Annotated in this window: 106 protein-coding genes, 1 tRNA gene, 2 pseudogenes and 1 riboswitch (2 of these 110 cut by a window edge); of the genes and pseudogenes, 47 read left to right on the top strand and 62 right to left on the bottom strand. The window is 65.4% G+C overall.

Going from position 1 to position 112,584, the window contains the following annotated elements:
* A protein-coding gene (gene argF / locus WG921_RS10255) for an ornithine carbamoyltransferase (RefSeq protein WP_340109134.1) crosses the window boundary here: on the top strand, nt 1-888 show its 3' portion. 78 nt of this gene lie to the left of the window's left edge; only the last 888 of its 966 coding nucleotides appear in the window; its start codon lies off the left edge, out of view; its stop codon occupies nt 886-888.
* 212 nt (nt 889-1,100) lie between these two features.
* Here argF and WG921_RS10250 read toward each other — a convergent pair whose 3' ends face one another.
* The 3 genes from WG921_RS10250 to WG921_RS10240 form a co-directional block, all read right to left on the bottom strand.
* Nucleotides 1,101-2,318, bottom strand: coding sequence for an NAD(P)/FAD-dependent oxidoreductase (locus WG921_RS10250; protein ID WP_340109133.1), 1,218 nt, complete (start codon nt 2,316-2,318; stop codon nt 1,101-1,103).
* A 3-nt stretch (nt 2,319-2,321) separates the two neighbouring features.
* Nucleotides 2,322-3,125 (bottom strand): NAD-dependent epimerase/dehydratase family protein, encoded by an 804-nt coding sequence (locus tag WG921_RS10245; protein ID WP_340109132.1) that lies wholly within the window; start codon nt 3,123-3,125, stop codon nt 2,322-2,324.
* 104 nt (nt 3,126-3,229) lie between these two features.
* Nucleotides 3,230-3,997: an HpcH/HpaI aldolase family protein gene (locus WG921_RS10240; RefSeq protein ID WP_340109131.1), complete on the bottom strand. Its 768-nt coding sequence runs from the start codon at nt 3,995-3,997 to the stop codon at nt 3,230-3,232.
* Nucleotides 3,998-4,365: 368 nt separating this feature from the next.
* Here WG921_RS10240 and WG921_RS10235 point away from each other — a divergent pair, with 368 nt between their 5' ends.
* Genes WG921_RS10235 through WG921_RS10220 form a run of 4 tightly spaced genes read left to right on the top strand, consistent with a single transcriptional unit; the run spans nt 4,366 to nt 8,205 of the window.
* The gene (locus WG921_RS10235; RefSeq protein WP_340109130.1) at nt 4,366-5,163 is read left to right on the top strand and encodes an ABC transporter ATP-binding protein; all 798 of its coding nucleotides are present in this window, start codon (nt 4,366-4,368) and stop codon (nt 5,161-5,163) included.
* Nucleotides 5,150-5,857 carry an ABC transporter ATP-binding protein gene (locus WG921_RS10230; RefSeq protein WP_340109129.1) on the top strand — a complete coding sequence of 236 codons (708 nt, stop codon included), beginning with the start codon at nt 5,150-5,152 and terminating at the stop codon, nt 5,855-5,857. The genes WG921_RS10235 and WG921_RS10230 overlap by 14 nt, the downstream gene beginning before the upstream one ends.
* A gap of 39 nt (nt 5,858-5,896) precedes the next feature.
* The gene (locus tag WG921_RS10225) at nt 5,897-6,964 is read left to right on the top strand and encodes a branched-chain amino acid ABC transporter permease (RefSeq protein ID WP_340109316.1); all 1,068 of its coding nucleotides are present in this window, start codon (nt 5,897-5,899) and stop codon (nt 6,962-6,964) included.
* Nucleotides 6,965-6,966: 2 nt separating this feature from the next.
* Nucleotides 6,967-8,205 (top strand): branched-chain amino acid ABC transporter permease, encoded by a 1,239-nt coding sequence (locus WG921_RS10220; RefSeq protein ID WP_340109128.1) that lies wholly within the window; start codon nt 6,967-6,969, stop codon nt 8,203-8,205.
* Nucleotides 8,206-8,273: 68 nt separating this feature from the next.
* On the opposite strand, the gene WG921_RS10215 is transcribed toward WG921_RS10220, so the two are convergent.
* Nucleotides 8,274-9,620 (bottom strand): ABC transporter substrate-binding protein, encoded by a 1,347-nt coding sequence (locus WG921_RS10215; protein ID WP_340109127.1) that lies wholly within the window; start codon nt 9,618-9,620, stop codon nt 8,274-8,276.
* 480 nt (nt 9,621-10,100) lie between these two features.
* Nucleotides 10,101-10,421 (bottom strand): DUF1476 domain-containing protein, encoded by a 321-nt coding sequence (locus tag WG921_RS10210; RefSeq protein WP_340109126.1) that lies wholly within the window; start codon nt 10,419-10,421, stop codon nt 10,101-10,103.
* Nucleotides 10,422-10,598: 177 nt separating this feature from the next.
* Between WG921_RS10210 and purC the strand changes: the two genes are divergently transcribed.
* From purC to purQ, 4 genes are read left to right on the top strand one after another with little or no spacing between them, the layout of a single operon-like run.
* On the top strand, nt 10,599-11,363 hold the full coding sequence (purC, locus tag WG921_RS10205) for a phosphoribosylaminoimidazolesuccinocarboxamide synthase (protein WP_340109125.1): 765 nt from the start codon (nt 10,599-10,601) through the stop codon (nt 11,361-11,363).
* Nucleotides 11,364-11,379: 16 nt separating this feature from the next.
* Nucleotides 11,380-11,619 carry a phosphoribosylformylglycinamidine synthase subunit PurS gene (gene purS / locus WG921_RS10200; protein WP_340109124.1) on the top strand — a complete coding sequence of 80 codons (240 nt, stop codon included), beginning with the start codon at nt 11,380-11,382 and terminating at the stop codon, nt 11,617-11,619.
* Nucleotides 11,619-12,662, top strand: coding sequence for a zinc-dependent alcohol dehydrogenase family protein (locus WG921_RS10195; protein WP_340109123.1), 1,044 nt, complete (start codon nt 11,619-11,621; stop codon nt 12,660-12,662). The genes purS and WG921_RS10195 overlap by 1 nt, the downstream gene beginning before the upstream one ends.
* Nucleotides 12,663-12,674: 12 nt before the next feature.
* On the top strand, nt 12,675-13,370 hold the full coding sequence (gene purQ / locus WG921_RS10190; RefSeq protein WP_340109122.1) for a phosphoribosylformylglycinamidine synthase subunit PurQ: 696 nt from the start codon (nt 12,675-12,677) through the stop codon (nt 13,368-13,370).
* 6 nt (nt 13,371-13,376) lie between these two features.
* Here the strand turns inward: purQ and WG921_RS10185 are convergent, their stop codons facing one another.
* Nucleotides 13,377-14,273 (bottom strand): DMT family transporter, encoded by an 897-nt coding sequence (locus WG921_RS10185; protein ID WP_340109121.1) that lies wholly within the window; start codon nt 14,271-14,273, stop codon nt 13,377-13,379.
* A 124-nt stretch (nt 14,274-14,397) separates the two neighbouring features.
* On the opposite strand from WG921_RS10185, the gene purL reads away from it, so the two are divergent.
* From purL to WG921_RS10160, 5 genes and pseudogenes are all read left to right on the top strand, one after another.
* Complete coding sequence (gene purL / locus WG921_RS10180; RefSeq protein ID WP_340109120.1) at nt 14,398-16,608, top strand: phosphoribosylformylglycinamidine synthase subunit PurL; 2,211 nt, start codon at nt 14,398-14,400, stop codon at nt 16,606-16,608.
* A gap of 77 nt (nt 16,609-16,685) precedes the next feature.
* Nucleotides 16,686-16,919, top strand: coding sequence for a BolA family protein (locus tag WG921_RS10175; protein WP_340109119.1), 234 nt, complete (start codon nt 16,686-16,688; stop codon nt 16,917-16,919).
* Nucleotides 16,920-16,929: 10 nt separating this feature from the next.
* Entirely contained in the window at nt 16,930-17,313 is a 384-nt protein-coding gene (gene grxD / locus WG921_RS10170; RefSeq protein ID WP_340109118.1) for a Grx4 family monothiol glutaredoxin, read from the top strand.
* Between the two features lie 62 nt (nt 17,314-17,375).
* Nucleotides 17,376-17,449, top strand: a tRNA-Gln gene (locus tag WG921_RS10165).
* Nucleotides 17,450-17,778: 329 nt separating this feature from the next.
* Nucleotides 17,779-17,997 (top strand): annotated as a pseudogene (locus WG921_RS10160) (integrase core domain-containing protein); the annotation flags it as partial.
* A 48-nt stretch (nt 17,998-18,045) separates the two neighbouring features.
* Here WG921_RS10160 and WG921_RS10155 read toward each other — a convergent pair.
* From WG921_RS10155 to fabD, 24 genes are all read right to left on the bottom strand, one after another.
* On the bottom strand, nt 18,046-18,276 hold the full coding sequence (locus WG921_RS10155) for a hypothetical protein (RefSeq protein WP_340109116.1): 231 nt from the start codon (nt 18,274-18,276) through the stop codon (nt 18,046-18,048).
* A 31-nt stretch (nt 18,277-18,307) separates the two neighbouring features.
* Entirely contained in the window at nt 18,308-19,024 is a 717-nt protein-coding gene (locus tag WG921_RS10150) for a DUF2793 domain-containing protein (RefSeq protein ID WP_340109115.1), read from the bottom strand.
* Nucleotides 19,017-22,922 carry a baseplate multidomain protein megatron gene (locus tag WG921_RS10145; RefSeq protein ID WP_340109114.1) on the bottom strand — a complete coding sequence of 1,302 codons (3,906 nt, stop codon included), beginning with the start codon at nt 22,920-22,922 and terminating at the stop codon, nt 19,017-19,019. The genes WG921_RS10150 and WG921_RS10145 overlap by 8 nt, the downstream gene beginning before the upstream one ends.
* Nucleotides 22,923-22,925: 3 nt before the next feature.
* A complete protein-coding gene (locus WG921_RS10140) occupies nt 22,926-23,405 on the bottom strand; it encodes an NlpC/P60 family protein (protein WP_340109113.1) in 480 nt (159 codons plus the stop codon).
* Nucleotides 23,365-24,258 (bottom strand): DUF2163 domain-containing protein, encoded by an 894-nt coding sequence (locus WG921_RS10135; RefSeq protein WP_340109112.1) that lies wholly within the window; start codon nt 24,256-24,258, stop codon nt 23,365-23,367. The genes WG921_RS10140 and WG921_RS10135 overlap by 41 nt, the downstream gene beginning before the upstream one ends.
* Nucleotides 24,258-24,887: a DUF2460 domain-containing protein gene (locus WG921_RS10130; protein ID WP_340109111.1), complete on the bottom strand. Its 630-nt coding sequence runs from the start codon at nt 24,885-24,887 to the stop codon at nt 24,258-24,260. Before WG921_RS10130 ends, WG921_RS10135 begins: the two co-directional genes overlap by 1 nt.
* Before the next feature lie 7 nt (nt 24,888-24,894).
* Nucleotides 24,895-25,545 carry a phage tail tape measure protein gene (locus tag WG921_RS10125; RefSeq protein ID WP_340109110.1) on the bottom strand — a complete coding sequence of 217 codons (651 nt, stop codon included), beginning with the start codon at nt 25,543-25,545 and terminating at the stop codon, nt 24,895-24,897.
* Nucleotides 25,545-25,760 (bottom strand): phage tail assembly chaperone, encoded by a 216-nt coding sequence (locus WG921_RS10120; protein ID WP_340109109.1) that lies wholly within the window; start codon nt 25,758-25,760, stop codon nt 25,545-25,547. The genes WG921_RS10125 and WG921_RS10120 overlap by 1 nt, the downstream gene beginning before the upstream one ends.
* Nucleotides 25,757-26,071, bottom strand: a complete 315-nt coding sequence (locus WG921_RS10115) for a gene transfer agent family protein (RefSeq protein ID WP_340109108.1) — start codon at nt 26,069-26,071, stop codon at nt 25,757-25,759. The genes WG921_RS10120 and WG921_RS10115 overlap by 4 nt, the downstream gene beginning before the upstream one ends.
* Nucleotides 26,071-26,484: a phage major tail protein, TP901-1 family gene (locus tag WG921_RS10110; protein WP_340109107.1), complete on the bottom strand. Its 414-nt coding sequence runs from the start codon at nt 26,482-26,484 to the stop codon at nt 26,071-26,073. The genes WG921_RS10115 and WG921_RS10110 overlap by 1 nt, the downstream gene beginning before the upstream one ends.
* A 29-nt stretch (nt 26,485-26,513) precedes the next feature.
* Nucleotides 26,514-26,933 (bottom strand): DUF3168 domain-containing protein, encoded by a 420-nt coding sequence (locus tag WG921_RS10105; RefSeq protein WP_340109106.1) that lies wholly within the window; start codon nt 26,931-26,933, stop codon nt 26,514-26,516.
* Nucleotides 26,930-27,265 carry a head-tail adaptor protein gene (locus WG921_RS10100; protein ID WP_340109105.1) on the bottom strand — a complete coding sequence of 112 codons (336 nt, stop codon included), beginning with the start codon at nt 27,263-27,265 and terminating at the stop codon, nt 26,930-26,932. The genes WG921_RS10105 and WG921_RS10100 overlap by 4 nt, the downstream gene beginning before the upstream one ends.
* On the bottom strand, nt 27,262-27,834 hold the full coding sequence (locus tag WG921_RS10095) for a head-tail connector protein (RefSeq protein WP_340109104.1): 573 nt from the start codon (nt 27,832-27,834) through the stop codon (nt 27,262-27,264). Before WG921_RS10095 ends, WG921_RS10100 begins: the two co-directional genes overlap by 4 nt.
* 132 nt (nt 27,835-27,966) lie before the next feature.
* The gene (locus WG921_RS10090) at nt 27,967-29,130 is read right to left on the bottom strand and encodes a phage major capsid protein (protein WP_340109103.1); all 1,164 of its coding nucleotides are present in this window, start codon (nt 29,128-29,130) and stop codon (nt 27,967-27,969) included.
* A gap of 41 nt (nt 29,131-29,171) precedes the next feature.
* The gene (locus WG921_RS10085) at nt 29,172-29,723 is read right to left on the bottom strand and encodes an HK97 family phage prohead protease (RefSeq protein WP_413788579.1); all 552 of its coding nucleotides are present in this window, start codon (nt 29,721-29,723) and stop codon (nt 29,172-29,174) included.
* A gap of 9 nt (nt 29,724-29,732) precedes the next feature.
* Entirely contained in the window at nt 29,733-29,987 is a 255-nt protein-coding gene (locus WG921_RS10080; RefSeq protein WP_340109102.1) for a GTA head formation protein, RCAP_rcc01685 family, read from the bottom strand.
* Entirely contained in the window at nt 29,984-31,162 is a 1,179-nt protein-coding gene (locus WG921_RS10075) for a phage portal protein (protein ID WP_340109101.1), read from the bottom strand. The genes WG921_RS10080 and WG921_RS10075 overlap by 4 nt, the downstream gene beginning before the upstream one ends.
* 23 nt (nt 31,163-31,185) lie before the next feature.
* Nucleotides 31,186-32,457: a DNA-packaging protein gene (locus WG921_RS10070; RefSeq protein ID WP_340109314.1), complete on the bottom strand. Its 1,272-nt coding sequence runs from the start codon at nt 32,455-32,457 to the stop codon at nt 31,186-31,188.
* Nucleotides 32,453-32,767, bottom strand: a complete 315-nt coding sequence (locus tag WG921_RS10065; RefSeq protein ID WP_340109100.1) for a hypothetical protein — start codon at nt 32,765-32,767, stop codon at nt 32,453-32,455. Before WG921_RS10065 ends, WG921_RS10070 begins: the two co-directional genes overlap by 5 nt.
* Nucleotides 32,768-32,891: 124 nt before the next feature.
* On the bottom strand, nt 32,892-33,881 hold the full coding sequence (gene mltG / locus WG921_RS10060; RefSeq protein ID WP_340109099.1) for an endolytic transglycosylase MltG: 990 nt from the start codon (nt 33,879-33,881) through the stop codon (nt 32,892-32,894).
* Nucleotides 33,882-33,890: 9 nt separating this feature from the next.
* Nucleotides 33,891-35,147: a beta-ketoacyl-ACP synthase II gene (gene fabF / locus WG921_RS10055; RefSeq protein WP_340109098.1), complete on the bottom strand. Its 1,257-nt coding sequence runs from the start codon at nt 35,145-35,147 to the stop codon at nt 33,891-33,893.
* Nucleotides 35,148-35,256: 109 nt separating this feature from the next.
* Complete coding sequence (locus WG921_RS10050) at nt 35,257-35,496, bottom strand: acyl carrier protein (protein WP_340109097.1); 240 nt, start codon at nt 35,494-35,496, stop codon at nt 35,257-35,259.
* A 180-nt stretch (nt 35,497-35,676) separates the two neighbouring features.
* Nucleotides 35,677-36,414: a 3-oxoacyl-[acyl-carrier-protein] reductase gene (gene fabG, locus WG921_RS10045; protein ID WP_340109096.1), complete on the bottom strand. Its 738-nt coding sequence runs from the start codon at nt 36,412-36,414 to the stop codon at nt 35,677-35,679.
* A 47-nt stretch (nt 36,415-36,461) separates the two neighbouring features.
* Nucleotides 36,462-37,403 carry an ACP S-malonyltransferase gene (gene fabD, locus WG921_RS10040; protein WP_340109095.1) on the bottom strand — a complete coding sequence of 314 codons (942 nt, stop codon included), beginning with the start codon at nt 37,401-37,403 and terminating at the stop codon, nt 36,462-36,464.
* A 325-nt stretch (nt 37,404-37,728) separates the two neighbouring features.
* On the opposite strand from fabD, the gene rpsF reads away from it, so the two are divergent.
* The 3 genes from rpsF to rplI are packed head-to-tail and all read left to right on the top strand — an operon-like array spanning nt 37,729 to nt 38,980.
* Nucleotides 37,729-38,115, top strand: coding sequence for a 30S ribosomal protein S6 (rpsF, locus tag WG921_RS10035; protein WP_340109094.1), 387 nt, complete (start codon nt 37,729-37,731; stop codon nt 38,113-38,115).
* 17 nt (nt 38,116-38,132) lie between these two features.
* Nucleotides 38,133-38,360, top strand: a complete 228-nt coding sequence (rpsR, locus tag WG921_RS10030) for a 30S ribosomal protein S18 (protein WP_340109093.1) — start codon at nt 38,133-38,135, stop codon at nt 38,358-38,360.
* A gap of 11 nt (nt 38,361-38,371) precedes the next feature.
* Complete coding sequence (gene rplI / locus WG921_RS10025; RefSeq protein WP_340109092.1) at nt 38,372-38,980, top strand: 50S ribosomal protein L9; 609 nt, start codon at nt 38,372-38,374, stop codon at nt 38,978-38,980.
* A gap of 229 nt (nt 38,981-39,209) precedes the next feature.
* On the opposite strand, the gene ftsH is transcribed toward rplI, so the two are convergent.
* The 16 genes from ftsH to msrA form a co-directional block, all read right to left on the bottom strand.
* Nucleotides 39,210-41,123, bottom strand: coding sequence for an ATP-dependent zinc metalloprotease FtsH (ftsH, locus tag WG921_RS10020; RefSeq protein ID WP_340109091.1), 1,914 nt, complete (start codon nt 41,121-41,123; stop codon nt 39,210-39,212).
* A gap of 107 nt (nt 41,124-41,230) precedes the next feature.
* Nucleotides 41,231-42,529 (bottom strand): tRNA lysidine(34) synthetase TilS, encoded by a 1,299-nt coding sequence (gene tilS, locus WG921_RS10015; RefSeq protein WP_340109090.1) that lies wholly within the window; start codon nt 42,527-42,529, stop codon nt 41,231-41,233.
* Between the two features lie 6 nt (nt 42,530-42,535).
* Nucleotides 42,536-43,321, bottom strand: coding sequence for a tol-pal system protein YbgF (ybgF, locus tag WG921_RS10010; RefSeq protein WP_340109089.1), 786 nt, complete (start codon nt 43,319-43,321; stop codon nt 42,536-42,538).
* 70 nt (nt 43,322-43,391) lie between these two features.
* Entirely contained in the window at nt 43,392-43,883 is a 492-nt protein-coding gene (gene pal / locus WG921_RS10005; RefSeq protein WP_340109313.1) for a peptidoglycan-associated lipoprotein Pal, read from the bottom strand.
* An 82-nt stretch (nt 43,884-43,965) separates the two neighbouring features.
* Nucleotides 43,966-45,303: a Tol-Pal system beta propeller repeat protein TolB gene (tolB, locus tag WG921_RS10000; protein WP_340109088.1), complete on the bottom strand. Its 1,338-nt coding sequence runs from the start codon at nt 45,301-45,303 to the stop codon at nt 43,966-43,968.
* Entirely contained in the window at nt 45,300-46,469 is a 1,170-nt protein-coding gene (locus WG921_RS09995) for a hypothetical protein (protein WP_340109087.1), read from the bottom strand. The genes tolB and WG921_RS09995 overlap by 4 nt, the downstream gene beginning before the upstream one ends.
* Before the next feature lies 1 nt (nt 46,470).
* Nucleotides 46,471-46,926 carry an ExbD/TolR family protein gene (locus WG921_RS09990; RefSeq protein WP_340109086.1) on the bottom strand — a complete coding sequence of 152 codons (456 nt, stop codon included), beginning with the start codon at nt 46,924-46,926 and terminating at the stop codon, nt 46,471-46,473.
* Entirely contained in the window at nt 46,926-47,642 is a 717-nt protein-coding gene (tolQ, locus tag WG921_RS09985; RefSeq protein WP_340109085.1) for a protein TolQ, read from the bottom strand. The genes WG921_RS09990 and tolQ overlap by 1 nt, the downstream gene beginning before the upstream one ends.
* Nucleotides 47,643-47,776: 134 nt before the next feature.
* A complete protein-coding gene (locus WG921_RS09980; RefSeq protein ID WP_340109084.1) occupies nt 47,777-48,169 on the bottom strand; it encodes a YbgC/FadM family acyl-CoA thioesterase in 393 nt (130 codons plus the stop codon).
* Entirely contained in the window at nt 48,159-48,842 is a 684-nt protein-coding gene (locus WG921_RS09975) for a hypothetical protein (protein WP_340109083.1), read from the bottom strand. The genes WG921_RS09980 and WG921_RS09975 overlap by 11 nt, the downstream gene beginning before the upstream one ends.
* A gap of 8 nt (nt 48,843-48,850) precedes the next feature.
* A complete protein-coding gene (locus tag WG921_RS09970) occupies nt 48,851-50,410 on the bottom strand; it encodes a hypothetical protein (protein ID WP_340109082.1) in 1,560 nt (519 codons plus the stop codon).
* Nucleotides 50,410-51,444, bottom strand: coding sequence for a Holliday junction branch migration DNA helicase RuvB (gene ruvB / locus WG921_RS09965; protein WP_340109081.1), 1,035 nt, complete (start codon nt 51,442-51,444; stop codon nt 50,410-50,412). The genes WG921_RS09970 and ruvB overlap by 1 nt, the downstream gene beginning before the upstream one ends.
* Before the next feature lie 66 nt (nt 51,445-51,510).
* Nucleotides 51,511-52,152, bottom strand: a complete 642-nt coding sequence (gene ruvA / locus WG921_RS09960; protein WP_340109080.1) for a Holliday junction branch migration protein RuvA — start codon at nt 52,150-52,152, stop codon at nt 51,511-51,513.
* Nucleotides 52,149-52,640, bottom strand: a complete 492-nt coding sequence (gene ruvC / locus WG921_RS09955) for a crossover junction endodeoxyribonuclease RuvC (protein ID WP_340109079.1) — start codon at nt 52,638-52,640, stop codon at nt 52,149-52,151. Before ruvC ends, ruvA begins: the two co-directional genes overlap by 4 nt.
* A 426-nt stretch (nt 52,641-53,066) precedes the next feature.
* Nucleotides 53,067-53,933 carry a 50S ribosomal protein L11 methyltransferase gene (locus WG921_RS09950; RefSeq protein ID WP_340109078.1) on the bottom strand — a complete coding sequence of 289 codons (867 nt, stop codon included), beginning with the start codon at nt 53,931-53,933 and terminating at the stop codon, nt 53,067-53,069.
* Nucleotides 53,934-54,057: 124 nt separating this feature from the next.
* A complete protein-coding gene (gene msrA, locus WG921_RS09945; RefSeq protein WP_340109077.1) occupies nt 54,058-54,702 on the bottom strand; it encodes a peptide-methionine (S)-S-oxide reductase MsrA in 645 nt (214 codons plus the stop codon).
* Between the two features lie 128 nt (nt 54,703-54,830).
* On the opposite strand from msrA, the gene WG921_RS09940 reads away from it, so the two are divergent.
* The gene (locus WG921_RS09940; RefSeq protein ID WP_340109076.1) at nt 54,831-57,194 is read left to right on the top strand and encodes an ATP-dependent helicase; all 2,364 of its coding nucleotides are present in this window, start codon (nt 54,831-54,833) and stop codon (nt 57,192-57,194) included.
* Nucleotides 57,195-57,465: 271 nt separating this feature from the next.
* Here the strand turns inward: WG921_RS09940 and WG921_RS09935 are convergent, their stop codons facing one another.
* Nucleotides 57,466-58,215: a competence/damage-inducible protein A gene (locus tag WG921_RS09935; protein WP_340109312.1), complete on the bottom strand. Its 750-nt coding sequence runs from the start codon at nt 58,213-58,215 to the stop codon at nt 57,466-57,468.
* Between the two features lie 184 nt (nt 58,216-58,399).
* On the opposite strand from WG921_RS09935, the gene map reads away from it, so the two are divergent.
* The 7 genes from map to WG921_RS09900 all read left to right on the top strand — a co-directional run bounded on the left by map (nt 58,400) and on the right by WG921_RS09900 (nt 65,505).
* Complete coding sequence (gene map, locus WG921_RS09930) at nt 58,400-59,212, top strand: type I methionyl aminopeptidase (protein ID WP_340109075.1); 813 nt, start codon at nt 58,400-58,402, stop codon at nt 59,210-59,212.
* Between the two features lie 199 nt (nt 59,213-59,411).
* Nucleotides 59,412-60,611: an ABC transporter substrate-binding protein gene (locus WG921_RS09925; protein WP_340109074.1), complete on the top strand. Its 1,200-nt coding sequence runs from the start codon at nt 59,412-59,414 to the stop codon at nt 60,609-60,611.
* Between the two features lie 65 nt (nt 60,612-60,676).
* Nucleotides 60,677-61,459: an ABC transporter ATP-binding protein gene (locus tag WG921_RS09920; protein ID WP_340109073.1), complete on the top strand. Its 783-nt coding sequence runs from the start codon at nt 60,677-60,679 to the stop codon at nt 61,457-61,459.
* Entirely contained in the window at nt 61,456-62,169 is a 714-nt protein-coding gene (locus WG921_RS09915) for an ABC transporter ATP-binding protein (protein ID WP_340109072.1), read from the top strand. The genes WG921_RS09920 and WG921_RS09915 overlap by 4 nt, the downstream gene beginning before the upstream one ends.
* Before the next feature lie 76 nt (nt 62,170-62,245).
* The gene (locus WG921_RS09910; protein WP_340109071.1) at nt 62,246-63,259 is read left to right on the top strand and encodes a branched-chain amino acid ABC transporter permease; all 1,014 of its coding nucleotides are present in this window, start codon (nt 62,246-62,248) and stop codon (nt 63,257-63,259) included.
* A complete protein-coding gene (locus WG921_RS09905) occupies nt 63,256-64,566 on the top strand; it encodes a branched-chain amino acid ABC transporter permease (protein WP_340109070.1) in 1,311 nt (436 codons plus the stop codon). The genes WG921_RS09910 and WG921_RS09905 overlap by 4 nt, the downstream gene beginning before the upstream one ends.
* 51 nt (nt 64,567-64,617) lie before the next feature.
* Nucleotides 64,618-65,505: a DMT family transporter gene (locus WG921_RS09900; protein ID WP_340109069.1), complete on the top strand. Its 888-nt coding sequence runs from the start codon at nt 64,618-64,620 to the stop codon at nt 65,503-65,505.
* Between the two features lie 3 nt (nt 65,506-65,508).
* On the opposite strand, the gene WG921_RS09895 is transcribed toward WG921_RS09900, so the two are convergent.
* On the bottom strand, nt 65,509-66,396 hold the full coding sequence (locus WG921_RS09895) for a DMT family transporter (protein ID WP_340109068.1): 888 nt from the start codon (nt 66,394-66,396) through the stop codon (nt 65,509-65,511).
* Nucleotides 66,397-66,650: 254 nt separating this feature from the next.
* Here WG921_RS09895 and WG921_RS09890 point away from each other — a divergent pair, with 254 nt between their 5' ends.
* From WG921_RS09890 to WG921_RS09875, 4 genes are all read left to right on the top strand, one after another.
* A complete protein-coding gene (locus WG921_RS09890; protein WP_340109067.1) occupies nt 66,651-67,436 on the top strand; it encodes a 2-keto-4-pentenoate hydratase in 786 nt (261 codons plus the stop codon).
* Between the two features lie 73 nt (nt 67,437-67,509).
* Complete coding sequence (gene pheT, locus WG921_RS09885) at nt 67,510-69,948, top strand: phenylalanine--tRNA ligase subunit beta (RefSeq protein WP_340109066.1); 2,439 nt, start codon at nt 67,510-67,512, stop codon at nt 69,946-69,948.
* 105 nt (nt 69,949-70,053) lie between these two features.
* Nucleotides 70,054-70,479: a large conductance mechanosensitive channel protein MscL gene (gene mscL, locus WG921_RS09880; protein WP_340109065.1), complete on the top strand. Its 426-nt coding sequence runs from the start codon at nt 70,054-70,056 to the stop codon at nt 70,477-70,479.
* Between the two features lie 104 nt (nt 70,480-70,583).
* Nucleotides 70,584-71,744, top strand: coding sequence for an alpha-hydroxy acid oxidase (locus WG921_RS09875; RefSeq protein ID WP_340109064.1), 1,161 nt, complete (start codon nt 70,584-70,586; stop codon nt 71,742-71,744).
* Between the two features lie 160 nt (nt 71,745-71,904).
* Here WG921_RS09875 and WG921_RS09870 read toward each other — a convergent pair whose 3' ends face one another.
* Together WG921_RS09870 and WG921_RS09865 are read right to left on the bottom strand one after the other, a co-directional pair.
* Nucleotides 71,905-72,228, bottom strand: coding sequence for an AzlD domain-containing protein (locus WG921_RS09870; protein WP_340109063.1), 324 nt, complete (start codon nt 72,226-72,228; stop codon nt 71,905-71,907).
* Nucleotides 72,221-72,928: an AzlC family ABC transporter permease gene (locus WG921_RS09865; RefSeq protein ID WP_340109062.1), complete on the bottom strand. Its 708-nt coding sequence runs from the start codon at nt 72,926-72,928 to the stop codon at nt 72,221-72,223. Before WG921_RS09865 ends, WG921_RS09870 begins: the two co-directional genes overlap by 8 nt.
* A gap of 72 nt (nt 72,929-73,000) precedes the next feature.
* Here WG921_RS09865 and WG921_RS09860 point away from each other — a divergent pair, with 72 nt between their 5' ends.
* Genes WG921_RS09860 through WG921_RS09845 form a run of 4 tightly spaced genes read left to right on the top strand, consistent with a single transcriptional unit; the run spans nt 73,001 to nt 76,237 of the window.
* The gene (locus WG921_RS09860) at nt 73,001-73,879 is read left to right on the top strand and encodes a formate dehydrogenase accessory sulfurtransferase FdhD (protein WP_340109061.1); all 879 of its coding nucleotides are present in this window, start codon (nt 73,001-73,003) and stop codon (nt 73,877-73,879) included.
* Nucleotides 73,876-74,496, top strand: a complete 621-nt coding sequence (mobA, locus tag WG921_RS09855) for a molybdenum cofactor guanylyltransferase MobA (protein ID WP_340109060.1) — start codon at nt 73,876-73,878, stop codon at nt 74,494-74,496. The genes WG921_RS09860 and mobA overlap by 4 nt, the downstream gene beginning before the upstream one ends.
* Nucleotides 74,493-74,987, top strand: coding sequence for a molybdopterin-guanine dinucleotide biosynthesis protein B (gene mobB / locus WG921_RS09850; RefSeq protein ID WP_340109059.1), 495 nt, complete (start codon nt 74,493-74,495; stop codon nt 74,985-74,987). The genes mobA and mobB overlap by 4 nt, the downstream gene beginning before the upstream one ends.
* Entirely contained in the window at nt 74,987-76,237 is a 1,251-nt protein-coding gene (locus WG921_RS09845) for a molybdopterin-binding protein (RefSeq protein WP_340109058.1), read from the top strand. The genes mobB and WG921_RS09845 overlap by 1 nt, the downstream gene beginning before the upstream one ends.
* 26 nt (nt 76,238-76,263) lie before the next feature.
* Here WG921_RS09845 and radC read toward each other — a convergent pair whose 3' ends face one another.
* Nucleotides 76,264-76,971: a RadC family protein gene (radC, locus tag WG921_RS09840; RefSeq protein WP_340109057.1), complete on the bottom strand. Its 708-nt coding sequence runs from the start codon at nt 76,969-76,971 to the stop codon at nt 76,264-76,266.
* Between the two features lie 237 nt (nt 76,972-77,208).
* Between radC and greA the strand changes: the two genes are divergently transcribed.
* The 3 genes from greA to WG921_RS09825 all read left to right on the top strand — a co-directional run bounded on the left by greA (nt 77,209) and on the right by WG921_RS09825 (nt 79,600).
* Nucleotides 77,209-77,685: a transcription elongation factor GreA gene (greA, locus tag WG921_RS09835; RefSeq protein ID WP_340109056.1), complete on the top strand. Its 477-nt coding sequence runs from the start codon at nt 77,209-77,211 to the stop codon at nt 77,683-77,685.
* A gap of 27 nt (nt 77,686-77,712) precedes the next feature.
* The gene (locus WG921_RS09830; RefSeq protein WP_340109055.1) at nt 77,713-78,777 is read left to right on the top strand and encodes a hypothetical protein; all 1,065 of its coding nucleotides are present in this window, start codon (nt 77,713-77,715) and stop codon (nt 78,775-78,777) included.
* An 88-nt stretch (nt 78,778-78,865) separates the two neighbouring features.
* Nucleotides 78,866-79,040, top strand: a riboswitch (FMN riboswitch).
* An 80-nt stretch (nt 79,041-79,120) separates the two neighbouring features.
* Entirely contained in the window at nt 79,121-79,600 is a 480-nt protein-coding gene (locus tag WG921_RS09825; protein WP_340109054.1) for a 6,7-dimethyl-8-ribityllumazine synthase, read from the top strand.
* 177 nt (nt 79,601-79,777) lie between these two features.
* Here the strand turns inward: WG921_RS09825 and WG921_RS09820 are convergent, their stop codons facing one another.
* Nucleotides 79,778-80,947, bottom strand: coding sequence for a M20 aminoacylase family protein (locus WG921_RS09820; protein ID WP_340109053.1), 1,170 nt, complete (start codon nt 80,945-80,947; stop codon nt 79,778-79,780).
* 127 nt (nt 80,948-81,074) lie between these two features.
* The gene (argE, locus tag WG921_RS09815; RefSeq protein ID WP_340109052.1) at nt 81,075-82,229 is read right to left on the bottom strand and encodes an acetylornithine deacetylase; all 1,155 of its coding nucleotides are present in this window, start codon (nt 82,227-82,229) and stop codon (nt 81,075-81,077) included.
* A 422-nt stretch (nt 82,230-82,651) separates the two neighbouring features.
* On the opposite strand from argE, the gene WG921_RS09810 reads away from it, so the two are divergent.
* The 5 genes from WG921_RS09810 (at nt 82,652) to WG921_RS09790 (ending at nt 90,859) form a co-directional block, all read left to right on the top strand.
* The gene (locus tag WG921_RS09810; protein ID WP_340109051.1) at nt 82,652-84,253 is read left to right on the top strand and encodes an ABC transporter substrate-binding protein; all 1,602 of its coding nucleotides are present in this window, start codon (nt 82,652-82,654) and stop codon (nt 84,251-84,253) included.
* Nucleotides 84,254-84,396: 143 nt separating this feature from the next.
* Entirely contained in the window at nt 84,397-85,353 is a 957-nt protein-coding gene (locus WG921_RS09805) for an ABC transporter permease (RefSeq protein WP_340109050.1), read from the top strand.
* 10 nt (nt 85,354-85,363) lie between these two features.
* Complete coding sequence (locus WG921_RS09800; RefSeq protein WP_340109049.1) at nt 85,364-86,425, top strand: ABC transporter permease; 1,062 nt, start codon at nt 85,364-85,366, stop codon at nt 86,423-86,425.
* Nucleotides 86,426-86,428: 3 nt separating this feature from the next.
* Nucleotides 86,429-88,081 carry an ABC transporter ATP-binding protein gene (locus WG921_RS09795; RefSeq protein WP_340109048.1) on the top strand — a complete coding sequence of 551 codons (1,653 nt, stop codon included), beginning with the start codon at nt 86,429-86,431 and terminating at the stop codon, nt 88,079-88,081.
* 798 nt (nt 88,082-88,879) lie between these two features.
* A complete protein-coding gene (locus WG921_RS09790; RefSeq protein ID WP_340109047.1) occupies nt 88,880-90,859 on the top strand; it encodes a multiheme c-type cytochrome in 1,980 nt (659 codons plus the stop codon).
* A gap of 92 nt (nt 90,860-90,951) precedes the next feature.
* Here WG921_RS09790 and WG921_RS09785 read toward each other — a convergent pair whose 3' ends face one another.
* Nucleotides 90,952-92,766 carry a tetratricopeptide repeat protein gene (locus WG921_RS09785; protein WP_340109046.1) on the bottom strand — a complete coding sequence of 605 codons (1,815 nt, stop codon included), beginning with the start codon at nt 92,764-92,766 and terminating at the stop codon, nt 90,952-90,954.
* 213 nt (nt 92,767-92,979) lie between these two features.
* Here WG921_RS09785 and WG921_RS09780 point away from each other — a divergent pair, with 213 nt between their 5' ends.
* From WG921_RS09780 to WG921_RS09760, 5 genes are all read left to right on the top strand, one after another.
* Complete coding sequence (locus WG921_RS09780; protein ID WP_340109045.1) at nt 92,980-93,231, top strand: hypothetical protein; 252 nt, start codon at nt 92,980-92,982, stop codon at nt 93,229-93,231.
* A 151-nt stretch (nt 93,232-93,382) separates the two neighbouring features.
* Nucleotides 93,383-95,041 carry an arylsulfatase gene (locus tag WG921_RS09775; protein ID WP_340109044.1) on the top strand — a complete coding sequence of 553 codons (1,659 nt, stop codon included), beginning with the start codon at nt 93,383-93,385 and terminating at the stop codon, nt 95,039-95,041.
* Nucleotides 95,042-95,141: 100 nt separating this feature from the next.
* Nucleotides 95,142-96,149 carry an HAD family hydrolase gene (locus WG921_RS09770; RefSeq protein ID WP_340109043.1) on the top strand — a complete coding sequence of 336 codons (1,008 nt, stop codon included), beginning with the start codon at nt 95,142-95,144 and terminating at the stop codon, nt 96,147-96,149.
* 180 nt (nt 96,150-96,329) lie between these two features.
* Nucleotides 96,330-97,094 carry a DUF2092 domain-containing protein gene (locus tag WG921_RS09765; RefSeq protein ID WP_340109042.1) on the top strand — a complete coding sequence of 255 codons (765 nt, stop codon included), beginning with the start codon at nt 96,330-96,332 and terminating at the stop codon, nt 97,092-97,094.
* Between the two features lie 15 nt (nt 97,095-97,109).
* Complete coding sequence (locus WG921_RS09760; protein WP_340109041.1) at nt 97,110-97,625, top strand: hypothetical protein; 516 nt, start codon at nt 97,110-97,112, stop codon at nt 97,623-97,625.
* A gap of 233 nt (nt 97,626-97,858) precedes the next feature.
* On the opposite strand, the gene WG921_RS09755 is transcribed toward WG921_RS09760, so the two are convergent.
* The 7 genes and pseudogenes from WG921_RS09755 to WG921_RS17895 all read right to left on the bottom strand — a co-directional run.
* Entirely contained in the window at nt 97,859-100,942 is a 3,084-nt protein-coding gene (locus WG921_RS09755; RefSeq protein WP_340109040.1) for a Mur ligase family protein, read from the bottom strand.
* A 6-nt stretch (nt 100,943-100,948) separates the two neighbouring features.
* Nucleotides 100,949-102,046: an HlyD family efflux transporter periplasmic adaptor subunit gene (locus WG921_RS09750; RefSeq protein WP_340109039.1), complete on the bottom strand. Its 1,098-nt coding sequence runs from the start codon at nt 102,044-102,046 to the stop codon at nt 100,949-100,951.
* 80 nt (nt 102,047-102,126) lie between these two features.
* Nucleotides 102,127-104,286, bottom strand: a complete 2,160-nt coding sequence (locus tag WG921_RS09745; RefSeq protein ID WP_340109038.1) for a type I secretion system permease/ATPase — start codon at nt 104,284-104,286, stop codon at nt 102,127-102,129.
* Entirely contained in the window at nt 104,283-105,629 is a 1,347-nt protein-coding gene (locus WG921_RS09740; RefSeq protein WP_340109037.1) for a TolC family protein, read from the bottom strand. Before WG921_RS09740 ends, WG921_RS09745 begins: the two co-directional genes overlap by 4 nt.
* Nucleotides 105,630-105,672: 43 nt before the next feature.
* Complete coding sequence (locus tag WG921_RS09735) at nt 105,673-106,788, bottom strand: Ig-like domain-containing protein (protein WP_340109036.1); 1,116 nt, start codon at nt 106,786-106,788, stop codon at nt 105,673-105,675.
* Nucleotides 106,722-109,739 (bottom strand): hypothetical protein, encoded by a 3,018-nt coding sequence (locus WG921_RS09730; RefSeq protein ID WP_340109035.1) that lies wholly within the window; start codon nt 109,737-109,739, stop codon nt 106,722-106,724. Before WG921_RS09730 ends, WG921_RS09735 begins: the two co-directional genes overlap by 67 nt.
* A gap of 112 nt (nt 109,740-109,851) precedes the next feature.
* A pseudogene (locus WG921_RS17895) lies at nt 109,852-110,100 on the bottom strand (BapA prefix-like domain-containing protein); the annotation flags it as partial.
* Nucleotides 110,101-110,635: 535 nt separating this feature from the next.
* Here WG921_RS17895 and WG921_RS09725 point away from each other — a divergent pair.
* A complete protein-coding gene (locus WG921_RS09725; protein WP_340109034.1) occupies nt 110,636-111,265 on the top strand; it encodes a hypothetical protein in 630 nt (209 codons plus the stop codon).
* Nucleotides 111,266-111,367: 102 nt separating this feature from the next.
* On the opposite strand, the gene WG921_RS09720 is transcribed toward WG921_RS09725, so the two are convergent.
* Nucleotides 111,368-112,584, bottom strand: the 3' portion of a protein-coding gene (locus tag WG921_RS09720; protein ID WP_340109033.1) for an ammonium transporter. It continues 106 nt past the right edge of the window; only the last 1,217 of its 1,323 coding nucleotides appear in the window; its start codon lies beyond the right edge, outside the window; the stop codon is at nt 111,368-111,370.

Raw genomic sequence — 112,584 nt, 5'->3', positions numbered from 1 at the left:
GATCTGCGCGCGATCATCGAGGACGCGAAGGCGATGAAGGCGGCGCGCGCAGGCCTGCCGAACGGCGCGCCCGATCCCGCGCCCGCCCTGCCCGGCCGCGCGCTGGCGATGATCTTCGAGAAGCCCTCGACGCGGACGCGGGTGAGCTTCGAGATCGGCATCCGCCAGCTCGGCGGCCACGCGGTGCTGCTCTCCGGCGGCGGCTCGCAGCTCGGGCGCGGCGAAACCGTGGCCGACACCGCCCGCGTTCTCTCGCGTTATGTCGATGCGATCATGATGCGCACCTCCGGGCACGCCAACCTGCTGGAGATGGCGAAGCACGCCGCGGTTCCGGTCATCAACGGCCTCACCGACGACAGCCATCCCTGCCAGATCGTGGCCGACGTGATGACCTTCGAGGAGAAAAACGGCCCGATCGAAGGGCGCCGGCTCTGCTGGACCGGGGACGGAAACAACGTCGCCTCCAGCTTCATCGAGGCGGCGGCGCGGCTTCGCTTCTCGCTCGCGCTCGCCTGCCCGACGGCGCTGTCGCCCCACCCGCGCGCGCTCGCCTTCGCCGAAGCCGAGGGCGCCGACGTGCGCGTGGAGCGGGACGCGGCGAAAGCGGCCGCCGGCGCCGACGCCGTGATCACGGACACCTGGTTCTCGATGGGCGACGAGAACGCCGCCCGCCAGAGCCGCCACAACCAGCTCGCGCCCTATCAGGTCACGGAGGAGCTGATGGCGCAGGCGGCGCCCGGCGCGCTCTTCATGCATTGCCTGCCCGCCCATCGCGGCGAGGAGGTGACGGCGGAGGTGCTGGACGGCCCGCACTCGGTCATCTTCGACGAGGCGGAAAACCGGCTGCACGCGCAGAAGGCGATCCTGAAATGGTGCTTGCGCGTCTGAGACGCGCTTCGGGCGCGCGCCCGCTGGAGCAGGGTTGAAGGTCCGGGCCGCGCTCGCGGGGCCGCTCGATGGCCCCTGTCCGAGCCTCCCTCTTTCCGGTGAAGACGGTGACGCGCGGCGCGTGAGATCGCGGCGCCGGGCTTGATCTTGAACTTCAGGTGTTTTTCATACTGTATTGATAATAAAACGATTATCCTCCTCGCCTCCGCAGTTCAGATGATCGCCTCCTCCAGGAAGGGCTCGTCTCGTTCGATGCGCTCATAGCAAAGCGGGCTCAGGTCCAGGGTGCGATAGCCGCCATGGACGATCAGCTCGGCGACGCCGCGTCCGACGGCGGGCGCCTGCTGCAACCCGTGGCCCGAAAACCCGTTCGCGAACACGAAGTTCCGCACCGTCGTGTGAAAACCGACAATCGCGTTATGATCCAACGTGTTATAGGCGTAATGTCCGGTCCAGGATCGTTGGACCTTCAGCGCGTCGAACGACGGAATGCGGTTGTGGAGCGCGGGCCAGATGTAGTCGTCGAATTCCTCATGCCTGGTCTCGAAATCATCGAGGGCGGACGGGCCGTCCGCCCTCGGCGCGCCGCCGGCCAGAAAGAGGGCATGCTCGGGGCGCACGAACGCGCCGGTGAGGTCGATCACCAACGGCATCCGCCCCGGAATCGGCGTGCGACTGGCGAAGACGAAGCTGTAGCGCTTGCGCGGCTCGACCGGGATCGACAGCCCCGCCATGGCCGCCACCACCGACGCGCGCGGGCCTGCGGCGTTGACCAGCGTCCCGCAGCGCACCGTCTCGCCGGTTTTCAGGGTGACCGAGGCGATCCGGTCCTTTTCGCGGCCGAGCGCCATCACCTGATTGTCGATATATTCGGCCCCGTTATGGCGCGCGCCGCGCTTGAAGCCGTTCATCAGCCCGACGGAATCGAACCAGCCTTCGGCCTTCGCGCCCCAGCATCCGCCGCCGAGATCATCGACATTGAGCCAGGGAAACCGATCCTTGAGCGGGCCCGGCTCAAGAAAGACCGTATGCGCGCCATGCTCGCGTTGCAGCGCCGCGCGCGCGCGCGCGGCCGCGGCGCCTTCGTGCGAGGCGCAGTAAAGGTAGCCGTGCTCCCTGAACCCCAACTCCGGCGCCGGCTCGTCGGCGTAGTATTTCCGCATCCGGGTGGGGAAGGTTTCGATGAACTCCACGCCGAACTGGCTGATCCGGATGTTGATCGGGTTTGAATATTGTTGCCGGATCGAACTGGTCGACAGCGCGGTCGAGGAAAATTCGTAGCTGCTGTCGCGTTCGACCACGAGAACGGAGCCGGTGAACGCCTCACATTCCGTCAGCCAATAGGCGATGGACGAGCCGATGACCGCGCCGCCGACGATGACAACGTCATAGCTGGCGGCGCGGGGCGACTTATACGCCGGAATCGGCATGCTCTAGTCCTCGAAATGGCCTGCGGCGGCGAACCCGCCGCCATGCGCCGCGATCGTCAGATCGTCACGGTCGTAGGGCGCCGTTCGGGCCTCGATCTCCGCGCGATAGATTTCGGCGTTGTCCTTGGGGCGATAGCCGAGATGCGCGGCCATGTGATTGTCCCAGAGCTGGCTGTCATTATCCGACACGCCGTAAACGATGGTGTGCTCGACCCGCGGCGCGGCGAGGCAGCATTCGGTCAGATGCACGAAATCGGGATAGCTCAGCCAGGTGGTCAGCATCCGGCGGTCCACCGGCTTGGGAAAGCACGAGCCGATGCGGATCGAGACGGTTTCGAGCCGGTATTTATCCCAGTAATACTGCGCCATGGCCTCGCCGAAGACCTTGGAGACGCCGTAATTGCTGTCGGGCCGCGGGGTGACGGCCGCGTCGATGCGCTGGGTGCGCGGGTAGAACCCGATCGCGTGGTTCGAACTGCCCCAGATCACCCGCCTGACGCCGTTCTTGCGGCATCCTTCGTAGAGATTGTAGAAGCCGACATAGTTGGACTGCAAAATCGCCTCGAAGGTGTTTTCACGCCCGACCCCGCCCATATGGATCACCATATCGACGTCGCGCGTCAGCTCCATCACCGCATCCGCGTCAGAGAGATCGCAGCGCACGATCTCCTCGTTCGCGGCGGCCTCGCCCATGTCGTGCCGATTGGTCAGGCGCAGGTGCTCGCAATGCTTCGCGATGTTCGCGCGCAGGAGCGCGCCCAGGCCGCCAGAGGCGCCGGTCAGCAGAATTCGGTTCAGTTTTTCCATGGGATATTCCCTTTGCTTCACGTCGCCGAACAGCTCTTGCTCCGGCGCGATTTTCAGATCTCCAGCCGAGACGGCCGGATGCGCGGCGCCGGACGCGCCCTCCCTCAGGCCGTCCTGAAATGCGCGATCAGCGCGTCCGAGCCGCGCGCGACCAGCCCGAGATCGGCGCCCACCGCGACATAGGTGAACCCGTTCGCGATATACCGCTCGGCGTCGGCGCGGTCGGGGGCCAGAATTCCGGCGGCCTTGCCCGCCGATCCGGCGGCGTCGAGCACGCTGGCGATCGCCTGCTGCACATGATCGACGCCGGCGTCATGCATCGCGCCCATATTGGTCGAGAGGTCGCCGGGGCCGACGAAAAGCACATCGACGCCGTCGACGGCGGCGATCTCGGCCGCGTTCCGGACGCCCTCCTCGCACTCGATCTGGACGACCAGCAGCTGATTCAGGTGCGCGTTGCGGTGATAGTCCTTGATCCGGCCGAACTGGTTGGCGCGGTGGCCCACGGAAAAGCCGCGAAACCCGTCCGGCGCGTAGCGCGCGGCGGCGACGATGCGGCGGGCCTGCTCGGCGGTGCGCACGTTCGGGATCATCAGATTGCGCGCGCCGGCGTCCAGAAACTGCTTCATCAGGGTCGCGTCGTCCTCGGGGAGGCGCACGCAGGCTTCGATGGGGTGGCCGCCCACGGCCTGCAGCTGCGCCATGATGCTGAGGAGGTCGTTCGGGCTGTGCTCGCCGTCGATCAACAGCCAGTCGCACCCCGACCCGGCCATCACCTCGGTCGCCAGCGCCGACCCGAGCGAGCACCAGAGCCCCAGCTTCAACCGCCCCTCCGCCAGCCCTTGCTTCACGCTATTCGGACGTTCCCGCATTCTTTCCTCCGCCAATCAATCCGTTCGCAACGGCGTCTTTTCGTCGCCCGATCTATGATCTTTTTGCGCGGGGGTTCAATCTCGCCGCTGATTATTGGCGCCGGGACGACCGATCGTCCGGCCGGGCGCCGTCGATCAGAGGGCGAGATTTCGGCCGACGAAGCGGATGGCGGGCGGGATGGCCGGCGACGCCGCCCTCCGTCATGTCATGTAACAGTCCCCCGGCGGAGTACTCGGGCGCGTTTACGCCAGTTCAGACAAATTCTGTCTTTCAGGCGGTCATCGAGCTCAAGACTTAACTCATCACTTTGATCTCGCCGACATCAGTAGTATGGATATCAGGTCATTACAGAAGCCAGAGACAGCCTATGTCCGACACGACCGCCGCCAAGCCGCCAGTTCTGGAAGTCCGCGATCTGGTGAAGGATTTTGGAGGCTTGCGCGCGATAGACGGCTGTTCGCTGAGCGTTCGGGAAGGCACGGTGACGGGGTTGATCGGCCCGAACGGCGCGGGCAAGACGACGTTGTTCAACCTGATCACCGGCTATTTCACCCCCGACTCGGGGCGGGTCTTCACCGACGGCGAGGACATCACCAGCCTGCCGCCGCACGGCGTGTTTCGGCGCGGCATCTGCCGGACCTTCCAGATTCCGCGCGAACACGGCACCATGACCGTGCTGGAGAACCTGATGCTGGTCGCCCCCGATCAGACGGGCGAGCAGTTCTGGAATTGCTGGCTCCGCCCCGGCGCCGTGCGCCGAGAGGAGCGCGCGCTTCGCGATCAGGCGCTTGAGGTGCTGGATTTCGTCAACCTCACGCATCTGGCGCATGAATACGCCGGCCGGCTCTCCGGCGGGCAGAAAAAGCTGCTGGAGCTGGCGCGCACCATGATGGCCAATCCGCGCCTGGTGCTGCTGGACGAGCCGGCGGCGGGCGTCAACCGCACGCTGATGAAGAAGCTGGCCGAGAACATCGAATACCTGCGCCGCGAGCGCGGCGTCACCTTCCTGCTGATCGAACACGACATGGATCTGGTGATGGAACTCTGCGATCCGGTGATCGTGATGAGCGAGGGGCGCCGGCTGATGGAAGGCCATCCCGACGAGGTGCGCAAGGACAGCCGGGTTCTGGAGGCGTATCTGGGGGGGCAATATGGCGCTGCTTGAGGTCAGGAACGTCACCGCCGGATATGGCGACACGGAGATTCTGCGCGACGTGTCGCTGACGGTCGGCGAGGGCGAGATGGTGACCATCATCGGCCCGAACGGCGCCGGGAAATCGACGGTGATGAAGACCGTCTTCGGCCTGCTGCATCCGCGCAGCGGCTCGATCCATTTCGACGGGACCGACATCTCGGCGCTGCAACCCTATCAGATCGTCGAGCGGGGCATGTGCTATGTGCCGCAGGTGGCCAACATCTTCACCGACCTGACGGTCTCGGAGAACCTGGAGATGGGCGCGTTTCTGGCGAAGAAGGCCGACATCGAGGCGCGCAAGGAAAGCATCTACGAATATTTTCCCCGCCTGAAGGAGCGCCGCAACCAGCGCGCCGGCAAGATGTCGGGCGGCGAGCGCCAGATGGTCGCCATGGGCAGCGCGCTGATGCTGAACCCGAAGCTGGTGCTGCTCGACGAGCCGTCGGCGGGGCTGTCGCCCAAGATGGTCGGCGTGATCTTCGAGCAGATCGAAAAGATCAACAAGACCGGGCCAGCCATTCTGATCGTTGAACAAAACGCCCAATTGTCGCTGCGGATGTCGGACCGGGGCTATGTGCTCGCCAGCGGCGAGAACCGGTTCGAGGGCACCGGGCGGGATCTGCTGGACGACGCCGAGGTCGGGCGGCTGTATCTGGGAGGGTGACCATGGAACCGGCGACGGAAGAGGAGGGCCAGGGTGAGCATGCATGACGTCGCGGAGGCCGAGGCGCCCCGCCGCTCCGATGACCGCACCCCGCGCGAACGCATGTTCGGGGCGTTGCGGAGCCGCACGGCGCTGGCGATCGCGCTGGCCCTGACATTGGCGGCCTTCTGGCTGCTGGGCTACGCGCAGGGCGCGTCGGGCTCGGATCTCCTGTCGCTGACGATCTGGGGGGTGATGCTGGGCGGGATCATCGCGCTCGGCGCGATCGGCCTCACGCTGGTCTACGGCGTGCTGAAATTTCCGAATTTCGCGCATGGCGAGCTGGTGACCTTCGGGGCCTACGGCGCCTTCACCATCGCCGCGCTTCTGCCCGCGGGCGCGGCGCTCAGGCCGTTTTCGTTCGGCTGGGAGCTGATGGCGGGCATGATCGTGACCATGCCGCTGGTCGCGCTCGTGGCGCTGGCCGTGGACCGGGTGCTGTTTCGCCCTCTGCGGGTGCGGGGCGCGTCGCTGGTGCTCTTCGCCATGGCGTCGCTGGCGGCGTCGTTCTTCTTGCGGAGCGTGGTCTATCTGATCTGGGGGTCGGACTTTCTGTTCTATTATCCCGGCCGGGCCAATCCCGCGCTGACGCTGCCGCTGAACATCCGCATCCAGGCCGATCAGATCTTCGTCTTCATTCTCGCCGCGATCCTGGTGGCGCTGACCTGGATCCTGCTGGCGCGCACGCGCATGGGCAAGGCGATGCGCGCCACCGCCAACAACCCCGACCTGGCGCAGGTGCGGGGCATCAACACCGAGCGGGTGATCGCCTGGACATGGGTTCTGGGCGCCGCTCTCGGCGTCGCGGGCGGCGTCATGTACGGGCTCGCCTCGCAATTGCGGCCCGAGATGGGCTGGTTTCTGTTGCTGCCGATGTTCGCCGCGGTGATCATGGGCGGCCTCGGCAGCCCGATCGGCGCCATCGTCGGCGCCGTCATCATCGGCGTCGCGCAACAGGTCTCGTCCTCCTTCATCAACCCCGCCTACGGCCCGGGGGTGGCCTTCATCCTGATGGTCATCGTTCTGGTCCTGCAGCCGCAGGGGCTGTTCGGACAGAAAGGAGACTGAAGATGGAGCAGATCGACCTCGCGCGCGCCGCCTTCCTGTTCCCGCCGTTGTTCCTGCTGGGGCTTCTCGTGCTGCCGGGCCGGGCCTGGCTGCGCGCGGCGCTGGCGCTGGCGCTGGCCGCGGGCGCCGCATGGGCGCTGCCGCAGGCGCTGGACCGCGGCGCGCTGACCTATCTGGTCTCCTTCTCCACCATGGCGGGGATCTACGCGATCCTGTCCTTGGGCCTGAACAGCCAATGGGGGCTGGCGGGCCATGTCAATTTCGGGGTGGCGGGGTTCTTCGCGGTGGGGGCCTTCACCTCCGCGCTCTTCACGACGAGCACGCCCGTGGGCGCGCTGGCCGCCTATTCGCAACAGGCGTTCGGGCTGCAATGGCCGTTTCTGGCCGGGGTGGTCATGGCCGGGCTCATCGCCGCCATCGTCGGGTTTCTGATCAGCATCCCGGTTCTGCGTCTGCGCACCGACTTTCTCGCCATCGCCACGCTTGGCATCGCGGAGGTGATCCGCTTCATCTTTCAGAACGAGCGCTGGCTGGCCAACGGCCCGCAGCCGATGCGCGGCATCCCGCGGCCGCTCGATTGCCTGTTCAAGGATCCGGCCTGCTCCTGGCTGCCCTCCGGGGCGGCGCGGTTCCTGGAGCCGCTCAGCCCGCGCGATTACGTGTTCTTCTATCTGATCGTGGTGTCGCTCATGCTGGCGCTGACGTTCATCGCGCTGGAGCGCATCTCGCGCTCGCCCTGGGGGCGGATGCTGCGCGCCGTGCGCGACGAGGAGAATTCGGCCGCGATGAACGGCAAGAACGTGTTCTGGCGGCGCATCGAATCCTTCGTGATCGGCAGTTTCATCATGGGAGTCGCGGGGGCGGTCTACGCGCATTACGTGGTCAGCATCGATTACAGCCATTTCAACCCGCTGTTCGCCACCTTCATCGTCTGGGTGATGCTGATGCTGGGCGGCAGCGGCAACAACAAGGGCGCTATTCTGGGGGCTTTCGCCGTCTGGGGGGTGTGGAGCGGCGCCGCCTTCATGATCGACGCGGTGAGCCCGGCGCTGCGGCTGATCTCATCCGACCTGCCGTCGCGCGGGGCGTATCTGCGCTGGATGCTGGTGGCGCTGCTGCTGGGGGTGATCGTGCTCTATCGCCCGCAGGGGATTCTGCGCGAACGCAAGAAAGTGTCGGATTTCATGCCGCGGGACGACGCGGCGCAAGCCGGCGGCGCGGCGGCGGAAACCCGGCCCTGAGCGCCGGCGCATATGAAAAGGCGGGCGCCCATTCGGGCGCCCGCCTTTAGTCGCGATGGCGCAGAGCCCTATTCCGAAGCGATCTCGTCCGCCGGGACGATCTTGACGTTCTCATCGCCGGTCTCGGTGTATTTCCAGATCGCGACCGGGGTCTTGACGTCGCCGTTGTCGTCGAAATCGACCGAGCCGCCGGCGCCGACATAGTTGATGTCCTCGCCGTCCTTGATCATCTGCAACGCCTTGGTGATCTCTTCCTGGCCGCCGCCGACGATGGCGCCGCCGGGCGGGTTGGCGATCGGGCGCAGCTGATCGGCCAGCGCGCGCCCGGTGATCTTCGCCGGGTCGGCGACGCCGCCCGCGATCACCTTGGCCAGCGCCAGCCCGATCACCATCGCCGCATCGTAGGTGGTTTCGGTGAAGGGCGGGATATGATCCTGGCCGGTGGCCTTGCGATAGGCTTCGGCGAAGCTCTTGTAGCTCGGCGAATCCGGATCCGCCGACGGCACGGTGCCGAGCTTGCCCGCCAGATCCTTGCCGCCGACGGCGTCCAGCACCTCGGTGGAGCGGTTGGCGTCGGTGAACTGCCAGCTGGTGTAACTGAAGATGTCGCGGCATTCCTTGAGGATCTGCGCGGTGTGCGACGGATAGGTCGGCAGCAGCAGGATATCGGGCTTGTCCTTCAGCGCGGCGCTGATCTGCGCGCGATAGGTCGGCTGCACCTCTTCGGGATGCGCGACCTCGGCGAGGATCTTGCCGCCGCGCTTCTCGAATGCGGCGGCGAAGGCGTTGGACAGGCCCTGACCGTAGGGGTTGTTGATATAGATCGTGGACGCCGTGGCGAACTTGTAATCAGGGAGGATGTTTCCGGCCGTCAGATCGGCGGCGACCACGCCCTGCAACGCGTCCGACGGGCTGGTCCGGTAGAGGAGATCCGCCTCCGCGTCCTCGGGCAGGATCGACACCAGCGGCGAGGTTGTGCCGTTGCCGACCTGCAGAACGCCCGACGGAATCGTGACCGATGTGGCGATCGCCACGGTCACGCCGCTGGACCACGCGGCGATGATCGCCGGAACGCCGTCAGCCTCGACCAGCTTGCGCGCCGCCTCGATGGCGGGAGTCGGCAGGGTGTTGGAATCCTCGGCGATCAGCCGCTCGACGATCGGGCCGCCGAAGACCTTCTCGGCCGCGGCGTTGATCTGATCGAAGGCCAGCTGCGCCGCGTCGCGGTAGAAGGGGCCGAATTCCGCGCCCGAACCGGTGAAGGCCACCACCTGGCCGATCGGCACCTGCGGCGGCACGGCCTGAGCCCAGAGGGCGGAGGGCAGCGACGCGCTGAGGGTGATGACGCCGCCCGTCGCTCCCACCGATTTGATGAACTTGCGCCGGTCCGCGCTCTTGAGTTGTTCGTCCGACATTCTCTTCTCCCAGACGCGCACAATGAATTTTGGTTATTGCGGCGTCCATGCGAAGCCGCCGGTTCACTTGCGCTTTATTAATGAACCACGCGCAAATTATCATGCGGCGCGCGAAAATCCAATCAAGTTCAAGTACTGGCGCGCGGGCGGCGCCCCAACTGCGCAGATCTCGGGCGCGTCCGCGGCCGGATTTGGAGACCATGGGGCCTGAAAGGCCAGTCCTCGGGGAAAAGGTCGGAATGGACGGCCAGTAAACACCAAACATTCACCGCCCGCCGCCCGGGAGCCGGCTCCGGACCGCTCACATGCGGCTCGACTACAAGGGATTCGATCGAATCCGGGTTGAGGCGGGTTAATGAAGGACCGGGCTGACGGCGCGGAGCGGCGACGAAGCGCCCATGCCCTCCGCCATCGCGCCCTTCAAGACCTTATCGCGAGGGGGGCGCATCGCCCCCGCCCGTCTTCTCTTCCGGCGGAGCGTCAGCCCGCCTCGCTCATCACCTGCGCCATCGCTTCCGGCATCAGTTCAGCCATCTTCGCGCGGATCTCGGCTTCGGTCACGGGGGCGCCGACGGCGGCGATGTCGGCCATCACCTTGCGAACCACGTCCTCGTCGCCCGCCTCTTCGAGATCGGCGATGACGACGGCGCGCGCATACGCGTCCGCGTCCGCTTCGCCCAGTTTCCCGGCCAGCCAATGGCCGAGAAGCTTGTTGCGCCGCGCCGCCGCCTTGAACTGCATTTCGGCGTCATGGGCGAATTTCTTCTCGAACGCCTTTTTCCGGTCGTCAAAGCTCGTCATGTGGACCCCTTTCCATCGTTGGCGTCTCACATAAGCACACGCGGCGCCCGTGTGAAGCCGCGATGAGCCGCTTCGCTTGCGGCGGCTCGCCGTTTCGCCCTATAAGCCGACCACGGGCGCGGCGGCTGGTGTCATCGCGCCCGATTCCCTTTTGGCTTCCCCTGAAAGGAGCCCTGCATGGCCCGCCGCAGGATGGTCTACGAAGGCAAGGCGAAGATCCTCTACGAAGGACCGGAGCCTGGCACGTACATCCAGTATTTCAAGGATGACGCGACCGCCTTCAACGCCGAAAAGCACGACGTGATCGAGGGCAAGGGCGTGCTGAACAACCGGATCTCCGAACATATCATGGGAGCGCTGAATTCGATCGGCGTGCCGACCCATTTCATCCGCCGCCTGAACATGCGCGAGCAATTGATCCGGCAGGTCGAAATCATTCCGATCGAGATCGTGGTGCGCAATGTCGCGGCGGGCTCGCTGTCCAAGCGGCTCGGGATCGCGGAGGGGGAGCCCCTGCCCCGGCCGATCATCGAGTTCTATTACAAGGACGACGGCCTCGGCGACCCGATGGTGACCGAAGAGCATATCATCGCCTTCAACTGGGCCAGCCAGCAGGATCTCGACGACATCATCGCGCTGGCGCTCAGGGTCAATGATTTCCTCACCGGGCTGATGCTGGGCGTCGGCATCAGGCTCATCGATTTCAAGATCGAATGCGGCCGCATCTGGGAAGGCGATTATCAGCGCGTCATCGTCGCCGACGAGATCAGCCCGGACAGCAGCCGGCTCTGGGACGCCGAAACCGGCCGGAAGCTGGACAAGGACGTCTTCCGGCGGGATCTCGGCAATCTCACGGATGCGTATACCGAAGTCGCGAAGCGCCTCGGAATCATGCCTCCGCACGGAGCGAAGCCGCGCTCGGGCCCCAAACTGGTTCACTAAAAAGACGAGGCTGAGAATGAAGGCGCGGATCCATGTGACGCTGAAGGACGGCGTTCTCGACCCTCAGGGCGCGGCGGTGCGCCATGCCTTGGGGCAGCTCGGATTTTCCGGCGTCGCCGATGTCAGGCAGGGAAAATATCTCGAGATCGACCTCGACGAGACCGACCCGGCGAAAGCCGAAGCGGCCGTGCGCGAGATGTGCGAGAAGCTGCTGGCGAATACGGTGATCGAGAATTACGCCATCGAGATCGCCTGATGCGGGCGGCGCTGCTGACCGGCTGGCGCCAGCCGCTGGAGATCGCCGACGCCGATGAACCGACTCTCCCCGGCGACGGCGTGATCCTCAGCGTGCTCGCCTGCGGCGTCTGCCGCTCCGACTGGCATGGCTGGACCGGCGCCGACCCCGATATCGTCCTGCCGCAGATTCCCGGCCATGAATTCTGCGGCGTGGTCGAAGCCGCCGGCCCCGAAGTGCGGCGCTGGAGGAAAGGCGACCGGGTGATCGCGCCGTTCATTCTCGCCTGCGGCGCCTGCCCGGACTGCGCCGCCGGCCATCAGACCATCTGCGCCCGTCAGATCGTGCCCGGATTCACCGCGCCCGGCGCCTTCGCCGAGCGGATCGCGGTCGCTCACGCCGATCATAATCTCGCCGCGCTCCCCGATGGGATGGAGCCCGCCGTCGCCGCCGGCCTCGGCTGCCGCGTCACCACCGCCTGGCACGGGCTGACCGGGCGCGCGGAGCTGAAGGCGGGCGAATGGCTGGCGGTGCATGGCGCCGGCGGCGTCGGCCTCTCGGCGGTGATGCTGGGGCGCGCGCTTGGCGCGCGCGTCGTCGCGGTCGACATCGTGAACGAGAAGCTCGACGCCGCGATGGCCTTCGGCGCGGAAGCCGTGGTCAACGCGGCGGAGACGGACGCGGCCGACGCCATACGGGAGATCACCCATGGCGGCGCCCATGTCAGCCTCGAAGCGCTCGGCGTCGAGGCGACGACCGCATCCTCCCTTCGCTGCCTTCGCAAGCTCGGCCGCCATGTCCAGGTCGGCATGCCCGCCGGCGCGCACGCCGCGATGACGCTGCCCTGGGATGTCGTCTATTCCGGCCAACTCGCCCTTTTTGGAACGCGGGGGATGCCGGGATGGCGGTTCCCCTCGCTGTTCAGCCTGATCGACTCGGGCGTTTTCGACCCTGCGCCGCTCGTCACCCGGCGCATCGCCCTCTCCGCCGCGAGCCGGGAGCTCGCGGCGATGGATGGGCCGACGCCGCCTGGCGTCGCGGTCATCACCGATTTCACCGCCTGAAAGGACCTTGCGATGAAAGCCGCCGTCATTGTCTTTCCCGGCTCCAACTGCGACCGCGACCTCGCGATCGCGCTCGGCCGCGCCGCCGGCGCCGCTCCGGCGATGGTCTGGCACAAGGACGCCGCCCTGCCTGAGCGCATCGACGTCGTGGCGATCCCCGGCGGGTTCTCTTTCGGCGATCACCTGCGTTGCGGCGCGATCGCGGCGCGCTCGCCAATCATGCGCGCCGTGGCCGATTTCGCGAACCGGGGCGGCATCGTCCTTGGCGTGTGCAACGGCTTTCAGGTGCTGATCGAGGCCGGGCTCCTTCCCGGCGCCCTGATGCGGAACGCCGGGCTGAATTTCGTCTGCCGCGACGTGAAGCTGCGGGTGGAGACCACGGACAGCCCCTTCACCTCCTGCTACCAGGCGGGCGAGGTCATCCGCGTGCCCATCGCGCATCATGACGGCAACTACATCGCCGGCGCCGAACTCCTGAAACGGCTCGAAGACGAACGCCGCGTCGCCTTTCGCTATGTGGACGACGCCGGCGCGCCCACCGCATCGGCGAATCCGAACGGCTCCAGCGCGAACATTGCGGGCGTCCTCTCGGAAAACCGGCGCATCCTCGGCATGATGCCCCACCCCGAACGGCTCGCCGAAGAGGCGCATGGCGGGGTCGACGGCGCCCGGCTCTTCGAGAGCCTCGCCGGGGCGATGGCGCTTTGAGCGCCGTCAGGCCGCGTAACGATTGACCAGGAAGACGCCGACGCAGGTCGCGCCCACCGCGCCCCATCCGGCGACGCCGACCGCCTCGCCCAGAATGAGCCAGCCGCCGACGGCCGCGCCCACCGGCACCAGCGAGGTGAAGGCCGACGAGCGCGCCACGCCCAAAGCCTTGACCGCATAGCCGAACGCCGCGACCGAAATCGCGCCCGAGAGCACGCCCTGCACCAGGATCTGAAATCCGATATCGCCGGGCGTATAGTTGAAAATATCGGTTCCCAGCATCGCCGCGGCCACGATCAGAAACGGCGACGAATAGAGGCTGACATACGCCGCCGCCTCCGCGCCGGTGAGCTTGCTGCGCCTGAAAGCGATGGTGAAGGCGGACCACCCCGCGCAGCCGGCCAGAAGCCAGGGCGCGCCGCGGAGGATCCCGGAATCATTGGTCAGCGCCGCCGGGCCGATGATCAGAAGCAACGCCAGCGCGATCAGCGCGAGGCCGATCTTCCGCCCCGACGTCAGTTTTTCGCCCTCGATCGTCACCCCCCAGAGCGCGACCACCATCGGCAACAGCCCCGGCACCAATGGGCCGAAGAGGGACGCCTCCACCGTTTGCAGCCCCTGGCTGATCAGCATCACGAACGGGCCGCCCCAGCCGATCGTCATGATCAGCATCAGGAGCGGGCTCTCGCCCCGCGGGAAGAGTCCCTTCCGCCAGAGAAACGGCGACAGCAACAGCGCCGGCGTGCAATATCTGAAGATGGCGACGTCGAGCGGCGTGTGCCGCGCCAGCATCGCATCCCGCGTCGCGACGACCCATCCGGCCCAGATCAGCACCGCCGCCGCGATCGCGACGTAGCCGAGCGTCAGCGCGGGCGCGGCTCTCTCTTCGGCCGTCACCATCATCTTCCGATCCTCATCCGATTTCATCGCACTCATGCGACCGGGCGGGCTGCGGCGCAAGGGCCGCTTTCGCGCGGCCGACGAACGGGATATGAGGCGCACGCAAGCAATGCCGGGGAGGATGCCAATGACGACCGCGCCCGAGATCGAACCTGAAGTCACTCCGGCCCTCGCCGCCGAGCATGGCCTCCAGCCCGACGAGTACGAGCGGATACTGGAGATATGCGGCCGCACGCCGAGCCATACCGAACTCGGAATCTTTTCAGCGATGTGGAATGAGCATTGCTCCTACAAATCGTCGAAGAAATGGCTGCGCACCCTGCCGACCGCCGGCCCGCAGGTTATCTGCGGCCCCGGCGAGAACGCCGGCGTGGTGGATATCGGCGCGGATGAGAATGGAGAGCGGCTCGCCGTCGTGTTCAAGATGGAGAGCCACAACCACCCCTCCTATATCGAACCCTATCAGGGCGCGGCGACGGGCGTCGGCGGCATTCTCCGCGATGTCTTCACGATGGGCGCGCGCCCGGTCGCGGCGATGAACTCGCTCTCTTTCGGCGCCCCCGACCATCCCAAGACCCGCAGCCTCGTCGCGGGCGTTGTCGGCGGCGTCGGCGGTTACGGGAACTGCTTCGGCGTGCCCACCGTCGGCGGGGAGGTGCGGTTCCACCCGGCCTATAACGGCAATTGCCTGGTCAACGCCTTTGCGGCCGGCATCGCGCGGGCGGATGGCATCTTCTATTCCGCCGCTTCGGGCGTCGGCATGCCGGTGGTCTATCTCGGGGCCAAAACGGGGCGCGACGGCGTCGGCGGCGCGACCATGGCTTCAGCGGAGTTCGACGACACGATCGAGTCGAAACGCCCGACCGTGCAGGTCGGAGATCCGTTCACCGAAAAGCGCCTGATGGAGGCCTGCCTCGAATTGATGGAGACCGGCGCGGTGATCTCGATTCAGGATATGGGCGCCGCCGGCCTCACCTGCTCCGCCGTGGAGATGGGCGACAAGGGCGGGCTCGGCATCCGGCTGAATCTCGACCAGGTGCCTGTGCGCGAGACCGGGATGACCGCCTATGAGATGATGCTCTCCGAGAGCCAGGAGCGGATGCTCATGGTTCTCCGCCCGGAGAAGGAGGCGGAGGCCCGCGCCGTATTCGAGAAATGGGATCTCGATTTCGCCATCGTGGGCGAGACGATCGCCGAGGACCGGTTCATCATCATGCGGGGGAACGAGACGAAGGCGGACCTGCCGCTCAGTCCGCTTTCCGGCGCGGCCCCCGAATATGATCGGCCCTGGGTCGAACCGCAGGCGCCGGCGCCTCTCGGCGAGATCCCCTCGATGGCGGAGGACGAGGCGCTTCTCGCGCTGCTCGGCTCGCCAAATCTCTGCTCCCGTCGTTGGGTCTGGGAGCAGTACGATCATATGGTGATGGGGGACACCGTCGTCCGCCCCGGCGCCGACGCGGCGGTCATCCGGGTTCATGGCTCGGACAAGGCTTTGGCGTTCACGTCTGACGTGACTCCGCGGTATTGCCTCGCCAATCCGATCGAAGGCGGCAAGCAGGCGGTGGCGGAGGCTTTCCGAAATCTGTCGGCGACGGGCGCGAAGCCGCTCGCGGCCACCGACAACCTCAATTTCGGAAACCCCGAGAAGCCGGAAATCATGGGACAGCTCGTAGGCTGCATCCGCGGCGTCGGCGAAGCTTGCGTCGCGCTCGACATGCCGATCGTCTCCGGCAACGTGTCGCTCTACAATGAAACGGACGGTGTCGGCATCCTGCCCACGCCGACGATCGGCGCGGTCGGCCTGTTCGAGAATCTGGATCAGGTGATCGGGCTCCGGCCGAATCCGGGCGACGCGCTGGTCCTGATTGGCGAGACCTCCGGCTGGATGGGCCAGTCGGCCTATCTCGCCGAGTTGTTCGGCCGTGAGGAAGGCGATGCGCCGCCCGTCGATCTGACCGCCGAGCGGCGCGCGGGGGAGCTTGTGCGCGCCCTGAAGGCGGCCGGACTGATCAGCGCCGCCCACGACATTTCCGATGGCGGTCTCGGGATCGCGGCGGCCGAAATGGCGCTCGCCGCGGAAATCGGAGTCATCGTCAGGAATGAGTCCGCAATCCCCGCCGAAAGCTGGTTCTTCGGGGAGGATCAGGCGCGCTATCTCCTCGCCTGCGACTCGAGCGATCTTGGCGCGCTCATCGCCGCGGCGACAGCGGCGGGCGCTCCGGCGCGCCATGTGGGAGAGGTCGGGGGCGACCAGATCATTCTTGGCGGGCGCGCGGTTTCACTCGACGCGGCGCGCGAAGCGCATGAAGGCGCCCTGCCCCGCCTGATGCGGAGTTGAGACCTTGCCGCCGCCTTGCGCCCACGCGAATTACCAACTACCTCTGCACAAGACTGATCGGTGAAGAGGTAACTGAGATGGCGATGGAAGTGGCGGCGCTCAAGAAGTTGATCCTTGACGCCTTTCCCACCGCCGATGTCGAGATCACCGACCTCGCCGGCGATGGCGATCACTACGCGGCCACCGTTATCGCTGAAGAATTCCGCGGCAAGAACCGGGTGCAGCAGCACCAGTTGGTCTACGCCGCGCTGAAAGGCCGTATGGGCGGCGAACTTCACGCGCTCGCATTGACGACGCGAGCTCCGGATTGAGGATGGAATCATGAGCGAGACTAAAACCGCAAGCAATCCGGCGCATGATGCGATCCGGGCCGATATCGCATCCAATGACGTCGTGCTCTTCATGAAGGGCACGAAGACCATGCCGCAATGCGGTTTTTCCAGCCGTGTCACGGCGATTCTCAATTACATGGAAGTGCCCTTCAAGGACGTGAACGTCCTCGCCGACGAGGCGATTCGGAACGGCATCAAGGAATTCTCGGACTGGCCGACCATTCCTCAGCTCTATGTGAAGGGAGAATTCGTCGGCGGGTGCGACATCATCACCGAGATGGTGTTGTCCGGAGAGTTGGACCAGACGTTCCGCGCGAACGGCGTCGCTTTCAACGAGAGCGCCGCTGAGAAAATTCGTGAAACCAACAGCTGAGCGCCGCCACCCGATCAGTTGACAGAAAGCGCCGCGCCCATTATCCCACGCGGCGACCCTGTTGGGGAATAGGTTAACGGTAGACCCGCAGACTCTGACTCTGTTAGTCCTGGTTCGAATCCAGGTTCCCCAGCCAAATCTCGTTTTTCGAAGGAAAGCCGCTCCCGCCCGCATCTGAGCGGGCGGCGGTGACCGCCGTTTCCGCCGAGCTGTCAAAGGATTGGCGGAAGGTGGCGGCGACCTCCTCATCCTCCCAGCAGCGGCTCGAAGGTGCGCCGCCGAACAGGCGACGCTTTTCTCAGGCGGACGAGTGGCGCCGCTTCGGGCATCGCCGGTCGCGTCTTCCAGTCAAGCGGGAAGGCGTCGTGGTATATTGGGATAAAGCTTCGCCGTGAGGAAGGCCCCACCTTGCGCAAGCGTGGCGGCGAAACACGCCGCTGGCGATCCCGCAGGTTCGCCAGCCGACGGATGCGCGGCGCATTTCTGAATAAGCATCTGTTTGACGGCTTGCGCCATGCCCGCAATCTGGTGGCGGCGTGGCGCAACGACTTCAATCACCACCGCCTGCATTCCAGCCTCGCTGGCCTGACGCCGGCGGAATATGTAAATCAATTAAAAAAGATCAAACAAGAACAGAGCGAACCTGTAGAGACGGACTCTCAGGAGAGCAGGTCGCCCTGTTGAAGCGTAGCTTGATATACGCGCCCCGACCCAGGGCCGGGGCGCGTACAGTTACCTGGCTACGAAACGGCCACCTGCGCTTTTGGGCTTCTCCTTGGCGTAACCGACATTGAGCGCCAGCGCGTCAAGGATCCGATACACCTTGGCAACCCAAACATCATCGCGAGGTGTCGGCGTCACCGCGGCGACAACCGACGCCAGCGCAACAACCGCAAACCCGATTTCGAACGATATTGGCATCAGTACGCCAAAGCAGTCCGTAACACCTTCACAAGAGATCATTGGATGCTCCTTTTCTGACAGATGATGAAGTTCAAACAAGATCAGGCGGGGTCAACGCCAGATAATGGATCGCCAACCGGACCTCACCTTCAGCGAAGCTCCCGCCTTCGGGTTCGACGCGCAAAGGCGTTAATGCGTAATAGGCCAGCGGCGCGCTCGTGACCCCGTTCACGACGGAGTTCTTGGGTAGCCCGATCGAGGAACCATACCGATCCGTTGCGCCGGAAACGCCTAGACGCCACCCAGTAAGGTTCGGGCCGGCTATTGTCGAAATGACTCTCCCCGTAACGCCGACAACCACTGCGCGATCAGGGATCGAAAGATCCGCATCAAACCCGAAACCAGGGGCTACAGGTATATCGGCGACGATCACGCCGGCTCGCATGTACGCTCCATGCTCGATTGGGCCAACCGGATCCCGGAGCCAGGCGTCCCCCGAGAAAACTATCGCCTCCCCCCGCTCGGTCACCCAAACGCGCCATCCCGCCTTTGGCGTGGCGAAACTCCAGCCGCCATTGGAAAAAAAGGCGAGCTCATTCTCATGCCCGGCCCACGCTTCTGACGCAGAAGCCGGGATGACATAGGCGTCATTCTCTGCGGGGCTCTCTGGAGGGGTCGCCAGATCCGCGCTCAGCACCGATGGCGCCGCCAGAGCGTCCAAGCGCGTAAGCGCCTCATTCATCGTCACATGCTTTTGCGCTTGATTTGAAGCGAGGAGAGGGAGCGCAAAATTATGAGTGTCAGACATTTATCATCACCTTTGTTTCCGCTCCCGGGCCGAACTGACTGGATATCTGCGACACGGAAATCTCGACAACTCCTGAAAAGCCATCGTCCGCTTGCGCGGCGGCTGACCAAATCCACTCTGTTTCTGTTGTCTCCACCTCCCGAAATTGACCTATTCGAACACGATACGCCTCCCGTTCTTCTCCAAGCGGGACCTCCGCACCTGCCCAGCTATCGCCATCGATACGCGTGCGTCTGATCCAACTGATCGCGATATCTCCGGACACAGGATCACGGCGAGTTCGCAGATGCGCGGGCGCATAGGGGCGCATTCTCTTTCCCGTGTCCTCCGCCAAAAATTGCGTATAGCTCTCGTCAGAGAAAGGCTTTCGGCTCGGACCAATACGCCAGACGCGCTCAATCCCGCGCAATGAGAACGGCGAGTCCACCGTCACCACCGCATCATCAAGCAGAACGAATGCGGAGCCAGCCGGAGTCGGATCGCCAATGAAAGGCTCGGTTCCCGCTTGACCGCGTAGAAGGCGGCTTAACCGCCACAGGTTTTCGCCAACCAGATCGGCGGTCTGAAACTGGATAATTTCCCAGTTTCCCGACGGACTCATTACCGCCGCTATATTCGCGCCGTTCAAGACGGAGACATCAGGTTTGGAGCTGAGGCCGCCGCCAAAAAGCTTTACCTCGCAAAATATATCTCTGGTCCAGATATCGCTCGCCGCCGCAACAAGGTCCGACGTCAGCGCACCCATGACCGCCGGCCTGACGATTCGCGCAGCCTGCTGGAATGATTCCCCGTCATCGCCAACAAAAAGCGCCGCCGGTCCCGCCCATGGCTCTGAAAAAGCAGCGATTGAGGGGCCGGTTTCGTCACCAGAAATCAACGGCAGGTCCATGAGCACGGACGCTACCGGAGTTGCAGGAAAGACCGGCTCAGGCGTCGGCGGCGGAAAACTCCGTGGCGCCGCCGCGTAGGCCTTCTGGTCTACAGCGGTCAACGTCAGAGCTCGGGCGCCGGCGTCCTCAACCCCGTCAATCCGGAACCGAGGTTCGCCAGGCGCCGCGTCCAGCCGGATGATATCGCCAGGCTCCAAAGCCAACCATCGCCGGGCAGCGGCGAAGCTGACCCCTTCACGGCCAATTAAGCTTTCGGCAAGATGACGATCCGCGACATCCTGCGCTGCGCCACTGTCCAGAAGAACCGGTGCGCTCGACCTCTCAGTCCTTGTAGAGATGGAGGCGACAGCCCGCGCCTCAAGCGCGCCGATCTCATAATCGCGCTCACTGTCGATAAACTCGAAGCTAACGGCGGAAGCGAGATCGCCCTCCGGCGTCCGGGTAAACGTTACGTCGGCGCCACCCTCGCGCGAACTCACGGCGTCCGCCAAAGTCAGGCTCGCATCGACCTGCCGATCCCTATGGCGAAAGCGCAAAACCTCGCCACTTTCAACGACATCAAACGCGAAGACCGTCATCAGTGACTGCAAAGCGGCTCGGGCGGATCCTGCGTCGTCAATCTTGAATCCCTGGACCACGCCATACAGTTCGGAAACATCAAAGGCGGTCAGCCCAGCCCGCAGGCAAATTTCCGCCACCACGTCAGCCAAGGACGCCGCCCCGAGGCGCCCGGATATCCAGTGCCCAAGCCTGTAGCTCGGCCCATCGGACCACACAGAGAGGCGGTTGGGGAAATCCGGCCACGGCCGCGCATCCCATGTCCAGACAAAGGTTCGATCCACTCGGATCATCCGATCATTGTAGACCGGAGATGTCGGATTATTCTCTGGCTTTTCCCAATAGCTCAGCGCGGCTTCCAAATACCTTCGCTGCATGAAGTCATCCCGGACACCCCGCGAAAAATAGGGCAATGCATTTTCGGATGATTTCGGATCAACGAAGACATTTGGCTGGTTGGCTCCAAGATCAACCGCCGGGCACCCAATTTCGGTGAACCAGATCGGTTTCGCCTTTGGCGTCCATTCAGTCGGGTTCGCTGCACGGACGCCGCCTGGGCGATTGTAATGCTGATTCCGCCACCAGTTCCTGATGTCTTTCGGTCGAAACAGCCAATCCTCGCCATGCGCCCCATCGACAATCGGCGTCCGGTCCTGTGCGTCGCGGGCCGCCGCGCTCCTGTAATACCAATCGTATCCCTCACCCCCTTCCACATTGTCGCCAAGATAGGACAGTGCATAGACTGACTTTGCGGCTTCGTCGGCATGACCTTCCTGGTATCGCCAATCCGAGAGCGGCAGGTAATTGTCGATACCAATGAAATCTATGTTCTGATCCGACCACAATGGATCGAGATGAAAGAACACATCACCGGACCCGTCACTCGGTTGGTGACCAAAATATTCCGACCAATCTGCAGCGTAGCCAATCTTCGTATCCGGGCCCAAAATTGCGCGAACATCGGCTGCAAGAGCACGGAGTTCGGCCACTGCCGGATAAGTGTCTTCGCTGCTCCGGATCTGGGTCAATCCGCGCATCTCCGAACCAATGCAGAAGCTGTCCACACCGCCTGCGAGCGCGCACAGATTCGCATAATGCAGAATGAAACGACGGAACGACCATTCGTGAGGACCTGAATAGTCAACGGTATCGTCGCCCATGGAAAATGCGGCGCGGGCGGCGGTGCCGAAGAACGTCTTCACCTGGTCCGCAGCCACGGCGCTTTTATCGGGCGAGCCAGCGAGGCCCGGCGCGCGGCTCAATGTGATCCGACCACGCCAGGGGAACGCTGGTTGACCGACTTCGCCTGTCCAAGGATCCGGTTTCTGATTCTCAGCGGGGACATCCATCAAGACGAAGGGGTAAAACATCACCTTCAATCCACGAGATTTCATCTCCTGGATTGATCGGATCACCGAACCATCCCCTGGCGTGCCCCCATAGACGGGCCGTCCCTGCGTATCGACGGAAACCGCCTTCGCATTGCCGCGTCCAACTCCATTTACGACCCACCGAATGGGGTCGGTGTCTTTGTCGGCAGTTTCCACGCAAGGCCGAATCTCACATTGGCCACAGCGAAGGTCGTCTCCAAACCACGATACAATCAGAGATACGGCGCCACAATTTGGCGCCTCCGTCTGGAGCTGATCGAGCCCAATCATAATGTCGGGCCGCTCAGCCACTGTATTGACGTTCTCATATACCGACTGACCAGGGCCGATCAGCCGCCGCACCTTGCGCGTCTCCAGCGAAAACTCGCCGGATCCAGGCGACATCGCGACTCCGCGCACCAGTTCAGCAAGCGCCGGCGCATTCTCGTTCTCTGACGTCGGCGCTGTTTCGGGCTCCCGCCACACTTCGATATTCAATTGCGGGATTCTGTTTCCGAACGGTCCAAGAGCCGTGTCTTCGAAAACGAGATAAGCGAGATCCCGAAAGGCGGGCGCTCCTCCCTCTATATCGTCGATCAGTGGATCCGGTTGCTGATTGGCGCCGCCGCGATGCAATCGATATTGAAAGTCCGCCAAGGAAATTTCATTTCCGTCCGCCCAAATCCGGCCAATACGTCGGATACGCCCCTCGCAAAGCGCGACGGCGAATGAGACCGAATACCTGTATTCACGCGACTTTTGTCCGCCGCCCTTGCCGCCTCGAGAGGTTTCGTCGATGTGTTCCGTGAAGCGGCTAGACCATATCACCTGTCCTGCGATGCGCATCCTGCCAAAGAGACGTGGAATCGGCTCTCCTTCCCCCGCCCCCTGAACACGGATCCGATCCACACGCCCTGTCTCGACGGGTTGCGCCCCGCGCCCCATCACCTGGCGATCTATCAGCGAGCCGGCTACGCCCCCGGCGGCGCGGCCGACGGTCGCAGCGCCCAAACCAAGCAAACTGCCGCCAGCCGCCGAGCCAAAAGAGGAGCCGGCGGCGGAAAGGATCATCGTGGCCATAGGTCAGGTTCTTTCCGGATACCGGAAGGTGGCGACGACGCGGCGCCGCCAACTTCCAATGAAAGGGGATTCGATTACCGATCGGCCCGAATAGGCGTGAATGATCGTCGGGGCTAAGTCGCCGCAATTTGCGCGTATCGCGAGATGTTTGGCCGTAGCGCCAGGCGCCATCCGGAAAAGGAGGACATCGCCCGGCCGTTCACCCGAACTGGGCGCCAAATACCTCTCGGCCGCGCGCCACAACGGGTCGTCACTCGAGGTCTCACCCCAATCGTGGCTGTACGGCGGCGGAGAAACCGGCTCATGACCGTAAAGCTCGCGCCAGACTCCTCTGATGAGGCCGAGGCAGTCCGCCCCTACCCCTTTCAGGCTCGCCTGATGCCGGTAAGGTGTTCCAATCCATCCACGCGCCAGCGCAACCACTCGCGCGGGGCACGGACGACTAGCCCCGCCCACGTGCGCCGCCTTGGTAGACCTCGCCATCGACAGGATAGGCCGTCAACCAATTGTCGCCGGGCGCATACGGGAATCCACGGAAATTAACCACGTTCTGGAATTTCTCGCGGCATGTGGACAGTCGTTTGTCGCAACCGGCGACGACGACAAAGGTATCGCCAGGCTCGGGAGGGTCCACCGGATTTCGATCCAGCTCCAGCACCACGCCGTCGCCCGACATGCGGTGCGTACGCACGCCCATTTTTGATTGCGTGTTCGCACCACTTGTCCATGTCAGTTCACCATTGGCGAACCAGTGCGGTTCGAATCCGTCGATGCCCGAAACAATAAGACTTCGCCTGTCCGTCGCACCAAGGACCGCACCCTCGCCCCTGAACTCCGGACGATCGATATCGACGCTGCAGCGCGAGTCTCCGAGAGTCGCATCGCAAACTCTGAGAAAGCGTCGGCCGACCGGACGATTCAACCGCTCGGACAATCCTCGAATCTCCGCCTCGAACGCCAGCGCGCCGCGGGTGATCTCTCCAATTTCGCCGCGAAACGTCAAAATGCGAGAAGACGGATCCGTCCAATCGACCAGCCAAAGCCTGAAGGCCGCGCCGTCAAACCGTCCGCGCCGAATGTCGGCTTCGGAAATCCGGTCCGAGCGCAACGCACCGCTCGCGGATGCGTTGTCAATGGAAAGGCCGAGTGATCGCTCGATGGCGCTGGCCGAAAATCCGCTTGAAGCTTCGAACGTTACGCCGTCAAAAGAGATATCCTCATCGTGTTCCGTAAAACCCAGCGCCGGTCCCGAGTTGGGATCGATCCGCCAACACGCGCAAAACGTTGTCACGCCGGAATCCAGCTTGTCCTGCATCGCCTTCGGTATGGCTCGCATCACACTCTCACTTCGATGATCGGAATCGATGGAATTTCACCGGCTTCAAAAGCCGCAAGGTTGACTTCGATCCGATCTGTGTCGAACCGCACAGGCACATGAAATTCATAGCCAGCCGTCAAAACCGCGCCCGCCTGAGGCGCTTCGTCAAAGCTTACCGCGCCGGTTTGATGGTCCACCGTAAAGCCGGAAGCGCTGACCTCGACACCGTCGCTTCCGACACGGACGCTTCCGATCTTGGGCTTTGTAACCGGCCGCCGATATTCAACGCCGCCGGAAGCGTAAACCCGTCCGAGATTGAACACGCGCGTCGTCCCGTCCCCAAGACCCAACGGCTGATCAAAGGCGGACACAGTCTCCGACGGGGCGCAAGATTTATAGTCGGCCCAGTCTTTCCAGCGAAATGCATGAAGCATCCCAAGCCGCGCCTCAAAGAAGGTGATCACCGCATGGACATCATCCAGGCTCCGCAACCCCAGGCCCGCATCATATCTCCGCCGCGCATGCGCCCATGTCGCATTTCTCTCCTCGAATCCATTCGCCAACGCGATGATCTCGGTTCGCCGCTCCGGGCCGCCACTGGACCCGAAGGAAAGCGCTGCGGGAAAGACCACGTCATGGAAACTCATCGCGCCCTCACATGTTGCGTTCGCCGCGCCGCACCGCACGTGCGATGCTGGCCGAGATCTGCGACTGGTTCCGTCGAAAACTCTCGGCGTCTTGGGTCGAAATATTGATCGTAATGTTGCCAGCGCCGCGGCCAGCCTCCGCTTTCACCCCGAGACTGCCGTCCGCCCCGCGTGTCAGCGGCATGATCGCCTCGGGGCCAGCTTCGCCCATCAAGCCGGCGCCGCCCCGCATTGGAAATGTGGTCGGCCCGGACACGACGCCGCCTTTCGCGAAAGCGCGAACACGGCCCGCAGAAAAGGCGCCGCCTTTGGCGAACCCCGAAAAAAGCCCTGTGACGGCCGCTCCAAGTGAGTTCTGGACCGGCGTCAGGGCGCTGTTCAGCACCGAACGGGACATGGACAGCGCCAGATCGCGCATAACGTTGCTCAGCTTGTCGCCGCTGAAAATCGCTGTATCAAAAGCGCGACGCAGCCCCGAGCCAAACGAGCGGGAAAGCCCACTCGTCTCACGCTCCATGCGTTGAATCTCGGATGTCGACGAACGTAGATCGATAGCCAGCTCGGCCGTCGCTCCCCGCGCCGCCTCACGCATATTTCGGTAGGCTCGCTCCAGATCGTTAACCGCGGAAATCTGCCGTTCCGTTTCGCGCTCATCCATCAGGGCGCCCTCCGATCAGGAAACCTGGAGCTGAGTTCGGCGAACGCACTGCGGTCGAGGGGAGACGCATCCTCGAATACGCCCATCCGTCCCTTGACGGCGGCGTCGAATTCGCGGGGAGTCATCGCCCAGAATTCACGTGGGCCCAGCCCGAGCGCGCCCAGCCCGAACCGCATCAGCAGATCCCAATCAAAGCCGGGATTGTCCTTCGTCATGTCGTCCCCCTGAAGCTGGCGGCGAGCAGACGCGATGCGGCCTCGGCGGCACCGATCGCTCCACCGTCGAAATTCATCGCCGCGACTTCGGCTTCGGTCACGTCCGCCCCTCCCCCCTGGAGGCCGGCCGCCAGAAGCGCGATGAGATCGGCGGCGCGAAAGCCCCCGGCTTCGAACCGCTCCGCGAGCGCCGCCAATCCACCGACATCCAGCCTTGCTTCCAACGCGGCCAAGGCGCCTAGCGTCAGCCGAAGCACGCGCTCCTCGCCGTCAATTGTTATCGCGATCTCGCCGCGTTGCGGGTTCACCATCAAAGCGCCGTAAAGCTCAGGGCCCCGGCGGAGGCCAGACTCGTTTCGAACGTCGCTTCCGCGTCGTGGTCGCCGGAGTATTCAAGCGCCGTGATTTGAAATGGCCCTTCGATTACGCCGAAATCGGGCACCACAATCTGTGCGTTGATGGTGGCGGCGTCGAAAAACGCCTGTCGCATCAGGCTGTCCGAGGTCGCGTCCTTGAACACGCCCGAGCCAGAAATCGACGCGGAACGCGCGCCTGCGCCACTCAGGAGCTCGCGCCACCGCCCGGCGCTGTCGGCTGTCGTCGCGTCCACGGTCTCGGCGTTCAACGCGATACGAGACGCGCGGAGCCCGGCGACCGTCTCAAACGCGCCCCCGCCTGTGGGGTCGATCTTGATCAGCAGGTCTTTTCCCTTTTGGGCGGCCATATCGGATCCTCTCGTTCAAGGCGTTGTGGTCAGGCGTCGTCTTCAATGACGAAGCGAAAAGTCAGATCGATGCGGCGCAACAAGCCGTTTTCCTCGCGGCGCGTCCGCGCGTTGATGAACTCATGCGTCACCACCACGCCGCGCGTTGGCGCGGGTGGATCGGAGTCGATCAGCGCGACGATACGCGCCGCGATCTCTTTCACCGTGAGAAAGCCGCGCTGCGGCGCATAGACACGGATCACCGCCTCGTGCGCCGCGCCGCGATCCGTGGCCGTATTCCATGGAGAGACCTCTTCGTCTCCAAGCGTCACGTAAGGCTCGGCGCCCTGATCCCGGCTTCGATGGGGCGCGTCGTCGTAAATGCGGCCGGCGAGACTCTCCAGTTCCGGCGCCGACGAAAGCCGTTCGAAGAGAGCTCGCTGCAATGGTGCGGACAGCGCCATGGTCATGACAGCACCCCTTCTTCCAACCAGCAGATCAGCCGTTCGCGCCTGTCATCCGCCTCGGTCACGCCGCGGATCGCAAAAACACGCTCTCCCTCACGAAACCGCTGATCCGCGACCGGTCGCCCCGGCGCGCCATAATCCGCAAACCGGATGAACGCCTTGTGTGTGACAGTCGAAACGGGTCTGCTGCCGATGGCGCTCTCACGCGCCGACGCCGGTGAGATCGCGGCCCAGTGCACCCCGCGCTCGACCCAGGCCTCCATAACGCCGCCAGCCCCGTCAGGCGCCGCCGAACGCTCCTCAAGAACGAGGCGGCGCGTAAGCCCCCCGCTCACCGCCCTGCTCCCGAGCCAAGCCTCATCGGCCGCCATGGCTGAATCAGCGCTGCGACGCCATATGTCGCCAAGGCTTCCCGACCAGGTACGGTGGCGCGGCGCTGGTCAAAGTGCTCCGCCGCCAAAATCAACGTCGCCCGGCGAAGGTCTGCGGGCGTCGCCTCCCAGCCTGGCCCGAACCCCGCCTCAAACACGAACTCAAGATCACCACTGATACTCTTCAATGCTCGAAACCGCGTTCGCACCGTCGTCTGGTCCAAATTGAACAGGGACAGATCCAGCGGCGTGGAGTCTCCGTCTCGCGAAAGGCGCGATACTGAGGTCAACGTCCGCACCGGGGCGATCGGCGCGGTGACAGAGCAATCCCTTCCGAGACGGCCGCGCCAGGAAAACTCCCGCGGAATCAGACATATGCCGAGCACACGCTCCAGATGTGCGACCGCCGCGAGGAACGCGGCGTCGACGTCCTGACCTTGATCAGCCGCAAATCCCGTGGACAGGCGCAGATGACGAGCGAATTCATCATGCATCGCCGTCGTAATCGTCGGCGGCGCGGTTTCAGTAAGCATGGCAATCGCTCCTTGAAACGTCGAAGAAATGCGCGCCCGCGCCGCGACATGAAATGGAGAGCGGGAGAGGGTCGCAGCGCGGACGCATGCGCCGCCGGGAGGCCCCGGCGACGCAATCGGTTCAACTTCGGATCAGCTCGTGGCGAATTTCAGGAGCTTGATCGCCGCGAAGTCGGTCACATCGCCGCCCACACGCTTGGACGCATAGAAGAGAACATGGGGTTTCGCCGAGAACGGATCGCGCATCACGCGCATGTCCGGCCGTTCAGCGATGGTGTAGCCGGCCCCAAAATCACCGAATGCGACCGCCATCGCATCCGCGCCGATGTCAGGCATATCTTCCGAGATCACCACCGGATATCCCATCAAGCGCGCAGGCTGCCCCGACGCCAGGCTCTCCGCCCAGAGGAACCGGCCATCGGCGTCTTTCATCTTTCGCACGGCGCCGGCGGTCTTCGAGTTCATAACGAAGGTCGCGTTCACCCGATATTCGGCGCCAAGCGAGTAGATCAGATCGACGACCGCATCAGACGGATCCACAGAGGAAAAGTCGCCCGCCGTCCCGGTCGCCACATATCCGAGCGAGCCCCAGGTCCAGTTGTCGTTCGGAAGCGCGCTGTAGCTGAGGAACCCGGTCGGCTTGTCGATACCGTCGCCATTGACGAAGGCGGCGTTCTCGGCTCGGGTGAACCGATCCGCGATCCTCTCGGCCAGCCAGGCCTCGATATCGAAAGCGGAGTCATCCAGCAGCCTCTGCGAGGCTTTTGGAGAAGCGGATAGCTCATGCAGCGTGATCGAGATACGCTCGATCTGCGGCGTATCGGTTTCGGCGACCGCGCCGCTTTCCGCCGTCCAGCCCGCGCCGACATCGGTATGATCCACCAGAACGTCGTAGACGCCGGCCTCGACCGCCGCGACCGTTGCGACAGAGCGGATCGACGACGACGCCCTCAGGACGCCCATGATCCGATCGGAGGTCTGCGGATCGACCAGATAGCCGCCATCGGCCAGGACCCCGGTCGTGAGCGACTTGCCGTCCAGTTGCAGCGCGCGCAGCTGCGCGTCGTCCCCGGCGCGAAGGTAGGTATCCATGGCCTTCCGATGCGGCGCCACCATCTCGGCCGCTCCGCTCAGCGGCGGGCGGTGCGCGGATTTCCGGGTCAGTATACCGATACGCTCTTCTTGTTCGGTCATGCGGCTCTTGATCTCCGTCTGAAAGGATTTGAAGTCGTTCAGAAAGCCGGAAAGAGAGGATTTCACTTCCGGCCCGGTGGCGGCTTGTGCTTCATGCGTCATCGGTTGATCCTTTGATTGGACGACGAGAAAAGGAAACGGAGTCAGGCTAGCGCCTCACGGGCGCTTCTAAGCGCGTCCGCCAGTTCGCGGGCGATTTCCGCCTCCGGATCAGGCGCCTTCGCCGAGGCGCGCGCTGAGGGAAGCATCGGAAACGTGACGAGTGAAACTTCCCAAAGATCGAGTTCGATAAGCCGCCGGCCGGCGCCGGCTCGCTCGGCCCTGATCGTGCGGTATCCGATCGAGAGCCCATCCACGGCGCCGGCCGCCATGAGCGCGGCCGCCTCTGCGCCGCGCGTGATCTCGGTCAGCAACCGGCCGCGCACCGCGAGTCCGAGGCGATCCTCCGCGACACTGTCCCAGACGCCGATCGGCGATGCTGGGTCATGCTGCCACAGAAGCTTCACCGACCGGCCCTGCCGCGCCAAACGCTGCAAGGAGGCCGCGAATGCGCCAGGCTCGACCACATCGCCGTTCTGATCGGCGACGCCGAAGAGAGACGCGTAGCCGCCAATTTCGGCGCCCGTCGCCGCCTCGCGGTCGAGCGCGATGAACTTTGTCTCCAGTCCGAATGGAGTTTCGATAGCTGATTTCAAAATCATCTCCTAAGGATAGAGCCGCGCATTCAGGGAAAAGGCGAGAATCTGGCCCGCCAGCGCGATCGCAGCGCCGTAAACCGCCAACCAGAGCCGCCTTTCCAGGCGGTCCAGCCCGCTTTCGATCTGTTCGAGAGTCCGGTTCAGCGCCACCCATCGCTCCTCGAACACCCGTTCATGCGTTTCGATGCGGGCGTGGGCGCTGTCGAATGGTTCATAGAGATAGCGTGAGCCGAGCGTGCGCCGCCGCGGCGCGCCGGTCATTCTCGCGCCGAGGTGCGGGACGACAGGCCCAACATCTCACGCTTCTCGTCCGGCGAGAGGAAATCCGCCGCCGCGACCCGTCGCCACTGCATCTCTCGCTCAGCCTGCAAGGCCGGGATCGCATCCATGTCCGGCGTGATCCGGATTCCGCCGCCCCAGCGCCAACCGAGCCAACCCGCCAAGGCCGCTCCCACCCGCCGCGCCAATGGCAGGACGGTCTGGCGATAGAAGGCGCGGTTCGCCTCCTGATAATTCGAGTAGCTGTTGTCGCCCGGCAATCCCAGAAGCTGCGGCGGCACGCCGAAGGCCAGCGCGATTTCGCGCGCCGCCGCCTCCTTGGTTTTCAGAAACTCCATATCCGACGGCGAAAACCCCATCGGCTTCCAGTCGAGCCCGCCTTCGAGCAGCATCGGTCGCCCGGCGTTCCGCGCACCCTGATGACCGTCCTCCAGTTCATCGACGATGCGCCTGAACTGTTCGTCCGTCAGGGTCTCTCCGTCCGCGCCCTTGTAAACCAGCGCGCCCGAGGGTCTGGCGGCATTGTCCAGCAGGCCTTTCGACCATTTCCCGGCCGAATTATAGATATCTATCGCCGCCGCCGCCGCTTCCAGCGGCGCCATGCCGTAATGATCGTCAAGCGGATGAAAACCGCGCAGATGCAGAACCGGCTGCGCCTCGGTCGTCATGTCGAACCGATGCGTCCTGCCTCCCACCTTGTACTCGTAGGCGTCCGGCCACCCGTCCGCGCCAGGAATAATCCGCATCCGATCGGGGCGAAGCGTGTGCAATTCACCCGGCGCGCCTCGGTCATCCAGCGCCGCCGCCTCCAGATAGGCGTCGCCGAAAAGCATCAGATTTCCAAAGACCGCCTCCAGCAACCCCGCCCCGTCCTGCCCTCCGTTCGGCGCCGCGAGCAGCGACAGGATCGGGTGTTCGGACATCACGGCGCCATTGACGCTGAGCCGCATCGGCGTCGCCGCCGCCGCCTCCGCCACCATCCGGACCGACCGAAAGACGACGGCGTTGCCCTGGTATCCCGCTTTCGTCAGCGAGACCCCGTCTCTCGGCCCCCAAACCGCGCGGCCTGCGCCCTGAAAAGCGATCATACCGCCGACGGCGGACGCCTTTTTTTCCGCCGGAGCGGATGCTCTGGCGTTCAAGAGATTGAACAGCATATGATATCTCCGTTTGGCGTCTTTCAGAGACGGCGCGCGCGCGGCGCGGCCGCCTGCGGCGACAACATCAGGCTCCATATCGCCCAGACCAGCGCATCGACACGGTCCGGGCTTCGGGTCGTTTCATCGACGCCGAAACCTCGCATCTGGTCCTCGAGCTCCGGGAAGCCGCCGACATGACGCACGAGCCCTTGCTCATAGAGCGCGGAGACCGGCTCCGCCCGCGTGGCCTTGCCTCGGGACGCATGGACCGAGGCGAAGCTGATCCGCGGCGCGATTCCTCGAATGATCGTCTCGACCATCGCGCCCCCCTGGTTGGTCTCGACGATCAATCTGTCCGCCTCGAACTCCTCATAGGCGGCGATCGCGCGCTCGGCCCATTTTTGCGGGGTCTCACCCTGGCTGGAGCGATCCGCCAAGACATATGCGGTCGTCGCTGTTCGCCCGGCGACGATCACCCCGCATTCGTCGGCGGCTTCACCGACGCTCACGGGCGGATCCACCGCCACGACCACGCGCTGCAGCGGCGGCGCTTCACGCACCCGCGCCGCCTCTATCAACGACCGAGACCAGAGCGCGCCGGGTCTGTCGAGCACCATCACGCCATCCAGCTCCTCGCGTCCCTGCGCCGTCCCGCCGTACTTCTCGGTAACCTTGTCAAGGAAGCTCGCCGCCAGATTGGCCCGGTTCGCCGAGGTGGGCGCCGAAACCGTCACCGTGCGTTTGTCCTGGATCAATTCCTCCAGCACCGGATTCGCCCGCGGCGTGGTCGTCACCACCTGCTGGGGATGGTCCCCAAGCCGGAGCGCGAGTTGCAGCATGTCCCATGCCCGCCGCGGGTTCCGCCACTTTCCCAGTTCATCGACCCAGGCGCAGTCGAACTGCGGCCCACGCAATTTCTCCGGGCTCGCCGCGGAAAAACACGTCGCTTGCGCGCCGTTCGGCCAGATCAGCATTCTGCGGGATTCATTCCATTCCGGCCGCCGATCCGGAGGCGAGCACGCGATGATTCCGCTCTCGCCCCGCACCATGATGTCGCGCGCTTCATCCAGCGTCCCGCCGACCAGCGCGACACGGCTGCACTCCCCTGGCGCAAGCGGCGTCGCGCCCTCGACTTTGGAGCGGATCCATTCCGCGCCAGCCCGTGTCTTGCCGGCGCCGCGCCCGCCCAGAATCAGCCATGTGGACCAATCTCCCTCTGGCGGTAATTGATGCTTTGGCATGCCCCATACTTCGAAGAGGAATGGGAACGCCGCCTGCGCGTTCTCCGACAGCCCATGAAGCAGCTCCTCAATCTCCTCCCGCGGACGCCAGGCGATCGAGGCGCCGATAGATTTCCGCGCGTGCGGCTTCGATGTCGATTTCATGCGATTGTTCCGGCCTCCGGGTCTCTTTCGCGAGTTGGAGTTCGATGTCGATAATGGTCTGCAACGCCTTTCGATGCGCGCGAATCGTCTCTGCACGCCCTCTCGCAGCGAGATCCTCCGCGCCCGAATGAAGGACACGGATCGCACAAGTCAGCTCGTGGGCGAGGTTCTGATAGAGTTGGCGCGCATGCGCGAGCAGACGCTCCACCTTGTCGGTGTCGCCGGTCTTGGATGTCATGGCGGTCTTTCCGGGAAATGAAAAAAGCCGGCGCAGCGATGCGTCGGCTTCTGACAGATTTCTCAGTCTGCGGTCTTACTACATCGGAGCGAGCGCAAAGTCAAGAACTTTCTTCCTGGTTGCGTCACTCGCTCGGTCTGCTGCGCTCGATCCGCCTCCACGCAGCTACGTTTTTCTGGTGTTCGCGCAATGTCGCGGCGAAGGCGTGGCCACCGGAGCCATCCGCAACAAAATAGAGCGCATCGGTCTTTTCGGGCTTCACCGCGGCGAGAATCGATTCGCGGCCGGGGTTCGCGATCGGCCCCGGCGGCAGACGATCGATCGTGTAGGTGTTGTACGCGGTGGGCGTCGTCAGATCCGACCGGAGGATCGGCCGATCCAGCGTGCCGACGCCCTTGGTGATTCCATAGATGATCGTCGGATCGGACTGGAGCTGCATGCCCCGGTTCAATCGGTTGACGAACACGCCGGCGACCAACGGGCGTTCCGCCGCCACGGCGGTCTCCTTCTCGATGATCGACGCCAGCGTCAACGCCTCCTCAGGCGAGCGAAGCGGCGTATCTTCGTCCCGCATTTCCCAGGCCGCCGCCAGGATGCGGCTCTGCGCCGCCTCCATGCGCGCCAGCAACTCCGCCCGGCTGGACCCACGCGCGACAAAGTAAGTGTCGGGCGCCAGGGCGCCTTCCGCCGGAACCGACGGAATTTCGCCAACGAGAAGCTCGTTGGCCCGCAACGCTTCGACGACCTCCCAACTCGTCAGCCCTTCCGCGATCGTCACCTTGTACTGAATCGATTGCCCCGACACGACGATATCGAGCACCTGCTCCATCGTGGCGGCGGCGGGGATTTCGTATTCGCCATATTTCACCGCACCGGCTTCGCCACGATAGCGCGCGCCCAGCCGAAAGATGATCGCGTTCGCGATTACGCCTTCCCGCTCAAGCGTTTCCGATGCGTCTTTCAGCGAAACTCCCCGCTCCAGCACGACCAGCTTCGGGTTCGCAAGCGGCCCCGGCGCGCTGAAGGAATGAATCCCCCAGAGCGTCAGTCCCGCCAGCGCGACGCAGAGAACGATCAGAACCGTCAGCGCGTTGGCTGCAACGTGCTTTCCCATGATGAGAGCTCAGACCCTTCTGAAAATCAGGGATGCGTTGGTGCCGCCGAAACCGAAGGAGTTGGAGAGCGCGACATCGATGTCTCGTTTGACCGCTTTCAACGGCGCGAGGTCGATCTCGGTCTCGACCGAAGGATCCTCCAGATTCAACGTCGGCGGCGCAACGCCGTCCCGGATCGCCAGCAGGCAGAAAATCGCTTCGACCGCCCCGGCCGCGCCCAGAAGATGCCCGATGGAGCTTTTGGTTGACGACATCGTGACGCCGCCCGCCGCCGCGCCAAGAAGCCGCGTCACCGCGCGCAACTCGATCTCATCCCCGAGCGGCGTAGACGTGCCATGCGCGTTCACATAGTCGATTTCCGCCACGTCGACGCCCGCCCGCGCGACCGCGGCCGCCATCGACCGGTATCCTCCGTCCCCATCCGGCGAAGGCGACGTGATGTGATACGCGTCTCCCGAAAGGCCGTACCCGATCACTTCGCCGTAAATATGCGCGCCGCGCTTCACTGCGTGCTCATACTCCTCAAGCACCACCACACCGGCGCCCTCGCCCATCACGAAACCGTCCCGCGCTCGATCATAAGGGCGGGACGCGCGCGTGGGCTCGTCGTTGAACGCGGTCGAGAGCGCCTTGCATGCGCCAAAGCCCGCAACGGAAATCTCGCAAACCGGGCTCTCCGCCCCACCCGCCACCATGACATCCGCGTCATCAAGCATGATCAGCCGCGCCGCATCGCCGATCGCGTGCGCTCCGGTGGAACATGCCGTGACCACCGCGTGGTTCGGGCCTTTGAATCCATGACGAATCGACACCTGGCCCGAACAGAGATTGATCAGCGCCGAAGGAATGAAGAACGGCGAGACCCGCCGAGGCCCACGCTCCTTCAGAATGACGGCGGTCTTGGCGATGGTTTCGATGCCACCGATCCCGGAACCGATCATCACCCCCGTCCGCAGCTTTTCCTCTTCATCCGGGTCGGTCCACCCGGCGTTCGTGATCGCCTGCTCCGCAGCGGTCAGCGCATAGGTGATGAACCTGTCGATCTTTCGCTGTTCTTTCTTATCGACCCAGTCATCCGGATTATAGTCGCCCGGTCCATCGCCCAGCGGGATCTCGCATGCGATGCGGCACGACAAATGCGATGCGTCAAAATGCCGGATCACGCCGGCGCCCGATTCCCCCGCGACCAATCGGCCCCAGGTCTCCTCGACGCCGCACCCGAGCGGCGAAACCATTCCGAGGCCCGTCACAACAACCCGTCTCATGCGCATCTCTTTCAAACGTCGCTTTGCAGCGGCAACATAGCGACGCACAGAACAAAAAAACAGCGCCCGGATCGCCCGGGCGCTGAACCTTGTCTAATTCTTCCCTGGTTCAGGCGTCGACGTTCTCCGAGATGAACTTCACCGCGTCGCCAAAAGTCTGAATCGTCTCGGCCGCATCGTCCGGGATCTCGATGCCGAACTCCTCCTCGAAGGCCATCACCAGCTCGACCGTATCGAGACTGTCAGCACCCAGATCATCAATGAAGCTCGCCTTTTCGACAACCTTCTCCTCTTCGACGCCCAGATGTTCGACGACGATCTTCTTAACGCGATCCGCGATATCGCTCATGCTCGTTTCCTCTGCTGGAGGCGCACGCCTCAATTCGGATCGTTTCGCGGCGGCGCACGCCCGAAACGCAGTATCTGCACGACGTCGTACATTCGTCCGCCGCTTCGTCGGGCTATTACCATAAGCGTCCGATAACGCAAATGGGCGAATGGCGCCCGTCATATTCCTCTTCGGCGGGCGTCAGATCATGGCCATCCCCCCATTCACATGCAATGTCTGACCGGTGACGTACCCGGCTTCGTCGCTCGCAAGATAAAGCGTCGCAGCGGCGATTTCGGCCGCTTCCCCCATCCGTCCGGCGGGGATCGCCGCGTTGATCTTCGCTTTCTGTTCGTCCTTCAACCCATCGGTCATCGCCGTGCGGATGAACCCGGGGGCCACGCAATTCGCGGTCACGCCCCGACTGGCCACCTCCGCCGCGAGCGACTTTGTCATGCCGATCATTCCGGCCTTGGACGCCGCATAATTTCCCTGCCCGGGGTTCCCCGTGACGCCGACCACCGACGTGATTCCGATGATCCGGCCCCAGCGCGCCTTCATCATGCCACGCAACACCGCCTTGGAGAGACGAAACCCCGCGGTCAGATTCACCGCGATCACCTCGTCCCAATCCGCCACGCTCATCCGCATGAAAAGATTGTCGCGCGTCAATCCGGCGTTGTTCACCAGAATATCAACGGCTCCCATCGCCTCCGCCGCCTGCGCGGGCAAGGCGTCCACCGCCGCGCCATCGGACAGATCGCACGGAAGGACATGCGCGCGCGCCTCCAGCTCCTCCGCCAGCGCCTCCAACGGCCCGGTCCGCGTTCCCGAGAGCGCCACAGCCGCTCCGGCCCCGTGCAGCACCCGCGCGATCTCCGCGCCAATTCCACCGGATGCGCCGGTTATCAATGCGCTTTTCCCTGTCAGGTCGAACACCGATCATCTCCTTGTTTCAAACATGAAACCCGGGCGAGCCCGCCCATTCAACCCCGGATCGCCGCCGCCGCCGCCCGCACATCATCTGCGCTGCTCACGGCGACGCATTTCAACGTCTTGTCGATCCTCCGCGCCATGCCGGAAAGGGCCTTGCCGGCGCCGATTTCGACCTGACCCGTCACGCCGTTCGACGCCATGAAGGCGACGCTTTCGCGCCAGCGCACCACTCCCGTCACCTGCTCGACCAGAAGCGTCCTGATCGTATCCGCATCCGACACCGCCTCCGCTCTGACATTCGCGACCAGCGCCGGCCTTGGCGCGCGGATCTCGACCTCCGCCAGCGCCGCCGCCATCTTATCGGCGGCGGGCTGCATCAGCGCGCAATGAAAAGGCGCGCTCACCGGCAGCATGACCGCCCGCTTCGCGCCGCGCGCCTTCGCCAGATTCACCGCCCGCTCGACCGCGCCTTTGTGCCCGGAAATCACCACCTGCCCGGGGTCGTTGTCATTCGCCGCCTGGCAGACCTCACCCTCTGCGGCGGCCTCCGCGACCTCCGTCGCCGCCGCGAAATCAAGGCCCAGAATCGCCGCCATCGCCCCGACGCCGACAGGGGACGCCGCCTGCATCGCCTCGCCGCGAAGCCGAAGAAGCCGCGCCGTATCCGCCAGCGATATGGCCCCCGCCGCCGCCAACGCGGAATATTCGCCAAGCGAATGGCCCGCCACGAAGGCGGCGTCGGCCGCCGTGACGCCTTCCGCCTCCAACGCTCGCATCACCGCCAGAGAGGTCGCCATAAGCGCCGGCTGAGCATTCGCAGTGAGCGTCAGCTTTTCCGCGGGCCCTTCCCAGATCAGCGCGCTCAACGGCTCTCCAAGCGCCTCGTCAACCTCGGCGAAAACCGCGGCCGCCGCCGGATACGCCGCCGCCAGATCGCGGCCCATGCCCACCGTCTGCGCGCCCTGCCCCGGAAATACGAATGCCCAGCTCATCACGATCACTCCTGCCAGTTTCGATCTCAATTCCCGCCGCCCCGCACGAAGTCAAGCCGCTCGACGGAACGAAGGGCCACCCGTCATTGCATTTACCGTGCAGAGAGACCACGCCTCCACGACTCATCCCGCAGCCACCCGATCGTCAAACCCGACTCCGCTCGCCGATGGCGCGGCGGCGTTCCCAAGCCGGGCGGCTTGCGCGCTTCCCCATTCTCTCGTATATGGCGCGCTCTCTCGAACGTTTGGACGCGACGCCACTCGTATGCGGGCCGAGAGGTCCACCCCCCGCATTTTGAAGCGCGCATGACATGAAGGATGATCCATGCCTCTCTATGAGCATGTGTTTATCGCGCGTCAGGATATCTCCAACGCGCAGGCCGAAGGGCTGATCGAGCACTTCACCCAGGTTCTGAAGGACAACGGCGGCGACGTCGTCAACTTCGAGTATTGGGGGCTCCGCACGATGGCCTTCAAGATCAACAAGAACCGCAAGGGGCATTACGCGTTTCTCAGGTCCGACGCGCCGTCCGCGGCTGTGGACGAGATGCAGCGCCTGATGCGGCATCATGACGATGTGATGCGGGTGATGACCATCAAGGTCGACGCGCATGAAGAGGGCGACAGCGCCGTCGTGCGCGCCAAGAGCTCCCGTGACGACCGCGGCTCCAGGGGCTCCAGAGGCTCCCGCCCGCCCCGGCGCGACGATTGATCCAGAGGAGATAGATTATGGCCCACAAACCCTTCTTCCGTCGTCGCAAATCATGCCCGTTCTCGGCGCCTGACGCGCCGAAGATCGATTACAAGGACGTGAAGCTGCTGCAACGCTACATTTCCGAACGAGGCAAGATCGTGCCTTCGCGCATCACCGCCGTTTCCTCAAAGAAGCAGCGAGAACTCGGCCGCGCCATCAAGCGGGCCCGCTTCCTCGCGCTTCTCCCCTACGCCATCAAGTAAGGAGAACGATCATGGATGTGGTTCTTCTCGAGCGCGTCGAAAAACTGGGCCAGATGGGCGATGTCGTCGCCGTGAAAAATGGCTTCGCCCGCAACTTCCTCCTGCCGAAAGGCAAGGCGCTTCGAGCGACGAAGAGCAATCTGGAGCGGTTCGAGGCCGAACGAGCTCAGCTTGAGGCGCGTAACCTCGATCTGAAGAAAGAGGCGGAAGCCGTTGCGGCCAAGCTCAACGGTCAGACATTCATCGCCATCCGGCAGGCTTCGGACGGTGGCGCGCTTTACGGCTCGGTCAACTCTCGCGATATCGCCGAACTGGCGACCGAGGGCGGCTTCAGCCTGGCGCGCACGCAGGTCGTGCTCTCTTCTCCGGTGAAGGAGCTGGGCTTGCACGATATCCGCGTGGTTCTGCACCCGGAGGTCGACGCCACGATCACCGTCAACGTCGCGCGCTCCGCCGACGAGGCCGAACTTCAGGCCGAAGGCAAGTCCATCGCGGAGCTCCGCGCCGAGGAAGAGGCCGCTGAGGCCTTCGACGTCGCGCAGCTCTTCGAGGATGACGAGGACGCGGAGCGTCTCACCGCAGACGCCCCGGCGGATGAGGCCGAAGAGCCCCGCGCCTGACAGCTCGGCGGCCTCGACGCTGCGAGGCCTTGAAATCGAGAATGGCCGCCCCTGAAATTGGGGCGGCCATTTCAATTTCGACGCCGCCCGTTCCAATCGGAACTCACACGGCGTCCTCATCCCACATGCATGTTCCTGGGCCTTGACGGCGCAGGCCTGATCCACCGATTGGCGGGAAGCGCCACGACCCGCCGCGCGTGCGGGCCGCCGTCGCTCCCCGGCGCAAGGATCAGTTGGGTTGGGGCTCCATTCCGCCGCCCGCCTCGCCGCCGCGTTTGCGGCCCGCGTTCGGGATCGATGCGAGCCTCGGCTTGCCGTCGCCGGGCGGCGGAGTGTCATCCTCCGACCGGTCGAGCGGCTCGCCGGCGATCACCTTGCGGATCTCGTCCCCGGTCAGCGTCTCGTATTCCAGCAGCCCCTGCGCCAACCGCTCCCATTCCTCGCCATGCTCGGTCAGGATCCGTTTCGCGGTCGCATACCCCTCGTCGATGATGCGGCGCACCTCCTCCTCGATGATGCGCTGCGTCGGGCCCGAAATTCGCAGGTTGCCGCCATATGCGCCGAGATAGGTGTCGCTCTGCTCCGCATAATCGATGTTGCCCAACTTTTCGGAAAAGCCGAACTGGGTCACCATCGCGCGGGCGATCTTGGAGACTTGCTGGATATCCGACATCGCGCCGGAGGTTACGCTCTCCTCGCCGAACTTCAGCTCCTCGGCGACCTTTCCGCCCATCGCCATTGCGATTTTCGACGTGTATTTGCGTTTGGTCACGGAATACTGATCGCGCTCCGGCAGGCTCATCACCAGGCCCAGCGCCCGCCCCCGCGGGATGATCGTCGCCTTGTGGATCGGGTCATGCTCGGGCACATGCAGCCCGACGATGGCGTGGCCGGCTTCGTGATAGGCGGTCAGAGTCTTCTCATCCTCGGTCATGACCATCGACCGGCGCTCGGCGCCCATCATGATCTTGTCCTTGGCCTTCTCGAAATCCTCCATCGTCACCAGGCGCTTGCCGGCGCGAGCGGCGTGAAGCGCCGCCTCGTTCACCAGATTGGCGAGATCGGCGCCGGAGAAGCCCGGCGTGCCGCGCGCGATAATCTTCAGCTCGACATCGGGGCCGAGCGGCACCTGGCGCGCGTGGACCTGAAGGATCTTCTCACGCCCGCCGACATCGGGATTGTTCACCGTCACCTGCCGGTCGAACCGGCCGGGGCGCAGCAGCGCCGGGTCGAGCACGTCAGGCCGGTTGGTGGCGGCGATCAGGATCACGCCCTCGTTCGCCTCGAAGCCGTCCATCTCCACGAGGAGCTGGTTCAGCGTCTGCTCGCGTTCATCGTTGCCGCCGCCATAGCCGGCGCCGCGATGGCGCCCGACGGCGTCGATCTCGTCGATGAAGACGATGCAGGGCGCGTTTTTCTTCGCCTGCTCGAACATGTCGCGGACGCGGCTGGCGCCGACGCCGACGAACATCTCGACGAAATCCGACCCGGAGATGGTGAAGAACGGCACCCCGGCCTCGCCGGCGATGGCGCGGGCGAGAAGCGTCTTGCCGGTGCCCGGCGGCCCCACAAGGAGCGCGCCCTTCGGAATTTTTCCGCCGAGGCGCGTGTATTTCTGCGGATCCTTCAGAAACTCGACGATCTCCTCGAGCTCCTCCTTCGCCTCGTCGATCCCGGCCACATCCTCGAAGGTGACCTTTCCGGTCTTCTCGGTCAGGAGCTTCGCCTTCGATTTCCCGAAGCTCATCGCTCCGCGTCCGCCGCCCTGCATCCGGTTCAGGAAGAAGATCCAGACCGCGAAGATGATCAGCATCGGCAACCAGAACCCGAGCGTCGAGAGAAGCCCGCCCTCCTGCTGAGGCTCCACCGTCACCCGCACGTCGCCGGCGCGAAGCTCAGGCACGATATCGGCGCCAAGCGGCCGATATGTGGTGAATGCGCGCCCATCATTCGTACGTCCGGTGAGCTTTTCGCCATCGATCGAGACTTCGGCGATCTGTCTCTGATCGACCCTGTCAAGAAAATCGGAAAAAGCGATCTGATTGCCAGAGTCGCGCGATCCGCTGTCGCTGAACACGTTGAAAAGAGCCACAAGAAGCAGAATCGCGACGGCCCAGAAGGCGAAATTTCTGGCGTTACCCACTAGAAGGAGACCTCTCATCTGACGAATGCGGACCGCGCGCCCGTTCAGGGTCAAGATAATGCTTTCCGGCTGATGTTCAATCCGTCACTTGTGACGCCGAATCGGCTTCAGTCGAGCCATCCTTCATCCGCGACGATAAAGCGCGCGTTCGCCCGCTCTCCGTAACCGGCGATCGGCGCGGCCGCGAGCGCGCCCTCCCGCCAGAGCGCCGGCGTCGTCAACCGCGCCGCGCGGGGCGCCGCCTCCCAATGCTTCGGCGCGCGCCAGAGGCCCGCGCCGGAAAGCTCGGCGAGGCGGCGCGCCCCGGCCTCGCCGAGCGGCGCAATCTCCGCCGCGTCCTCTCCCGCAACGAGGAATCGGCCGTCCCAGATCGTTCCATCAGCGCTCAACGGCGCCGGGGTCGGATCCACAGCCGCCGCCTCGCGTGAGATCACGACGCGGAGCGGGCCATCCGGGCGGATCAGACACCCGTGAAGACTACGCCCGCCGCCCAGCCTGCGGGAGAGCATCGCGTCCAGCAACTGCGCCTCAGATTCCGCGCGCGGCCCGTAATCCGCGCCCGCCGCGCGCGTCAGCCCGGCGCGCAGCAACCGCCGCGCCAATTCGCGCGGAGCGGCGCGAAGCGGCGCCAGCGTCAGGTGAAGGTCGCCGCAGACGCCCCACCGCGCCGCTTCCGCAGCCAACGAGGCGACCGCGTGATCAAGCGCGTCGCGGGCCCCCCGCATTCGCGCCGCCGTCGCGGCGAGCCCCTCTGCGGTCACGCCAAGCGGCGCCAGCGCGGAAAGCGAGCGTCGGGCCCGCACCCGATCGAACCGCGCGTCTTCATTCGACGGGTCCTCGATCCACGGCGCGTCCGCGGCCCTCAGCCAGGCGCGCAGCGCCGCGCGCCTCACGCCGAGGAGCGGGCGAATCCAGGTCGCGCCCATCGCTTCGGCGCGCGCCGCCATCGCGGAAAGCCCGTCGACGCCCGAACCCCGGCCAAGCCGCAAAATCACCGTCTCCGCCTGATCGTCCATGGTATGGCCAAGCGCGATCGCCGCCAGGCCCCGGCGCGCCGCCCAGTCCGAGAGCAGCCGCTGGCGCGCCTTGCGCGCCTCCGCCTGAAGGTTGCCGTGGCCGGCCCAGCCGCGCCATTCCAGAATCTCGTGTCGGCGGCCGAGCGCTCCGGCGACTCCGCCGACAAGGCGCGCTTCGGCCGCGCTTTCCGCCCGAAGCCCGTGATCGACCGTGGCGACCTCAAGCGCATGACCGCGGGCGCGCGCCCATCGATCCGCAAGATGAAGGAGAGCCATGCTGTCGCCGCCGCCCGACACCGCGACGCCGAGCGGGCGCGACGCCCCGACCAGCGCCTTGTCGAGGGCGGCGAAGCTCTCGGCGGCGACGATGTCGGGTTCAGGCGGTTTCATTCCGGCTCATTCACAGCCGATCCGGCGCGCCTCGCGCGCGGCCCGCTCGACGATGTCGGTCGCCTCGGCGTAACGTTCGCGCACCTCGCGAAGCGTCGAGCAGGCGACATCGGTCTTGCCGAGCAGATCAAGCGTGACGCCCAGCTTCAGGAAACTCTCCGGCGCCTTGTCGGAGCCCGATCCGAGCGTCGCTCCGTCGAGATAGCGTTGCGCCGCCGCCTGGTAGTCGCCGGCGGCGAAATACGCCTCGCCCAGCCAGAAATGAGCGTCGCCGGCCAGCGGACTCTCCGGATGGTCGGAGAGGAATTCGCTGAGCAGGCTCCGCGCCTCTTCGGTCCGGCCGTCCCGCGCCGCGGCGACGCCAGCGTCAAACCCCGCGCGGTCGCCCTCGGAAATCGGCGCGCCCGGTCCGGGCGCGCGCCCGGCGTCGTCCTGATTTTCGAACAGGACGCTCGGATCTCCACCCTCGAGTTCGATGATCCGGTATTCGAGATCCTGCAATTTCTGGCGCGCCGCGGCCTCATGCTGGCGCTGCGCGTACTCGAGCCGCTCGATCTGCCCGGTCAACCGCTGGATCTCGCTCTCCACCGCATCGAGTCTGGGGGCGAGCACGCCGCCGCCCACCGCGCCGCGAAGGCGCGCCACGTCCTCGGCGAGCGCTTTGGTCTGTTTCTGGACCTCCAGAAACTCATAGCGGTCGACCCCCTGGGCCGCGCCGCCCGGCGCCCAGGCGCCAATCGAAAGCCCGACGAGAGCGGCGGCCAAAACCCCGAAACGCAGCGTGAAATTCATGTCGCCATCTCCTTTCGCACTCTCGCCGGCATGCGGCGCGGCGACAGTCCGCCGCCGCGCCGCTGGTCGCTCAGCTCATCGGCGCGCCAGTGATCACGCTGACCGCGCGCCGGTTCTCGGACCAGCAGCTTTCGGCCGAGCACAACGCCTCCGGCCGCTCCTTGCCGTAGCTGATGGTCCTGATCCGACTGGCGGAGACGCCCTGAGAGACGAGATAGACGCGCGCGGCGTCCGCCCGCCTTGCGCCGAGCGCGAGGTTGTATTCGCGCGTGCCGCGCTCATCCGCATGGCCTTCGATAACCACGTTCACCGTGGGGTTCTCCGCCAGCCATTCCGCCTGCCGCGCCAGCGTCTGCTGGCCGACGGGCGTGATGCGGCTGCTGTCCGTCTCGAAAAACACCCGGTCGCCCACGGTCTGCTGGAAGTAAGCCGTGGACGAAGGGTCGAGGCTGCTCCCGGAGGTCGGCGAGCCGCCCGGCGCCGCCGCCGTCGGCGGCTCGTCGGAGCACGCCGCCAGCATCAGCGCCGCGCCCATCGCAATCGTCAGTGTGAGTTTATTCAGCATGTCTCGTCTCCGCCTGTGAGGAACGGCGCCTGCCGCTCCATGGTTCCACGTGTTTCTCAACCCCGGCGCGCGCGCCGGTCTATGGGAGGATCGGCGACCAGGCCGGATCCGAGCCCGCCCCCGGCGCGTCCAACCTTTTCAGGTTCCGTCCGGTGATGTCTACGCTCCAGAGGCTCGCGGAGCCGTTCGCGCCGGCGCTCTCGCGAAAAAACGACAGAACCCGGCCGTTCGGCGCCCAGGTCGGCCCCTCGGACAAGAAGCTCGAATCGAGAATCCGCTCCTCCGAGCCGTCCACCCGCATCACTCCGACCGAGAAACGGCCGCCCCCCTGTTTGGTGAAGGCGATCAGATCCCCTCGCGGCGACCAGACCGGCGTGCCGTACCGACCGTCTCCAAAGCTGATCCGGGTCGCCGGTCCGCCGAGCGCGCTCATCACATAGATCTGCGGCCCGCCGCCGCGATCGCTCTCGAAAACGATTTGCCGCCCATCGGGGGAATAGGATGCGCCGGTCTCGATCGCCGGCGAATCCGTCAGCCGCCGAAGGCGGCGCGTCGCGAGCTCCATCGAATAGATATCCGTGTTGCCCCCTTCCGACAATGACAGCACCACCTGCCGTCCGTCGGGCGAGAACCGCGGAGCGAAGCTCATGCCCGGAAAGTTACCCAGGATTTCGCTTTGTCCGGTCGCGATATTGTAGAGAAAGATCTGCGGCTCGCCCCGCTCGAAGGAAATATAGATGATCTCCTGATCGTTCGGCGAGAACCGCGGCGTCATCACCAGTTGGCGCCCATCGGTCAGGAAGCGATTGTTTGCGCCGTCCTGATCCATGATCGCGAGGCGCTTGACCCGCGCGTTCTTCGGGCCGCTCTCGTGCACATAGGCGATGCGGCTGTCGAAATAGGGCCCCTCGCCCGTCATGCGCGTGTAAATCGCGTCGGCGATCTTATGGCCGATACGGCGGAAATCCGCCGGGTCCGCGAAGAATTGCAGCCCTTCAACCTGCCCCGACGCAAAACTGTCGAAGAGCCGGAACCGCACCCGGATGCGCCCGTCGGATTCGATATTCGCGCTTCCGGTGACCAGCGCGTCGGCGTTGATCGCTTGCCAGTCCGCGTAGCGCGGCTCGGCGTCGAAATCGTCGATCTTCTCGATATAGGCGTCCGGCGGGATGATGCGGAACAGACCGGAGCCCGCAAGATCGGCGAGCGCCACCTCCCGGATCTGCGCGGCGAGCGTCGCCGCCTCGCCCGGAGGCGCGAAGAACCCGGGCGCGCCAAGCGGGATCGGCCGGAACTCGCCCCCCGCCACGGTGATCTCCAGCGCTCCGTCGCCGCTCTGCGCGCGCGCGCCCATTACGGCGAGCAGCGAGAAAAGCAGGGCGATGGCGATTCGGCTCGTGAGAACGGATCGGTTCATAGGAACTGGATCTCCCTTGGCGTAAAGATGACATTCATGACGCGCCAACGCTCATACTTATCGCGTGGCAACCGGGAAAACACCCCCGCCGCTTCGGACTTGCGAAGCGCCAACGCCCCGGCGCGCCGCAGCGCTTCATGCTGGGGGTCGAGCGCGCCGCTCGGCTCCAGCACCGTCGGGCCCGAGACGATCTTGCCGGCTTCGCTGACCTCGATCCGAAGCTTGACCATCAGCTGGTCGGCGTTGGCCAGCCCGGTCGGCGGGCTGAAATAGCCTTTGATGCCGATGCGGAGCGCGTCCTTGTCCCGGAACGACAGCTGCCCGACGGTCCGCGTGGTTCCGCCGCCCGACGGCGCGTCCGCGGCCTTCGTGGCGCCCGTCTCCTCCGGCGTCTTCGCCTCGCGGGCGAGACGCTCGGCCTTTCGCGCCTCCGCCAGATCCTTCGGCTTGGTCGGCGGCGGCGGGCTCAGTTTCGGCGCCGGGGTCGTCGGCTCCTCCACCTGTTCCGGGGGCGTCTCCTCCGCCGGCGCCGGCGCTGGCGTCGGTTCAGGTTCGGGCGCAGGCTGAGGTTCGGGTTCAGGTTGGGGCGCGGGTTCGGGTTCGGGCTCGGGTTCGGGCGCCGGCGCGGGCTCCACCGCTTCCACCGGCGGCGGCTCCGGCGTCGTCTCCTCCACTTCGGGCGCGGCGGGGCGGGGCGCCGGAGCCGGCGCTGTCGCCATCTCGGCGACGGGCGCGAGTTCGGGAGAGGCGTCCGCCGCCGCGACGAGCGTCTCGGCTTCCGGCGCCGCGGGGCCCGCCGCGCGCTCCCCGACATCGGCGATATGGGCTGTCGGCGCCTCCACCGTGGGCGGGGTCACCACTTCGCCCCGCGCAGGCGCCTCGGGCGGCGCCGGCGCGGCTTGGGTCGAGGGCGCGGCGTCCTCCTCGGCGATCTTCACATCCGCGCGCTCCTCCCCCGGATTCAGCGCTTCAGGCGCCGCGGGAAGGTCCGGATCGAATTTCGGGGCCGCCGACATCGCGGCTTCGAACTCCGCGCCGCTCATCAACGTCACTTCGGCGATATTGACCGGCCGCTCTCGCCCGCCGGAGAAAAACGCGCCGGAAAGAACGACCAGAGCGATCAGAGCCCCGTGCGCGCCGCCCGATATGCTGGCGCCGGTTTTCATCTTACCGCTCCGCCGACGGCGGCGCCGCGTCGGTCACAAGCGCGATCGAGCCGAATCCAGCCGCATTCAACGCCCCCATCACCTTCGCCACCGCGCCATAGGAAAGCCCCGCATCGGCGCGAAGATAGACCTGCCCGTCCTTTCGCTCAGCCGCGATCGCCGGAAGCCGCGCCGTGAATTCGCCGAAATCCATCGGCGTCTCCTGAAGATAGATCTTGCCGTCCGTCGCGAGATTCACCGTCAGCGGCGGCTCCGCTTCGGCAGGAAGCGCCTGCGCGTCCGTCTCCGGCAGCTTCAGCGGCACGCCGACCGTCAGAAGCGGCGCCGCCACCATGAAGATGATCAGCAGCACCAGCATCACGTCCACGAAGGGGGTGACGTTGATCTCCGCCATCGGCCGATTGCGGCGACGGCGGCGCCCTGCGCGCGCGCTGGGGGAGGATAATCCGGCGCCCATCAATCGGGCTTCCGGTCGATCTGCCGGGAGAGAATCACGCCGAACTCATCGGCGAAATTCTCCAGCGCGCCAGTCAGGCGGTCCGCGTCGCCGGTCAGCTTGTTGTAGAAGATCACCGCGGGGATGGCGGCCAGAAGCCCCAGCGCGGTCGCGACCAGCGCCTCCGCGATCCCGGGCGCGACCGTGGCGAGATTGGTGTTCTGCTGGATCGCGATCTCTTCAAACGCCGTCTTGATGCCCCAGACCGTGCCAAAGAGCCCGACGAAGGGAGAAATCGAGCCGACCGTGGCGAGGAAGCCGAGCCGGGATGTCGTCTCTTCCTCCTCCCGCGCGATGGCCACCGCCAGCGCACGGTCGATCCGCCGCTGCGCTCCGGGCGCGACCGCGCCGTCGGGGCCGAAGGATTTCCGCCACTCGGTCATTCCGGCGAGGAAGACCCGCTCCATCGCGGAGCGCGGCGTCCCCCCCAATCGATCGAAAAGCTGGTCGAGCGGCTGCCCGGACCAGAACGCGTCCTCGAACATTCCCGCATCGCGCCGCTGCCTGCGAAAACTGATCAGCTTGTCGATGACGATCGCCCATGACCAGAACGAGGCGAGGATCAGGATCACCAGCACGACCTGCACGACGAAGGTCGCGCGCAAGAACAACGCCGCCAGCGAAAAATCCACACTTGCGGCCGCCGCGCCGGTCGCCGCAATCACTTCCGTCTCCATATGCTCGCCTCGCTCTCGCCGTCTCGTGCGGCGTGTTTATAGCAGACCGGACGCGGAGCGCGGCCAGATCCCAGCGATATGTGAGGTTTTGCGAGGAGAACGTCAATGAGCGCGTCGAGGCCTGAAACCTTCCGTCAGATCGCCGTGAGCGCGCGGCGCGTCTCCGCCGGCAGGCGCACGGGCCGCCCCTCGACCGTCATGCAGGCGAAACGCACGAGCGAGCGAAAAAGCGGCGCGCCGGCGCGCGTCACCACCTGAGAGAGGGTCGCGGAGGCCGCCCTCACATCCGTCGCTTCGGTCGCCACCCGGATCACGTCGTCATAGCGCGCCGGCGATATGTAATCCGCCTCCAGCCGCACCACGACGAAGACCAATCCCGCCTCCCGCATCGCTCTCTGATCGACGCCGGCCGCGCGCAGCGCATCCGAGCGCGCCCGCTCTATGAACTTGAGATAGTTGGCGTAATAGACGACGCCAGCCATGTCGGTGTCTTCGTAATAGACCCGGAATTCGGCTTCATGCGCCATCGTCATCCACCTCCCCGGCGCCCATCTCCGCATTGAAGCCGAGCCGCGCCGCCAGCCGCAGCGCCAGCGCCGGATCCTTCGAGCCCGCCGGGATCACCGGATCATAAGCCGCCCTCAGAAGGCCCGCGTGCCAGGGGGAGAGAACCGCCCGCGCATCCCCTTCGCCGAACGCCTTCATGACCACCGGCCGGTCGGCGGCCACGCCCGCCTCGTCATAGACCAGCAATCCGAGCGCGGCTTCGCTCAGCGCGATATAGTCCACCGGCGCGGCGCGCATCTGCTCATCATAGCGTAAAAGCGTGATCGCCGCCCGAATCGCGCCCTGATCGTCGAAGGCGAAAACCCGGTAGCGGTTCGCCTCCGCGGCGTTCAGCCGCTCGATCAGGCCCGGCAGCGCGGGAAGGAAATTCGGCAGATTCGGCGCCCGCGCCGCATCCGCCCAATCCCGCATCACATAGATCAGGAAATTGGCGCCCATTTCCGGGTCGAGATCTTCGGTCGGATGCCGCGCGATCTCGGCGACGGCGCGAACCGCCTCGGTGAACAGCCGCGCGCCGGTCTCGTCCAGCCCGATCACCGCCGGAGCGATCGGGCAGCCCCAGCGCGCAAACTTGAAGGCCCCGCCATCGGCCCCGCCAAAGAGCCTGCGAATGCGTTCTATGTCTTCGCTCATGCGACCCCTCAGTCCGATTTCACCAGCCCGGAGAACCCGGCGACCGCCAGCAGGGAAAGCGCCCAGCCGAGGATGATGTAAAAATACATCATGCCTTTCGCAATCATGCCCACGGCCATGTCCTCGTTCGGCGTCCAATAGCTTTGCTGCTCGATATCGACCAGCGGAAACAGCACGTCCGCCGAGTAGATCAGGGCGTTGAACGCGGGGAAACCCTGCGCCTCGGGCTGCCGGAGAAAACAATCGAGCTGCGATACTCTTTCGCTCCCGCCCCGATCCATCCATGGCGGCGCGCTTTCGGCGCATCCGACCCATTCGGGCGCGCGGAGAATGTCGGCGTTGTTCGGTTTCATCGCACCGGCGTGCGAGGCGGCGGAGAAAGTCGCGACGCCGAGCACCCAGAGCAGAAAGAGCAACCAGAATGCGCGTAGAGGCTGGTGGCCGAAGCGCACGGTCGCATCAAGGATCTTGTCGATGACGAAACGCGGCCAGCGCCGCCATCTTGCGCCGATCTTCCGGCGCCGGGCGGCGCGCTGCAATCGCTCCTTGTCGATCAGGACCGCGCGGGCGTCCTCGGCATGGCCCATCTCGCGCAGCACCTGCGCGCAGTGCTCCCACGGCTGAGGCCAGAAATTCTGACTGTAGCGCGCCGGGTCTTGCAGCCCAAGCCAACAGATGCGCGTCGGCGCGTCGATCCCGCCGCCGGTGAAGGCGCCATAGCGGCACCGGTTCAGCGACAATTCACCAGGCGCCGGCCAGCAGGATGGATCGTCATTGATAGCGCCGAACTGCGCTCCGGTCAGATCGAGCGCGCCTTCTATCTCCGCTTCCCGGCGGAGAAAGAAGACGCCAGTCACCTGGGCGCCCCCCGCGTTGAGCGCGTGCCCGTCCGGATTCGACAGCTTCGCGCCTTCGCAAACGAGATCACCGCCGATCTTTACGCCGACGAGACGCACCTCTCCCGCCGTTTCGGCCTTTCCCAGGAGAATACCACCCTCCGCATGCAGACCGTCAGCGTAAAGCGCCGCGCGCTTCGCGCCCGACAGCTTCGCGCTCGTGAAATCGAGATCGACGCCGATCTCCGCGCCGAGGAGACGCACATCTCCGACCGTTTCGACCCGTCTCATGAAAACGCTGCCCTTCGCGTGCAACCTGTCGGCCAAAAGACCGGGCAGCGCCGATTCGTTGAGAATGAGGTTCTGCAGTGAAGTGCTTCGAAGCCGCGGCGCCTCTATGAAACGACACGCGACCAACACGAGATCATGGCCGAGCGAGCACCCATCGAGATCGAGATGCGGCTTCCAGCCCGCCCGGCTCGCCGCCTCGCCATTTGCAATCAGCGCGCCTTCGACTCGCAGCCCGGCCTCATGCACCCGGCGCCCCTCGCCGGCGCCGAGCGCGCACCAGCGCAGGAAGGCGGGGCGGATGCGGCGATCAGGTCCGGCGCCGGCCTCCGGCCGTTCGCCGTCGCCAAGTATCGTCGCCTCGCCGCTATCAAGCTCGTCGAGCACCTTTTGCTCGGCCGGGGTCAACTCCCCGAAATCGACGAGTTTGCGCGGCTCGGCCATCAGCCGTCCTCGAAGAGGTCGCTCACGCCCGGCGCGCGCGGGGCCGCGAGGCCGAGATGGCTCCAGCCTTTCGCCGCCAGCATCCGACCACGCGGGGTGCGCTGGATCAGGCCCTGTTGCAGGAGAAAGGGCTCGATCACGTCCTCGATGGCGTCGCGCACCTCGGCCATGGCGGCGGCGATGGTCTCGACGCCGACCGGGCCGCCGCCGTAATTCTCGGCGATGATGGTGAGGTAGCGGAGATCGGCGCTGTCGAGGCCGAGCCCATCGACGCCGAGGCGGGTGAGCGCCATGTCGGCGATGGCGCGGTCGACCTCGCCGGTTCCCTCGACCAGCGCGAAATCGATCACCCGGCGCAGGAGCCGGCTTGCGACGCGCGGCGTGCCGCGGGAGCGCCGCGCGATCTCGCGCGCGCCGTCCGGCGTCGCCGGCGCGTTCAGAAGCCGCGCCCCGCGCTCGACGATCTGGACAAGCTCCGCCTCGTCATAGAACTCGAGCCGGGTCGGAATGCCGAACCGGTCCCGAAGCGGCGTCGTCAGAAGGCCGAGCCGGGTCGTCGCGCCGATCAGCGTGAAAGGCTGCAACTCGATCCGGACCGAGCGCGCCGCCGGCCCCTCGCCGATCACCAGGTCGAGCTCGAAATCCTCCATCGCCGGATAGAGCACCTCCTCGACCGCCGGGTTGAGCCGGTGAATCTCGTCGATGAAGAGAACGTCCCGCGCCTCCAGATTGGTCAGGATCGCCGCCAGATCCCCGGCCCGCGCGATCACCGGCCCGGAGCTCATCCGGAAGCCGACGCCGAGCTCCCGCGCCATGATCTGCGCCAGCGTCGTCTTGCCGAGCCCGGGCGGGCCGTAGAAGAGCAGATGGTCCATCGCCTCCCCGCGCTGGCGGGCGGAGCGGGCGAAAACCTCCAGATTGGCGCGGGCGGCGCGCTGGCCGATGAACTCGCCAAGGCTTTGCGGGCGAAGCGCGCGGTTGGGCGCGTCCTCGGCCAGCGGCTCGGGCCGGAGCGTCGGGTCAGGATCGGTCATCGCTCGCCCCTACAGAAAACCGCCGCCCGGCGCAAAACCGGAACCGCGCCGCGCCGCCCGATCATGCTATCGGTCCCGCGCCAGAATCTTGAGCGCGGCGCGGATCAACGCGGCCGCGTCCGCCGCCGCCGGATCCGCCTCCGCCGCCGCGACGGCCGCCGCCGCCTCTCCCTCATGATAGCCGAGATTGACCAGCGCCGAGAGCGCGTCCGCGCGCGCGCGGGCGGACGCCTCCCTCTCCGGGGACGGCGCGCGCGGCGCGGCGCCGGGCGCCGCCGCCGGCGCGGAGCCGCCGATCGCCATCATCGCCGGGGCCTTGCCCTTCAGCTCCATCACGATCCGCTGCGCGAGCTTGGGGCCCACGCCCGGCGCCTTCCTCATCGCCGCCACGTCGCCAAGCGCGATCGCCCGCGCCGCGCCATCGGGCCCGATCGCGCCAAGGATCGCCAGTCCGACCTTCGCGCCCACGCCCTGCACCGAGGTCAGCAAGCGATGCCACTCGCGCTCCTCCCGCGTCTCGAAGCCGAAAAGCTGAAGCAGATCGTCGCGCACCAGGAGCGTGGTGTAGAGCGCCGCGACCTCGCCGGGCGGCGGCAAGGCCGCGAGCGTGCGCACCGAGCACCAGAGCTCATAGCCGACGCCGCCCGCTTCGATCAGCGCATGATCCTCGGCGACGTAATCGATCCGCCCGGCGATCTTGCCGATCATGCCCTGAGCCTCAGCGTCATGGCGCCGGAATGTTGCGCGTGGCAAATCGCGATCGCCAGCGCATCCGCCGCATCCGCGCTTTCGGGGGCCGCGCCCGGCAGAAGAAGGCGCACCATATGCTCCACCTGCGCTTTATCCGCGTGACCGACGCCGACCACGGTCTTCTTCACCACGTTCGGCGCGTATTCGAACACCGGAAGGCCCGCCTCCGCCGGAAGCAGAAGCGCCACGGCGCGGGCGTGGCCGAGCTTCAGCGCGCCCGCCGGATCGCGGTTCACGAAGGTTTTCTCGACAGACGCGACGCCGGGCCGGTACGTCGCCAGAACCGCCCGCAACCCGGCCGCCAGGATCGCCAGCCGCGGCGCGAGATCGCCCGATTCGGTGGCGATCGCGCCGCTCCCGATATGCGCGAGGCGCCCTCCCTCCCGTCGTTCGATCACGCCCCAGCCGGTTCGCCGCAACCCCGGGTCGATCCCGATAACGCGCATTGCAATACTCTTTTTCATGGCCTGCCCACCGCCGTTAGCACGAAGGGTGAACGGAAGACAGGGAAAAGACCGCAAGAGCCCCGCATGCATCTGAATCCGGCAGATCGCCGGGGGGCGCGCCGCGCATAGGAGACCAGCATGGTCAGAGCCGATTTTCTTAACGGAATCAATAGTCATAGACGCGACTGCGGAGGCGGGGTCGCCTATGCTTCCGATTGCGGGATTCAGCCATGAACGGCGTCGAGACACCTCCCGCACCCCGCCTTTACAAGCGCTCATCGGCCCGCGCCAGGTCCGAAGCCGCACGGGCCGCGACAAGCCATGCCGGCTCTCCAGCAGCCAGCTTCGCGATTTCGGAATCAACGGCCGGGACCTTTCGAATCTCGCGCGCGCCGCGCCCTCCGACAGCCCGCCGAGACGGCCGCGTCAGCCCCGCAACGTCAGCGTAGACCAGTCGCCGTCCCGCCCGATTCTGATCCGCGCGAAACCATGCGCGCGGTAGATCGCCTCCACGCCCGCGGCCTGTTCGTTCAGCACCCCCGAAAGCACGACGACGCCGCCCCGGTTCAAATGCGTCCGCATCGCCGGCGCCATCCGCTTCAGCGGATTGGCGAGGATATTGGCGAGGATCAGATCGAAGCGCCCACCGGCGCGGATCATCGGGGCGGCGAAGCCCGCGGCGCGGAGGGGAAAGATCCAGGGCCGGAGCCGGTTCGCCCGCGCGTTGGCGCGGAGCGTCTCCACAGCGACCTCATCTATGTCGGTGGCGATGCAGCGCCGCCGCCAGACCGTCGCCGCCGCCATCGCCAACACCCCGGTGCCGGAGCCGATATCGGCGATCCTGCGCGGGTGAAACCCGGACCGCGCCAGTTTATCAATAGCGAGGAGGCAGCCGCGCGTGGTCCCGTGATGGCCGGTTCCAAACGCCATCGCAGCTTCGATCTCCAGCGGATGGCGGGCGGTCCGCGCCGCCGCCCGGTCGTGGCCGCCATGAACGAGGAAGCGCCCTGCGGAGACCGGCGTCAGTTCGCGCCGCACCTCGCTCACCCAATCGCGCTCGCCAATCTCCGAGACGACGAAGGGCCGCGCATCGAACGCCGCCGCGCAGAGGGAAAGCTGCCCCGGGTCGGGAGGCTCGGTGAAATAGCCGGCCACCTCGAACCGGCCCGAGCCGTCCTCGATCTCGAGATAACCGACGCCGCACGGCGCCGGCGTCATCCGCTCCACCGCTTCGGACAGCGCTTCGGCGGGCTTCAGGCCGGCCAGCGTCGTGATCGCGCTGAATGTCGTCATGCCTGAAATCCTCTCAAGAAGCCGCGACGGCGGAAAAACCGACGCCGCCAGTCCGGCCTCGCATGCGGCGCAGGCCTGTCAGCATTTGCGGGAAAAGCGAGCGAAACGAAAATCCGCCAAACGCCTACGCGCCGGTCCCGATCGGGCAGGAGACTCCCGTGCCGCTGACGCCGCAATAGCCGTTCGGATTCTTCGCCAGATATTGCTGATGATAATCCTCCGCGTAGTAGAACGGCGGCGCGTCCCGAATCTCGGTCGTGATCGGGCCATAGCCGCGCTCGGAGAGCCGGGGCTGGAACGCGGCGCGAGACGCCTCCGCCGCCGCCTTCTGCTCGGCGGTGAAGGTGTAGACGCAGGAGCGATATTGCGTGCCGACGTCATTGCCTTGGCGCATCCCCTGCGACGGGTCGTGCCCCTCCCAGAAGATCTTCAGCAGCGCGTCGTATGAGATGACCGCCGGGTCGAACGCGATCAACACCACCTCGGTATGGCCGGTGGCGCCGCTGCACACCTCGCGATAGGTCGGGTTCGGCGTCTCGCCGCCGGCGTATCCCGCCGCGGTGATCCAGACTCCGGGCAGATCCCAGAACATCCGCTCGACGCCCCAGAAGCACCCCATGCCGAACACCGCCTTCTCATATTTCGCGGGAATATCCGCCAACGGCCGGCCATTGAGAAAATGCGTCTCCGCCGTCGGAATCGGCGTGTCCCGCCCCGGGAGCATCGTTCCCGGCGCGGGCATCGCGGCTTTTTCTCTCAGATTGAACATGGCGCGTCCCCTTTTTCCTCTACGCGATCATATAAGCTGTCTCATCGCCGCGGAAAGCCCTCGCTGACTGGAACATTGCATGAACAGGCCTTTCCCCGGCCGGTGAAACCGGGCTATCCTCCCCGACCATGAACGATCCAGTCTCCGACAACCCTTTCGACGACGCGCTCGACGCGTGGGAGCCGCCGCGGCCGCTCTCCGAACTCGCGCGCGCCAATCCGCCGTATCTCGACGGTCTGAACCCGCCTCAGCGAGAAGCGGTGGAGGCGCTGGACGGGCCCGTGCTGATGCTGGCGGGGGCCGGCACCGGCAAGACCCGCGCCCTCACCTGCCGCATCGCGCATCTTCTGACCACAGGGCGGGCGCACCCGAACGAGATTCTGGCGGTCACCTTCACCAACAAGGCGGCGCGGGAAATGAGGGCCCGGATCGGCGGGCTGATCGGACGGGCGGTCGAAGGCATGCCCTGGCTCGGCACGTTTCATTCGCTCTCGGTGCGGATCCTCCGCCGGCACGCGGAACTTGTGGATCTGAAATCCAATTTCACCATTCTGGACGCTGACGACCAGCTCCGGCTCATGAAGCAGCTGATCCGCGCGGCCGGGATCGACGACAAGCGCTGGCCGCCGCGCCAACTCGCCGCCGCGATCGACCGGTGGAAAAACCGCGCGGTGACGCCGGACCGGATTCCGGCGGCGGACGCGAACATCTATGGCGGCCACGGCCCGGCGCTTTACACCCAGTATCAGGAGCGTTTGAAAACGCTCAACGCCTGCGATTTCGGCGATCTGTTGCTGCACACGGTCCGCATCTTCCAGAATCATCCCGACGTGCTTGCGCGCTATCAGCGCTGGTTCCGCTATATCCTGGTTGACGAATATCAGGACACCAATGTCGCGCAGTATCTCTGGCTGCGGCTCCTCGCGCAAACGCATCGGAATATCTGCTGCGTGGGCGACGATGATCAGTCGATCTACGGCTGGCGCGGCGCCGAGGTCGGCAACATCCTGAAATTCGAGAAGGATTTCCCTGGCGCGCGGGTGATCCGGCTGGAACAGAACTACCGCTCCACCCCGCATATCCTCGCCGCCGCCTCGGCGGTGATCACGGCCAACGAGGAGCGGCTCGGCAAGACGCTCTGGACCGAGGAGAGCGAAGGCGAGCGCGTCCGCCTCATGGGCGTCTGGGACGGAGAGGAGGAGGCGCGCTGGATCGGCGAGGAGATCGAAAGCTATCAGCGGGGCGCCCGCGCCAATCCGCCCGTCTCCCCCAACGAGATGGCCGTGCTGGTTCGCGCGTCGTTCCAGATGCGCGCGTTCGAGGACCGGTTCCTCACCATCGGGCTCCCGTACCGGGTCATCGGCGGGCCGCGCTTCTATGAGCGGATGGAGGTGCGCGACGCGATGGCCTATCTCCGCGTCGTCGCCTCGCCGGATGACGGGCTCGCATTCGAGCGGATCGTGAACACGCCGAAGCGCGGGCTCGGCGACAAGGCGCAGCAGGCCATCAACATCGCGGCGCGGGAGAACGGGGTCGGCCCGCTCGAAGGCGCGCGGATCTGCATCGCGGAGAAGCGGATCGGCGCCGCCGCGTGCGGCGCGCTCGGCCGGCTGGTGGACCTCTTCGACACCTGGATCGAGCGCGCCCGCGCCGAGGGGTTCAATCACGTCGAAGGCGCGATGCAGATTCTGGAGGATTTCGGCTATCTCGCCCATTGGCGAAAAGACAAGTCTCCGGAGGCCCCGGGGCGGCTGGAGAACGTCAAGGAGCTGGTCAAGGCGCTTGAAGAGTTCGAGAACCTCCAGGGCTTCCTCGAACATGTCAGCCTGGTGATGGAGAACGAGCAGGAGGACGCCGCGCCGAAGGTCTCCATCATGACCTATCACGCCGCGAAGGGACTGGAGTTCGATTGCGTGTTCCTCCCCGGCTGGGAGGACGGGCTTTTCCCCTCGCAACGGTCGATGGACGAGAGCGGCAAGCAGGGGTTGGAGGAGGAGCGCCGGCTCGCCTATGTCGGCCTGACGCGGGCCCGGCGGCACCTGACGATCAGCTTCGCGGCGAACCGGCGGGTCTACAACCAATGGCAATCCGCCCTGCCCTCCCGCTTCATCGATGAATTGCCGAAGGAACATGTCGAGGTGCTGACGGCGCCCGGCCTCTATGGCGGGGCTTACGGCGCGGCGGCGGCGGGCGCGCGGGGCTCGGTTCTCGAAGCCCGCGCGGTGGAGGCCTCGGCCTATAACTCCCCCGGATGGGCGCGGATGCAGGCGCGCGCGGGGCGGCGCGGCCTGAGAAGCCCGGCGGAGGCCCGCGCCGCCGCGGTCGATGCGACGGTGGCGCACCGGAAGGGGGACCGGATCTTTCACCAGAAGTTCGGGTATGGGGAAGTGACCGGCATCGAAGGCGACAAGCTCACCGTCGTCTTCGAGAAGGCCGGGACGAAAAAGGTGGTCGCAAGTTTCGTCTCGGCCGCGGACGACATTCCATTCTGAACGACGTCGGCCAAGGGTTTCTTCCGTTTGGACGCTGCGGATTTCAGATGTCTGAAAGCGAGGCATGGCTGTTCGAAGCGCAGGGCCGGGCCCGCAATCTCGCCGCCGGGCGGCTCGTTGATGCAGCCGGCGGGCGAACAGCCGGGAAAGGGCTGGAACGGCTTTTTTTCAGGCCGCCCCGGCCAGAACCACACGGCCGGCGCCGATCAGCGCCGAAGCTGAAATATTTCCTGATCGCCGCTCGCGGGCCGGGTGCGCGCGGCCCCACCCCTCAGTCCGGCGGCGTCTCGGTCACGTCCGCGACCCCCAACGTCTTCAGCATCGACCGGAGATCCGCCACCGCGGCGAGAAGCGCCGCGCGGTCCTGCGCCCGCGCCACCAGCGTGCAGCCGGGGCCGGCGCGAAAGAACGGGTAGGAGCCGAGCGAGACCTCGGGATGGCGGCGCGCGACCTCGCCGAGCGGGGTGGCCATCTCCCCCTCCGGCGCCGCGACCTGAAAGCTCCAGCTCAGGAGCGGCGCGCCGCCTTTCAGCGTCGGGCGCAGCTCCTCCATCATCGCGTCGAACACGGCGGGCACGCCCGCCATGACGTGTACGTTTCCGAGCGTGAACCCCGGCGCCTGACTGACCGGATTCCGGATCAGGGTCGCGCCCTCGGGAATACGGGCCATCCGGAGGCGCGCCTCGTTCAACTCCCCTTCGCGGTAATGCGCTTCGAGGATCGCGCGCGCATCCTCCCGCACGTCGATGGGGACGCCGAACGCCGCGGCGATGCTGTCCGCGGTGATGTCGTCGTGAGTCGGCCCGATCCCGCCCGAGGTGAAAACGTGATCGACGCGCGCGCGGAGCTGGTTCACCGCCTCGACGATCGCCTCCCTGTCGTCGGCGATGATGCGGACCTCCCGGAGCGAGACGCCGATCTCGGTCAGCATGACCGAGAGCCGCCAGGCGTTGCCTTCACGGGTGCGGCCGGAGAGCACTTCGTCGCCAATGACCACCATCGCGGCGGTGGGCTGGCTCACGCGAACGGTCATGCGAATGTCCTTCCGATCATGCGGTCTTTCAGCGCGATATAGCGAATCGGAGCGAAAAAGCGAGGCCGGCGCCCGTTCGGGACCGCTCGCGGGTTGATCGCCGGCGCATTAGGGTCGAGAATACGGACCATGACGCTGCGTGCAGCATTACCGACGACGGAGATCAGACAAGGTGGAGCGCACGACAAGCGACCGGACGCCGGAAGGTATCAGGCTGTATTCGCAGCGGGACTTCGACGGAATGCGCGCCGCCGGGCGCCTGGCCGCGGAGGTGCTCGACATGGTCGCGGAGCATGTCGCGCCCGGCGTCACCACCGACGAGCTGGACCAGCTGATGCACGATTTCATGATCGCGCATGACGCCGTTCCCGCCACCCTCGGCTATCGCGGCTACCCGAAGTCGAGCTGCATTTCGATCAATCACGTCGTCTGCCATGGCATTCCCGGGCCGCGGGCGCTGAAACCGGGCGACATCCTCAATATCGACGTCACCGTCATTCTCGACGGCTGGTTCGGCGACACCAGCCGGATGTACGTCGCCGGCGCGCCGAACCGGAAGGCCGAGCGGCTGATCAACATCACCCATGAGGCGCTGATGCTCGGCCTCGCGGAGGTGCGCCCGGGCGCGACCTTCGGCGATATCGGGCATGCGATCCAGCGCTATGTCGAGGGTGAGCGATGCGGCGTGGTCAGGGATTTTTGCGGCCACGGGGTCGGCCGGGTGTTTCATGACGCGCCCAACGTTCTTCACTACGGCCGCCCCGGCACGGGCGCGGTCCTGCGCCCCGGCATGATCTTCACCATCGAGCCGATGGTTAATCTCGGCCGGCCGGACACCAAGGTGCTCGCCGACGGCTGGACCGCCGTCACCCGCGACAGATCGCTCTCGGCCCAGTTCGAGCATTCCGTCGGCGTGACGGAAGACGGCGCGGAGATCTTTACGTTATCCCCCGCCGGGCGGTTTCATCCGACCGCGGACTGGTGAGCCGCTCCGGCGTTCGCCGCATTATGAACCCGTTTCATTCCGCGCGCCCCGATGAGCGGTTCGGCCTCCGGCGACGGAACGCGCCGCGCCGCTTGAATCTGGGCATTCAATGTCGTCATATTCAGGAAGGACCGCTGGCGCATGGTCCGCGGCTTGTGCAGATGAGCGCATCGCTATGCGCCTCAATGGGAGAGGAAACATGAGAAAGACCACAATCGCCGCCGCTGCGGCGACATTCGCGCTTGCGGGCGCCTTGGCGGGCGCGGCTTCGGCGGCCGACGATGTGAAGATCGGCGTCATTCTCGGCTTCACCGGCCCGCTCGAATCCATCGCCCCGCCGATGGCGGGGGGCGCCGAACTCGCGATCAAGGAGGTCAACGCCGCCGGCGGCATCCTCGGCGGGCGCATGGTCAGCCCCGTCCGGGCCGACTCGACCTGCATCGACGCCGCCGCCGCAAACGCCGCGGCGGAACGGCTGATCACCTCCGACGGCGTCTCCGCGATCATGGGCGCCGACTGCTCCGGCGTCACCACGTCGATCCTGCAGAGCGTCGCGCTGCCGAACGGCGTGGTGATGATTTCGCCCTCGGCCACCTCGCCGGCGCTCTCGACCATCGAAGACAACGGACTTTTCTTCCGCACCTCCCCTTCGGATGCGCGGCAGGGTCAGATCATCTCCGACATCCTGAACGACAGGGGCGTGAAGGAGATCGCGATCAGCTACACCAACAACGATTACGGCAAGGGCCTCGCGGATTCGATCGAACAGAGCTTCACCGAATCCGGCGGCAAGGTGACGATCAGCGCCGCGCATGAGGACGGCAAGGCGGACTACTCGGCCGAAGTCGGCGCGCTCGCCTCGGCGGGCGGCGAAGTTCTCGTCGTCGCCGGTTATGTCGACCAGGGCGGCAAGGGCGTCATCCAGGCCGCGCTCGACACCGGCGCTTTCGACACGTTCTACCTCCCCGACGGCATGGTCGGCCCCTCGCTCATCGAGGCGATCGGCTCCGATCTCAACGGTTCCTACGGCACCGTTCCGGGCGCCGCCGGCGAAGGCGCGGCGACGCTCGCGAAAATGGCCGAAGCCGACGGCTTCACTTCGGGCGCGTACACCCCCGAAAGCTACGACGCCGCCGCGCTGATCATGCTGGCGATGGAGGCCGCGGGCTCATCCGACAGCGCCGATTTCAAGGGCAAGGTGATGGAGATCGCCAATGCGCCCGGCGAGGAGATCCTGCCTGGCGAGCTTGGCAAGGCGCTGGAGATCATCCGCAGCGGCGGCGATGTCGACTATGTCGGCGCCGCCGCGGTCGAACTGATCGAACCGGGCGAAAGCGCCGGCGCTTTCCGTGAGATCGAGATCAAGGACGGTGAGATCACCACGGTCGGCTATCGCTGATCGGACACAAGATGGAAACCGAGCCGTCCGGCGCGAGGCGTCGGGCGGCTCCGCCGGGGGGCCCGATGATTCGTTGCGAGAATGTCCACAAGCACTTTGGCGGCGTCCACGCCGTCGACGGCGCGACGCTGGAGATCGCCGAAGGCTCGATCACGGGACTGATCGGCCCCAACGGCGCGGGCAAGACCACGCTGTTCAACTGCATCGCCGGGGCGTTTCCGCCGACATCGGGGAAAATCCTGCTCGGAGGCGACGATATCACCGGCCTCCCGCCGCATGAGCTTTTCGCGCGCGGGCTCCTCCGCACATTTCAGATCGCGCATGAATTCTCCACGCTCTCGGTTCGCGACAACCTGATGATGGTGCCGCCGGCGCAGGCCGGCGAAAAACTGATCGACGCCTGGTTCGCCCCCGCGAAGGTGCGCGCGCAGGAGCGCGAGAACCGGAAGCGGGCCGAAGAGGTGATCGACTTTCTCGGCATCGGCCATGTCGCGGACGAGCGCGCCGGCAATCTCTCTGGCGGCCAGAAGAAGTTGCTGGAGCTCGGGCGCACGATGATGGTCGAGGCGAAGATCGTCTTTCTCGACGAAGTCGGCGCCGGCGTGAACCGCACCCTGCTGAAAACCATCGGCGACGCGATCCTCCGTCTGAACAAGGAGCGCGGCTACACTTTCTGCATGATCGAGCACGACATGGATTTCATCTCGCGGCTCTGCGATCCGGTGATCGTCATGGCCGAAGGCCGGGTGCTGACCCAGGGAACCGCCGAAGAGGTGAAGGCGGACGAGCGCGTGATCGAGGCCTATCTCGGCACCGGCCTGAAGAACAAGGCCGAGGTCGGCGCATGAGCGCCGCGCCCTTCCTGATCGGCGAGGCGATGGTCGGCGGCTATGGCGGATCGACCATCCTGAACGGCTGCACCATCTCCGTCGACCGCGGCGAGATCGCGGTGATCGTCGGCCCGAACGGCGCCGGAAAATCCACGGCGATGAAGGCGATCTTCGGAATGCTGGAGCTTCGCGAGGGAACGGTGCGGCTCGACGGCCGCGACATCACGCACCTCTCGCCGCAGGCTCGGGTGTCGGAGGGCATGGCCTTCGTGCCCCAGAGCGCCAATGTCTTCACCGGCATGACGGTGCGCGAAAATCTCGAGATGGGCGCTTTTCTCCGGCGCGACGGCATCGCCGAGACGATGGAGCAGGTCTTCGAGCTGTTCCCCGTTCTCGCCGAAAAGCAGGCTCAGAACGCGGGCGAGCTCTCCGGCGGGCAGCGCCAGCAGGTGGCGGTCGGCCGGGCGCTGATGACCAAACCCTCCCTCTTGATGCTGGACGAACCCACCGCCGGCGTCTCGCCGATCGTGATGGACGAGCTTTTCGACCGCATCATCGAGATCCGCCGCACCGGAATCGCGATTCTCATGGTCGAGCAGAACGCGCGCCAGGCGCTGGAGATCGCAGACCACGGATTCGTTCTGGTGACGGGCGAAAACCGCTATACGGACACCGGCGCCGCGCTTCTGGCCAATCCGGACGTGCGGCGGAGCTTTCTGGGGGGATGATGATGGAACCGACCGGAACCCGGCCGATCGAGGCCAGCATCCCGCTCCGCGCCCGCGCTCACAGGACGGCGCGGCGATGACCGACGCTCTCAACGCACTCGTCGTTTTCGCGAATTTCGTGCTGGTGCCAGGCGCCGCTTACGGCGCGCAGCTTGCGCTCGGCGCGCTCGGGGTCACGCTGATCTACGCGGTGCTGCGCTTCGCCAATTTCGCGCATGGCGACACGATGGCCTTCGGCGCCATGGTGACGGTGCTCATCACCTGGTGGCTGCAGGCGGCGGGGGTGAGCATCGCGCCCTTGCCCACCGCGCTTCTGGCGCTGCCTGTCGGCATCGCGGCCACCGCCGCTTTCGTCCTGCTCACCGACCGGTACATCTATCGCTTCTATCGCCAGCGCCGGAGCGCGCCGGTCGTCCTGGCGATGGTGTCGATCGGCGTCACCTTCGTGATGAACGGCCTTGTGCGCTTCATCATCGGCCCCGGCGATCAGGCTTTCGCCGACGGCGCGCGCTTTCTCATCAGCGCCCGCGACTTCAAGAGCATGACCGGGCTGGCCGAGGGGCTGGCGATCAAATCCTCGGCGCTCCTCACGCTGGTCATCGCGGTTCTGGTGGTCGCGTTCCTGTTCTGGTTCCTGCAGAAGACCCGTATGGGCAAGGCGATGCGCGCCTATGCGGACAATGAGGATCTGGCGCTGCTCTCCGGCGTCAATCCGGACCGGGTGGTGATGGTCACATGGCTTCTGGTCGGCGCGCTCGCCACCGTCGCCGGGGTGCTCTACGGGCTCGACAAGACCTTCAAGCCTTTCACCTATTTCCAACTTCTCCTGCCGATGTTCGCCGCGGCCATCGTCGGCGGCATCGGCAATCCGGTCGGGGCGATCGTCGGCGGCTTCATCATCGCCTATTCCGAGGTGACGGTGACCTACGCGTACAAGCGCGTCCTCGGTTATCTCATGCCGGAGGCCTGGGCGCCCGACACGCTCGTACAGCTTCTCGGCACCGAATATAAATTCGCGGTCTCCTTCGTGATCCTCGTCGTGGTGCTGCTCGTCCGGCCGACAGGCGTTCTCAAAGGGAAGGTGATATGAGCGTGTCAGCCCGCGGCCCCGTCCTCTTCGCGATCATGGCGGCGGCGCTCATTGGCGTCGGTTACGCGCAAAGCTGGTCGGTCGCGCTCGGCATCATCAATCTTTGTCTGATTTCCTCGGTCATGGCGCTCGGCGTCAACATCCAGTGGGGCTACGCCGGGCTTTTCAATGTCGGCACGGTGGGATTCGTCGCCGTCGGCGGCGTCGCGGCGGTGCTTGTCTCCGCCTCCCCCGTCGGCGAAGCCTGGAGCGCGGGCGGGATCGGGCTGCTCCTCGCCTTTCTGGCGATCGTCGCGACGGTCGCCGCGGTTCTCGCGATCCGCGCCAGGATTCCCCGCGGCCGCGCGCGGAACCTCTCCATCGCCGCCGCCGTCATCATCGGGTATTTTCTCACGCGGCAGGCGTTCGATCCCGCGGTCGACCGGATCGAGTCGATCGATCCCGCGCTCTCCGGCTATCTTGGCGGCCTCGGCCTGCCGATCATCCTCTCATGGGCGGTTGGCGGCGTCATGGCGGCTGGGGTCGCCTGGCTGATCGGCAAGGTCTCCCTCGGGCTCCGATCGGATTATCTCGCCATCGCGACGCTCGGCATCGGCGAGATCATCGTCTTCATCGCCAAGAACGAGGACTGGCTGACGCGCGGCGTGAAAAACGTGACCGGCCTGCCGCGCCCGGTTCCCTATGAGATCGATCTGCAGCAGGCGGACTGGTTTGTCGCCCGCGCCGCCGCGCTTGGCCTCGACCCGTCGGAGGCCTCCACCATCGTGGTGAAGCTCTGCTACGCGGCGCTGTTTCTCGTCGTTCTTCTCTGTCTGCTCTGGCTCTCGGAGCGCGCGCTCAATTCGCCCTGGGGCCGGATGATGCGGGCGATCCGGGACAATGAGGCGGCCGCGGAGGCCATGGGGAAGAATGTGACGGCGCGGCGGCTCCAGACCTTCATCCTCGGGTCCGCCGTCTGCGGCGTCGCGGGCGCGATGCTCACCACGCTCGACGGGCAGTTCACGCCCGGCACCTACAATCCGCTCCGCTTCACGTTCCTGATCTGGGTGATGGTGATCGTCGGCGGCTCCGGCAACAACTGGGGCTCGGTCCTCGGCGGATTCCTGATCTGGTTCGTCTGGGTCGAGGCCGAGCCGGCGGGGCGCTGGATGATGGAAATCCTCTCCTCCGGCATGGACGAGGCGAGCCCGATCCGCGCGCATCTGATCAACAGCGCGGCCTTCATGCGCATGGTGCTGATGGGAGTCATCCTGCTCCTCGCCCTCCGTTTCAGCCCGAAAGGGCTCTTGCCGGAAAAGATGCGCTGAGGGCTCTTCATCTTGCTCCGCGGGGCGCCTCATGCAACCAAGTCGGGCATCATGATCAACGCTCTCTATCGCACCCCGACCGCATTGATGACGTTGACCGCCGCGATGTGGGCGTTGAACGCGATCCTCGGCCAGCTTGTGGTCGGGGAAATCACGCCTTTCGCGGTCGTTCTTGTGCGCTGGCTTCTGGTCGTGGCGGTGATGTGGCCGCTCTATGGGCGACAGGTCAGAGCATATTGGCCCCTGCTCCGGACCCGGCCCTGGTTCGTCCTCATCGCCGGGGTGGGCGGCTTCACCGGGTTCAATACGCTTTTCTACGTCGCGTCGGCCCACACCACCGGCATCAATGTCGGAATTCTGCAGGGCGTCATGCCGGCGATGGTGTTGATCGGGGCCTTTCTCGCCTATGGCGACCGGGTGGGGCCGAAACAGATGATTGGCGTCGGCCTCACGCTGCTCGGCGTCATTCTGGTCGCCAGCGGCGGCGACGCCGCGCGGCTTGCGGCGCTGGCCTTCAACAAGGGCGATCTCATCCTGCTCGCGGCCTGCGCGCTCTACACGACCTACGCGGTGGCGTTGAGGCAACGGCCGGATATGCCGGGCGAGGCGCTGTTCACGTTCTTCACGGTGATCGCCGCGATCAGCGCGTTGCCGCTGGCGGTGTGGGAGGCGGCGCAGCCCGGCTATCCATGGCCGACCATGAAGGGGCTGGGATACACCGCGCTCATCGCCATTTTTCCGTCATGCCTCGCGCAGGTCTTTTTTCTGCGCGGCGTGGACCTGATCGGCCCCGGCCGCGCCGGCGTCTATATCAACCTCGTGCCGATCTTCTCCGCCATCTTCGCAATTCTGATTCTCGGCGAGATGTTCGCGCTCTACCACGCGCTGGCTCTGGCGCTGGTGATCGGCGGGATCTGGATGGCGCAGCGGCGCGCCTGACCTTCAACGCAGCTTCTTTCCGGCGCGCAAAAAGGTATAGACGCCGGCGCCCGCGACCAACCCGGCGCCGACCAGCGTCAGCGGCTCCGGCGCGTCTCCGAAGACCGCCCAGCCGAGAATCAACGCCCAGATCAGAATTGTGTAGCGAAACGGCGACGTGAACCCCACATCGCCCACCCGCATCGCTTTCACGCTGAACACATAGCCGACGAAGACGAAGACCGCCGCGATCGCAAGCCGCGTGACTTCAGTTCCGCCCATCGGCGTCCAGCCGTCCACGACGACGACGACGCCGGCCGCCGCGGTGATGACCACGGCTGTCATCAGCGAGATCAGAAGCGACGGGGTCTCCGGTGAAAGCCGGCGCGTCGAGAGGTCCCGGACGCAGACGAACACCACAGCCGACACCGCCCAGAGCGATGCGGCGTTGAACGCGTCTCCGCCCGGCCTCACGATGAGGAGAACGCCAAGGAAGCCGACGATCATCGCGGACCAGCGCCGCCACCCCACCCGCTCGCCAAGCAACACCGCCCCGAGAAGCGTGATGAGCATCGGCGCCGCCAGCATGATCGCGGTGGCGTTGGCGATCGGCATCGCGAACAGCGCCGTCAGGAAGCAGACCGTCGAGCCCACCTCCGCCAGCGAACGCAGGGCGGCGGTCCGCCTGTCCTTGACCGAGAGCGCCGCGAGCCGCGCCTCGCCCCGCGCCATCGCCACCCCTCCGATCAGGAGAGAGGCGAGCGCCCCGCGAACGAGCACCGCCTGAAAGAGAGGCACCTCGCCGGACAGGGTCTTCATCAATGTGTCATTGCCCACGAACGCCACGACCGAGGCCATCATGAACGTGGCGCCGAGTATGTTTTCAGCGTGGGTGCCGGGGTTTGCGCGCATATTGGCGAGCTAGGCCGAATTCCTCATCGGGGTCAAAGCATTTTGCCTCGCCTTCGCCCGCCGCTTCGGTCATCTTCAGGATCATGATCACGCGAGGCGCCGAAACCACGCCAGGCAAGCGAACCGATCGGCGCGCTCCCGCCCCGCCGCCGATCGGCGCGGGAGCCGCTTCACCCCGCCAGGTCCAGCCGGCCGCGGCGGCCCCCGACCTCACTCCCGAAATCACGTGAACGATCCAGAAGGCGAATCAGACCATGAACGACAGACCGGACGCCATCGCGCGCGAAATCATCCGTCAGCACCGCGCGCGCGAGACCTTTCGCAATCTCGATGGCGAGCTCGCGCCCCGCGACATGGCGGAGGCCTACGCCGCGCAATTCCGCCAGCACGAGATCCAGGCCGAAGGCGGCCGGGGGCCGCTCGGCGGGCGGAAGATCGCGCTCGCTTCGAAACCGTTGCAGACGCTCTGCGGCGTGAACGAGCCGATCGCCGGCGGCGTCTACGCCCGTGAGATCCTGCAGAGCCCGGCCACGATCCGGCTCGCGGATTTTCACGGACTCGGCCTCGAATTCGAGCTGGCGGCGGTGATGGCGGAAGATATCCCTCCCGGCTCGGACGCGCATGACGCGGCCTCGATCCGCGGCAAGATCGCCGCGCTGCATCCCGCCTTCGAGCTGATCATCGACAGGAACGCCGATTACAGCGCCCTCAACGCGCTCACCATCGCCGCCGACAACGCCTGGAGCGGCGGGATCGTGCTCGGCCCGGCGCTCCCGGACTGGCGGGACGCCGATGTGGACGAATGGCGCGGCGCGCTGCTCTGGAACGACGAAGCCCCGGTCGACGCGCGGATTGGCGAGGCCGACCCGTTCGGCTCGCTCGCCTGGGTGGCCGGCGTGCTCAACCGCGCCGGCGCCGGGCTTCGGGCCGGAGATGTGGTCATCACCGGGTCCGTGATCCGCACCCGCGTTCCCGAGCCCGGAGACCGGGTCCGCTACCGGATCAACGACGCCGCGGAAGCCGCGCTTCAGGTCGCCTGAGCCGCGGCCCCTTTGCCCGTCGGCGGAATTCCGCTACACCCGCGGCCGATGAAGACCGTGCGGATTGCGACCCATGAAATTTACGCTGAACTGGCTCAAGGATCATCTGGAGACGAAGGCGCCGCTGGAGGCGATCCTTGAGGCGCTGACCGATCTCGGCCTCGAGGTCGAAGGCGTCGAGGATCCCGCCGCGACGCTCGGCGCCTTCACCATCGCCCGAGTGATCGAGGCCAGCCAGCATCCGGACGCGGACCGGCTGCGCCTCTGCCGGGTGGAGACATGGCCGAACGGGCCGGACGCCCCTTCGGAAGAGGTCCAGGTCGTCTGCGGCGCGCCAAACGCGCGGACCGGGCTGATCGGCGTTTTCGCCCCGCCGGGGACGCATATCCCCGGCACCGGGCTGGATCTGAAGCCCGGCGTGATCCGCGGCGTCGCCTCGAACGGCATGCTCTGCTCCGAGCGCGAGATGATGCTCTCCGACGATCATGACGGGATCATCGACCTGCCCGCCGACGCGCCGCTCGGCGCGCGCTTCATCGATTACGCCGGCCTCGCCGATCCGGTGATCGAAATCGCGGTGACGCCAAATCGGCCCGACGCGCTCGGCGTCGCCGGCATCGCGCGCGATCTCGCCGCGCGGGGGCTCGGGCGGCTGAAGACCCCCGCCGCCCAGCCGGTCGAAGGCGGCTTCCCCTGCCCGGTCGCGGTGACGATCGACGCGGACGCGCTCCCGGAGGCGCCGGTCTTCTGCGGCCGGCTGATCCGCGGCGTCGTCAACGGCCCCTCGCCCGCATGGCTGCAGAAGCGGCTTCGGGCGATCGGGCTGCGGCCGATCTCCACCCTGGTCGATATCACGAATTTCTTCACCTACGATCGGAACCGCCCGCTTCACGTCTTCGACGCGGACAAGGTGAAAGGCGCGCTTCGCGTGCACTGGGCCGAAACCGGCTCCACCATCACCGCGCTCGACGACAAGGACTATACGCTTGAGTCGTCGATGCTGGCGATTTCGGACGAGGCGGGCCCCCAGAGCATCGCCGGGATCATGGGCGGCGCGGCCACCGGCTGCACCCCCGAGACGACGAATGTCTTCGTCGAAAGCGCCTACTGGGCGCCTGTCACCATCGCCGCCGCCGGCCGGAAGCTGAAGATCAACTCCGACGCCCGTTATCGGTTCGAGCGTGGAGTGGACCCGGCCTTCACGCCGGAGGGGCTCGACCTCGCCACCCGGATGATCATCGACCTCTGCGGCGGCGAAGCCTCGGAGATGACAACGGCCGGCGCCGTTCCGGATGCCGCCCGGAGCTATCGGCTCGACCCGGCGCGGACATTGAATCTCGTCGGCATGGATGTTCCCGCCGTCGAACAGGTCCGGATCCTCGAAGCGCTCGGCTTCACGCCGGTCCCGGCCACGCAGGGTGCGGGCTATGACGTGGGGGTTCCCTCATGGCGCCCGGACGTGAAGGGCGAGGCGGATCTTGTGGAGGAGGTCGCGCGCGTCGTCTCCCTCTCCGGGCTGGAGGCGCAGCCGATGCGGCCCGTGAAGCCCGGCGTCCAGAGCCCGGTGCTGACGCCGATGCAGAAGCGCGCCGCGATGGCCCGCCGCCGTCTCGCCGCGGCGGGGCTGAACGAATGCGTGACCTATTCCTTCGTCTCGAGCCGCGAAGCCGCGCTCTTCGGCGGCGGAGACCCATTGTTGAAGCTTGAGAACCCGATTTCGTCGGAACTTTCGGACATGCGGCCCTCGCCCCTTCCGGGCCTCCTCGCGGCGGCGGCGCGCAATCAGGCCCGGGACATCCCCGATCTCGGGCTGTTCGAGGTCGGCGCGGAATATTTCGGCGCCGAGCCGGGCGAGCAGCGCGATGTCGCCGCCGCCATCCGCGTCGGCGGGACCGCGCCCCGGCACTGGAGCGGCGCGCGCCGACCGGTCGACGTCTACGACGCGCGGGCCGACGCCGAAGCGGTGCTCGACGCCATCGGCGCGCCAACCAGCCGGCTGACCGTCACGCGGGACGCGCCCGGGTGGCTGCATCCCGGCCGCTCGGGCGCGCTGACGCTCGGGCCGAAAACCACACTCGCGGTCTTCGGCGAACTGCATCCGAAAGTCCTGAGCGCGCTGGAGGTGAAAGGCCCCGCCGTCGCCATGGTCGTCTATCTCGAAAACGCCCCGTTCCCGAGGGCGAAAGGGCGCACACGCCCCGCGCTCGCGCTGTCCGCCTATCAGGCCGTCGAGCGCGATTTCGCGTTCGTCGTCGAAAACCGGGTGGAGGCCGCGACGATCCTCCGCGCGGCGCGGATGGCGGAGAAGAACCTGATCGAGAGCGCCGCCGTTTTCGACGTCTTCTCCGGCGAGCGAGCGGAGGCGCAGATGGGGGCGGGCCGAAAATCCGTCGCGATCACCGTCAGATTGCAACCGACCGCCGGCACCCTGACCGACAAGGAGATCGACGCCGTCGCCGCGAAAATCGTCAGCGCGGTGACAAAAGCGACCGGCGGCGCGCTCCGGGCCTGAGCCGTCGTTCGCTTTCAGCCATTTTTGCGCCATACTCCACCCTATGACGACGAGTGCAGAAACCTTAACCGGCCCTGACGGGCCGACAGCATCAGAGGGCCGGACATGCTAAAGGAATTTCAGGAATTCGCCATGAAGGGCAACGTGCTCGACATGGCCGTCGGCATCATCATCGGCGCCGCATTCACCACAATCGTCACAACTCTCGTGAACGGCATTCTCATGCCCGTCGTCGGCTACGTCACCGGCGGCGTCGATTTCACGGATATCTTCACTGTGCTCGGCGAAGGCGAATACGCTTCGCTCGCCGCAGCCGAAGAGGCCGGCGCGGCCGTGATCAAATGGGGCGTCTTCATCAACGCCGTGATCTCCTTTCTGATCGTCGCATGGATCCTCTTCCTGATCATCCGGTCGATGAATCAGGCGAAGGAAAGATTCGCGAAAAAGGAAGAAGCCGTCGCCGCGCCCGCCGCCCCGACGCAGGAAATGCTTCTCGCCGAAATTCGCGACCTTCTCGCGAAGAAGGTCTGAGACTGAAGCGGGCCTGAGACCACGGCCCCGGCGTCGCCGCCGGGGCTTTTCTTTCGCACTGCGCCAGCGCAGCTTGTCGTGACTTTCAAGAGAGGTGATCCTGCATGGCGCAGCCGCTAGACAAGCCCGACCTTCCCGCCCGCTTCGCGTCCTTCGCCGATTTTCGCGAAGGCGCGCGGCGCCGAATCCCGCATTTCGCCTTCGAGTATCTCGACGGCGGAATCGGGCGGGATATCGGTCTGGCTCGCAACTATTCCGCGCTCGACAACGTGCGCCTGATCCCCCGGACCGTCGATGAGGGGATCGAGCCGGAAACCGCGGTGGACATCCTCGGGGAGCGGGCGGCTTTTCCCTTCGGCGTCGCCCCGGTCGGGATGGGCGGCCTTTTCCATCCCGAAAGCGCGCCGGCTCTGGCGAAGAAGTCCGCCGCGCTCGGCCTGCCGTTCTCGCTCTCCTTCGTCGCGTCGCACAGCGTCGAGAAGATCCGCGCCGCCGCCGGCGGCAAGGCGCCCTGGCATCAGTTCTACTGGCCGCGCCCGACCGACGTGCAGGACGACATCATCGCCCGGATGAAGGCGCTCGGCGTCACCGTCCTGATGCCGACGCTGGATATTCCGGGCCACCAATGGCGCGAGCGCACGATCCGCGCCGGCGTCGCCGCGAAGCCCTCCCCCTTCGTGATCGCGCGCGATCTCGCGTTCAGGCCGCGCTGGGCGGTGGAGACGCTTCTCTACGGCAAGCCGGGCCTGCCGAACATCGCGCCCTACGCCAGCGGCGGCACGGCGGAAGCGGAAAAATGGCTGCTTCAGAACTGCCTCCGGCCGATCGGCCCTGAGGAGATCCGGCGCCTTCGCGACAAATGGGACGGAAAGCTGGTCGTGAAAGGGGTGATGGCGCCGGAAGACGCGGAGATATTCGTCGATATCGGCGTCGACGGGATCGTCGTCTCCAATCATGGCGGAAGACAGCTCGACGCCGCGCCCGGAACGGCGGAGCTTTTGCCGCCGATCGTCGACGCGGTGAAAGGCAAGACCGCGATCCTCGCCGATAGCGGCGTCACCGACGGGCTCGACATCCTCAAGCTGCTGCGCCTTGGCGCGGATTTCGTGATGGTCGGGCGCCTGCCCTATTTCGCCTGCGCCGCGCTCGGCGCGCGCGGGGCGGCGGCGCTGGATCTCCTCGCGATGCAGGTCCGCACGGTGATGGTGCAGCTTGGCGTGCGAAATCTGGACGAGTTGATGAGATTGAAGGTCGAAACCGACTGACGGGTCCGGCCCCGCCGAATTTCTTCGCGCCGGAGCGCGGCGCGTCATGCTGGAAAAGCGCCCGGCCATCGGGGAGAGGGGTCCACGAATTGGCCGGGCGCGGTGCGCATACGACTCGCGCGCCTGTTATCTTCACGCGCCGGCGCGCGCGTTCCGTCGCTCAAATGAATCGGAGCAGCAACAAAAGCGCGATGAGCCCGGCGATGAAGGCGAGAGGCGCGCTCCGGCTCCAGGCCCCCGCCGCCAGCGTGACAAGCGCGGCGAGCCCCCGCGCGAGATCCGGCTCGCCCCCGGTCGCCGGCGGCCAGAGGATCGCCGGCGCGACCAGCGCCGGCAGGATCGAGACCGGCACGTAGCGCAGCAACCGCAGCGCCCATGGCGGCGTCTCCCGCCCCGACATCAGGCCGATGAACGAGAACCGGATCAGATAGGTGACCACGCCAAGCGCGACGATCACGGTCCAGATCGTCGCGCTGTCAGGCATTGCGCCGCTCCAGCCCCAATTCGGCCGCCGCGCCAGCCACCATCCCGGCGACGCCGCCGACCAGAAGCCCGAGCGAGAACGGCAACCCGGACGCGGCCAGCGCCGTCAACGACGCGACCCCGGCTGCGATCAGCGCCGGCGCGCCCCGGATCATCGGCGCGACGAGCGCGGTGAACATGATCGCCCCGGCGAAATCCAGCGGCCAGTCCGGCGGAATAGCCTCGCCCAGCAGGGCGCCGAGCCAGCAAAAGAGATACCAGAACGGGCAGACCGACAGCGCCAGCCCGAAGAAGTAGGCGAATTTCTCCCGCATGGCGCGCGGCGTCGTCTGATAGTCGCGGAGCGCCATCGCATAAACATGATCGACGAGGAAATACGCCGCGCCAAGACGCCAGAGGAGCGGCCCGTCCGAAATATGCGGCGCGAGAGAGGCCGAATACATCGCCATCCGCAGATTGACCGCCGCCCCCGCCAGCACCGCCATCAACGCCGGCGCCTGATCGCCGAGCAATTGGATCGCGGTCAGCGACGACGCCCCGGCGATGACGATGAAGCTCATCCCCATGACCTGCGCCATGTCGAATCCCGCCTCGACCGCGACGACACCGAAAAGCAGCGAGAATGGGATCGAGGCGAGATTGAACGGCGCGCCGTCGACAAGACCGCGCCGAAACATCCGGCCGCTCTGATCGGTGGACATCGCCGCTCCTCTCCGCAACTCTGGGCCCGCAGAGACCACAGAGGCGCCGCCGCGCCAAGAGCAGGAGTCGCCATGGGCGCGAAATCAGCCGGGAATTTCATCATCGCCCCCGACCCCACGAACCCTCGACTCACACGCAGCGTCACCGGCGTCAACCAGGAGGGCCGGGAGGAGGAGATGCGCGTCGTCGAGGAGCGGCCCCTGACGATCTTCCTGAACGCGGAGGAGATCGTCACCGCGATGACCATCGGCGACCATCCGGAATATCTGGCGATCGGCTACCTCCTGAACCAGAACATGCTGCTGGCGGATGATGAGATCACCGGCGTGGATTTCGACGAGGAGGTGGAGGCCGTCGTCGTCAGAACCACGCGGCGAACGAACTACGAGGAGAAGCTGAAGAAAAAGACCCGCACCTCCGGCTGCGCGGTCGGCACCGTCTTCGGCGACGTTATGGAGGCGCTCGACGGCGTGCGCCTGCCCGAGGCGCCGCTTCGCGCATCCTGGCTCTACGCGCTGGCGAAAACGATCAACACCGTCCCGAGCCTCTATCTCGAAGCCGGCGCGATCCACGGCGCGGTCCTCTGCCGGGAGGCCCGGCCGCTGGTCTACATGGAGGATGTCGGGCGCCACAACGCGGTCGACAAGATCGCCGGCTGGATGCGGATGGAGGGCGAGACCGGCGCCGACAAGATCTTCTACACCACCGGGCGGCTCACGTCGGAGATGGTCATCAAGAGCGCGTTGATGGGCGTGCCGATCCTCGCGTCCCGCTCCGGCTTCACCGCCTGGGGGGTGGAGATCGCGCGGCGGGTCGGCCTGACGCTGATCGGGCGGATGCGCGGCAAGCGTTTCATCTGCCTTTCGGGCGCGGAGCGCCTGATCCTCGACGCCGACCCGAACGCGGCGCCGGACGAAGCGCCGGGCCGGAACAGAAAGGGCGCGGCGTGACCCCGCCTTTCGGGGTGATCCTCGCCGGCGGGCTGGCGCGGCGGATGGGCGGCGGCGACAAGCCGCTGCGGCGCGTCGCCGGGCGCACGTTGATGGCGCGGGTGATGGAGCGCCTCGCCCCGCAGGCCCCGGTGATGGCGATCAACGCGAATGGCGACCCCGCCCGCCTCGCCGCGTTCGGCGCGCCGGTCATCGGCGACGGCGTCCCCGGCCACGCCGGCCCTCTCGCCGGGGTTCTGGCGGGGATGGACTGGGCGGCGGCGGGCGGCGCCACGCATATCCTCACCGTCGCCGGCGACACGCCGTTCTTTCCCGCCGATCTCGCGCTTCGGCTCGGCGCGGCGGTGACGGCCGAGGCGCCCATCGCCCTCGCGGCGACGCCGGATCCGCGGCGCGGGCTCTCCCGGCATCCGACCTTCGGGCTCTGGCCGGTCGCGCTTCGCGGCGATCTGCGGGCCGCGCTCGGCGAGGGGGTGCGCAAGGTGGTGCTCTGGACCGACCGGCACGGCGCCGCGACGGTTGAATTTCCGGCGCACCCCTACGATCCCTTCTTCAACGTGAACACGCCCGATGATATCGCCGTCGCGGAGACCATCGCAGCGGAGCACGGGCTTTGAAGATCTACGGCGTCACCGGCTGGAAGAACGCGGGCAAGACCACGCTGGTGGAGCGCCTGGTGACCGAATTCACCCGGCGCGGACTCTCCGTCTCGACGATCAAGCACGCCCATCACGGCTTCGACGTGGATCGGCCCGGCAAGGACAGCCACCGCCACCGCATCGCCGGCGCGCGTGAGGTGCTGGTCGCGTCCGGCATGCGTTACGCGCTGATGCATGAACTCAGGGAGGAGGAGCCGCCGAGCCTCGCGGCGCTCATCGCCCGCCTGACGCCGGTCGATCTGGTGCTCGTCGAAGGCTACAAGCGCGACCGCCATCCGAAGATCGAGGTCTGGCGCGCTCAGACCGGCCATGATCTGATCGCTTTGGACGACCCGACGATCCACGCCATCGCCAGCAACGACGCCGTGGAGACGGACAGGCCCGTCCTTCCGCTCGACGGTGTCGCCGCGATCGCAGATTTCATCCTCACCGACCTCGAGGCCGGCTGATGGATTCGCGCCGCCCGATCAACGATTGCTTCGCGCTCCCGCCCGGCGTCGCCTGGACGCCGGTGGATGAGGCGCTTCGGGCGCTTCGGGCGTCGGTCTCGCCGATCGGCGGGCGCGAGACGATCCCGCTCGACGCGGCGCTCGGGCGCGTGCTCGCGGCGGACGTCGCGGCGCGCGTCAGCAATCCGCCGGCGGCGAACGCGGCGGTGGACGGCTACGCCTTTGCGCATGCAAGCTATCTGTCCGGCCCGCTCCGGGTGATCGAGGGGCGGGCGGCGGCCGGCGCGCCCTTCCCCGGCGCGCTCGGCCCCGGAGAGGCGCTCCGCATTCTCACCGGGGCGCAGCTGCCGGCGGGCGCCGACACCGTGATGCTGGACGAGGACGCGCGCCGCGACGGGGCGCTGCTCCATTGCCCGACCGGGCTGAAACCCGGCGCCAACCGCCGGCGCGCCGGCGAAAATACCGAGGCCGGCGCGCCGGCGCTCACCGCCGGCGCGCGGCTGACGCCTCAGGCCCTCGCCCACGCCGCGGCGGCGGGCCTCGGAGCGCTTCCGGTCATGCCGCGGCTCCGGGTCGGCGTTCTCTCCACCGGAGATGAGCTCCGCGAGCCCGGCGCGCCGCTCGGCCCCGGTCAGATCCACGACGCCAACCGGCCGATGCTGGCCAGCCTCGCGCGCGCATGGGGATTCTCGCTCATCGATCTTGGCGGCGTCCGGGATGATCCCGCGGCGATCCGCGTCGCGCTCGACGCCGGGGCTGCCGGGGCGGACGCGATCCTGACCTCCGGCGGCGCCTCGACCGGGGACGAGGACTGGCTCTCGCGGCTTCTCGGCTCCGAGGGGACCCGCGCGATCTGGCGGATCGCGATGAAACCCGGGCGCCCGCTCGCGCTCGGGCGCTGGCGCGGGGTTCCGGTCTTCGGTCTGCCGGGCAACCCGGTCGCGGCCTTCGTCTGCGCGCTCATCTTCGCGCGCCCGGCGCTTTTCGCCATGGCGGGCGCCGGCTGGCTCGAACCCGCCCCGGAGATGCGCCCGGCCGCTTTCGCCAAACGAAGAAAGCCCGGACGGCGGGAATATCTTCGCGCCCGGCTCGCAGCCGATGGCCGGGTCGAGACCTTCGGCGACGAGGGCTCCGGCCTCACGCGCGGCCTCGTCTGGGCGGATGGGCTGGTCGATCTGCCCGATGGCGGGCCGGATATCGCGCCGGGCGACCCGGTCGCGTTCCTCCCGTTCAGCGCGTTCGGCGTCTGAGCGCGCGGCCCCGGCGCCCGCCCGACTCAGATGAGGCCCAAGGCGCGGAAGCTCGCGTCGGTCTCCTTTCCGATCACCACATGGTCGTGCAGGGTTATGTCCACCGCCGCCAGAGCCGCTTCGATCCGCTGCGTCATCTCGATATCGGCGGGGGATGGCGTCGGGTCGCCCGAGGGATGATTGTGGGCCATGATGATCGCGGAGGCGTTCAATTCGAGCGCGCGTTTCGCCACTTCGCGCGGATAGACCGGCACATGGTCGACCGTGCCGCGGCCCTGCGCCTCATCCGCGATCAGCACGTTCTTCCGGTCGAGAAACAGGATCCGAAACTCCTCCGTCTCCCGATGCGCCATCGCGGTCTTGCAATACGTCATCACCGCCGCCCATGAGGAAAGCGCCTCGCGCCCGATGACCCGCGCCTGCGCGAGACGATGCGCCGCCGCCTCGACGATCTTCAGCTCCCGCACGGCCGCGTCGCCAAGCCCGCTGACCTTCAGAAGCCGTGACGCCGGCGCCGAGATCGCGTGATTGAAATCCCCGAACTCCGCCAGCAACCGTTTCGCCAACGGCTTCACATCCCGCCGCGGGATCGCCCGAAACAGCAGCAGCTCGAGAAGCTCGTAATCGGCCAGCGCCTCCGTCCCCGCCCGGTCGAAGCGCGCCCGGAGCCGCTGGCGGTGCCGGGCGTGATCGGGCTGAGGGGGCGCGCCGCGCTCGGGCTCGAGTCCGGGCAAGGCCGCTCCATCCGTGTTCCGCTTCGCCGCCACCGGCCCCTCATCGTCGTTAATCTCTCGTTCAGAAAATGCGGAAGAACCATTTCAGGCGCGTTAACACGCGCCGGCTTGCAACCTGAAATCCGCGCTCATATGTTCTTCTCGGTCAACAAGGCGCGTCCTCTGCGGGAAACCGCAACGGGCGCGCCATGCTTTTGAGCCGGGTACGCGGCCATATAGGGAAATGGAGAAGCTATCATGGTTGAGAAGGTGCCTGTCACGATCGCGGGATACGCCGCGCTGAACGAGGAACTGAAGGACCTCAAGTCCACGCAGCGCCCGGCGGTGATCCGCGCAATCTCCGAGGCGCGCGAACATGGCGACCTCTCAGAGAACGCGGAGTATCACACCGCCCGTGAACGTCAGTCCTTCATCGAGGGCCGGATCAAGGAGCTGGAAAGCCTGATCGCCCGCGCAGACGTGATCGATCCGGCCAAGCTCAACGGCTCTTCGATCAAGTTCGGCGCGACGATCACCGTCGCCGACGAAGACACCGACGAAGAGAAAACCTATCAGATCGTCGGAGAGACCGAGGCCGACATCGCGGCGGGGAAGCTGAATATCCGCTCGCCCCTCGCGCGCGCGCTGATCGGCAAGGAAGCCGGCGATAGCGTCGAGGTGATGACGCCCGGCGGCGGCAAGAGCTATGAAGTCCTCTCCGTCGCGTTCGAATGACCGCGCGACTACGCTGAAAGCAGGCCCATGGCGACGCCGGACGAGGGACCGCTGATCGAACGGCGCCTCGCCGCGTTCCGCCGATGGGCGCGAGAGAGCCGCGCCTTCGCCGCGGCGACCGGGCTTTCCATCATCTGGCTTGGCGGCGCCGTCGCTTACGCGGCCGGATTTTTCGGCCTGTTCGAGGCGGCGCCCAGCGGCGCGTCGGCGTTGGAGATCGCACTCTTCATCCTCGCCGCGCTCGCGCCGCTCACCTTCTTCTTCTACGGCGCGTTTCTGGCCGAGAAAGCCGATGAGATCCGCGCCGAGACGAGGCGGCTCTCCAACGCGCTCGACGCGATGGAGAGCGCCGCCGCGCCGCGTCCGGCTCTGGACGAGGCGGATCTGACAGCGACCCTGACTGCAGCGACGCGCGCCGCGCTCGAAGAAGAAAAGGCCGCACTCTCCAAAGGGCTCCAGAGTCTCGACACCGCGCTCAGCGCCGCGCAGGAGATGCTGACCCGGATCGAGGGACGTGAGAGCGAGGCCCGCCGAACCGGCAAGACCACCGCGCCGCCCGCCCGCGCCGATGGCGCGCAGCCAGCGCTGCCGCTGGAGCCCGAAACCGCGCCGCCCGCCGGGATCCGCTGGGACAGCGTCGTGCGCGCGCTCGACTTTCCGCGTGATGAGAAGGACCGCAAGGGCTTCGCCGCGCTCCGCGCGGCGCTGAAGGAGCGGGAGTTCGCCGACCTCCTTCAAGCCGCCGAAGATGTGCTGACGCTTCTGTCCGCCGACGGGATCTATATGGAGGATTTCGCGCTGGAGCCGGCGCGCGTCGAGGATTGGATCGCCTATGCGGGCGGCGCGCGCGGCGCCGACGTCTCGGCGGTGGGCGGGATCGTCGACGAGGAGACGCTCACGATCGTTCATGGCCGGATGCGGAGCGACGTGATCTTCCGCGACAGCGCGCTCCATTTCCTCCGCCGCTTCGACCGGCTGATCGGGCGGATGGCGCGGGAGCTCGGCGCCGACCCCATGATCCTGGACGCCGCCGACAGCCGCACCGGGCGCGCCTTCATGATCATCGCGCGGGTCACCGGCGCCTTCGACTGACCCCGCCGCCCCGACGGCGCGCCGCCCGAAGCGTTCGACAGGGCGCGCATCGTGGACTAGAGAGCATTCCGTCGTCTGATTTCGGACGATGCGTTCTCGGGGCGGGGTGCGACTCCCCACCGGCGGTGTTGATCTTGCGGCTGCAACAGCGTGAGATCTGAGCCCGCGAGCGCCCTTGTCAGCTCCCACCGGAGCTCAAGGGGTCAGCAGACCCGGTGAGACCCCGGGGCCGACGGTGACAGTCCGGATGAGAGAGAACGAGCGCCGCGCCGGGAGCTGAATCCGCGCCCGCGCGCGCGTTCGCCGCCCTGATTCAACGCTTTTGAAGTGGATGGAGCAGGCTATGAATCAAAACATTCAAACCGGCGGAGCCTCGCTTCGCTTTGCATTCATACAGGCCCGTTGGCACGCTTGCATCGTCGATCAGGCGCGCATCGGCTTTCTCGACGAGATCGCGCGCCAAACCGGGGGCGGAACGGTCACGGATGTCTTCGACGCGCCCGGCGCTTTCGAGATACCGCTTCTCGCCCAGAGGCTGGCGCGAAGCGGGCTCTATGACGGGATCGTCGGCGCCGCTTTCGTGGTGGATGGCGGAATCTACCGGCACGAATTCGTCGCGGAAGCCGTGGTCTCCGGCCTGATGCGGGTTCAACTCGAGACCGACGCGCCGATTTTCTCCGTCGTGCTCACCCCGCATCAGTTTCAGGACACCGCGGCGCATACGACATTCTTCAAGGAGCATTTCGTGCGGAAAGGCGAAGAGGCGGCGAGCGCCGCGCTCGCCGTCGCCGCGATGACGAACGCCTCATCAAAAGCCGCATAAGCGGCGCTGGGCCGGCGGCGGCCCTGAACCGGTAGCCCAGCGTCCGGCGGCGAAGCGGTCAGGGCGCAAGGCCAAGCCCCGGCGCCGCGCGCCGGATCGAACGCCTGGCGGCGCTCGGCGCCGCGAGGGTGGCGCCCCCGCTCATGACGATGGCGCCGAGAACGGAGGCCGCCTCCGTCAGGCCGCCGGCAACAGTTCCTCGACCAGCTTCGCCCAATACGAGCAGCCGAACGGGATCGCCTCATCGTTGAAATCGTATTCCGGGTGATGAACCATCGCCGTGTCGCCATTGCCGATGAAAATGAAAGCGCCGGGGCGCGCATTCAGCATGAACGAGAAATCCTCCGCCCCCATGAGCGGCGGCGTGTCGCGGTTGACCCGCTCCTCGCCGACAATGCGCGCGGCGACGTCGGCGGCCTTTTTCGCTTGCGCCTCGGCGTTCACCGTCGCCGGGTAATTGCGCATGTATCTGAGGGTCGCGGTCGCGCCGAAGGCGCGGGCGATGCTCTCCGCCACCTCGCGCATCCGCGCCTCCGCCATGTCCTGCACCTCCTTCTTGTAGGTGCGGACCGTGCCCTTCAGCCGGACCGTGTCCGGGATCACGTTATAGGTCTCCGAGTCGGTCCGGAACGACGCGACGGAGATCACCAGCGTCTCCACCGGGTCGAGATTGCGCGAGACGATGGATTGCAGCGCGACCACGATCTCCGCCGCGGCCAGCGTCGTGTCGACCGTCAGATGCGGCAACGCGGCGTGCCCTCCCTTGCCGACAACGTCGATCTCGAAAAGATCCGCCGCCGCCAGCAGCGGGCCGGGGCGGATCGCGAAATGGCCGAGCGGCGTTCCCGGCATGTTGTGCATGCCGTAGACCTCGCTGATCCCGAACCTGTCCATCACCCCATCCGCGACCATCTCCCGCCCGCCGCCGCCGCCTTCCTCCGCCGGTTGAAAGATGAGCGCGACGGCGCCGTTGAAGTTCCGGGTCTCCGCCAGATACTTCGCCGCGCCGAGCAACATCGCGGTATGGCCGTCATGGCCGCAGGCGTGCATCTTGCCAGGGGTCTTCGAGGCGTGAGGAACGCCCGACGTCTCATCCATCGGCAGCGCATCCATATCGGCGCGAAGACCGATCACTTCGCCCGAGGCCCCCCTGCCCCGGATCACGCCGACGACGCCGGTCTGGCCGATCCCCTCGACAACCTCGTCGCAGCCGAACTCCCGCAGCTTCTCCGCGACGATCCCCGCAGTGCGCTGAACATCGAAGCCAAGCTCCGGATGCGTGTGCAGATCCCGCCGCCAGGCGGTGATTTCATCATGCAGGTCGGCGAACCGATTGATCGTGGGCATTTGGTCTTTCCTTTCGACCGTCGTTCAGAGGTGGAGGTGGGCGCCTGGCCTGGCGCGCGAGAATTCCCGGGGATGGGCCGTCATCCGCGTCACCGGCGCCGACAGGGCCGCAAGATCGGCGCCGCCGTCAGCGCGCGAGCCTCTCGATCAACCGGCGGATGAAGGCTTCGCCCGCGTCGAGTTGCGCGACGGTGATGTATTCGTCCGGTTGGTGCGCCTGTTCGATCGACCCCGGCCCGCAGACGCAGGTCGAATAGCCCCCCTCCTGAAACTGGCCCGCCTCCGTGCCGTAGGAGACGACATGTTCGCCATTGTCGCCGGTGAGCGCGCGCGCCAAAGCCTCCGCCTCCCCTCCCTCTTCGCGAAGGCAGGGTGGAACCATCATCCGCGTGATCACCTCAATCCGCGCTTCGGGCCTGATCGCCTTGATCTCCCGCTCCACCTCCGCGGCGCGCTCCTTGTAGCGAGACAGCCATCCATCGACGGATTCAGGCGGGCAGACCCGGAATTCCGACGTGATCTCGCAGAGTTCCGCGGTGATATTGCCCGCTTCGCCGCCCTTGATCATACCGGCGTGAAGCGTCGTGAAGGGGGGGACGAAGGGCGACGCCGGATCGGCCTTCGCCATGTTCTCCTGCACCCGGTCGTGCATCCACGTCACCAGGCGCGCGGCCGTCATCACCGCCGAGACGCCCTTGTGCATCAGGCTGGAGTGAACGGCGAAGCCATGCACCCTTGTGACGGTCCCGACAGAGCCCTTGTGCCCGGTCACCACCTTCATCATCGTGGGCTCCCCGACGATCACCGCCGAGGCCGGCGGCATGGTCTCGCGCATCTCGGCGATCATTCCCGGCGCGCCGAGGCAGCCGACCTCCTCGTCATAGGAAAGCGCGATCTGCACCGGCCGCTTCAGCCCGGCCGCCAGCATGTCGGGAACCAGCGCCAGGGCCAGCGCGCCAAACCCCTTCATGTCGCAGGCGCCGCGCCCGTAGAGCCGCCCGTCCCGCTCCACCAGCGTGAAAGGATCGCTGGTCCAGTCCTGACCATCGACCGGCACGACATCGGTATGCCCGGAAAGCACGACGCCCCCCGGAACCTCCGGCCCGATCAGCGCGTAAAGATTGGCCTTGGTCCCGGTCTCGTCATAGACGCGCCGGCATGCGACGCCGCACCCGGTCAGATAATCCTCCACGAAGTCGATGAGCGGAAGGTTCGAGTCGCGGGACACGGTGGGGAAACTCACCAGTTTTTCAAGCATTTCCCGGGGGGTGTAAACATGCATGGATGATCGCTGTCCTCTTGTATCCGCTCAGCCTGTCCGCCGCCCTCCGGCGGGTCAAGCAAAGAAAGACCTGCGCCGGGCCGCCATGCCGCGCGCCCGTCCACTCCGCTGGACCGATCAGGCCGCGGGCGAGGCGTCCGGCGCGCCGGATTCAGGCGCCGCGGCGCCATCGCGATGAAACGCGGGCGCACCGAAGAACTCGCGCGCGCCGTTTCCGATATGTAAAACATAATTACATGATCCACAATGTAATAATCGAATAATACTCGATCACTTGCCTGACTGCAAGAAAACCGAATTTGCGATCTGCTATTGATGGTATAGTTTTATTTGTAATATTACAGATGATAAAGACTATTGAACATCACGAGATTGTCGCATAAACAGGCGATCACTTTTGAAACAACAGGGAAATCGCAAACATGCGAAACAATTCAGAACTCATGGAGAAACTGGCGGCGGCGGCGAAGGCGGGCAGGCTCTCGCGGCGCGGCTTCCTCGGCAGCGCGACCGCCGCCGGCGTGACCGCGGCGACCGCAAGCGGCCTCTGGGCGACCCATGCGCGCGCCGAGCCGAAGCGCGGCGGGACCTTCCGGTGGGGGATCCATGACGGCAACACCGCCGACAGCCATGATCCGGGCACTTATGTGACGCGGCAGGGCATCTATCTCGCGGCCCAGCACCGCAGCTATCTGACGATGATCGCGCCGGACAACACGCTCGCCGGCGACCTCGCGACCGAATGGAGCGCGACGCCGGACGCGACGGAGTGGACCTTCAAGCTCACCGACAAGGCCAGCTTTCACAGCGGCAAGAAGCTGACGGCGGAGGACGTCGTCGCCTCGCTCAATCATCACCGGGGCGAGAAATCGACATCCGCCGCCAAGGCGCTGCTGGCCGACGTCACCGAGATCGTCGCCGATGACGCGCACACCGTCACCATCAAGCTCTCCGGCGGCAACGCCGACCTGCCGTGGCTGCTGACGGATTATCATTTCGTGGTCTGCCCGGCCAACACCGACGGCACGATCGACTGGCGCTCCGGCGACGGCAGCGGCCCCTACAAGATCGACAACGGCGAATTCGGCGTGCGCTGGGACCTCAGCCGGTTCGACGGCTGGCACGGCGAGGGCGCGTATTTCGACAAGGTCGTGATGCTCGTGCTCAACGACCCGAACGCGCGCCAGACCGCGCTGATGACGGGCGACGTCGATTGCATTTCGCTCGTCGAGTTGAAGACGCTCTCGCTGCTGCAGCGCGCGCCGAACATCGAGATCGACAACGTGCCGACCGGCGCGGCGATCACCCTGCCGATGTTCTGCGACAGGGCGCCCTTCGACAATGTGGATGTGCGCATGGCGCTGAAGCTGGCGATGGACCGCGAGGAGATCGTCGAGAAGATCGCCTACGGCGCCGCCACGATCGGCAATGATTTCCATCTGGCGCCGTCGCAGCCCTATTTCCCCGCGGACATTCCGCAGCGCGAATACGACCCGGAGCAGGCGAAGTTTCTGCTGAAGAAGGCGGGGGCCGAGAATGTGTCGGTCAAGCTCCACACCGCGGACAGCCTGTTCTCCGGGGCGGTGGACATGTGCGTGCTCTATTCCGAGCAGGCGAAGAAGGCGGGGATCAACATCGAAGTCGTTCGCGAGGCGAATGACGGCTATTACGCCGATGTCTGGCTCAAGGAGCCCTTCACCGCCGTATCCTGGGGCGCGCGGCCGACGCCGGACGTGATCTTCACGCAGGCCTACAAGGCGGGCGCGGTCTGGAACGAGAGCCACTGGGCGAACGAACGGTTCAACGAGTTGCTGCCGATCGCGAAGGCCGAGCTCGACGACGCGAAGCGCACCGAGATGTACCATGAGATGTGCATGCTGATGCGTGACGACGGCGGCACGATCATCCCGTTCTTCAACAATTTCGTCTACGCCCGTTCGAGCAAGGTTCAGCACGGGGCCGATCAGGCTGCGAACTGGGAATGTGATGGCGGGCGCGCGCCAACGCGCTGGTGGTTTGCCTGATATCAAGTAAAAGGGTTGCGTCGCCCCAGTCGGGCGACGCGACCATGTCAGTGCTTCCGCTGAGCCATGGCGCTCAGCGGGCGTCCGACTGATCAAAAGCAACAAACAGAGCCGCCGCAAGCGCGGCCGGCAGGAGGAGAAGCATGGGCGATGTGATCACCATCATCCTCAAACGCCTTGGATTGGGGGTCGTGACCCTCTTCGTGATTTCAGTTCTTATTTTCGGCGCGGTCGAACTTCTGCCGGGCGATGTCGCGCAGGCCGTTCTGGGTCAGAGCGCGACGCCGGAAACCGTGGCTGCGATGCGCGTGCAACTCGGGCTCGATCAGCCTGCGGCGATTCGCTATTTCCAGTGGCTGGGCGGCGCCATCCAGGGCGATTTCGGCCAGTCGCTGATCTCCGCCGAGCGGGTGAGCGACAAGATCGGGCCGCGCCTGATGAACACGTTGTTCCTCGCCAGCTACGCCGCCATCATCGCCGTGCCCTTCGCAATCGCTCTCGGCGTGATCGTCGCGCTTTTCCGGAACACGCTGTTCGACCGGATCGCGAACATCCTCACGTTGACGTCGATCTCCTCGCCGGAATTCTTCCTCGGCTATATCCTCATTCTCTATCTCGCGGTGAAAGCCCCGATCTTCCCGGCGATCGCAAGCCTTTCCGAGGGCATGTCCTTCCCGGACCTCTTGTACCGCACCTTCCTGCCGGCGCTGACCATGGTGCTCGTGGTGACGGCGCACATGATGCGGATGACGCGGGCGACGATCATCAATCTCCTCGCGTCGCCCTATATCGAAATGGCTCGGCTCAAAGGGGTCCCCGCATGGAAGGTGATCGTGCATCACGCGCTGCCGAACGCCTGGGCGCCGATCATCAACGTGGTCGCGCTCAATCTCGCCTATCTGATCACCGGCGTCGTGCTGGTCGAGGTCGTTTTCGTCTATCCGGGCATCGGGCAGTTGCTGGTCGACGCCGTGAGCAAACGGGATTTCCCGGTCGTGCAGGCGGTCTGTCTGATCTTCGCGGCGACCTTCATCCTGTTGAACCTTTCGGCCGATATCGGGGCGATCCTGACCAATCCGCGCCTCCGGCATCCGAAGTGAGGGGGCGGAGATGAGTTATTTCGTCATCACCTATTTCGTGGTCCTGATCGGCGCGTCCTGTCTCGCCGCCTATCTGGAGAAGCGCGCGGTTTTCATGCCGCTGTTCAGCCTGACGCTGGCGTCTCTCGTCCTGGGCGTCCTCGGCGGCGAAAGCGCTCTCAGGACCCTCGCCATTCTGGCCGGTCTCCTGGCTTTCGCGGTGGGCGCCGCCTACTCGTTCCGCGAATTTCTGATCAATCTCGTGAGGCCGCAGACCGCCAGGTTCCTGCGCACCGCGCCGCTCACCGCGGCGTTCGGCATGCTCGTGATCCTGATTTACGCCATAATGGGCGCGTTTGCGCCGATAATCGCGCCTTTTGGCGAGGCGGAGGTGATCTCCTCCTCTTTCGCGCCGCCGGATTCGGTGATGCTTCTCGGCGCCGATCAGCTCGGGCGCGATCTCTTCAGCCGGCTCGTCTTCGGCGCGCGCAACACGGTCGGACTGGCGCTCTCCGCCACGCTCCTCGCCTTTCTCATTGGCGCGTTCGGGGGCCTCATCGCGGCGATCAGAGGGGGGTGGCTGGATCAGGCCCTCGGCCGCGTGGCCGATGTGGTGATGTCCATTCCATCGCTGATCTTCGCGCTTCTGCTGCTGTCGATCTTCGGCACCAATGTCCTCGTGCTGGTGATCATCGTCGCGATCATCTATTCGCCGCGCGTCTTTCGGCTCACACGGGCGGTCGCCGGCGATGTCGTGGTGATGGATTATGTGGAGGCCGCGCGGCTTCGCGGCGAGGGAGACTGGTACCTGATCCGGCGGGAGATCCTGCCGAATTCGACCGCGCCGCTGATCGCCGAATTCGGCCTTGAGTTCTGTTTCGTGTTTCTGCTCATCGCCGGGCTTTCCTTCCTCGGGCTCGGAATACAGCCGCCGACCGCGGACTGGGGCTCGATGGTGCGGGAGAACGCGACCCTGATCTCCTTCGGCGAGATAACGCCGCTTATCCCCGCCGGCGCGATCGCGATGTTGACCGTGGCCGTGAATTTCGTGGTCGACTGGATGCTGTGGCAGTCGGCCGGGCTCAAGGAGTAGGACATGTCGAGAAAAGACCCGAACCTCCTGCTGAAAGTTCAGGACCTTCGCATCGAGGGCTACAGCGACGAGAGCTGGATCGAGATCGTTCATGGCGTCAATTTCACATTGAATCGAGGCGAGGTGCTGGGGCTCATCGGCGAATCCGGCGCCGGGAAATCCACGATCGGCCTCGCCGCCATGGGGTACGCCCGCGACGGCTGCCGAATCTCGGGCGGCTCCATCGAGTTTGACGGAATGGAGCTGACGACATCCTCCGACGCGCATCTGAGGGCGCTGTGGGGCTCGCGGATCGCCTATGTCGCGCAATCGGCGGCGGCGTCATTCAATCCCGCGCACCGGTTGATCGATCAGCATGTGGAGGCGCCCCTTCAGTATAAATTCCGCAAGCGCGCCGAAGCCGAAGAGGACGCGATGGAGCTTTACGCGCGCCTTCGCCTCCCCAATCCGGAGGAGATCGGCTTTCGCTACCCGCATCAGGTCTCCGGCGGCCAGCTTCAGCGCGCGATGACGGCGATGGCGATGTCCTGCCGGCCCGATCTCATCATCTTCGACGAGCCGACCACGGCGCTGGACGTCACCACGCAGATCGAAGTGCTCTCCGCGATCCGCGACATCGTCGATCAGTTCAACACGGCCGCGATCTATATCACGCACGATCTGGCGGTGGTCGCCCAGATGGCCGACAAGATAAAAGTCCTGCTCAAAGGCGACGAGGTTGAAGAATCCGCCACGGCCGAAATGCTGGACAATCCCAAGGAGGACTACACCAAGAGCCTCTGGGCGGTGCGCAGCTTCACCCGGGAGGAGAAAAAACGTCCGACCGGCGGCGCCACGCCCGTCGTCTCTGTCCAGAACATCCACGCATCCTACGGCTCCACGAAAGTGCTGGAGGATGTTTCATTCGACATTCACGCCGGCATGACCGTGGCGGTCGTCGGAGAATCCGGGTCCGGAAAGTCCACCACGGCGCGCTGCATCACCGGTTTGCTGCCTCCGACCGAGGGGCGGATTCTGTTCAACGGCGAGGAATTGCCTCCAAAGTACCGGAATCGGAGCAAGAACCAGCTTCGGCAAATTCAGATGATCTACCAGATGGCCGATACGGCGCTGAACCCGAAAGTGCAGGTCCACGAGATAATAGGGCGGCCCGCACGGTTCTATTCAGGCCTGAAAGGCGTCGCGCTGAAAAACCGCGTCGATGAATTGCTGGACCTGATCGAGCTCGAACCGGCGCAATATTTCCACCGCTATCCCCCCGAACTCTCGGGCGGGCAGAAGCAGCGGATCGGCATCGCCCGCGCGCTGGCTGCGGAGCCGACCTTCATCATCTGCGACGAAGTGACGAGCGCGCTCGACCAGATCGTCGCCGAAGGGATCCTCAAGCTGCTCGACCGCCTGCAAAAGGAGTTCGACCTCGCCTATATGTTCATCACCCACGATCTGGCGACCGTGCGCGCCATCGCCGACGAAGTGGTGGTGATGAAGGAAGGCCGCGTGATCGAACAGGGCCCGAAGACGGAGATGTTCGCCCCGCCCCATCATCCCTATACCGACCTTCTGCTCTCCTCGGTGCCGGAGATGGACCCGGATTGGCTCACCGGCGTGCTTGACGAACGCGGCGTCGACAACATCGGCGAGGCCGCGAAGGTTTGATGCGGCATCGTCGAGCCTGGCGATGAGACGAGATGGGCGGCGCCAACGCGCGGGAAAAGGCCGAGCGGGCCTTAGACGCCCGACCGCCCATCAACCAAAGGCTGAGATACGCCAAACCAGCAAAGCCGACCTCTGATCGAGTTCGGCGCGCGTGTCAGGTCAGCGCCATTCCTGAAGCGAGAAAGCCCGCGACAAGGATGGAGTAGACCAGCACAAGGGCGGGCCATGAGCCCATATTGTGACGATACTGACGCATGAAATCCTGATGATTCATCTCAGCCTCCCTTGGTCCCCGTGGCCCGGGACCGACGCCGCCACATCCATTTAGCATCGCGCCAGATAACGACTTTTGGAAGAGGCGCAAGAGGTGAAGTTCGATTCAAATGCACCCTGTCGCAAATTGGCTGCATTTAATCGGGATAAAAGTCATAACTACCTGAAATAAATGAATTTACTTTCTCCATCGAAATCGAAGCGATGGTCAGCAGGCCCCGAACGCCGGCTCAGACCGCTCCGCGCCGATCGTCGGATATCCGGGCGGCGGATCGGGCCGGCAGGCTCCCAAGTCACGCGCGGATCTTGACGCGCCGGCTCTCGTCGCCGGTTTCATCTGAAATCGGCGGGACTATCGGCTGCGACAGGGGAACGCCCAGAGAAGCTCCGGACATCGGGCCGCTCAATCACCGCCCCCCCCCCGAAGGCGGACTCCAGCGCCAGGTCAGACCTCAACGCTCATCAACTCTTCTTGTCATACGCGGGGCGTCGAGACATAGTCGCTTGAACAGGGGCGTGTGCGACATGAGCTGGAATGCGCCCATCAACGGCGTCGGCGCCGACATCAGGGCGACCAAACCGATGACATTCCGCATTTTTATCCTGCTGGCGCTCACAAGCCTCTCAACCGCCGCCGCGCAGGACGCGCCATCCTATGTCGGGTCCGCCGAATGCGCCGATTGCCATCTCGAGCAGGCCGAGCTTTGGAAGACGTCGCATCACGACCTCGCCTGGACCCTTCCCTCCGACGGGACCGTGGTTGCGGATTTTGACGGCGCGGTCTTTCAGGGGGGCGGCCTCTCGGTCGCGTTTTCGCGGGACGAGAGCGGCCACCACGCCAAAGTGACCGAACGCGGCGGCGAGACGACCGTCCGCGATGTCCATTCGGTCGTCGGCATAGAGCCGCTGCAGCAATATCTGTTCGAAACGGAACCCGGCCGCTTGCAGAGCTTTGACGTGGTCTGGGACACCGACCGCAAGCGCTGGTTCCATCTCTATCCGGATCAGGACCTGCCGCCCGACGACGGATTGCACTGGACCGGCCCCTACAAGAACTGGAACGCGCGCTGCGCTGAATGTCATGCGACCGGCTTCGAGAAGAACTATGACGCCGAGGCGCGCCACTACCAGTCGACGCAAGCCGAAATCGGCGTGGGGTGCGAGGCCTGCCATGGTCCGGGATCGGCGCATCTCGATTGGGCCCGGACGCTGGAGCCGCCCGTTCCGTCAGGCCTCGACGCATATGGGTTCACCATGGCGACTGAAGCCGGCCCCGAGGGCTGGATCCAGCAATGCGCCGGATGCCATTCCCGCAGAGAAGCCTTCAACGATGGCGATCCGATCCCCGGAACCCCCTATGACGACGCCTATCGCCTGGCGCTGCTGACGCCGGATCTGTATTTCCCCGACGGGCAGATCAAGGAAGAGGTCTACGTCTACGGCTCTTTCCTGCAATCCAGGATGTACGCCAAGGGCGTCAGCTGCATGAATTGCCATGACCCGCACACGGCGGAGCTGGTCGCGGACGGCGACGCGGTCTGCGCCCAGTGCCATTCGCCGGCGGGCGATCCGGACTTTCCCAGCCTGCCGCTGAAGGCGTTCGATAGCCCCGCCCATCATTTCCACTCAGAGGGCTCGGAAGGCGCGCGATGCGTTAACTGCCATATGACGACGCAGATCTATATGGGCGTCGACGCGCGCCGCGATCACAGCTTTCGCATCCCGCGCCCCGATCTGACCGGCAAGACCGGCGCCCCGGACGCCTGCACGACATGCCACAAGGACGAGACGCCGGACTGGGCGGCCGCGAAGATCGCCGATTGGTATCCGGAGTCCGACAAGCGCGGCCCTCATTTCGGCCCGGTATTTGCGCAGGCCGCATCGGACCCGGCCGGGGCGGCGCCCGCATTGCTGGCCATTGCCCGGGATGAGGATCACGCCGACATCGTCCGCGCCACCGCCCTGCATCTGATGCAGCCCGCCGCGACCGCCGATATCGTCGCCGCGACCGCTCCTTTTCTGGAGGACGAGAGCGCTCTGGCGCGCTCGTCGGCGGTGCGGCTGCAAAGAGCGGGCGATCCGCAACGCATGGCGCAGATGCTGGTTGGCATGCTGACGGATCCGGCGCGGCCCGTGCGCTTCGACGTGGCGCAAGCGCTGCTGGCGGCGCCGATCGCGCATATGCCGGATGCGATGGCGGCCGATCTGAACGAGGCGATCACGGACTGGCGGCGATCCCTGTCCAACCGGGCGGATTTTCCCGAAACGCATCTGGTTCTGGGCGGCTCCGCTCTTGTGGCGCGAGACTTCGCCGCGGCGAACGAGGCCTTTCGCAAGGCCGTCAGGCTGGACCCGCAGCTTGTCGACGCCTGGGTGATGATCATCCGTATCGAGGCCGCGTTCAACGGCGCCGACGCCGGGCGCCAGGCCGCGCGCCTCGCCTTGCAGGCCAATCCGGACGCCCCCGCCTTGCTGGCGCTGCACCGTCAATTGAACCAGGGCTGAACGCGCCTTTCGCGCCAGCCGGGTCGAGGGCGTCTCATCCTGGCCGGAATTCGGCGCGCCTCAACCAGCATTCCTCCTGCGTCGCCGCCCGGTCAGGGCGTCGCAGGCTCGCGCCAGCCCGCCTTGCGCAGACCGTTGACGAGGGACGCGACGATGTCGTCGGCCGCCCCGTGCATGCGGTAGACTGCGGCGGGGTCGCGCGCGAGCCTCGGCGCTAGCTCCGCCATCCGCGCAAGCGCCTCCTGGGCCGCCGCCGCGCCGCCGAGTTCAGCCTGCGCGATGGCGATGAAGGCCTGACTCATGCCCGATCCATCGACGCTGGCGCGCTCCGCGCTGGCGAGCATTTCCGCGTAGTCGCCCCGCACGAGGCCGTCGAGCACGCTGGCGTTGAAGTACCAGCCAGGCGGGCTGACGCTTCGGTCGATGGCGCGCTGGCCGTAGCTGACGCCTTCGGCGGATCTGCCGCGCGCCGCCAGCCGCCAGCCGAACTGCGCGAGCGTCTCGGGATCGTCGGGGTTCAGGGCGAGCGCCTCCTGATGGATGCGTTCGGACTCGTCAAAGTCGCCGAGATAGTAGTTGATCGCGGCGAGGGCCTGGAGCGCGACGACGCTCGTCGGCGCGATGACGACGGCGCGCTGCGCCGCCTCCAGCGCCGGGGCGAGCGCAGGGGTCAGGTCCTCGCCCGGCGACGCCTCGAACCGGGCGGCGTCGAGATGCAGCCAGGCGAGCAGCGCCCAGGCCGCGGCGTATCCCGGATCGCGGCGGGTCGCCTGTTCAAGGCAAGCGAAGGTCGGCGCGCGGAGATCGTCGGCGAAGGTGCGCCGGTAGGCGTAGGCGCGCAGCACGCATTCATAGCTCGGCATGCTGGGGATCGCGCCGCTTTGCAGGCGGTCGGCCACGTCGCGATGCACGATCCCATAAGGCTCCCCGAGCGCGGAGGCGATGCCGGCGGCCAGCTCCCCCTGCACATCGAGGAGCGCGCCCGGCGTGAGGCCGCGGTCGTAGGTCTCGCTCCAGATGATCCGGCCGGAATCCGCATCGGCGAGCCGGGCGTTGATCTTGACGGCGCCGGAGTCGGAGCGGACGCTGCCGGTGACCACATAGGAGACGCCAAGCCCGCGCCCCAGTTCCTCCGGATTCGCTTCGGCGTTCTGGCGAAAACTGGCGGGAATGGAATAGAGCCGGAACGCGGAGAACCGCATCAGGTCGGTGATGAGCTCCTGCGTCAGTCCATCCGCGAGAAAGCTGTTCCCGTCGCCAAGCGTCTCGAAGGGCAGGACGATGATTTCGGGAATGTGGACGCCCGCCGCCTCGGGCGCATCCTCCCGAAGCCAGATCCAAAAAAGACCGGCCAGGAAAAAGAGCGTGGCCAGGAGAACCGCCGGCCGCCAACCGCTCCAGGCGCGCGCCTGGCGCCTGATGCGCGCGGCGCCGGCATCGCTCGGCCCCGTCAGAGGCGTCTCGACGGGCCGGAACGGCGGCGCCTCCACGCGGGCGCCCTCCTCTTCCGGGAGGGGGCCGTCTCGCTCCCGCCAGGTGAAATGCGCGACATAGGCGCCCTTCGGGATCGTGATGCGCACCGCGTCGCGCGCGCCGGCGTCGACATAATAGCTGTCGAGCGAGCGGCGCAGGCGCCCGGCCTCAAGCCGGACGACGGGATCGGCGCTGGGATCGAACGTCTCGTCGCGGCCGAAGACGGCGAGCGCCACGGAGTAGCCCTTGATCTTGCCGCCGCGGCCAGCCAGCGTCTCGTCGACCAGATAGGTCAGAAGTTCACGCCGCCGCTGACTGCCTCGCAGCGCCGCGCTGTCGAGAATGCGGGCGAGTTGGGCGCGCACCGCGTCAGCGGAAGGCCCGACGGCCGATGCGGCGTTGGCTTGAGCGGTCGCGTCGATCATCTCAGCCACATGCTCTCCGTCTGGCGGCGCGTCCCCGATACGGCCGGCCCGATGCCCCGAGAATACCGCGCAAGGTCAGGAATGCGAAGCTGATATTTCCCTCGGCGCCGGCCCCTCCCCTCCAGGGTACGTACCGTACCGGACTTGCAGGCCTCGCAGCCCCCGCGGACACTTGGGCCCACAACAGGAACAGCGGCCGCAGCATTATCGGGGACGATCTGAGTGGCGAAGCTCACGGCCGTCTTCAACAGGTTTCCCGAGCACGAGCTGGTGATCCACAGGCTGTGCGGCCAGGAGCCAGACTTCATGGGGGTTTGCGAAGACTACGAGGAGGCGGTGGCGGCGCTTCGGCGTTGGGAGGAGGCCGGAGCCGGCCATGTCGAACGGGCCAGGGAGTACCGCGTCATTCTCGACGAGATCGAGTCCGACATCCGTGAGGAGATTTCGACATATCTGGCGCGTCTCCCACGGTAGCGGGGCTGAATTCTCAGAGCAGCGAAACCAGCGCCGCCGCCGGATCACGACAACAGAAGATCGGCCGATATGGCGACAACGACCGAGACGCAGCGCGAAAATCCAATGATCTGGAAATCAGATCGAAATCGACACTGAGGAGCGAGAAGCTATGAGATACGCATTACTGACCACGCTGCCGGCCTTCGCCGTCAGCTTTGCGGCGTTGTCAGCGCCTGCATTCGCGCAAGACAAGAGCGCGGCGGAGAGCAAGCCCAACATCCTGCTGATCGTATCCGACGACACCGGCTGGGGCGATCTTGGCCCCTATATGGGCGGCGAGGCGCGCGGGATGCCGTCGCCGAACATCGACCAGCTCGCCGAAGACGGCATGTTCTTCACCAATTTCTATGGCCAGCCCAGCTGCACGCCGGGCCGCGCCGCCATGCAGACCGGGCGCATTCCGAACCGCTCAGGCATGACCACGGTGGCATTCCAGGGCCAAGGCGGCGGGCTGCCGGCGGCGGAATGGACGCTGGCCTCGGTGCTGAAAACCGCCGGATACAAGACGTATTTCACCGGCAAATGGCATCTGGGCGAGTCGGATTACGCGCTGCCGAACGCGCAGGGCTATGACGTGATGAAGAACGCCTTCCTTTATCACCTGAACGCCTACACCTATACGGATGCGGAATGGTTCCCGCAGATGCCGGCCGACCTGCGCGATATTTTCGTGAAGTCGACCACAGGGTCGCTCTCCGGCCTCGCTGGCGAGACGGCCAAGGAAGACTTCAAGGTCAACGGTCAGTATGTCGATACGCCTGAAAAGGGCGTGGTCGGCATTCCCTACCTCGACGCCTATGTCCAGGAGACCGCCTATGAGTTTCTCGAAGACGCCGCCAAGGACAAGGACACGCCGTTCTTCATCAACGTCAACTTCATGAAGAACCACCAGCCGAACCTGCCGCATCCGGACTTCATCAACTCCTCGATCTCGAAATCGAAATATGCGGATTCCGTGGTCGAGCTGGACACAAGGATCGGGAACGTTCTGAAAAAGCTCGACGAGCTCGGGCTCGCCGACAACACCCTGGTGTTCTACACCGTCGACAACGGCGCCTGGCAGGATGTCTATCCGGATGCGGGCTACACCCCGTTCCGCGGCACCAAGGGAACCGTGCGCGAAGGCGGCAACCGCGTTCCGGCCCTGGCCCGCTGGCCGGGCAAGATCCAACCTGACTCGCGTAGCGATGCGATCGCCGGCGGGCTCGACCTGATGGCGACCTTCGCGTCCGTCGCCGGCGTCGACCTGCCCACGAAGGACCGTGAGGACAAGCCGATCATCTTCGACAGCTTCGACATGACCCCGATCATGACCGGCGAAGGCGACTACAAGCGCAACGAGTGGTTCTACTACACCGAGAACGAGCTGTCCCCCGGCGCCGCGCGCGTCGGCAACTACAAGTATGTCTTCAACCTTCGCGGCGACAACGGCCAGGAGACCGGCGGCCTGGCCGTCGACACCAACCTCGGCTGGAAGGGCGCGGAAGCCTATGTCGCCACCGTGCCGCAGGTCTTCGACCTCGCCGCGGATCCGCAGGAGCGCTACGACATCTTCATGACGACCTTCACGGAAAGCACCTGGGCGCTGGTTCCGGCCACCACGGCGATCACCGACAAGGTGAAGACATATGTCGAGTATCCGCCGCGCAAGCTGCAGAGCGACAGCTACGCCGGGCCGATCACCCTCACCCAGTACCAGCGGTTCCAGTATGTCCGCGACGCGCTGGCGAAGGACGGCTTCACCCTCGGATTGCCGAGCGGCAACTGACGCCGGGTCGCGATCTGGTCGGGCCCGGAAACGGGCCCGGCCTCACGATTTCTGAACGGCCCGGACCGGGCTGCGAGACAATTCAGGCTTGGAGATCAAAATGCGCGCCAGGATCGCCCTGATCACCGCCGCCGCGCTGGCGTTCGCCTTTCCAGCGCTGGCTGAGGACACCCCCCTGCCGTCATGGAACGACGGCGACGCCAAGGCGGCGATCGTCACATTCGTCGAGACCGTCACCGATGTTTCGAGCAAGGATTATGTGGCGCCGGAGGACCGGATCGCCACGTTCGACAATGACGGAACGCTCTGGACCGAGCATCCGATCTACACCCAGCTCGCGTTCGCGCTGGACCGCGTGAAGGCGCTGGCGCCGAAGCACCCGGAATGGAAGGACGAGCAACCGTTCAAGGCCGTTCTTGAGGGCGACATGAAGGCGCTCGGCGCGGCGGGCGAGAAGGGCCTCATCGACGTGATGATGGTCACTCATGCCGGGATGAGCACGGGGGGCTTCGAGAAGGTCGTCACCGACTGGTTTCAGACCGCCAAGCATCCGCGGTTCGAGCGCCCGTACACCGAACTCACCTACAAACCCATGGTGGAGCTCCTCGAGTATCTGCGTGGGAACGGGTTCGCCACCTACATCGTCTCGGGCGGCGGCGTGGAATTCATGCGGCCGGTGACGATGGACGCCTATGGCGTCCCGGCGCAGCAGGTGATCGGCTCGTCGATCAAGACCGAATACAAGATCGTGGACGGAACTCCGACGCTCCTGCGTCTGCCGGAGCTCAATTTCAACAATGACAAGGGCGGCAAGCCCGTCTCAATCAACCAGTTCATCGGCAAGCGCCCGATCGCCGCCTTCGGCAATTCCGACGGCGACCGACAGATGCTCGAATGGACCGCCGCGGGCGACGGCGCGCGCCTGATGATGCTGGTGTTCCATGACGATGCGACGCGCGAATACGCCTATGGCCCGGCGAACGGCGAGGCCGACACCCATTTCGGCGCCTTCACGCAGTCCCTGATGGATGAAGCCGGCGACAAGGGCTGGCGCGTGATCAGCATGAAGGACGACTGGGCGACGGTCTTCGCTCCGGAGGGCGAGTAGCGTGGCCGGCCTCCTTCGGCGAAGCGCCGCGCCCGATATCGGCCAGCGACCTTTCGGCCGGGCGCCACGCGGCCGGCTCTTCCTGCGCCATTGACAACAGGCGTGAAAAACTCAAGCATATCAAACGCCTCTTGCGCATATATTGAAACTGGAAGGCTGATTATGATCGGAAATTCTGTTATGCGCGGCCTGAAGTTCAGCGCCACAGTGGCGATAGGCGCGACATTCCTCGCCGGAGCCGCGTTCGGCCAGGACGACGAGGCGCCGGCCGTCGATCCCGATGTGGTTCAGGCGGTGAAGGACATGGGCGCGACATTGCGCGCGCTGCCTGCGTTCTCAATTCGTGGGACTCTCGCCTGGGAAGAGGTTCTCGACTCCGGCGAGAAAACCATGATCATCGAACAGGTTACCGCCGAAGCGGCCCCGCCTCATGGCCTGCGGATCAGCCGGTCGTCACCGGATCGCGAGAGGATCTTCTACTTCGATGGGGAGAGCGCGACGCTCTGGGCCCCGATCCTCCGCTATTACACGCAAGTGCCATACAATGGCTCTCTGAGCGAGTTGGTGGCTGAGGTCGCTTCGAAATATGAGTTCGAGGTGCCGCTCGCGGACCTCTTCCTCTGGGGCGCGGACGACGACGATTTCGAGGCGATCACGTCGGCCCGGTATCTGGGAAGATCGCGGCTCGGAAACCGGGTCTGCGATCAGTTCGCCCTGCGACAGCCCGATGTGGACTGGCAGATCTGGATCGAAGACACTGAAGAAGGACTGCCCTGCGGCTATTCGATCGTCGACCTGACGGACGATGCGCGCCCGACCTTCCATGCGACCGTGACTGTCACGCCGGAGCTGGAGATCGCCGACAATCGCTTCACATTCAAGCCGCCCGAGGACGCGATACCGATCCCGTTCGCGACTGCAAAAGCCCACAAGGCCGACAAGTAAATCGGAGATCAGATTATGCGCATTCTTGTCTCTTCGGTCACGGCGTTGGCGATGATTTTGCCCGCGGCGCAGATCACCACCAGCGTGCAGGCCGTGTTGGCCGTTGCAGCGCCTGTCGTTCTCGCTCTCGCGGCGGATTCAGCGGAGGCGCGCGGCGGGCGCCGGGGCGGCGGCGGACATGTCCGCAGCAGCGGGCAGCATAATGTTCACAGGAACGCCAACGTGAACAGAAACGCCAACGTGAACAGAAATGTGAACGCCAACAGGAACCGGAACGTGAACCGGAACGTGAATGTGAACGGTTCGCGCCATATCGATGTCGATGTGGATCATCATTACCATAACGGCGGCGGGTTCGTGGCCGGCGTCGCCACGGCGATGGTGATCGGAGCCATCGTCAGAACGCTGCCGCCCAACTGCCAGACGATTGTGGTCGACGGCGTTGGCTACAAGCAGTGCGGAGGAAATTGGTATGCGCCTCAGTATAGCGGCTCTTCCGTGACCTATGTGGTGATCACCGATCCGAGGTGACGTTCGGGACCGCGGCGCGGCGCTGAGAGCCTGACCGCAAGACGCGGTGGCGCCTCGCGGCGCCGCGACCGGGATCGCGGCCGTTTTCTCCGACCAGAGTCTCAACAAGGCAAGGCCCCCCGCCCTTTCGGGCGCGCCGAAAACCGGTGAAGCTGCACGTCCTCCCAAAATTGAACTTCTCGGATCTGCGCCAGCCCTGACACGCGAGGCAGGTCACCGGCGACGCATCCGCATCAGTGAACGCTCGGCGAGAGCGTTCTGAACTTTTCAAGATATGAAAACAGGCCCGTGCTTTTGGAGCCTTTGACGAGAAAGACATCACCCGCATCCGCCTCCCCGAGCAGGATCCCGTCGAGGTCGCCGACGGTGGTGAACCGGAACCTGCCATCGTCCTGAACATCAGGCATACACGCCTTGAACTCATCGCCGACAAGATAGACGGAATCCATCGATTGCTCCTTTAGAAATCCGAGCAACTCGATATGCGCCAATCGACTGTCCTCGCCGAGTTCCGCCATGTCGCCGAGAATGATGACGCGCCTCCCCCTGCAAGGCGTCGCAAAAAACTCGTCCAGCGCCGCGCGCATCGACGCTGGATTCGCATTATAGGAATGGTCGATGATTTCCGCAGAGCCTCCCGAGGTCGCCAAATCGATGATCTGGCCACGACCGACTGTTCTGGCGAAAGTCGCGAGCCGTCCGACGGTAGGGGCGATCGGTTGGTTCAAAACATGTAACACGGCCACGATGGCCATCGTGTTCTCGACCGCGGAGCGCCCCGCTCCAACGATGGGCGCAATGTGGCGTTCGCCAAAAACTTCCAGTGCGACCTTCCGGGCTGACGACGTATCGGATGAGGCGGGATGGATGTCCGACGTATCGGTCCACCCGTAGGTTACGATTCGGAGCCCTTTCCTTCCGGCCGCCTCCTCGACAATTTTGTATTCGTTCATGTCACGATTCAGGATGGCGACCCCGTGTTCCGGCATCGCGGCGAAGATCGCAGCCTTCTTCTTCGCGATGGTGGACATGTTCTTGTGATAGATCAGATGCGCCGGGTGGATGTTGGTGAAGACGGCGATGTCCGGCCGCACCAGACGGGTGTTTCTCTTCATCTGCCCGATGGCCATTTCCAGGACGCAGTATTCTGTATCATGCGGCGCGCAGCAGAGATTCCAGGCGATGCCGCGGAGCATGTTCGCGCTGAAGCGCGTGCTGTGAACCTTTCCCACCTCGTCGAGACAATGTGCGATCATGGACGTCACGCTGGTCTTGCCGGCGCTGCCGGTGACGCCGATGACCGGGCCGGAAAGGTGATCTCGAGCGCTCGTCGCGAGGGAGAGCAAAGCCTCCTGCATATCAGGGACCTGCAAGACAGCGTCGGCCCTTATCGGGGCGCCGCAATCGGCGCTCACGATCGCGATGCGCGGCGTATCGCCGATTGTCTCCAACTGCCACGGCGCGACGCCCATATCGCCTTCTTTCTGTCGGACAAAAACGATATCGTCCTCGTTCATGCTGGGCGCATAGAGAGAAACGCCGTTGACCTCGATCGGAGAATCCGGCGGGCGGAGCCATTTCGCATCCTCCAGAAGGTCCAGAATATCGGTTGATTTCCAATCTATTCGCTTTTCCTCAGGCTTCAGGCGCAGTCTTTGCCGCTTGCAGATTTCAGAAAACTCGCTCCGTTCTTCGAGATAGGCGCGATAGGCGATCAGGCCGGAAAGATAATGCTCCACATCGTCAATGCGCACCCGAAATCCGTGGTGTCGAATGAAAAAGCTTCCCAGTATTCGGGCGGGATTTCGAAAGTGCATTGCGACTTCCGGAAAAAAGAACCCGTTCGTCAGATATTGCGCCCGGGCTTCCATGGCCTCCTTAAAAGCGGTCAGGTCCAGCCGATCGACGACCGGAACCAGCGTCGGATCCTCCAGTGCTCTGCGCACCAGAAGGCGCGTCGCGCAACACAGTTCCAGCAGCGTCGGAAAGGTGGTGATGCGATCTCGAATGAAGTCGAGATACCCCTCGATGTTGCGGATTCCGAAACGGACATACCGCTTGTCGCAGCGATGCCTCGAGAGTTCATTGACGCAATAGGCCAACCAGTGATCGTGGTGGCGCCAGTACTCCCTGGATATGAAATGATCGACGGCGCGACGGGCCGCGTCGAGCCAGCGCTGTTCGCCAGTCGCTCCATAGAGGCGCATGAGCCCAAACGCCGCCTCCCCATCATAATAGACGGTGCGAAACTCCTCCTTCGGCGTCAGGGTCTCGGAATCCAGGATATGATGGAACCCGCCATCCTCGCGTTGCATCGATACGAGTCCGTTTCCCAGGCGCCGCGCCAGATCCAGCCAACGCGTGTCCCCCGTCACCTCGACAAATTTGCAGAGCGCCAGAATGGCGACTGCGTTTCCGCCGAGTTTGACCTCCCCGCCCGCGTCCATCAGATAAGCCGCCGACCCGGCCCGTCCGATGGTGTGTTTGACCAGAGTTTTTGAAATCTTCTTCAGAGACCGTTCGATGGCCGCCCGTATGGCGCCGTCTTGCAGCACGCCATGGGCTTCGCAAAGCGCGTAGGTGCTGCTGGCGTGGCGCAACGTGTTGTAATGATCGATCGGACGATCGAAGCTTGGGCGCCAGCCATAGTGGAACATCCCGTCCTCCTTGACCTGAGCGGCCAGATAGGCGGCGCTTTCACGTATCAGGAGATCGAGATTTTCGGGCTGGTTGACGTCGAAGACGCGGCGCCCGCCATTGCGGCCCGACGGCATGAGCGGGTGAAGAACGCCGCTGTCGCGATCCTGAAACAGCCCCTCCGACTGGAACAGGAAAATGTCATCACCGTCTTGCGGAAGTGAAAATGACGCGCCAAACCGGCGCCGCCAGTAAATCTCGAAATTGTTGAGGTTGATTTCGCAATGGGGCGCCCGCGAGCCTTTATAGAGCAACGCGCCGCCGTTCAATTCTCCCTCGGTCACCGCCTGCCGGAAGCTGGCGTCCAGCGACACCCCTTTTCGGCTATAGTTTCGCTTCACCTTTCGCAACGCTTCCTTGTAGGCGCGAAAGGAGAGAGCGCGCACATCCGTCACCCAATCCAACCGAACATGACGGGCGGCGAGCAAGCGGGCGAGCTCCCCTCCCTCCAGCTTCTCACGCAGGTCTATCAGGTTGGAGGCCGTGATCGTTCGCACTTGAGCGCGGCTGTCGCCCTCGGTCCCGGAAACGAAAACGATGTGCCGCGGATAGGGATCTGGCAGCGGCGCGATCCGCGAGCCGAGCTCATCCAGAATGCGGGAGATGGATGGGTTTTGCATGAAAGACTAGCGTTCGCGCATGGCTTCGGCCGCCCGATTGAAGGGTTTCACAAGATACTCCAACACGGTCTTGGAGCCGGTATGGATATCGACCGTGGCCACCATGCCCGGCGTGACGGCGAATTTTCTTCCCGCCTTGTTTGTCAGCTCAAAGGCGTCGCTCCGCACAAAGACGCGATAGTAGCGCTTCTGTGGATCCGTCTCGTCACGGATGGAATCCGGTGAAATCGACCTGACCTCGCCCTCCAGCGTCCCGTAGATCGCGTGATCATAGGCCGTCACCTTGACCGTGGCGCGCATCTCCGGGCGAATGAAGGCGATATCCCGAGGGTGAACTCTGGCTTCCACAAGGAGTTCCTCATCGAGCGGCACGATCGTCATCAGCTCCCCATTCGGAGCGACGACCCCACCAACCGTGGTCACGGCGATATCCTTCACGATGCCGCGCACCGGCGAGCGCAAGGTCAGCCGTTCGAGACGATCCTTCCCGCCACGCAACTCCGCGGCCAGAGCCTCGGCCTCAGCCTTGGTCTTGGCCAGCTCCTCATTTGCGGTGACATAATAATCATGCCGGATCTCGGCCTCTTTCATGTTCAAGTCGACCATCTGGCGCTGAAGTCTCACCGCATCCATTCGCGATGAAGCCCCCAATGAAGAGAGCCGGGTCATGGCCTGAAGTTCTTCCTCCAGAAGAGCCCGCGAGTCCCGAACCAACGAAAGCGTCTTCGCCAGACTGTCGCGACGCGCGTCATAAAGCGCCCTCTCCGTGGCGATCAGCTCCCTCTGGGCCACCAGGGTTTCGGGAAACTGCAACGCCTGATCGGTGATCTCGGCGGTTAGCCGGGCGATCCGCGCCTGACGGGCCTGAAGCTGAGCCTCGGTCTCATCGACGCTCGCCTCCGTCCCCGTAGGGTCAAGCCGGGCAAGCACCTCGCCGGCCTCGACAATCTCGTCAGAACGCACTCTCAGTTCGCGCAGCAAGCCACCTTCGAGCGACTGGACGACCTGCTCCTGCCGAATCGGGATCACCTGCCCTTCGGCGGTGGTCACCTCATCGAGCCGCGCGGCCCAGGCCCAGCTTACGGCCACCGTGAAAAGCAACATGGTGAGCCAGATGATCCGGGATTGCGTCCGGGCCTGTCGCTCTTCAATGCCCCGAGGCGGCGTCGCGGAGGAGAACGAGGTCATGTCCTCTCTCGTCGCATTTGCGCCAGGATCTGTTCGCGCGGGCCGTCCAGAACGACCCGGCCCCTGTCCAGCACCACCAACCGGTCCACCAGTTGCAGGATCCGGCGCCGGTGCGTCGCCACGACAAGCGTCCGCCCCTGCGACGCGATGCTGAGCTTCTCGATGAAATGGCGTTCGGTCGTATCGTCCATCGCAGACGTCGGCTCATCCAACAGAAGGACCGATGGATTCCGCAGCACGAGGCGAGCCAACAGGATCGTCTGTTTCTGGCCCCCGGAGAGGCCGAGCCCCCCTTCCATGATCTGGTAGTTCCAACCTTTGGAGAACCGGCTCAGGAACGCCTCCCCCCCTGCAAGGGACAACGCGGCGAGCAATTCAGCGTCCGTGGCGGAAGGCTTCCCCAGCAGCAGATTGTCGCGCAGCGTCCCGAAAAACAGGTTTGAATTCTGGGAAAGATAGGCGATGTCGCGGCGAAGATCCGCTGGGTCGATCGTATCGATCGATACCCCGTCCAGCCTCAGTTGACCGACCGACGGCATCAATTGCCCCGCCATGGCCTGCAGCAAAGTGGACTTCCCGGCTCCGTTGCGGCCGACCACTCCGATACGCTCCCCGGCTTCGATCTGGATATGCGCCACCGTCAACGCGGGCGGCGGGTCGCTGCGATGGCTGAACGCCGCGTTCTCGAACGTATATTGGCCGGTGATCCGGGACAGGGAGACGCGCGCTTCATCGGAAGGATGATCCACGGGCGACGTCATGATTTTCGTCAGCCCCTGCGCTCCGACGCGGGCTTGCTGAAGCCGTGAGAGCACCCCCGAAATCTGGCTCATGGGGGCGATCATGCGCGAGCCCAGAATTGACGCGCCGACAAGCGTGCCGGTGGTGATCTCGCCGATCATGACCATCGGAGCCCCTATCGCGACGGTCACCGCATAGACGCTCTGCTGCACGATTTGAGTCCACGCGGTGAGCCCCGCGACCAGCCGTCTTTCCTGGGACTGCGCCTCGCCGGTCGCCGCCGAAGTTTCACGCCAGATGTTTTCGAACCGCTCTTCGGCCTGCAACGCCTTGATATCATCGATCCCCTGGATCGTTTCCACCAGAATGGCGTTGCGCAGAGCCGCCTCGCGCTGCGCCTGTTGGGCCGACTTCCGCAGCTTCGGCTGCATGACAAGCCCCGGCAAGATGATCGCGGCCAGAGCGGCGACCGGGATCAGGACCAGCCAACCGGCGATCATCCAGAACAGCCAGCAGAAAAGGACGAAGAACGGCAGATCCATCAGCACGCCGACCGATGTCGACGTCAGGACCTCGCGCATGGTGTCGATATCGCGAAGCTGAGCGATGAAGCTACCGGTCGATTTGGGCCGATGATCGTTGCGAATGCGCAGCGCGCGCCCGAAGACCTGCTCGGAAAGCCTGAGGCCAGCGTTCCGTCCCAGAATGTCGAGCAGCACGGAGCGCGATTGCTTCAGAAAGAACTCGAAAAAAAAGGCGATGGCGACGCCGATGAACAGCACGGTCAACGTGTGATGGGACTGCGCGGGGATGACCCGATCATAGACCTGCATCGAGAACAGGATGCCCGCCAGCGCCAGAACATTGGTGAGGAAGGAGGCGATGATGACGGTGAAATAGGGCCGGAGCGAAGGAAAGAGCACGCGGCGCAGCCAATTCTCCCGGACCGGCGCGATATAGGCGTCGATCCGGGCGTCCGGCAGGCTGCGCCTCGCCCGCACGAGCCAAACGCCGTCGCTTTCCTTGATCAGCTTGGCCAGCGGCCGTTCGTTCCTGTAGCTCAGACGCCCGGAGAACCGCCAGAAGGTGGCGATATCCGCGTGAGAGACGCTCTCCACCACCAGCACGTCAGCGCCGGGTTGAAGAACCAGAACCGGCGGATGAAGCGGGTCGATCTTCCGCGCATCCGCTCTGACGGCATGGAGTTCGAGCCCCAGCCGACCGGCGATCTCATGAAGCTGTTCAACCGCGTCGGCCTGTTTTCGCCAATCCATGGCCGCCCGGACGGCCTGCTCCGAAAAGCTCAGATGAAAGCCGCGCGCGATGTGGCGCAAGGCCGAGATGATGCCGCTGTCGGCGCCGGAGGCCGCGTCGCCCGGGCTCTCTTGCGCCACGGTGATCACGTCTTCGGTCATGAGCTCAGCGCAAGACCATGAAGGAACTTGCCATCCAATCCGAGACGGGCGCGCAACCGACCTGTGCTTTTGATGCACTCGATCTGGGCGACCTGAAGATTCATACGGGTCCCGGCCAGATCGCGCAGAGAACGGTAATATTCATCTTCCATATCGAGGACGTCCTCGATGGTCCGGCTTCCCAACTCGACGAACTGACGGCGGTAGAGCCGCCGGGTTTCGTCCAGCATGCCCGCCTGCTCTTCCAAAGCGTCTATGAGAGCGCGCCGGGTCATTATGTCGGCGATTGCGTTTTCGTAATCGAGCGCGACATCCTGGCGAGCCGCCTCGAGGGCCGCGTCGGCCGCCTCCGCCGTCTTCACCGCGATCACCTCGCGCGAACGATGCGCGCCGCCGCTGAATAATGCGCTGTCCACCCTCAGGTTCAACCCGACATTGCTGTCATAGGAGCCGGAAATATCCTGGTTGGCGACAGCTTCCAGTGACACGGTCGGAAGGAGGGCGTTTTCAGCGTCCTTCAAATCAATTTCGGAGATCGCTTTCTGCAACGCGGCCACCTGAATCCGAGGTGACAGCTCATCGTCAATTTCTTCGCTCTGGCATATCAGGTCGATCGCTCCCAGGGCGTCCTCGGAGACGCCCTCGCTGACGCCTGAAAATCTTGACAGGCGGCGATTGGCGCTCGCCATTTCGAGCTGCGCCTGCCGCAGGATCGTCTCGGCGGACTGAACCCGACGTTGCGCCTCCAGAAGATCCGTGGCGGAGTTCACTCCTTCACTGGAGCGAGATTGGCTCAGCCTCTCCAACTCCCGCATGGTCCGCAGTTGTTCATCCGAAACCGCCTGCTCTTCCGCATAGCGCCGCATGATCCAATAGGTCTTGGCGGTCTCGGCGAGCTCCTCATCCACGACTTGAAGGAAGCGCATGTGCTCCCTCTGCGACGCGAGCACTTCCCGCGATACGGCGCGGGAGGTCTCTCCAAAATCGTAAAGAAGCTGAGACGCAGTCACTTGTGGGCGTGGGCTTTTCTTCCTGTCACCGGCGATTCCGGAAATCACCCCCCCTGAAACCTGAGGGTAATAGCCAGCGTGCGCTTCATCTATTCTTGCAAGTCCGGCTTTCACCTTCTGCGCGGCTTCAACGATATCTTCCCGGGTTCGCAACGTGCCCAGGATCAACGGCGCGACTCCGCTTGAGCTGATGTCAACGCGCGCAAGATCATTGGAGCTGAGCTCGACGCCATCCTCGGTCAGAGGTCGGATGCGCCGAATTTCCTGCGTCGGTTCCGGGCTGCACGCCGCGATCAGAAAAGACGAGCAAAGGCCGCAGGCGACGCCCGTCATCCATTGTGTTTTCTTTCTGTGTGAAACCTCAGGTTCCATCACATCAAACCAACGGTTTCCCAAGCATCCCCTCTTCCAGTTCCTCAAGCGATTGGCTCCCCCCTTCGGAGCCGGCCGCATTCGCGAATTCGCTCTCGGCGAGCGGATCCGGAGAGGCGCCGAGGGCGCCGTCACGCTCCTCTTCCGATCCAAATTCGGAGAGAGTTTCGGGCGCCGGCTCGGGCAACGCTTCAGAGAGATCGACAGCATCGTCGTGGTCGAGGTCAGGAACAGTCACATCATCTGCGGCGGGCTCTTTCTCCAGAAAATCGTAGCTCACCAGGTCCGGCCCATCTTCCAGAGAGAGGGCGTCTGGATCGAACGCGGTCGCCCCGGTCTCGTCGTCCACGTCGGCGCGCTCCGAAACATCCACGGCGTCCGGATCGTCCCCGGCCTCGAAGGCGGCGAACGCCAGCCGCGCGGCGGCCTCCGGCGGGCCGGAGAAGTCGAGCGTCACAGTCAGTTGCGCGGTGTCGGAAGCGCCGCCCGGAGCGGTGATCGTGTAATCGAACGTCTCCTGATCGCCATAGGCTCCCTCGAACGTCGAGTCCGGCGTGTAAGTATAGCTTCCATCCGGATTGATCGAGAGAGTGCCGTGAGCGCCGGCGATATCGCTTCCGCCGATCTCCACAGCCACGCCATCCACCGCGGATACGACCGTCCCGGGAGGGGCGGTGTCGGCGCCGCCGGCGCCCACATCGGAGATCACGTTCCCCGAGATCGTTCCGCCAACCGTCGCCGGCGGACGGTAATCGGTAATCACATCGGACGTGGTGCTGACGGAAAGCCCCCCCAGCAAGGAGACATTCAAAAGCCCGCCATCATTCCCGAGGATCACATAATAGGTGCCTCCGCCCTGAAACTCCGGCAATGCGAGTTCTGCGGCGCTCCACGACGCGCTAAATATGCTTCCTGATCCGACCAGCCAGTCCGCCTGCTCATAGACCAGCGACGCCTGAGAACTCCCCTCCTCCGCCCGATACACCTGAATATCGAAATCAACGTCGCCGAAAAGCGCCAGGTTCAGGGCTGCTGAGCCGCTTCCATCCACGCTTACCTGCTCGGTCGTATTCTCAGCCACGGCGAATGAAAGCACGCTGCCGCCGGCAAGCACGCCCACGTCGACCGTCCCCGCAAGCAAACCGACGTCAAGAAGCGCTCCGACAGATTCGGTCTGCAAAGGCTGATTGCTCGTCGAAGGCGTGACCTCCAGCTCCAGCGTGACCTCGTTGTCGATCGCGTCGGCGTCCGCGTCTGCGTCGGCGTCGGCGTCGGCGTCAGCATCGGCATCGGCATCGGCATCGGCGTCCGCATCCGCATCGGCGTCGGCATCGGCGTCCGCATCCGCGTCAGCGTCGGCATCTGCATCAGCGTCAGCATCAGCATCCGCATCGGCATCCGCGTCAGCGTCGGCATCCGCATCGGCATCGGCATCAGCGTCTGCATCAGCGTCCGCATCCGCATCCGCATCCGCATCTGCATCGGCATCGGCGTCTGCATCAGCGTCTGCATCAGCATCGGCATCGGCGTCCGCATCGGCATCGGCATCCGCATCCGCATCGGCGTCGGCATCCGCATCCGCATCAGCATCGGCATCGGCATCGGCATCCGCGTCGGCATCGGCATCGGCATCGGCATCAGCGTCAGCGTCCGCATCAGCATCCGCGTCAGCATCGGCATCCGCATCGGCGTCCGCATCGGCGTCCGCATCGGCATCCGCATCGGCGTCGGCATCAGCGTCGGCATCAGCATCGGCGTCGGCATCCGCGTCGGCGTCGGCATCGGCGTCCGCATCCGCATCCGCGTCAGCGTCAGCGTCGGCATCGGCGTCGGCATCCGCATCGGCATCGGCATCAGCGTCGGCATCAGCGTCGGCATCTGCATCTGCATCAGCGTCAGCGTCAGCATCTGCATCAGCGTCCGCATCTGCATCCGCATCGGCATCGGCGTCCGCATCAGCATCCGCGTCAGCATCGGCATCGGCATCCGCATCAGCGTCCGCATCTGCATCCGCATCGGCGTCGGCATCAGCGTCGGCATCAGCATCGGCGTCGGCATCCGCGTCAGCGTCGGCATCGGCGTCCGCATCCGCATCCGCGTCAGCGTCAGCGTCGGCATCGGCGTCGGCATCCGCATCGGCATCGGCATCAGCGTCGGCATCTGCATCAGCGTCAGCATCTGCATCAGCGTCGGCGTCAGCATCAGCATCAGCATCAGCATCCGCGTCGGCGTCAGCATCAGCATCAGCATCCGCGTCAGCATCGGCATCCGCATCTGCGTCGGCGTCGGCATCCGCATCGGCGTCGGCATCAGCGTCTGCATCAGCGTCGGCGTCGGCATCAGCGTCGGCGTCAGCGTCGGCATCAGCATCAGCATCAGCATCGGCGTCAGCGTCAGCGTCGGCGTCGGCGTCAGCGTCCGCATCAGCATCGGCGTCAGCGTCCGCATCCGCATCGGCGTCGGCATCAGCGTCGGCATCAGCATCAGCGTCAGCATCGGCGTCAGCGTCGGCGTCGGCGTCAGCGTCCGCATCAGCATCGGCGTCAGCGTCCGCATCGGCGTCCGCATCTGCATCCGCATCGGCGTCGGCATCAGCGTCGGCATCAGCATCAGCGTCAGCATCTGCATCAGCGTCGGCGTCGGCGTCCGCATCGGCATCCGCATCTGCATCCGCATCGGCGTCGGCGTCAGCATCAGCATCAGCATCGGCGTCAGCATCAGCATCAGCATCGGCGTCGGCATCCGCATCGGCGTCCGCGTCGGCATCGGCATCCGCGTCCGCATCGGCATCCGCATCAGCATCAGCATCAGCATCAGCATCCGCATCAGCATCAGCATCGGCGTCGGCATCCGCATCGGCGTCCGCGTCGGCATCCGCATCCGCGTCGGCATCCGCATCAGCGTCGGCATCAGCGTCCGCATCGGCATCGGCATCAGCGTCAGCATCTGCATCAGCGTCGGCGTCCGCGTCAGCGTCCGCATCGGCATCGGCATCCGCGTCCGCATCGGCATCAGCGTCAGCATCTGCATCAGCGTCAGCGTCAGCATCGGCGTCCGCATCCGCGTCAGCATCCGCATCGGCGTCCGCATCGGCATCGGCGTCCGCATCGGCATCGGCGTCCGCGTCGGCATCCGTATCGGCGTCAGCATCAGCATCAGCATCAGCATCAGCATCAGCATCAGCATCCGCGTCAGCGTCAGCATCAGCATCTGCATCGGCATCTGCATCTGCATCGGCATCTGCATCTGCATCGGCATCGGCATCGGCATCTGCATCCGCATCGGCGTCGGCGTCTGCATCCGCATCGGCGTCGGCGTCTGCATCAGCGTCGGCGTCGGCGTCGGCGTCCGCATCAGCATCGGCATCAGCGTCGGCATCAGCGTCAGCGTCAGCGTCAGCATCCGCATCCGCGTCAGCATCCGCATCGGCGTCAGCATCTGCATCAGCGTCGGCGTCAGCATCAGCATCCGCATCGGCGTCCGCATCGGCATCGGCGTCCGCGTCGGCATCAGCGTCGGCGTCGGCGTCCGCATCAGCATCGGCATCGGCATCGGCATCGGCATCAGCGTCGGCATCAGCGTCAGCGTCAGCGTCAGCGTCGGCATCCGCATCGGCATCAGCGTCAGCATCGGCGTCCGCGTCAGCATCTGCATCGGCATCTGCATCAGCATCGGCGTCGGCGTCGGCGTCAGCATCCGCATCGGCGTCGGCGTCTGCATCCGCATCGGCGTCGGCGTCGGCGTCTGCATCCGCATCGGCGTCAGCATCTGCATCAGCGTCCGCATCGGCGTCGGCATCAGCGTCTGCATCAGCGTCCGCATCAGCATCAGCATCGGCATCTGCATCAGCATCGGCATCGGCGTCCGCGTCGGCATCAGCGTCGGCGTCGGCGTCGGCGTCCGCATCAGCATCGGCATCGGCATCGGCATCAGCGTCGGCATCCGCATCAGCGTCAGCGTCAGCATCCGCATCAGCATCGGCATCGGCGTCCGCGTCGGCGTCCGCGTCCGCGTCGGCGTCCGCGTCGGCATCCGCATCGGAGTCGGCGTCGTCGCCAGCCGCCAGCGCAATGCTGCCAGCCGTCATGCCGAACGCAGCGAGACCGGCGGCGCTGGCTCCGCCCAATTCGATCGGCGAAACCGTCATTACAAGCTGATCTGCGCCGGTGAGATCGGTGAGTTCCCAGAACGCGCGATCACTGTCTTCAAAAAGGATAGTCAGGTCGTCGGGAGCTGCGAAATAATCGGCGATGCGCACAATGTCGCCGTTTCGCAGATGGATGATCAGATCTTCGCCAGCGCGCTCCGCACGCACGACGTTCGAAACGTCCGTCTCAATGGTTACTGAGCCGACATCCGTGAAACTGACCACATGCTCTTCACCAGCATTGGAAAGCGAAACGACATCGGGCGTCCGGGTTTCAACTAACATGCGAACTTGGTCAAATTACATCCACCTTACAACGGAACTGACGTGTTTTCGAAAATTTTCACAACCGGACGTAGAGCCTGCCTCTTTCATGCTCGATGGTTGAACGTATGACAAGAGGGTGCGCGGCGGGACGACCTTCCCGCCACGGTCGCCCGTTTCGGTGTAGCGGGATGGACACGGTCGCCTGGCGCGCGAGATGGTGACGGCGTTGCGGCGGCGCGCATCTTCACCCCTCTCGGAGACGCAATTCATAGCCTTCCGGGCGTGAAGATGGCGGCGCTGCGGGACGCAAGCTGAACGGCGCCATGAAGGGGCATGGCGGCCGGACGATCACAACGGTCCGCCGCTCGGGCGATGTCTGAGGGTTCGACGTTTCGCCGCGAAAGCGCATTGTCATACAAATTTTCACTTGACTCGAGAGACGCCTGCTCCGCGCCACGCTCGGCGCCAGCGCGAGCGACGGATTTTTCCAGACGGTCAGCCGCGGCGGCGTGCTATGGTGGCGGCGATCGGCTTCGATCTGGGAAGGACCACCATGAAACACCGCACGAGCCTCGCTTTCACCGCGTTCACCGCTCTGGCCTGCCTCGCCGGGACAGCCGCCGCGCAGGACGCCTCGATGAGCTTCTTCGTCACCAGCGCCAATCCGGGTCAGGGCGCGGATTTCGGCGGCGTCGAAGGGGCCGACGCCCATTGCGCGGGTCTCGCCGAGGCGGCCGGGGTCGCCGGCAAGACATGGCGCGCCTATCTCTCGACCAGCGACGAGAACGCCCGCGACCGCATCGGGACCGGCCCCTGGTTCAATGCGAAGGGCGCCGAGATCGCCGCGAGCGTCGAGGCGCTGCATGGCGACGCGAACGGCATCACCAAGGAGACCGCCCTCGACGAGTCCGGCGCCGTCGTCAACGGCCGCGGGGACAAGCCGAACCGGCACGACATTCTCACCGGCTCGCTTCCGGACGGCGCCGCCGCGGCGCAGACCTGCGAAGACTGGACCAGCAGCGGCGACGGGGCGGCGATGGTCGGGCATCATGACCGCATGGGGCTGGACGACACGCCGCCGTCGAAGTCATGGAACTCGTCGCATCCTTCCCGCGGGTGCGGCCTCGAAGCGCTTCGCAGCACCGGCGGCGACGGCCTCCTCTATTGCTTCGCCGCGGATTAGGGCCTGAGCCTCCACGCCGCGCGGTTCAAGCGCGCCGAGGCGGCGGCGCGGGAGTGGCGCGCCGCCGCCCATGCGCTCCGGCGCGGGCGTTTCCGCGCCCCGTCAGAGCAAGGCGAACTCCGGGTAAGCCTCCATTCCCAGCTCCGCCTTATCGAGACCGTCGATCTCGGCTTCCTCATCCACCCGCAATCCAATCGTCGCTTTCAACGCCATCCAGACGGCCGTTGACGCGACACACACGAACGCGCCGATAATGGCTATCGAATAGATTTGAGTGAGCAAGTTCGCCGCGTCGTTGGTGAAAACCACCGCGATGGTTCCCCAGATCCCCGCGAAAAGGTGGACCGGAATCGCGCCGACCACGTCGTCAATTTTGAACCGGTCCAGCATCGGAACCGCGAACACAACGATCACACCGCCAATCGCACCGATCAATGTGGCCTCGACAAGGGACGGAGTCAGAGGCTCCGCAGTGATGGAAACCAGTCCCGCCAGCGCCCCGTTCAAGATCATGGTGAGGTCGGGCTTCTTGTAGAGCAGCTGCGTCAGACACAAGGTCGTCACCGCCCCCGCAGCGGCGGAGATATTCGTGTTGGCGAAGATGCGGCTGATGTCGGAAACGTTGCCGGCCGTATCCATATACAGCTGCGAGCCGCCGTTGAACCCGAACCAGCCCATCCACAGAATGAATGCGCCCAGCGTGGCGAGCGCGAGGTTGGAGCCCGGGAACGGGTTGACCTTGCCGTGCCTATACTTGCCGAGGCGCGGCCCAAGTATGATCGCGCCGGTCAACGCCGCCCATCCGCCGACGGAGTGAACGACGCTCGAACCTGCGAAATCCTGAAATCCCATGGCGTCCAGGAAGCCGCCGCCCCATTTCCAGCTGGCTTGAATGGGATAGATGACGGAGGTGAGCACCACGACAAAGATCAGAAAGGGCCAGAGCTTGATCCGCTCGGCCAAGGCGCCGGAGACGATCGACGCGGCCGCCGCGCAGAACATCAATTGAAAGAAGAAATCCGCCCCGACGGAGGCGTAGGTCAAATCCGGCTGCGCTCCTTCAAGCCCCACAGGCTCCAGCGACGTGATCGAGAGCGCGCCAAGGACATTGGGAATGGTCCATGCGTCCCCCGGATACATCAGGTGGTAGCCAAGAATGTAATATGCGATCGAGGCGAGCGAAAAGAGCGAGATGTTCTTGATCAACTGCATGGCGACGTTCTTGCTACGCACCAGACCCGCCTCCAGCATCGCGAACCCCGCCGCCATGAAAAAGACCAGGAATCCAGAGACGAGGAGCATGAACGTCGTGAAGATAT

Origin of the sequence: Paludibacillus litoralis, from assembly GCF_037646705.1 — a bacterium.
In the GTDB taxonomy this organism is placed as follows: domain Bacteria; phylum Pseudomonadota; class Alphaproteobacteria; order Rhodobacterales; family Rhodobacteraceae; genus Pikeienuella; species Pikeienuella litoralis.
Note: the sequence above shows the minus strand (reverse complement) of the source record. Positions and strands in the feature narration are given on the sequence as shown.

What these genes read in the sequence shown, in the direction of transcription:
- WG921_RS10250 (WP_340109133.1), bottom strand. Translation starts at nt 2,318, where the DNA reads ATGCCGATTCCGGCGTATAAGTCGCCCCGCGCCGCCAGCTATGACGTT.
- WG921_RS10245 (WP_340109132.1), bottom strand. Translation starts at nt 3,125, where the DNA reads ATGGAAAAACTGAACCGAATTCTGCTGACCGGCGCCTCTGGCGGCCTG.
- WG921_RS10240 (WP_340109131.1), bottom strand. Translation starts at nt 3,997, where the DNA reads ATGCGGGAACGTCCGAATAGCGTGAAGCAAGGGCTGGCGGAGGGGCGG.
- WG921_RS10235 (WP_340109130.1), top strand. Translation starts at nt 4,366, where the DNA reads ATGTCCGACACGACCGCCGCCAAGCCGCCAGTTCTGGAAGTCCGCGAT.
- WG921_RS10230 (WP_340109129.1), top strand. Translation starts at nt 5,150, where the DNA reads ATGGCGCTGCTTGAGGTCAGGAACGTCACCGCCGGATATGGCGACACG.
- WG921_RS10225 (WP_340109316.1), top strand. Translation starts at nt 5,897, where the DNA reads ATGCATGACGTCGCGGAGGCCGAGGCGCCCCGCCGCTCCGATGACCGC.
- WG921_RS10220 (WP_340109128.1), top strand. Translation starts at nt 6,967, where the DNA reads ATGGAGCAGATCGACCTCGCGCGCGCCGCCTTCCTGTTCCCGCCGTTG.
- WG921_RS10215 (WP_340109127.1), bottom strand. Translation starts at nt 9,620, where the DNA reads ATGTCGGACGAACAACTCAAGAGCGCGGACCGGCGCAAGTTCATCAAA.
- WG921_RS10210 (WP_340109126.1), bottom strand. Translation starts at nt 10,421, where the DNA reads ATGACGAGCTTTGACGACCGGAAAAAGGCGTTCGAGAAGAAATTCGCC.
- purC (WP_340109125.1), top strand. Translation starts at nt 10,599, where the DNA reads ATGGCCCGCCGCAGGATGGTCTACGAAGGCAAGGCGAAGATCCTCTAC.
- purS (WP_340109124.1), top strand. Translation starts at nt 11,380, where the DNA reads ATGAAGGCGCGGATCCATGTGACGCTGAAGGACGGCGTTCTCGACCCT.
- WG921_RS10195 (WP_340109123.1), top strand. Translation starts at nt 11,619, where the DNA reads ATGCGGGCGGCGCTGCTGACCGGCTGGCGCCAGCCGCTGGAGATCGCC.
- purQ (WP_340109122.1), top strand. Translation starts at nt 12,675, where the DNA reads ATGAAAGCCGCCGTCATTGTCTTTCCCGGCTCCAACTGCGACCGCGAC.
- WG921_RS10185 (WP_340109121.1), bottom strand. Translation starts at nt 14,273, where the DNA reads ATGATGGTGACGGCCGAAGAGAGAGCCGCGCCCGCGCTGACGCTCGGC.
- purL (WP_340109120.1), top strand. Translation starts at nt 14,398, where the DNA reads ATGACGACCGCGCCCGAGATCGAACCTGAAGTCACTCCGGCCCTCGCC.
- WG921_RS10175 (WP_340109119.1), top strand. Translation starts at nt 16,686, where the DNA reads ATGGCGATGGAAGTGGCGGCGCTCAAGAAGTTGATCCTTGACGCCTTT.
- grxD (WP_340109118.1), top strand. Translation starts at nt 16,930, where the DNA reads ATGAGCGAGACTAAAACCGCAAGCAATCCGGCGCATGATGCGATCCGG.
- WG921_RS10155 (WP_340109116.1), bottom strand. Translation starts at nt 18,276, where the DNA reads ATGATCTCTTGTGAAGGTGTTACGGACTGCTTTGGCGTACTGATGCCA.
- WG921_RS10150 (WP_340109115.1), bottom strand. Translation starts at nt 19,024, where the DNA reads ATGTCTGACACTCATAATTTTGCGCTCCCTCTCCTCGCTTCAAATCAA.
- WG921_RS10145 (WP_340109114.1), bottom strand. Translation starts at nt 22,922, where the DNA reads ATGGCCACGATGATCCTTTCCGCCGCCGGCTCCTCTTTTGGCTCGGCG.
- WG921_RS10140 (WP_340109113.1), bottom strand. Translation starts at nt 23,405, where the DNA reads ATGGCGAGGTCTACCAAGGCGGCGCACGTGGGCGGGGCTAGTCGTCCG.
- WG921_RS10135 (WP_340109112.1), bottom strand. Translation starts at nt 24,258, where the DNA reads ATGCGAGCCATACCGAAGGCGATGCAGGACAAGCTGGATTCCGGCGTG.
- WG921_RS10130 (WP_340109111.1), bottom strand. Translation starts at nt 24,887, where the DNA reads ATGAGTTTCCATGACGTGGTCTTTCCCGCAGCGCTTTCCTTCGGGTCC.
- WG921_RS10125 (WP_340109110.1), bottom strand. Translation starts at nt 25,545, where the DNA reads ATGGATGAGCGCGAAACGGAACGGCAGATTTCCGCGGTTAACGATCTG.
- WG921_RS10120 (WP_340109109.1), bottom strand. Translation starts at nt 25,760, where the DNA reads ATGACGAAGGACAATCCCGGCTTTGATTGGGATCTGCTGATGCGGTTC.
- WG921_RS10115 (WP_340109108.1), bottom strand. Translation starts at nt 26,071, where the DNA reads ATGGTGAACCCGCAACGCGGCGAGATCGCGATAACAATTGACGGCGAG.
- WG921_RS10110 (WP_340109107.1), bottom strand. Translation starts at nt 26,484, where the DNA reads ATGGCCGCCCAAAAGGGAAAAGACCTGCTGATCAAGATCGACCCCACA.
- WG921_RS10105 (WP_340109106.1), bottom strand. Translation starts at nt 26,933, where the DNA reads ATGACCATGGCGCTGTCCGCACCATTGCAGCGAGCTCTCTTCGAACGG.
- WG921_RS10095 (WP_340109104.1), bottom strand. Translation starts at nt 27,834, where the DNA reads ATGCTTACTGAAACCGCGCCGCCGACGATTACGACGGCGATGCATGAT.
- WG921_RS10090 (WP_340109103.1), bottom strand. Translation starts at nt 29,130, where the DNA reads ATGACGCATGAAGCACAAGCCGCCACCGGGCCGGAAGTGAAATCCTCT.
- WG921_RS10080 (WP_340109102.1), bottom strand. Translation starts at nt 29,987, where the DNA reads ATGACCGGCGCGCCGCGGCGGCGCACGCTCGGCTCACGCTATCTCTAT.
- WG921_RS10075 (WP_340109101.1), bottom strand. Translation starts at nt 31,162, where the DNA reads ATGCTGTTCAATCTCTTGAACGCCAGAGCATCCGCTCCGGCGGAAAAA.
- WG921_RS10065 (WP_340109100.1), bottom strand. Translation starts at nt 32,767, where the DNA reads ATGACATCCAAGACCGGCGACACCGACAAGGTGGAGCGTCTGCTCGCG.
- mltG (WP_340109099.1), bottom strand. Translation starts at nt 33,881, where the DNA reads ATGGGAAAGCACGTTGCAGCCAACGCGCTGACGGTTCTGATCGTTCTC.
- fabF (WP_340109098.1), bottom strand. Translation starts at nt 35,147, where the DNA reads ATGAGACGGGTTGTTGTGACGGGCCTCGGAATGGTTTCGCCGCTCGGG.
- WG921_RS10050 (WP_340109097.1), bottom strand. Translation starts at nt 35,496, where the DNA reads ATGAGCGATATCGCGGATCGCGTTAAGAAGATCGTCGTCGAACATCTG.
- fabD (WP_340109095.1), bottom strand. Translation starts at nt 37,403, where the DNA reads ATGAGCTGGGCATTCGTATTTCCGGGGCAGGGCGCGCAGACGGTGGGC.
- rpsF (WP_340109094.1), top strand. Translation starts at nt 37,729, where the DNA reads ATGCCTCTCTATGAGCATGTGTTTATCGCGCGTCAGGATATCTCCAAC.
- rpsR (WP_340109093.1), top strand. Translation starts at nt 38,133, where the DNA reads ATGGCCCACAAACCCTTCTTCCGTCGTCGCAAATCATGCCCGTTCTCG.
- rplI (WP_340109092.1), top strand. Translation starts at nt 38,372, where the DNA reads ATGGATGTGGTTCTTCTCGAGCGCGTCGAAAAACTGGGCCAGATGGGC.
- tilS (WP_340109090.1), bottom strand. Translation starts at nt 42,529, where the DNA reads ATGAAACCGCCTGAACCCGACATCGTCGCCGCCGAGAGCTTCGCCGCC.
- ybgF (WP_340109089.1), bottom strand. Translation starts at nt 43,321, where the DNA reads ATGAATTTCACGCTGCGTTTCGGGGTTTTGGCCGCCGCTCTCGTCGGG.
- tolB (WP_340109088.1), bottom strand. Translation starts at nt 45,303, where the DNA reads ATGAACCGATCCGTTCTCACGAGCCGAATCGCCATCGCCCTGCTTTTC.
- WG921_RS09995 (WP_340109087.1), bottom strand. Translation starts at nt 46,469, where the DNA reads ATGAAAACCGGCGCCAGCATATCGGGCGGCGCGCACGGGGCTCTGATC.
- WG921_RS09990 (WP_340109086.1), bottom strand. Translation starts at nt 46,926, where the DNA reads ATGGGCGCCGGATTATCCTCCCCCAGCGCGCGCGCAGGGCGCCGCCGT.
- tolQ (WP_340109085.1), bottom strand. Translation starts at nt 47,642, where the DNA reads ATGGAGACGGAAGTGATTGCGGCGACCGGCGCGGCGGCCGCAAGTGTG.
- WG921_RS09980 (WP_340109084.1), bottom strand. Translation starts at nt 48,169, where the DNA reads ATGGCGCATGAAGCCGAATTCCGGGTCTATTACGAAGACACCGACATG.
- WG921_RS09975 (WP_340109083.1), bottom strand. Translation starts at nt 48,842, where the DNA reads ATGAGCGAAGACATAGAACGCATTCGCAGGCTCTTTGGCGGGGCCGAT.
- WG921_RS09970 (WP_340109082.1), bottom strand. Translation starts at nt 50,410, where the DNA reads ATGGCCGAGCCGCGCAAACTCGTCGATTTCGGGGAGTTGACCCCGGCC.
- ruvB (WP_340109081.1), bottom strand. Translation starts at nt 51,444, where the DNA reads ATGACCGATCCTGACCCGACGCTCCGGCCCGAGCCGCTGGCCGAGGAC.
- ruvA (WP_340109080.1), bottom strand. Translation starts at nt 52,152, where the DNA reads ATGATCGGCAAGATCGCCGGGCGGATCGATTACGTCGCCGAGGATCAT.
- ruvC (WP_340109079.1), bottom strand. Translation starts at nt 52,640, where the DNA reads ATGCGCGTTATCGGGATCGACCCGGGGTTGCGGCGAACCGGCTGGGGC.
- WG921_RS09950 (WP_340109078.1), bottom strand. Translation starts at nt 53,933, where the DNA reads ATGACGACATTCAGCGCGATCACGACGCTGGCCGGCCTGAAGCCCGCC.
- msrA (WP_340109077.1), bottom strand. Translation starts at nt 54,702, where the DNA reads ATGTTCAATCTGAGAGAAAAAGCCGCGATGCCCGCGCCGGGAACGATG.
- WG921_RS09940 (WP_340109076.1), top strand. Translation starts at nt 54,831, where the DNA reads ATGAACGATCCAGTCTCCGACAACCCTTTCGACGACGCGCTCGACGCG.
- WG921_RS09925 (WP_340109074.1), top strand. Translation starts at nt 59,412, where the DNA reads ATGAGAAAGACCACAATCGCCGCCGCTGCGGCGACATTCGCGCTTGCG.
- WG921_RS09920 (WP_340109073.1), top strand. Translation starts at nt 60,677, where the DNA reads ATGATTCGTTGCGAGAATGTCCACAAGCACTTTGGCGGCGTCCACGCC.
- WG921_RS09915 (WP_340109072.1), top strand. Translation starts at nt 61,456, where the DNA reads ATGAGCGCCGCGCCCTTCCTGATCGGCGAGGCGATGGTCGGCGGCTAT.
- WG921_RS09910 (WP_340109071.1), top strand. Translation starts at nt 62,246, where the DNA reads ATGACCGACGCTCTCAACGCACTCGTCGTTTTCGCGAATTTCGTGCTG.
- WG921_RS09905 (WP_340109070.1), top strand. Translation starts at nt 63,256, where the DNA reads ATGAGCGTGTCAGCCCGCGGCCCCGTCCTCTTCGCGATCATGGCGGCG.
- WG921_RS09900 (WP_340109069.1), top strand. Translation starts at nt 64,618, where the DNA reads ATGATCAACGCTCTCTATCGCACCCCGACCGCATTGATGACGTTGACC.
- WG921_RS09895 (WP_340109068.1), bottom strand. Translation starts at nt 66,396, where the DNA reads ATGCGCGCAAACCCCGGCACCCACGCTGAAAACATACTCGGCGCCACG.
- WG921_RS09890 (WP_340109067.1), top strand. Translation starts at nt 66,651, where the DNA reads ATGAACGACAGACCGGACGCCATCGCGCGCGAAATCATCCGTCAGCAC.
- pheT (WP_340109066.1), top strand. Translation starts at nt 67,510, where the DNA reads ATGAAATTTACGCTGAACTGGCTCAAGGATCATCTGGAGACGAAGGCG.
- mscL (WP_340109065.1), top strand. Translation starts at nt 70,054, where the DNA reads ATGCTAAAGGAATTTCAGGAATTCGCCATGAAGGGCAACGTGCTCGAC.
- WG921_RS09875 (WP_340109064.1), top strand. Translation starts at nt 70,584, where the DNA reads ATGGCGCAGCCGCTAGACAAGCCCGACCTTCCCGCCCGCTTCGCGTCC.
- WG921_RS09870 (WP_340109063.1), bottom strand. Translation starts at nt 72,228, where the DNA reads ATGCCTGACAGCGCGACGATCTGGACCGTGATCGTCGCGCTTGGCGTG.
- WG921_RS09865 (WP_340109062.1), bottom strand. Translation starts at nt 72,928, where the DNA reads ATGTCCACCGATCAGAGCGGCCGGATGTTTCGGCGCGGTCTTGTCGAC.
- WG921_RS09860 (WP_340109061.1), top strand. Translation starts at nt 73,001, where the DNA reads ATGGGCGCGAAATCAGCCGGGAATTTCATCATCGCCCCCGACCCCACG.
- WG921_RS09845 (WP_340109058.1), top strand. Translation starts at nt 74,987, where the DNA reads ATGGATTCGCGCCGCCCGATCAACGATTGCTTCGCGCTCCCGCCCGGC.
- greA (WP_340109056.1), top strand. Translation starts at nt 77,209, where the DNA reads ATGGTTGAGAAGGTGCCTGTCACGATCGCGGGATACGCCGCGCTGAAC.
- WG921_RS09830 (WP_340109055.1), top strand. Translation starts at nt 77,713, where the DNA reads ATGGCGACGCCGGACGAGGGACCGCTGATCGAACGGCGCCTCGCCGCG.
- WG921_RS09825 (WP_340109054.1), top strand. Translation starts at nt 79,121, where the DNA reads ATGAATCAAAACATTCAAACCGGCGGAGCCTCGCTTCGCTTTGCATTC.
- WG921_RS09820 (WP_340109053.1), bottom strand. Translation starts at nt 80,947, where the DNA reads ATGCCCACGATCAATCGGTTCGCCGACCTGCATGATGAAATCACCGCC.
- argE (WP_340109052.1), bottom strand. Translation starts at nt 82,229, where the DNA reads ATGCATGTTTACACCCCCCGGGAAATGCTTGAAAAACTGGTGAGTTTC.
- WG921_RS09810 (WP_340109051.1), top strand. Translation starts at nt 82,652, where the DNA reads ATGCGAAACAATTCAGAACTCATGGAGAAACTGGCGGCGGCGGCGAAG.
- WG921_RS09805 (WP_340109050.1), top strand. Translation starts at nt 84,397, where the DNA reads ATGGGCGATGTGATCACCATCATCCTCAAACGCCTTGGATTGGGGGTC.
- WG921_RS09800 (WP_340109049.1), top strand. Translation starts at nt 85,364, where the DNA reads ATGAGTTATTTCGTCATCACCTATTTCGTGGTCCTGATCGGCGCGTCC.
- WG921_RS09795 (WP_340109048.1), top strand. Translation starts at nt 86,429, where the DNA reads ATGTCGAGAAAAGACCCGAACCTCCTGCTGAAAGTTCAGGACCTTCGC.
- WG921_RS09790 (WP_340109047.1), top strand. Translation starts at nt 88,880, where the DNA reads ATGAGCTGGAATGCGCCCATCAACGGCGTCGGCGCCGACATCAGGGCG.
- WG921_RS09775 (WP_340109044.1), top strand. Translation starts at nt 93,383, where the DNA reads ATGAGATACGCATTACTGACCACGCTGCCGGCCTTCGCCGTCAGCTTT.
- WG921_RS09770 (WP_340109043.1), top strand. Translation starts at nt 95,142, where the DNA reads ATGCGCGCCAGGATCGCCCTGATCACCGCCGCCGCGCTGGCGTTCGCC.
- WG921_RS09765 (WP_340109042.1), top strand. Translation starts at nt 96,330, where the DNA reads ATGCGCGGCCTGAAGTTCAGCGCCACAGTGGCGATAGGCGCGACATTC.
- WG921_RS09760 (WP_340109041.1), top strand. Translation starts at nt 97,110, where the DNA reads ATGCGCATTCTTGTCTCTTCGGTCACGGCGTTGGCGATGATTTTGCCC.
- WG921_RS09755 (WP_340109040.1), bottom strand. Translation starts at nt 100,942, where the DNA reads ATGCAAAACCCATCCATCTCCCGCATTCTGGATGAGCTCGGCTCGCGG.
- WG921_RS09750 (WP_340109039.1), bottom strand. Translation starts at nt 102,046, where the DNA reads ATGTTGCTTTTCACGGTGGCCGTAAGCTGGGCCTGGGCCGCGCGGCTC.
- WG921_RS09745 (WP_340109038.1), bottom strand. Translation starts at nt 104,286, where the DNA reads ATGACCGAAGACGTGATCACCGTGGCGCAAGAGAGCCCGGGCGACGCG.
- WG921_RS09740 (WP_340109037.1), bottom strand. Translation starts at nt 105,629, where the DNA reads ATGACGGGCGTCGCCTGCGGCCTTTGCTCGTCTTTTCTGATCGCGGCG.
- WG921_RS09725 (WP_340109034.1), top strand. Translation starts at nt 110,636, where the DNA reads ATGAAACACCGCACGAGCCTCGCTTTCACCGCGTTCACCGCTCTGGCC.